At 66.4% G+C, this 87,567-nt stretch carries 88 protein-coding genes, 2 tRNA genes, 1 other RNA gene and 2 pseudogenes; 43 read left to right on the forward strand and 50 right to left on the reverse strand.

Features of this window, described 5'->3' with window-relative positions:
• Positions 1-923: 923 nt before the first annotated feature.
• Positions 924-1,118 (forward strand): hypothetical protein, encoded by a 195-nt coding sequence (locus HF680_RS14475; RefSeq protein ID WP_185225551.1) that lies wholly within the window; start codon positions 924-926, stop codon positions 1,116-1,118.
• Entirely contained in the window at positions 1,115-2,167 is a 1,053-nt protein-coding gene (locus tag HF680_RS14480; RefSeq protein ID WP_185225552.1) for a tyrosine-type recombinase/integrase, read from the forward strand. The genes HF680_RS14475 and HF680_RS14480 overlap by 4 nt, the downstream gene beginning before the upstream one ends.
• A gap of 49 nt (positions 2,168-2,216) precedes the next feature.
• On the opposite strand, the gene HF680_RS14485 is transcribed toward HF680_RS14480, so the two are convergent.
• Positions 2,217-2,292: transfer RNA gene (locus HF680_RS14485), tRNA-Ile, on the reverse strand.
• Between the two features lie 211 nt (positions 2,293-2,503).
• On the opposite strand from HF680_RS14485, the gene HF680_RS14490 reads away from it, so the two are divergent.
• Positions 2,504-3,298 carry an SIMPL domain-containing protein gene (locus tag HF680_RS14490; protein ID WP_045809638.1) on the forward strand — a complete coding sequence of 265 codons (795 nt, stop codon included), beginning with the start codon at positions 2,504-2,506 and terminating at the stop codon, positions 3,296-3,298.
• A gap of 72 nt (positions 3,299-3,370) precedes the next feature.
• Here HF680_RS14490 and panD read toward each other — a convergent pair whose 3' ends face one another.
• Positions 3,371-3,727 (reverse strand): aspartate 1-decarboxylase, encoded by a 357-nt coding sequence (gene panD, locus HF680_RS14495; protein ID WP_039246844.1) that lies wholly within the window; start codon positions 3,725-3,727, stop codon positions 3,371-3,373.
• Between the two features lie 227 nt (positions 3,728-3,954).
• On the opposite strand from panD, the gene sppA reads away from it, so the two are divergent.
• The 15 genes from sppA (at position 3,955) to HF680_RS14570 (ending at position 20,683) form a co-directional block, all read left to right on the forward strand.
• Positions 3,955-5,733, forward strand: a complete 1,779-nt coding sequence (gene sppA / locus HF680_RS14500; RefSeq protein ID WP_045809639.1) for a signal peptide peptidase SppA — start codon at positions 3,955-3,957, stop codon at positions 5,731-5,733.
• 104 nt (positions 5,734-5,837) lie between these two features.
• Complete coding sequence (locus tag HF680_RS14505) at positions 5,838-6,161, forward strand: hypothetical protein (protein ID WP_045809640.1); 324 nt, start codon at positions 5,838-5,840, stop codon at positions 6,159-6,161.
• A gap of 13 nt (positions 6,162-6,174) precedes the next feature.
• Positions 6,175-6,936, forward strand: coding sequence for an N-acetylmuramoyl-L-alanine amidase (locus HF680_RS14510; protein WP_045809641.1), 762 nt, complete (start codon positions 6,175-6,177; stop codon positions 6,934-6,936).
• Positions 6,937-6,968: 32 nt separating this feature from the next.
• Positions 6,969-7,357, forward strand: an RNA gene (gene rnpB / locus HF680_RS14515) — RNase P RNA component class A.
• A 441-nt stretch (positions 7,358-7,798) separates the two neighbouring features.
• The gene (locus HF680_RS16315; protein ID WP_017504538.1) at positions 7,799-8,275 is read left to right on the forward strand and encodes a division/cell wall cluster transcriptional repressor MraZ; all 477 of its coding nucleotides are present in this window, start codon (positions 7,799-7,801) and stop codon (positions 8,273-8,275) included.
• A complete protein-coding gene (gene rsmH, locus HF680_RS14525; RefSeq protein WP_045809642.1) occupies positions 8,272-9,252 on the forward strand; it encodes a 16S rRNA (cytosine(1402)-N(4))-methyltransferase RsmH in 981 nt (326 codons plus the stop codon). The genes HF680_RS16315 and rsmH overlap by 4 nt, the downstream gene beginning before the upstream one ends.
• Positions 9,249-9,698, forward strand: a complete 450-nt coding sequence (gene ftsL, locus HF680_RS14530) for a cell division protein FtsL (protein ID WP_045809643.1) — start codon at positions 9,249-9,251, stop codon at positions 9,696-9,698. The genes rsmH and ftsL overlap by 4 nt, the downstream gene beginning before the upstream one ends.
• Complete coding sequence (locus HF680_RS14535) at positions 9,695-11,479, forward strand: peptidoglycan D,D-transpeptidase FtsI family protein (RefSeq protein ID WP_185225553.1); 1,785 nt, start codon at positions 9,695-9,697, stop codon at positions 11,477-11,479. The genes ftsL and HF680_RS14535 overlap by 4 nt, the downstream gene beginning before the upstream one ends.
• Positions 11,476-12,936 carry a UDP-N-acetylmuramoyl-L-alanyl-D-glutamate--2,6-diaminopimelate ligase gene (locus HF680_RS14540; protein ID WP_185225554.1) on the forward strand — a complete coding sequence of 487 codons (1,461 nt, stop codon included), beginning with the start codon at positions 11,476-11,478 and terminating at the stop codon, positions 12,934-12,936. The genes HF680_RS14535 and HF680_RS14540 overlap by 4 nt, the downstream gene beginning before the upstream one ends.
• Complete coding sequence (locus HF680_RS14545) at positions 12,929-14,347, forward strand: UDP-N-acetylmuramoyl-tripeptide--D-alanyl-D-alanine ligase (protein ID WP_185225555.1); 1,419 nt, start codon at positions 12,929-12,931, stop codon at positions 14,345-14,347. The genes HF680_RS14540 and HF680_RS14545 overlap by 8 nt, the downstream gene beginning before the upstream one ends.
• 9 nt (positions 14,348-14,356) lie before the next feature.
• Positions 14,357-15,466, forward strand: coding sequence for a phospho-N-acetylmuramoyl-pentapeptide-transferase (mraY, locus tag HF680_RS14550; protein ID WP_017504532.1), 1,110 nt, complete (start codon positions 14,357-14,359; stop codon positions 15,464-15,466).
• Between the two features lie 4 nt (positions 15,467-15,470).
• Positions 15,471-16,859 (forward strand): UDP-N-acetylmuramoyl-L-alanine--D-glutamate ligase, encoded by a 1,389-nt coding sequence (murD, locus tag HF680_RS14555; protein ID WP_185225556.1) that lies wholly within the window; start codon positions 15,471-15,473, stop codon positions 16,857-16,859.
• On the forward strand, positions 16,856-18,031 hold the full coding sequence (locus HF680_RS14560) for a peptidoglycan glycosyltransferase FtsW (RefSeq protein ID WP_185225557.1): 1,176 nt from the start codon (positions 16,856-16,858) through the stop codon (positions 18,029-18,031). Before murD ends, HF680_RS14560 begins: the two co-directional genes overlap by 4 nt.
• 394 nt (positions 18,032-18,425) lie before the next feature.
• A complete protein-coding gene (gene murG / locus HF680_RS14565) occupies positions 18,426-19,523 on the forward strand; it encodes an undecaprenyldiphospho-muramoylpentapeptide beta-N-acetylglucosaminyltransferase (RefSeq protein ID WP_185225558.1) in 1,098 nt (365 codons plus the stop codon).
• Positions 19,524-19,537: 14 nt separating this feature from the next.
• The gene (locus tag HF680_RS14570; RefSeq protein WP_185225559.1) at positions 19,538-20,683 is read left to right on the forward strand and encodes a mechanosensitive ion channel family protein; all 1,146 of its coding nucleotides are present in this window, start codon (positions 19,538-19,540) and stop codon (positions 20,681-20,683) included.
• On the opposite strand, the gene HF680_RS14575 is transcribed toward HF680_RS14570, so the two are convergent.
• The 7 genes from HF680_RS14575 to HF680_RS14605 form a co-directional block, all read right to left on the reverse strand.
• Positions 20,652-21,074, reverse strand: a complete 423-nt coding sequence (locus HF680_RS14575; protein WP_185225560.1) for a surface-adhesin E family protein — start codon at positions 21,072-21,074, stop codon at positions 20,652-20,654. The two genes, HF680_RS14570 and HF680_RS14575, sit on opposite strands and share 32 nt — an antisense overlap.
• Positions 21,075-21,259: 185 nt before the next feature.
• The gene (smc, locus tag HF680_RS14580; RefSeq protein ID WP_185225561.1) at positions 21,260-24,697 is read right to left on the reverse strand and encodes a chromosome segregation protein SMC; all 3,438 of its coding nucleotides are present in this window, start codon (positions 24,695-24,697) and stop codon (positions 21,260-21,262) included.
• 12 nt (positions 24,698-24,709) lie between these two features.
• Entirely contained in the window at positions 24,710-25,321 is a 612-nt protein-coding gene (locus HF680_RS14585) for a thioredoxin domain-containing protein (protein ID WP_185225562.1), read from the reverse strand.
• 15 nt (positions 25,322-25,336) lie between these two features.
• Positions 25,337-25,981 carry a DsbA family protein gene (locus HF680_RS14590; RefSeq protein ID WP_039246870.1) on the reverse strand — a complete coding sequence of 215 codons (645 nt, stop codon included), beginning with the start codon at positions 25,979-25,981 and terminating at the stop codon, positions 25,337-25,339.
• 107 nt (positions 25,982-26,088) lie between these two features.
• Complete coding sequence (locus HF680_RS14595; RefSeq protein ID WP_185225563.1) at positions 26,089-26,544, reverse strand: response regulator; 456 nt, start codon at positions 26,542-26,544, stop codon at positions 26,089-26,091.
• Positions 26,545-27,639: a PAS domain-containing protein gene (locus tag HF680_RS14600; RefSeq protein WP_185225564.1), complete on the reverse strand. Its 1,095-nt coding sequence runs from the start codon at positions 27,637-27,639 to the stop codon at positions 26,545-26,547.
• Between the two features lie 105 nt (positions 27,640-27,744).
• Entirely contained in the window at positions 27,745-28,299 is a 555-nt protein-coding gene (locus tag HF680_RS14605; RefSeq protein ID WP_185225565.1) for a DUF721 domain-containing protein, read from the reverse strand.
• Between the two features lie 20 nt (positions 28,300-28,319).
• Here HF680_RS14605 and mutY point away from each other — a divergent pair, with 20 nt between their 5' ends.
• On the forward strand, positions 28,320-29,369 hold the full coding sequence (gene mutY / locus HF680_RS14610) for an A/G-specific adenine glycosylase (protein ID WP_185225566.1): 1,050 nt from the start codon (positions 28,320-28,322) through the stop codon (positions 29,367-29,369).
• A gap of 3 nt (positions 29,370-29,372) precedes the next feature.
• On the opposite strand, the gene HF680_RS14615 is transcribed toward mutY, so the two are convergent.
• From HF680_RS14615 to HF680_RS14630, 4 genes are all read right to left on the reverse strand, one after another.
• Positions 29,373-31,520 (reverse strand): amylo-alpha-1,6-glucosidase, encoded by a 2,148-nt coding sequence (locus HF680_RS14615; RefSeq protein WP_039246881.1) that lies wholly within the window; start codon positions 31,518-31,520, stop codon positions 29,373-29,375.
• Between the two features lie 148 nt (positions 31,521-31,668).
• Entirely contained in the window at positions 31,669-33,096 is a 1,428-nt protein-coding gene (locus tag HF680_RS14620; protein ID WP_185225567.1) for a VWA domain-containing protein, read from the reverse strand.
• Between the two features lie 102 nt (positions 33,097-33,198).
• Entirely contained in the window at positions 33,199-34,311 is a 1,113-nt protein-coding gene (locus tag HF680_RS14625; RefSeq protein ID WP_185225568.1) for a glycosyltransferase family 4 protein, read from the reverse strand.
• Positions 34,312-34,521: 210 nt separating this feature from the next.
• Positions 34,522-35,598, reverse strand: a complete 1,077-nt coding sequence (locus tag HF680_RS14630) for a site-specific DNA-methyltransferase (protein WP_185225569.1) — start codon at positions 35,596-35,598, stop codon at positions 34,522-34,524.
• 193 nt (positions 35,599-35,791) lie between these two features.
• On the opposite strand from HF680_RS14630, the gene HF680_RS14635 reads away from it, so the two are divergent.
• Entirely contained in the window at positions 35,792-35,995 is a 204-nt protein-coding gene (locus HF680_RS14635) for a hypothetical protein (protein WP_228763748.1), read from the forward strand.
• Positions 35,996-36,002: 7 nt separating this feature from the next.
• On the opposite strand, the gene HF680_RS14640 is transcribed toward HF680_RS14635, so the two are convergent.
• The 7 genes from HF680_RS14640 to HF680_RS14670 form a co-directional block, all read right to left on the reverse strand.
• The gene (locus tag HF680_RS14640; protein WP_017505124.1) at positions 36,003-36,179 is read right to left on the reverse strand and encodes a hypothetical protein; all 177 of its coding nucleotides are present in this window, start codon (positions 36,177-36,179) and stop codon (positions 36,003-36,005) included.
• 51 nt (positions 36,180-36,230) lie between these two features.
• A complete protein-coding gene (locus HF680_RS14645; RefSeq protein ID WP_185225570.1) occupies positions 36,231-37,346 on the reverse strand; it encodes an HlyD family secretion protein in 1,116 nt (371 codons plus the stop codon).
• Between the two features lie 13 nt (positions 37,347-37,359).
• On the reverse strand, positions 37,360-39,060 hold the full coding sequence (locus tag HF680_RS14650; RefSeq protein WP_185225571.1) for an MFS transporter: 1,701 nt from the start codon (positions 39,058-39,060) through the stop codon (positions 37,360-37,362).
• Entirely contained in the window at positions 39,060-39,635 is a 576-nt protein-coding gene (locus HF680_RS14655) for a TetR/AcrR family transcriptional regulator (protein ID WP_137722195.1), read from the reverse strand. Before HF680_RS14655 ends, HF680_RS14650 begins: the two co-directional genes overlap by 1 nt.
• Before the next feature lie 46 nt (positions 39,636-39,681).
• Positions 39,682-40,191, reverse strand: coding sequence for a GNAT family N-acetyltransferase (locus HF680_RS14660; protein WP_185225572.1), 510 nt, complete (start codon positions 40,189-40,191; stop codon positions 39,682-39,684).
• Positions 40,188-42,266 carry a S46 family peptidase gene (locus HF680_RS14665; RefSeq protein WP_185225573.1) on the reverse strand — a complete coding sequence of 693 codons (2,079 nt, stop codon included), beginning with the start codon at positions 42,264-42,266 and terminating at the stop codon, positions 40,188-40,190. Before HF680_RS14665 ends, HF680_RS14660 begins: the two co-directional genes overlap by 4 nt.
• Positions 42,267-42,448: 182 nt before the next feature.
• On the reverse strand, positions 42,449-44,542 hold the full coding sequence (locus tag HF680_RS14670; RefSeq protein ID WP_185225574.1) for a S46 family peptidase: 2,094 nt from the start codon (positions 44,540-44,542) through the stop codon (positions 42,449-42,451).
• Positions 44,543-44,756: 214 nt separating this feature from the next.
• Here HF680_RS14670 and HF680_RS14675 point away from each other — a divergent pair.
• From HF680_RS14675 to HF680_RS14685, 3 genes and pseudogenes are all read left to right on the forward strand, one after another.
• Positions 44,757-45,930, forward strand: a pseudogene (locus HF680_RS14675) (ABC transporter permease).
• Positions 45,927-46,682, forward strand: coding sequence for an ABC transporter ATP-binding protein (locus HF680_RS14680; protein ID WP_039248125.1), 756 nt, complete (start codon positions 45,927-45,929; stop codon positions 46,680-46,682). Before HF680_RS14675 ends, HF680_RS14680 begins: the two are co-directional and overlap by 4 nt.
• A gap of 34 nt (positions 46,683-46,716) precedes the next feature.
• The gene (locus HF680_RS14685; RefSeq protein ID WP_039248126.1) at positions 46,717-47,721 is read left to right on the forward strand and encodes an HlyD family secretion protein; all 1,005 of its coding nucleotides are present in this window, start codon (positions 46,717-46,719) and stop codon (positions 47,719-47,721) included.
• Between the two features lie 9 nt (positions 47,722-47,730).
• Here the strand turns inward: HF680_RS14685 and HF680_RS14690 are convergent, their stop codons facing one another.
• Positions 47,731-48,528 (reverse strand): crotonase/enoyl-CoA hydratase family protein, encoded by a 798-nt coding sequence (locus HF680_RS14690; RefSeq protein ID WP_185225575.1) that lies wholly within the window; start codon positions 48,526-48,528, stop codon positions 47,731-47,733.
• 116 nt (positions 48,529-48,644) lie between these two features.
• Positions 48,645-48,797, reverse strand: coding sequence for a hypothetical protein (locus HF680_RS14695; protein ID WP_017505113.1), 153 nt, complete (start codon positions 48,795-48,797; stop codon positions 48,645-48,647).
• 156 nt (positions 48,798-48,953) lie between these two features.
• Here HF680_RS14695 and HF680_RS14700 point away from each other — a divergent pair, with 156 nt between their 5' ends.
• Positions 48,954-49,175, forward strand: coding sequence for a DUF1289 domain-containing protein (locus HF680_RS14700; RefSeq protein ID WP_055753090.1), 222 nt, complete (start codon positions 48,954-48,956; stop codon positions 49,173-49,175).
• 75 nt (positions 49,176-49,250) lie between these two features.
• Positions 49,251-49,766, forward strand: a complete 516-nt coding sequence (locus HF680_RS14705; RefSeq protein WP_161638569.1) for a retropepsin-like aspartic protease family protein — start codon at positions 49,251-49,253, stop codon at positions 49,764-49,766.
• On the opposite strand, the gene pgsA is transcribed toward HF680_RS14705, so the two are convergent.
• Positions 49,763-50,407: a CDP-diacylglycerol--glycerol-3-phosphate 3-phosphatidyltransferase gene (pgsA, locus tag HF680_RS14710; RefSeq protein WP_026108402.1), complete on the reverse strand. Its 645-nt coding sequence runs from the start codon at positions 50,405-50,407 to the stop codon at positions 49,763-49,765. The two genes, HF680_RS14705 and pgsA, sit on opposite strands and share 4 nt — an antisense overlap.
• 44 nt (positions 50,408-50,451) lie before the next feature.
• Positions 50,452-51,075: a carbonic anhydrase gene (locus HF680_RS14715; RefSeq protein ID WP_045811951.1), complete on the reverse strand. Its 624-nt coding sequence runs from the start codon at positions 51,073-51,075 to the stop codon at positions 50,452-50,454.
• A 68-nt stretch (positions 51,076-51,143) separates the two neighbouring features.
• On the opposite strand from HF680_RS14715, the gene HF680_RS14720 reads away from it, so the two are divergent.
• Together HF680_RS14720 and HF680_RS14725 are read left to right on the forward strand one after the other, a co-directional pair.
• The gene (locus HF680_RS14720; protein WP_045811950.1) at positions 51,144-51,380 is read left to right on the forward strand and encodes an antitoxin; all 237 of its coding nucleotides are present in this window, start codon (positions 51,144-51,146) and stop codon (positions 51,378-51,380) included.
• A gap of 3 nt (positions 51,381-51,383) precedes the next feature.
• Positions 51,384-51,770: a PIN domain-containing protein gene (locus HF680_RS14725; RefSeq protein ID WP_045811949.1), complete on the forward strand. Its 387-nt coding sequence runs from the start codon at positions 51,384-51,386 to the stop codon at positions 51,768-51,770.
• Between the two features lie 6 nt (positions 51,771-51,776).
• On the opposite strand, the gene uvrC is transcribed toward HF680_RS14725, so the two are convergent.
• The 4 genes from uvrC to HF680_RS14745 are packed head-to-tail and all read right to left on the reverse strand — an operon-like array spanning position 51,777 to position 55,450.
• Positions 51,777-53,645, reverse strand: coding sequence for an excinuclease ABC subunit UvrC (gene uvrC / locus HF680_RS14730; protein WP_185225576.1), 1,869 nt, complete (start codon positions 53,643-53,645; stop codon positions 51,777-51,779).
• 16 nt (positions 53,646-53,661) lie between these two features.
• The gene (locus tag HF680_RS14735; protein WP_185225577.1) at positions 53,662-54,108 is read right to left on the reverse strand and encodes a DMT family transporter; all 447 of its coding nucleotides are present in this window, start codon (positions 54,106-54,108) and stop codon (positions 53,662-53,664) included.
• A gap of 31 nt (positions 54,109-54,139) precedes the next feature.
• The gene (locus tag HF680_RS14740) at positions 54,140-55,003 is read right to left on the reverse strand and encodes an alpha/beta hydrolase (RefSeq protein ID WP_185225578.1); all 864 of its coding nucleotides are present in this window, start codon (positions 55,001-55,003) and stop codon (positions 54,140-54,142) included.
• A 60-nt stretch (positions 55,004-55,063) separates the two neighbouring features.
• Entirely contained in the window at positions 55,064-55,450 is a 387-nt protein-coding gene (locus HF680_RS14745) for an NUDIX domain-containing protein (protein ID WP_317134084.1), read from the reverse strand.
• A 328-nt stretch (positions 55,451-55,778) separates the two neighbouring features.
• On the opposite strand from HF680_RS14745, the gene HF680_RS15815 reads away from it, so the two are divergent.
• From HF680_RS15815 to HF680_RS14775, 8 genes are all read left to right on the forward strand, one after another.
• Positions 55,779-57,146 carry a TonB-dependent receptor gene (locus HF680_RS15815; RefSeq protein WP_197071105.1) on the forward strand — a complete coding sequence of 456 codons (1,368 nt, stop codon included), beginning with the start codon at positions 55,779-55,781 and terminating at the stop codon, positions 57,144-57,146.
• Positions 57,101-57,889 (forward strand): TonB-dependent receptor, encoded by a 789-nt coding sequence (locus HF680_RS15820; protein ID WP_205196309.1) that lies wholly within the window; start codon positions 57,101-57,103, stop codon positions 57,887-57,889. Before HF680_RS15815 ends, HF680_RS15820 begins: the two co-directional genes overlap by 46 nt.
• A 111-nt stretch (positions 57,890-58,000) precedes the next feature.
• Entirely contained in the window at positions 58,001-58,855 is an 855-nt protein-coding gene (locus tag HF680_RS15825; RefSeq protein ID WP_205196310.1) for a porin family protein, read from the forward strand.
• A gap of 267 nt (positions 58,856-59,122) precedes the next feature.
• A complete protein-coding gene (locus HF680_RS14755; protein WP_185225579.1) occupies positions 59,123-59,884 on the forward strand; it encodes an SDR family oxidoreductase in 762 nt (253 codons plus the stop codon).
• A 3-nt stretch (positions 59,885-59,887) separates the two neighbouring features.
• Positions 59,888-60,286, forward strand: coding sequence for a dihydroneopterin aldolase (gene folB, locus HF680_RS14760; protein WP_185225580.1), 399 nt, complete (start codon positions 59,888-59,890; stop codon positions 60,284-60,286).
• Between the two features lie 82 nt (positions 60,287-60,368).
• On the forward strand, positions 60,369-61,025 hold the full coding sequence (locus tag HF680_RS14765; RefSeq protein ID WP_205196311.1) for a hypothetical protein: 657 nt from the start codon (positions 60,369-60,371) through the stop codon (positions 61,023-61,025).
• Between the two features lie 10 nt (positions 61,026-61,035).
• Positions 61,036-61,419, forward strand: coding sequence for a hypothetical protein (locus tag HF680_RS14770; protein ID WP_185225581.1), 384 nt, complete (start codon positions 61,036-61,038; stop codon positions 61,417-61,419).
• 66 nt (positions 61,420-61,485) lie between these two features.
• Positions 61,486-61,770 (forward strand): GNAT family N-acetyltransferase, encoded by a 285-nt coding sequence (locus HF680_RS14775; RefSeq protein ID WP_052689639.1) that lies wholly within the window; start codon positions 61,486-61,488, stop codon positions 61,768-61,770.
• 42 nt (positions 61,771-61,812) lie between these two features.
• Here the strand turns inward: HF680_RS14775 and HF680_RS14780 are convergent, their stop codons facing one another.
• The 8 genes from HF680_RS14780 to msrA form a co-directional block, all read right to left on the reverse strand.
• Positions 61,813-62,799 carry an SDR family oxidoreductase gene (locus tag HF680_RS14780; RefSeq protein ID WP_185225582.1) on the reverse strand — a complete coding sequence of 329 codons (987 nt, stop codon included), beginning with the start codon at positions 62,797-62,799 and terminating at the stop codon, positions 61,813-61,815.
• Between the two features lie 78 nt (positions 62,800-62,877).
• Positions 62,878-63,195 (reverse strand): hypothetical protein, encoded by a 318-nt coding sequence (locus HF680_RS14785; protein WP_039248149.1) that lies wholly within the window; start codon positions 63,193-63,195, stop codon positions 62,878-62,880.
• A 112-nt stretch (positions 63,196-63,307) separates the two neighbouring features.
• Positions 63,308-65,272 (reverse strand): glucans biosynthesis glucosyltransferase MdoH, encoded by a 1,965-nt coding sequence (gene mdoH / locus HF680_RS14790; protein WP_185225583.1) that lies wholly within the window; start codon positions 65,270-65,272, stop codon positions 63,308-63,310.
• 153 nt (positions 65,273-65,425) lie between these two features.
• On the reverse strand, positions 65,426-67,273 hold the full coding sequence (locus HF680_RS14795) for an acyltransferase family protein (protein ID WP_317134085.1): 1,848 nt from the start codon (positions 67,271-67,273) through the stop codon (positions 65,426-65,428).
• A gap of 60 nt (positions 67,274-67,333) precedes the next feature.
• Positions 67,334-67,633: a HigA family addiction module antitoxin gene (locus HF680_RS14800; protein WP_045811940.1), complete on the reverse strand. Its 300-nt coding sequence runs from the start codon at positions 67,631-67,633 to the stop codon at positions 67,334-67,336.
• Positions 67,633-67,920, reverse strand: a complete 288-nt coding sequence (locus tag HF680_RS14805) for a type II toxin-antitoxin system RelE/ParE family toxin (protein ID WP_045811939.1) — start codon at positions 67,918-67,920, stop codon at positions 67,633-67,635. The genes HF680_RS14800 and HF680_RS14805 overlap by 1 nt, the downstream gene beginning before the upstream one ends.
• Positions 67,921-67,970: 50 nt before the next feature.
• Complete coding sequence (gene hglS, locus HF680_RS14810; protein WP_082064537.1) at positions 67,971-69,293, reverse strand: 2-oxoadipate dioxygenase/decarboxylase HglS; 1,323 nt, start codon at positions 69,291-69,293, stop codon at positions 67,971-67,973.
• A 71-nt stretch (positions 69,294-69,364) separates the two neighbouring features.
• Positions 69,365-70,015, reverse strand: a complete 651-nt coding sequence (msrA, locus tag HF680_RS14815) for a peptide-methionine (S)-S-oxide reductase MsrA (protein ID WP_039248158.1) — start codon at positions 70,013-70,015, stop codon at positions 69,365-69,367.
• A 139-nt stretch (positions 70,016-70,154) separates the two neighbouring features.
• Between msrA and HF680_RS14820 the strand changes: the two genes are divergently transcribed.
• Positions 70,155-70,244 (forward strand) — tRNA-Ser (locus HF680_RS14820).
• A gap of 266 nt (positions 70,245-70,510) precedes the next feature.
• Here HF680_RS14820 and HF680_RS14825 read toward each other — a convergent pair.
• Positions 70,511-71,161: a hypothetical protein gene (locus tag HF680_RS14825; protein WP_185225585.1), complete on the reverse strand. Its 651-nt coding sequence runs from the start codon at positions 71,159-71,161 to the stop codon at positions 70,511-70,513.
• Positions 71,162-72,230: 1,069 nt separating this feature from the next.
• Here HF680_RS14825 and HF680_RS14830 point away from each other — a divergent pair.
• Positions 72,231-72,602: a hypothetical protein gene (locus tag HF680_RS14830; protein WP_185225586.1), complete on the forward strand. Its 372-nt coding sequence runs from the start codon at positions 72,231-72,233 to the stop codon at positions 72,600-72,602.
• 610 nt (positions 72,603-73,212) lie between these two features.
• Here HF680_RS14830 and HF680_RS14835 read toward each other — a convergent pair.
• The 7 genes from HF680_RS14835 to HF680_RS14865 all read right to left on the reverse strand — a co-directional run bounded on the left by HF680_RS14835 (position 73,213) and on the right by HF680_RS14865 (position 77,334).
• A complete protein-coding gene (locus HF680_RS14835) occupies positions 73,213-73,635 on the reverse strand; it encodes a helix-turn-helix domain-containing protein (protein WP_185225587.1) in 423 nt (140 codons plus the stop codon).
• Positions 73,636-73,665: 30 nt separating this feature from the next.
• Positions 73,666-73,935, reverse strand: coding sequence for a PC4/YdbC family ssDNA-binding protein (locus HF680_RS14840; RefSeq protein ID WP_185225588.1), 270 nt, complete (start codon positions 73,933-73,935; stop codon positions 73,666-73,668).
• Entirely contained in the window at positions 73,932-74,333 is a 402-nt protein-coding gene (locus tag HF680_RS14845) for a winged helix domain-containing protein (RefSeq protein WP_185225589.1), read from the reverse strand. Before HF680_RS14845 ends, HF680_RS14840 begins: the two co-directional genes overlap by 4 nt.
• Before the next feature lie 2 nt (positions 74,334-74,335).
• On the reverse strand, positions 74,336-74,533 hold the full coding sequence (locus tag HF680_RS14850; protein WP_185225590.1) for a helix-turn-helix domain-containing protein: 198 nt from the start codon (positions 74,531-74,533) through the stop codon (positions 74,336-74,338).
• A 113-nt stretch (positions 74,534-74,646) separates the two neighbouring features.
• Positions 74,647-75,330 carry a hypothetical protein gene (locus tag HF680_RS14855; protein ID WP_185225591.1) on the reverse strand — a complete coding sequence of 228 codons (684 nt, stop codon included), beginning with the start codon at positions 75,328-75,330 and terminating at the stop codon, positions 74,647-74,649.
• 376 nt (positions 75,331-75,706) lie between these two features.
• On the reverse strand, positions 75,707-76,045 hold the full coding sequence (locus HF680_RS14860; RefSeq protein ID WP_185225592.1) for a hypothetical protein: 339 nt from the start codon (positions 76,043-76,045) through the stop codon (positions 75,707-75,709).
• 71 nt (positions 76,046-76,116) lie between these two features.
• Complete coding sequence (locus tag HF680_RS14865) at positions 76,117-77,334, reverse strand: tyrosine-type recombinase/integrase (RefSeq protein ID WP_185225593.1); 1,218 nt, start codon at positions 77,332-77,334, stop codon at positions 76,117-76,119.
• 374 nt (positions 77,335-77,708) lie between these two features.
• Here HF680_RS14865 and HF680_RS14870 point away from each other — a divergent pair, with 374 nt between their 5' ends.
• Both HF680_RS14870 and HF680_RS14875 read left to right on the forward strand, forming a co-directional pair.
• Positions 77,709-78,899 (forward strand): tyrosine-type recombinase/integrase, encoded by a 1,191-nt coding sequence (locus HF680_RS14870; RefSeq protein ID WP_185225594.1) that lies wholly within the window; start codon positions 77,709-77,711, stop codon positions 78,897-78,899.
• A 2-nt stretch (positions 78,900-78,901) separates the two neighbouring features.
• Positions 78,902-79,171 (forward strand): hypothetical protein, encoded by a 270-nt coding sequence (locus tag HF680_RS14875; RefSeq protein WP_185225595.1) that lies wholly within the window; start codon positions 78,902-78,904, stop codon positions 79,169-79,171.
• Between the two features lie 239 nt (positions 79,172-79,410).
• Here HF680_RS14875 and HF680_RS14880 read toward each other — a convergent pair whose 3' ends face one another.
• The 3 genes from HF680_RS14880 to HF680_RS14890 are packed head-to-tail and all read right to left on the reverse strand — an operon-like array spanning position 79,411 to position 81,412.
• Positions 79,411-79,599, reverse strand: coding sequence for a hypothetical protein (locus tag HF680_RS14880; protein ID WP_185225596.1), 189 nt, complete (start codon positions 79,597-79,599; stop codon positions 79,411-79,413).
• 56 nt (positions 79,600-79,655) lie between these two features.
• On the reverse strand, positions 79,656-80,174 hold the full coding sequence (locus tag HF680_RS14885) for a hypothetical protein (RefSeq protein ID WP_205196312.1): 519 nt from the start codon (positions 80,172-80,174) through the stop codon (positions 79,656-79,658).
• Positions 80,171-81,412 (reverse strand): phage terminase large subunit, encoded by a 1,242-nt coding sequence (locus tag HF680_RS14890; RefSeq protein ID WP_185225598.1) that lies wholly within the window; start codon positions 81,410-81,412, stop codon positions 80,171-80,173. The genes HF680_RS14885 and HF680_RS14890 overlap by 4 nt, the downstream gene beginning before the upstream one ends.
• 69 nt (positions 81,413-81,481) lie before the next feature.
• Here HF680_RS14890 and HF680_RS14895 point away from each other — a divergent pair, with 69 nt between their 5' ends.
• Both HF680_RS14895 and HF680_RS14900 read left to right on the forward strand, forming a co-directional pair.
• The gene (locus HF680_RS14895; protein WP_185225599.1) at positions 81,482-81,667 is read left to right on the forward strand and encodes a hypothetical protein; all 186 of its coding nucleotides are present in this window, start codon (positions 81,482-81,484) and stop codon (positions 81,665-81,667) included.
• Positions 81,668-81,737: 70 nt separating this feature from the next.
• On the forward strand, positions 81,738-82,742 hold the full coding sequence (locus HF680_RS14900; RefSeq protein WP_185225600.1) for a PD-(D/E)XK nuclease-like domain-containing protein: 1,005 nt from the start codon (positions 81,738-81,740) through the stop codon (positions 82,740-82,742).
• A 783-nt stretch (positions 82,743-83,525) separates the two neighbouring features.
• Here HF680_RS14900 and HF680_RS16285 read toward each other — a convergent pair.
• Both HF680_RS16285 and HF680_RS14910 read right to left on the reverse strand, forming a co-directional pair.
• A pseudogene (locus HF680_RS16285) lies at positions 83,526-84,413 on the reverse strand (recombinase family protein); the annotation flags it as partial.
• Positions 84,308-84,799 carry a DUF2924 domain-containing protein gene (locus tag HF680_RS14910; protein WP_205196313.1) on the reverse strand — a complete coding sequence of 164 codons (492 nt, stop codon included), beginning with the start codon at positions 84,797-84,799 and terminating at the stop codon, positions 84,308-84,310. The gene HF680_RS14910 and the pseudogene HF680_RS16285, both read right to left, overlap by 106 nt.
• A 262-nt stretch (positions 84,800-85,061) precedes the next feature.
• Here HF680_RS14910 and HF680_RS14915 point away from each other — a divergent pair, with 262 nt between their 5' ends.
• Both HF680_RS14915 and HF680_RS14920 read left to right on the forward strand, forming a co-directional pair.
• On the forward strand, positions 85,062-86,351 hold the full coding sequence (locus tag HF680_RS14915; protein ID WP_205196314.1) for a site-specific DNA-methyltransferase: 1,290 nt from the start codon (positions 85,062-85,064) through the stop codon (positions 86,349-86,351).
• Positions 86,351-86,797 carry a DUF5681 domain-containing protein gene (locus HF680_RS14920; protein WP_185225601.1) on the forward strand — a complete coding sequence of 149 codons (447 nt, stop codon included), beginning with the start codon at positions 86,351-86,353 and terminating at the stop codon, positions 86,795-86,797. The genes HF680_RS14915 and HF680_RS14920 overlap by 1 nt, the downstream gene beginning before the upstream one ends.
• A gap of 436 nt (positions 86,798-87,233) precedes the next feature.
• Here HF680_RS14920 and HF680_RS16290 read toward each other — a convergent pair whose 3' ends face one another.
• A complete protein-coding gene (locus HF680_RS16290) occupies positions 87,234-87,497 on the reverse strand; it encodes an excalibur calcium-binding domain-containing protein (RefSeq protein ID WP_185225602.1) in 264 nt (87 codons plus the stop codon).
• Positions 87,498-87,567 lie beyond the last annotated feature (70 nt).

The following is an 87,567-nucleotide window of genomic DNA, read 5'->3' on the forward strand; positions in this document are numbered from 1 at the left end:
CTGCGCGGCCCGGCCTGTTGCTCACCCCACGCTGCGAGGCGTAACTAACCCAAGGACTCTGGTCGCCGCTGGATGAAAACTCAGGGGCACGTCAGACCTGATCCAATGACTGCGGCGTCAGCTAGGACGCGTCCGTTGATGGCCGTCCCCGCTTGGTGATGGACGGGCCATAGGTGCTAACTCGCAGTATTGTCGTGTGAAAATTTTCCGATTCGTCTCGGGCTTTAGGTTGCCAGCCTTCCGCCGTCTATCAACTTGAATGACTAACGTGACTCTCGTCGGACTCTCCGGCCTGCAAGAAAACGATCCACATCGTTCGTCAGTCACGTTTGCGGTGTCTCGAATTCGATGGAATCGGCCTTGCTTGTCGAAGCCTTCTAGCCCGGACAGGTTGCGTTTTGACTGAGCTGAACCTCTGACGTGAGGTGTGCACCTGGCGCTGCGCGCCAAGGCTGCGGTGATGCGAGCTGGGGGCGGATGTCCGAGGTTGTCGTGTCTATAGGCGCTGTCTTTATAGAATGAGATTGGCTTCGCAGATAATTCCTTTACAAAAAACAAGGAGTTAGACGATTTTCTTTGTTGCAGTCCGGATAGCTTTCACATAGATGGAGGGCGACGACATCGGAGGACCGTTGGGCTCCGCCAGAAAATTCTGGCGGAAACGAAGGGCTAATTCGGAGTCGTTAGATGAAGCGTCCGTCGAAATGTCATCCCCGGAATTTGGGGGCGAGCGCTGAGATCGCTGGCTTCTGTCCTCTCGTGTCATGCAAGATCGGGCAGGGCGAGTGCGACGTTGGGGTGAAAATCCTGGACTTGTTCTCTGGGAATGGCGCTCTCCAACGCAGCTTGGCCGGCAAAACCTGGAAGCTGGCCTTCTTCAACCTCGTTCGACGCGATGCCAGCGCGTTCGAGGACCGGTAGCGATGACGACCCGCGTCGCCTTCACCGCAGCGGACATCAAACGCGCCATGGTGGTGATGGAGAAGTGCGGCCACCAGGTCGCCGCCGTTGACTTCCCCAAGGAGGGTGGCTTTCGCTTGGTGTTGGGCGAGCGGTTGGATGTCGATGTAACAAGGAGGGCCGGGCGGAACGAATGGGATGACGTTCTGCCCCAATGACCGAGATGGCGACCATTGAACTGGCCTATATTCAGCGGTTCAAGGACCGTCACGGACGCATCCGCCACTATTACCGGCGTAAGGGTTACGCCACTATTCGCTTGCCCGGTGATCCGGGTTCGGCCGAGTTCATGGACGCCTATGCTCAGGCTCACGGTCGCGCCCCCAAGCCTGATCCGGCCACCAAGGTCCAGCCCCGCTCGATCAACCACCTCATGGTCGAATACTACCGCTCGGCCGACTTCCTGGATCTGGAGTCCCAGACCCAAAAAACCTACCGAAACATCCTCGATCGGTTCCGCACGAAATACGGCGCCCGGTCCGCCGTCTCGATCGAGCCGCAGCATCTGAACGCTATTTTCCACCAGATGGCCGACAAGCCCGGCGCCCAGCGCAATCTTCGCAAGCGGCTGATGAAGGCCTTCGCCGTTGCTGTGGAACTGGGCTGGCGCAAAGACAACCCCGTCCGCGAGACCAAGGCCCGCAAGCGCAAGTCTAAAGGCTTCATCCCCTGGTCGGAAGTCGAGATTCAGAGGTTCGAAGATCACTGGGGGCAGGGGACGCGCGAACGTCTCGCCCTCTATCTGCTGCTCTACACGGGTGTGCGGCGGTCCGACGTCGTCGGCATGGGCCAGCAGCATGTGAAGAACGGTCGCATCGCCGTTATGCAGGAAAAGACCGACGTTCCGATCTGGATTCCGATCCACCGTAAACTCAAGGCCGAGATTGCCCGCCACGGGAAGGCCATGACCTTCATCCTGACCCAGTACGGCAAGCCCTTTTCGGCCGCCGGCTTTACCAGCTGGTTCGGCGAGCGAGCGAGGCTCGCAGGCGTTCCCGGCCGCACGCCTCATGGCCTGCGCAAGGCCGCCGGCCGGCGCCTGGCCGAGGCGGGCGCCACGACCAAGGAAATCGCCGCCGTCCTGGGCCACACCAGCTTGGACGAGGTCGAGACCTATGTGCAGTCGGCGGACCAGGCGCGCCTTGCCGACGCCGCGATCGCCAAGCTGCAAAAGGCCGAAAAGAGAACGCCCCGTGTCAAACCCTGAGTGTCAAACCTCTTAGGTGCATTGTTTTTGCTTAGGAAAATGATGGGGGTGGTAGGCCCGGAGGGACTCGAACCCCCAACCAGACCGTTATGAGCGGTCGGCTCTAACCATTGAGCTACAGGCCCCCAAGGCGCGTCTCGGCGGTGACGTTCGCCTAGCAGGCGCGGGCGCGGCTTGCCAAGCGGGGGCGGGCAAGAAGGCGATCTTTCGCCGATTTCACGAAGATGAACGGAAACTGCCAGCCAGGTGCGGGCGTTGGTTCAGGCGAAAACGGCCAAGGTCGTTGCAATGGATCGGCGAACGCGCCGGTCCTGGATCGCTTACGGAGAAGACTGCATGACCCGCACCCTGGCCGCCGCCCCCCTGAAGACGGTTTCGCTGAAGACCGTCGCTTTCGGCGGCGCCGTCGCCGCCGCCGCCTTCCTGGCCGCCGCCACGCCCCGCGCCATGGCCCAGACCGCTGAACCCTCGATGGGAGCCATGCACATGATGCAGCCCGCGCCGTCTCTGAACCTGTCGGCCTACGGCGAGGTGAAGGCCGCGCCGGACATGGCCACCATCACCTTCGGCGTCCAGACCGAGGCCGTCACGGCTCAGCAAGCCATGCGCGACAATGCTGCGCAGATGACGCGGGTCGTCGCCGCCCTGCGCCGCGCGGGCGTCGCTGAACGCGACATCCAGACCTCGGGTCTGAATCTGTCGGCGCAATACGACTACGTGCAGAACGAGCCGCCCAAGCTGCGCGGCTATCAGGCGGTCAACCGAGTGACGGTGGTCATCAATGACCTGAGCAAGGTCGGCACGACGGCCGACGCCGTGGTCGCCGCTGGCGTCAACCAGATCGACGGCATCAGCTTCGGCCTGAAGGATCCGACCGCCGCCGAAAACCAGGCGCGCCAGCTGGCCGTGCGCAACCTGCAGGCCAAGGCCCAGCTGTACGCCCAGTCGCTGAACGTCCAGCTGTCGGGCATCCGCAACCTGACCGAGGGCGGCGGCTATACGCCCCAGTCGCCGATGCCGATGTTCGCCGCCCGCGCCGTGTCGATGGATCGGGCCGAAAGCACCCCGGTTTCCGCCGGCGAACTGACCGTGCGGATCGACATCACGGGCGTCTACGACATCGCCCGCTGATCGCATCGGCCGGATAGAGAAAAGGCCCGCCGTCGCCGGCGGGCCTTTTTGCATTCTAAGAGGGGAAGCGCCTCAGCCGGCGGTCTTGATCGCGTTGGCGTCGTCCAGCAGGACCACGTTCGGGTTCCACTGGCGGGCTTCTTCCTGGGGCAGCTGGCCATAGGTGACCACGATCACCTTGTCGTTCTTCTGCACCAGGCGGGCGGCGGCGCCGTTGACGCCGATGACCTTGGAGCCGCGCGGCGCCTCGATCGCATAGGTGGTGAAGCGCGCGCCGTTGGTGATGTTCAGCACATCGACCTGCTCATGTGGATAGATTCCGGCGGCGTCCAGCAGGTCCATGTCGATGGCGATCGATCCCTCGTAATCGAGATCGGCCTGGGTCACCGTGGCGCGGTGCAGCTTGGACTTCATCAGGGTGACCAGCATCGTGCGGTCTCCAGCAAGAAAAACGCGGGGCGCAGGCCCTCGCTCACAGGCGGCTCATATAGGGATTTCCGGCCCCGGCATCAATCCGCACGCTGCGCCGCAGCAATCGGGTGCGGATGCGAACGCCAGGTCGACCGACGGATTGCACGCGTGTCATTTGACGACGGCCCGCGTCCCCCTATGCTGGCGACGCCATTTTCGGCCTGCGAGCGCGCGTTTTCCCTCCGATGAAGCAATTCTTCCTGACGGTCCTTGGTGTCTTCACCGGGCTGATCCTGTTCGTCGTCGTCATTCCCGTGGTGCTGCTGACGGTCGCTGTCGCCTCGTCGTCCAAGCCGACGACGCCGGCGACCACCGTGCTTGAGCTGGACCTGCGCGGCGGCGTCAGCGACCAACCGTCGTCAAATCCGTTCGCGGCCTTCGGCAGTTCCGGCTTGGCCCTGACGGACGTGGTCGACGGCCTGCATCAGGCCCAGAGCGACAGCAGCGTCAAGGCTCTGCTGATCCGCCTGCCGGAAAGCGGCATGACGCCCGCCACCGCCGACGAACTGCGCCAGGCCATCCATCGCTTCCGCAACGCAGGCAAGCCGGTCATCGCCCACAGCCAGGGCTTCGCCCCGTCGGGCGCGGTGATGTCCACCTATATGGTCGGGGCCTCGGCGTCGGAGCTGTGGATGCAGAACACCGCCGGCTTTCAGGCCACGGGCTTCTCGGCCGACAGCCTGTTCCTGGGCCGCGCCTTCCAGAAATACGGCGTCAAACCCGAGTTCGAACAGCGCTACGAATACAAGAACGCCGTCAACGAATACACCCAGAGCGACTACACCGGCCCGCACCGCGAGGCGATGACGGCCTGGATGACGTCGATCTACGACACCGCCCTGGCCAACGCGGCCAAGGACCGCAAGACGACGGCCCCGGCGCTGAAGACGGTGATCGAGGCCGGCCCCTATTCGGCGGAACAGGCGCTCAGCAACCGGCTGATCGACAAGGTGGGTCAGGTCGAAGAGGCCGAGATCGCCATCAAGACCCGCGCCGGCAAGGGCGCCGAGATCGTCGAGTTCGGCAAGTACGCCAGCCAGAAGGGCGAACGCACGGGTTCGGGCAAGAACGCCATCGCCATCGTGGGCGGGGAGGGGGCCATCGTCACCGGGCGCGGCGGCGGCGCCAGCTTCGGCGGCGGCTCGTCCATCCATTCCGATGACACGGCCGAGGCCATCTACGACGCGATCGAGGACAAGAGCGTCAAGGCGATCGTCTTCCGCGTCTCTTCGCCCGGCGGTTCGCCCGAGGCGTCCGAGCAGATCCTGGCCGCCGTGCGCGCGGCGCGGGCGGCGGGCAAGCCGGTGGTGGTGTCCATGGGCGCCTATGCGGCCTCGGGCGGCTACTGGATCAGTTCCGAGGCCGACTGGATCGTGGCGCAGCCCACGACCCTGACCGGCTCGATCGGCGTGTTCGGCGGCAAGTTCGTGCTGGCCGATGCGCTGGGCCGGTTCGGCGTCGACATGCGTGAGCTGACGGTGGGTGGGGAATACGCCGACGCCTTCTCGCCGACGCAGGAATTCACCCCCCAGCAGCGCGCGGCCTTTGCCGGTTCGATGGACCGGATCTACGACGACTTCATCGCCCGCGTAGCGACGGGACGCAAACTGTCGCCTGACCGGGTGCGCGAAATCGCCAAGGGGCGCGTCTGGACCGGCGCCCAGGCCCTGCCGCTGGGCCTCGTCGACCAGCTGGGCGGCGTGACCGAGGCGGTGAACAAGGCCCGCCAGCTGGCCAAGATTCCCGACAACGAGCCCGTCCGCTTCAAGCATTTCCCCAAGCAGCAATCGCCGTTCGAGGCCCTGTCGGAAATGTTCGGCGTTCAGACCGAGGCCGCCAAGGCCCTGGTCATCCTGGGCGGCGTCATGGCCGATCCCCAGGCCCAGGCCGTGATGCGCCGGATCGACACCGACCGGATGCGCAGCCAGGGCGCGGTGGTTCTGGCCGACCAGCCGATCTTTTGACGGGGGCGGCGCACGCGACCGTGCGTCGCGGTCCATTGACCGCAGGCCCCGATGGACCGACATTGCGTGTCAGGCGTTCCGCGGATCGCCTGAAAGGATGATCCATGTTCCAGCCTGAACGTCTCGCCGCCATCGGCCATGCCGCCCGCCGCCGTCCCAACGGCCTGGTGGCGTCCGTCATGTGGGTCGCCGGCATGATCGCCGCCGTCTGCGCCATGGCGGTCGGCGCCGTCCTCGCCGTCTTCACCGCTGCGGCCGTGGCGGTCATCGCCCTGTTCGCCGGCGTTCTGGTCTTTCTGGTCGGCCTGGTCATGCGCACCCGTCGCAACATCGCGCCGCGTCGCCGCAACAGCGATCCCGACCTGATCGAGGCGCACAAGGTGGATGGCGCCTGGGTCGCCTATGACTGGGAGCGCAACGGCCGCTGAGCCGACGCCGCCCATGACGTCCTACATCGACGCGCCTTCGCCCAATTTCGACGCGCGCCGTGCGCCGCCGGACATGCTGGTGCTGCACTACACCGGCATGCAGACCGGCGAGGCCGCTCTGGCCCGCCTGCGCGACCCCGAGGCCAAGGTCTCGGCCCATTATCTGATCGAGGAAGACGGCCGCGTCTTCCAACTGGTGCCCGAGGAGCGCCGCGCCTGGCACGCCGGTCGCGGCGTCTGGCAGGGCGAGGACGACTGCAACGCCGCCTCCATCGGCATCGAGATCGTCAATCCGGGCCATGAGTTCGGCTACCGCGCCTTCCCCGAAGCCCAGATCGCGGCCGTCATCGCCCTGATTTCCGATATCCGCAGCCGCTGGACCATCGCCGACAACCGCATCATCGCCCATTCCGACCTGGCGCCGGATCGCAAGGAAGATCCGGGCGAGCTTTTCCCCTGGAAGCGTCTGGCCGAGGCCGGGCACGGCCTGTGGTTCGAACCGGCGGCCGAACGCGTGCAGGCCCTGGGCGGCCTGTTGCAGAAGGGCGATCAGGGCATCGGCCCGATGGTGCTCAGCGCCGGGCTGCATCGGCTGGGCTATGGCCTGAAAGCCGGCGGCGACTACGACGCCGCCGTGGAAACCGCCGTGCGCGCCTTCCAGCGTCACTGGCGCCCGGCCCGCGTCGACGGCGTCGCCGACGGCGAAACCCGCGCCCGCTTGGTCGGCCTGCTCCAGCTGGCCAGCGCCGAGAGCGTCACGGGCGTATTGAATTGACGTTCGCGCCGCTAACGCGCATCTAGCGCGCGCCAGACGGCTGGGCGGTCGCGGCGGACTTCGCGTCCGTCGAGGAAAGTCCGGGCTCCACGGTGAAAAGGCGGCGGATAACTTCCGCCCGGGGTGACCCGAGGGATAGCGCCACAGAAAGCAAACCTCCTGCCTTGCGAGGCCGGTAAGGGTGAAAGGGTGGGGTAAGAGCCCACCGCGGACCTGGCAACAGGGACGGCATGGCAAGCCCCGCCTGGAGCAAGACCAAATAGGGACATCGCGCGGGCTCGCTCGCGGGGCTCACCGCCTCAGATGTCCGGGTAGGTCGCGAGAACCGATCAGCAATGGTCGGTCCAGAGGAATGATCGTCGCCGATCCGGGCCTCGGCTTCGGAGCGGAACAAAACCCGGCTTACAGGCCGTCTGGCATTTTTCTTGGCCTACCGCGCTTTGCGCTGCTTGAGGCCGGCTTTTTTCTCCGGGCCTATCGCCCTTCGGCCTGCCTGTGGCCCGTTAGCGGGCTTCCCGCCCGCCCAGCCGGTGATGGCTCGCGTGATGTTTCGGTCCGCGTTGGGATTATCCCCGCATTTCAGCGTTCTGGCGGCGGTCCCGCGTGCTGGCGAGCGTTAACCTATTGTCTGGCAATGGAAGGTTAGAACAGCTCACAGCCTGTGAATACTTCGTTTGTTCCGTGTATGTTCCAGCTGTTCGAGCGTCACACGTCAAAACATGGTTAAATCTTGGCTTCGATCCCATTGAGGCCCATTTCATCCCATGCTATCCCAGCTTCATGATTTGGGGCTGAGAGGCGGGCGCGGCGGGCGTTCGTCAGGGCATCTAGGGACGGGCCGAAGGGCTCGATTGGACAGGGCGTGTTTCTCTCGACCTATGAGAAGCAGCTGGACGGCAAGCGCCGTCTCCTCATCCCCAACGACTTCCGCACGACCGAAAACGGCGCCGCCGGCGGGGTCTTCATCTTCCCTTCGATCGAGGCCGACTGTCTGGAAGCGGGCGGCGACCGCCTGTTCGCCGTCTATGCCGAGATGATCGAAGCCCTGCCGTTCGGCTCCGAGGAGCGTTCGGCGCTGGAGTGGCAGGTGATGGGCGAGCAGGTGCGCCTGGCCTACGATTCCGGCGGTCGAATCACCTTGCCTGAGGCGCTGTGCGCCGAGGCGGGTTTGGGCGACACCGTCGTCATCGTCGGCCTGAACGACCGCTTCCAGATCTGGTCGCGCGAGAAATGGGCGGCCCGCCGCGCCGAACAGCGCGCCCTGGCCAAAGCCGGCATGGCCCAGATCGGCGCCCTGAAGCTGGCGGCCCAGATGAAGCTGGCGGGAGGCGGATCGTGACGGACGCTCCCCCCAGTTCTCCCCATGCCCCCGTCCTGCTGGCCGAGGTGATTGAGGCCCTGGCGCCCGCGCCCGGCGATGTCATGATCGACGCCACCTTCGGCGCCGGCGGCTATACCCGCGCCATCCTGAAGACCGGCGCCCAGGTCGTCGCCCTGGATCGCGACCCGACGGTTCAGCCGCACGCCGACGCCGTCGCCGACGACTTCCCCGGCCAGTTCCAGCTGATCCGCACCCCCTTCTCGGGTCTGGCCCAGGCCTTCGCCGACAGCGGCAAGGCGAAGCTGGACGGCGCGGTCTTCGACATCGGCGTCTCGTCGATGCAGCTGGATCAGGCCGAGCGCGGCTTCTCCTTCATGCGCGACGGTCCGCTGGACATGCGCATGTCCGATGAAGGCGCGACCGCCGCCGACATCGTCAATACCTGGGACCACGGCCCCCTGGCTCACATCTTCAAACTGTATGGCGAAGAGCGCCAGTCGGGCCGCGTCGCCACCGCCATCCTGCGTCGCCGCGCCGAACAGTCGTTCACCCGCACCCTGGATCTGGCCGAGGTGGTCGAAAAGGCCCTGGGCGGCCGTCGCGGCGCGCCCATCCATCCGGCGACGCGGGTCTTCCAGGCCCTGCGCATCGCGGTCAATGACGAACTGGGCGAACTGGAGCGCGGTCTGGAGGCGGCCGAGGCGACGCTCGCCCCCGGTGGCCGCCTCGCCGTCGTCACCTTCCATTCGCTGGAAGACCGCATCGTCAAGGCCTTCCTGACCGAGCGCACCGGCAACAGCCCCGCCGGTTCGCGTCATGCGCCGATGGCCGTCGATCCGCGCAAGCCCAGCTTCACGCTTCAGTTCAAGGGCGCGCGCGAGGCGGGCGACGAAGAGCGTTCCACCAACCCTCGCGCCCGCTCGGCCAAGCTGCGTGCCGCCGTGCGCACCGACGCCCCGGCCTGGGGTCGGATCGATGGGAGAGCGGCGGCATGACCACGGCGCCCTTCTTCACCTATTCCCGCACCGCCCTTCAGCGCCTGTTCGACTGGAAGGTGCGCGGCGTGCGCTGGGTCGAGATCATCGGCGTGGTCCTGGTCGCGATCATGATCGTCTCGGTCTATGCCGCCAAGGCCGCCGCAGCGCGTGAGAGCAGCCGCATCGCCCAGATCGAACAGGACATTCGCGAGAACGGACAGCGCGTCCGCCTGCTGCGCGCCGAGGTCGCCCGTCTGGAACAGCCCGCGCGTCTGGAAAGCCTGTCGCGCCAGATCGGCATGGCGCCCGTCGCCGTCGCCCGTCAGGCCAAGGAAGGTCAGCTGACCGCCCTGAAACCTGTCCCCGCTCAACCCGCCGCATCTGCTCCCGCAGCCGCGCCGGCGCCCGCCGCCGTCGCCGACGACGCGCCCGTCCCAACGCCCTCGCCGGAGCCGGCGCAATGAGCGTTCAGGATCATCGTTATCACCGCCCGGCGCCGGGCGCCGATTTCCAGGAACGGCTGCAAGGCCGCCTGTCGCCCTTCTGGCGCTGGCTGACGGAACTGGTCTGGCGGCTGGAGCACGGCTTCGAGCGCGCCCGCGCCGACGCCCGCCCGGAAGAGGACACCCGCGTCCGCATCTTCCTGATCCTGATCGTCTTTTCCTGCGTCTTCGGCGGCCTGGCCATCGGCGCGTCCTACAAGGCCCTGTTCGCCCCAGCCAACGGTCTGGGACGCGGCGTCAATCCGAACGCCCTGGTGCGCGGCGACCTGACGGATCGCAATGGCGAGCTGCTGGCCACCAACATCGTCCACTACGGCCTCTACATCGACCCGGCCGAGATTTGGGATCGCGACCTGGCCTATCGCCAGATTCGCCGCGCCCTGCCGCGCATCTCGGCCGAACGGCTGAAGAAGGTGCTGGGCGGCGACCGTCGCCTGATCGCCCTGACCGGCCTGACGCCTCAGGAAAAGGCCGCCGTCCACGACCTGGCGCTGGGCGGCGTCACCTTCGAGCCCGAGGATCGTCGCGCCTATCCGCTGGGAACCTCGGCCGTCCATCTGATCGGCGACGCCGACACGGGCGGGCAGGGCGTCTCGGGTGCCGAACTGGCCTTCAACGACGAGATCCGCGCGGCCGGTCAGCGCGGCGAGGCCTTCCCCCTGTCCATCGACCTGCGCGTGCAGGGCGTTCTGGAAAACGAACTCGCCGCCGCCGCGATCAAGAACCAGGCCAAGGGCGCCGTCGGCATCGTCACCGACGTCCAGACCGGCGAGGTGCTGGGCATGGCGTCCTGGCCGACCTTCAACTCGGCCGATCGCGGCGCGGCGCCCGACGGCGCCACCCTGAACCGCGCGGTTTCGGGCCACTACGAAATGGGCTCGGTGTTCAAGACCTTCACCGTCGCCGCCGGCCTCGACACCGGCCGGGCCGACATGAACACCCTGTTCGACGCCTCCCAGGCCTTCCAGATCGGCGATCGCAAGATCAAGGACTTCCACGCCCAGAACCGGGTGATGACCCTGGAAGAGGTCTATCTGCACTCCTCCAACATCGGCACGTCGCAACTGGCGGTGCAGATGGGACCTAACACCATGCGGGACTATTTCCGCCGCCTGGGCCTGCTGGACGCCGCCAGGATCGAGCTGAAGGAATCGGCCAAGCCGGTCGTGCCGCGTCGCTGGGACAACTCGACCCTGGCGTCGCTGTCCTTCGGCTATGGCATCATGATCACCCCGGCCCAGATGGTTCAGGCCATGGGCGCCCTGACCAATGGCGGTCGGATGATCCCGCTGTCGCTGCGCAAGGGCGGCGCCCGCAACGTCCAGCCGCAACAGGTCGTGACCGAAGAGACCTCGCGCGCCATTCTCGACCTGCTGCGTCGCAACGTGGTCAAGGGTTCGGGCGGCTTCGCCGACGCGCCGGGCCTGCGGGTCGGCGGCAAGACCGGCTCGGCCAACAAGCTGGTCGGCGGTCGCTATGACCCCAGCCACGCCCTGGGCTCCTTCGCGGCTGTCTTCCCCGTCGACGGCCCGCTGAACGGCAAGCGCTACGCCATCCTGATCGTGATGGACGAGCCGGGGACCTATCCCAAGACCGGCGCCTATGTCGCTGCGCCCGCCGTGCACAATATCGCCGACCGCATCGCCGGCTTCCTGGGCGTCGAACGCCGCGACGACCGCTGGCGCACGGCCTCGGGCGAGAAGATCCCGCAGTATCAGGACGTGGCGGGGGACGGGCTTTGAGCGCGCTTCATCTGTCCGACCTGCTGCGTCGCGACGTGACCTCGGATCCGGTCATCACCGGCGTCACCGCCGACAGCCGCAAGGTCTCGCCCGGCGCCCTGTTCGTCGCCCTGCCGGGCACGGCCGCCGACGGCCGCGCCTTCATCCCCCAGGCGCTGGCGCAAGGGGCCGCTGCAGTTCTGGCGCCGACCGACACGCCGGATGGCGCGGCGCCCGTTCTGGTCACGTCGGGCGACGTGCGCCGGGCCTACGCCATCGCCGCGCGCGGCTTCTACGGCGCCCAGCCCAAGACCTGCGTCGCCGTGACCGGCACCAACGGCAAGACGTCGGTCGCCACCTTCTGCCGCCAGATCTGGGCCGGGATCGGCCACAAGTCCGCCAGCATGGGCACGCTGGGGGTGATCGGCCAGAAGGGCGACAGGACCTACGCCCTGACCGGTCCCGGCCTGACCAGTCCCGACGCCGCCGAGGCCGCGCGCCTGATGGCCGAACTGGCCGCCAAGGACGTGACCCACGTCGCGCTGGAGGCCTCGTCCCACGGCATCGACCAACGCCGCCTGGACGGGGTGGCCCTGAAGGCCGCCGCCTTCACCAACCTGACCCAGGATCATCTCGACTATCACGGCACCATGGCGGACTATCGCGCCGCCAAGATGCGCCTGTTCGAGACCCTGCTGCCGCGCGGCCGCACCGCCGTGCTGAACGCCGATTCCGACGCCTATTCGCTCTTCGCCTCCGCCTCGATCATGGCGGGTCTGGGCGTCATGGGCGTGGGCGAGCGCGGTCGCGACCTGACCCTGATCGGCCGTCGCGCGACGCCCGAGGGTCAGCGTCTGACCATCGACGTGCGCGGCGACATCCGCGAAATCCTGCTGCCCCTGGCCGGCGCGTTTCAGGCGTCCAACGCCCTGGTCGCGGCCGGTCTGTGCATCGCCGCCGGCGATCCCGCCGACGCCGTCATCAGCGCGTTGGAAGGCCTGACCGGGGCGCAAGGCCGCCTGCAACGCATCGACGGCGGCCAGGAAGGCCGGGGCGAGGTCTATGTCGACTACGCCCACACGCCCGACGGGCTCGAGACGGTTCTGAATGCGCTGCGTCCTCACGCGACCGGCCGCCTGATCGTCGTCTTCGGCGCCGGCGGCGATCGCGATCGCGGCAAGCGTCCCCTGATGGGCGAGATCGCCGGGCGTCTGGCCGACATCGCCATCGTCACCGACGACAATCCGCGATCCGAAGACGCCGCCGCCATCCGCGCCCAGGTCCGCGCCGGCTGCCCGGACGGGATCGAGATCGGCGACCGCCGCGCCGCCATCGAAGCCGCCGTCGAAATGATGCGTGACGGGGATGTGGTGGTCATCGCCGGAAAAGGGCATGAACAGGGTCAGATCGTCGCGGGCGTGACCCACCCCTTCAACGACGCCACTGTCGCGTCCGAGGCCCTGTCTCTCTATGCCTGAACACTCCGCCCGCCCGCTCTGGTCGGCCGCCGAAGTCGCCGCCGCCACGGGCGGCGTGCTGCAGGGCGACGACCGTCCGATTACCGGCCTGACCTACAACAGCCGCGAGATCGTCCCCGGCGATCTGTTTCTGGCGCTCAAGGGCGAACGCGACGGGCATCAGTTCGCCAGCGGCGCTTTCGCGTCGGGCGCTGCGGCGGCCCTGGTCGAACATCTGGTCGAGGGCGGCCCTTGTGTCGTCGTGCCCGACACCTTGCGCGGTCTTGAAGCGCTGGGCGTCGCCGCCCGCGAGCGCGCGCCCCATATTAAGCGCGGCGCCGTCACCGGCAGCGTCGGCAAGACCAGCGTCACCCAGGCCATCAAGGCGGGCCTTGATCTGGCGGGTCCCGCCCACGGCTCGATCAAGAGCTACAACAACCACATCGGCGTGCCCCTGACCCTGGCCCGGATGCCGGTCGAGACCCAGCGCGCCGTGTTCGAGATCGGCATGAATGCGCCCGGCGAGATCGCGCCCCTGTCGCGCTTCGTCGCCCCCCACGCCGCCTGCGTCACAACGGTCGGTCCGGTCCATATCGAGGCCTTCGCGGACGGCGAGGCGGGCGTCGCGCGTGAAAAGGCGACCATCTTCCAGGGTCTGGTCCCGGGCGGTGCGGCCGTGGCGAACGGCGACGTCGCCTTCTCGGCCGTCCTGTGCGACGCGGCCAAGGCGGTCGGCGCGCGTCTGCTGACGTTCGGATGCGACGCCGGCCATGACGCCCGCCTGCTGGACTTCCGGCCGGACGCCGAGGGCGCGGCGGTCTCCGCCGAACTGTTCGGGCGACGCATCGACTATCGCCTGGCCCAGTCTGGGGCCCACTGGGGCCTGAACAGCCTGTGCGTCCTCTTGATGCTCGACGCCCTGGAAGTGACGCTGGACACGGGCCTGGAGGCGCTGGCCGGATTCCAGCCCCTGGCCGGACGCGGTCAGACGCGCACGGTCACGACCCCGGACGGCGCCTTCACCCTGATCGACGAAAGCTACAACGCCAATCCGCTGTCCATGGCCGCCGGGTTCAAGACCCTGGGCGCGCGCTCGACCTCGGGCCGCCGCGTCGTGGTCCTGACCGACATGCTGGAACTGGGCGAGCAGAGCCGCGACCTGCATGAAGGCCTCGCCGGCCCCATCGACGCCGCCGGCCTGGACCTGGTCCACGCCGCCGGGCCCGAGATGCGCTGGCTCTACGACGCGCTTCCGGTCTCGCGACGCGGCGTCTGGCGCGCGACGGCGGCGGAACTGGCGGCCGAGGCGGCCCTGCTGGTCGCGCCCGGCGACATCGTCATGGTCAAGGGCTCGAACGGCTCCAAGGCCTCGCTGGTGGCGAAGGCGCTGGCCGATCTTCAAGGCCGCGACACGCCGCCCGCGACGCGATAGGGAAGCCGAATGTTTTACCTGCTCTATCTCTACTACGCCGACGTGGCGCACCAGTATCCGCTGCTGAATCTGGTTCAGTACCAGACGGTGCGCGTGGCCCTCGCCATGGCCACCGCCATGATCGTCGCCGTCGCCATGGGCAGCCGCTTCATCAACTGGATCCGCGCCAAACAGGGCCGGGGCCAGCCGATCCGCGACGACGGCCCGGTGTCCCACCTGTCCAAGGTCGGCACCCCGACCATGGGCGGTCTGATGATCCTGGCCGGCATCGGCGTGGCGGTGCTGCTCTGGGGCGACCTGACCAATCCCTACATCTGGATCGTCAGCTTCGTGACGGCGGCCTTCGGCGTGCTGGGCTTCATCGACGACTACGCCAAGGTGACCAAACAGACCTCGGCCGGCCTGACGTCGAAACAGAAGCTCCTGGCCCAGACCGTCGTCGCGGTCGTCGCCGGCGTCCTGACCGTGCTGTGGATGACCGTCTCGCCGACCTCGCCGGGGCTCGAGACGTCGATCGCCTTCCCCTTCTTCAAGGCCGTGCTGCTGAACATCGGCTGGTTCTATGTGGCGTTTGCGGCCTTCACCATCGTCGGCTTCTCCAATGCGGTGAACCTGACGGACGGTCTGGACGGTCTGGCGACCGTGCCGGTGATGATGGCGGCAGGCGCGTTCGGCGTGATCAGCTACCTCGCCGGCAACTTCGTCTTCGCCCAGTATCTTCAGGTCCACCACGTCCCTGGCGCGGGCGAACTGGCCATCTTCTGCGCGGCCATGATCGGCGGCGGCGCGGGCTTCCTCTGGTACAACGCACCCCCGGCCAAGATCTTCATGGGCGACACGGGTTCGCTGGCTCTGGGCGGGGCGCTCGGCGCCATCGCCGTCACCACCAAGCACGAACTGGTCCTGGGCATCGTCGGCGGCCTGTTCGTCATGGAGGCCGCCTCGGTCATGATCCAGGTCGGCTATTACAAGCTGACCAAGAAGCGCATCTTCCTGATGGCGCCGGTCCACCACCATTTCGAGAAGATGGGCTGGCCGGAATCCACGGTCGTCATCCGCTTCTGGATCATCGCCGGCGCCCTGGCCCTGCTGGGCCTGTCGACGCTGAAGCTGCGCTGATCCGATGATCCCCGTTCCCGGCTTTGAAGGCAGGCGGGTCGCGGTCTTCGGCCTGGGACGGTCGGGGATCACGGCCGCGCGCGCCCTTCAGGCCGGGGGCGCGATCCCGATCCTGTGGGACGACGGCGAGGCCGGCCGCGCGCAGGCGAAAGGCGAGGGCTTCACGGTCGAGGATCTGGCGGCTGCCGACTGGTCCGACTTCGCCGCCCTGGTCCTGTCGCCCGGCGCGCCGCTGACCCACCCCAGGCCGCACTGGACCGTGGACTTGACCCGCGCGGCCGGCGTGCCCGTCCTTGGCGACATCGAACTGTTCGCTCGCGCCCTGGCCGCGCGGCCGAAGGATCAGCGGCCGCGCGTCGTCGCCATCACCGGCACCAACGGCAAGTCCACCACCACCGCCCTGATCGGCTGGGTGCTGAAGTCGGCGGGCCTGACGGTCCACGTCGGCGGCAATATCGGCGTCGGCGTCCTGGCCCTGCCCGAACCGACGCCCGACGCCGTCTATGTGATCGAGGTCTCCAGCTATCAGCTGGACCTCACCACGACCTTCGCCCCCGACGTCGCCATCCTGACCAACATCAGCCCCGACCACCTCGACCGTCATGGCGGCATGGACGGCTATGTCGCGGCCAAGCGCCGAATATTCGCAGGGCAGGGCGCAGACGGCGTGGCTCTGGTGGGCGTGGACGACAGTTGGGGGCAGGGGATCGCATCTGAACTCTCCCAACGTGTGATCGCTATCTCATCCAGTCCTTCTCCCCCGAGGGGAGAAGGCTACGTGGCGCTGCCCGGTGCGATTCTCGAAAGCGACCAAGTCATCGCCGATCTCTCCACCGCCCGCTCGCTCCCCGGCCGTCACAACGCCCAGAACGCCGCCTTCGCCTATGCGACCGCCCGCGCGCTCGGCGTCTCGCACGACGCCGCCGTCGCCGGCCTGCTGTCCTTCCCCGGCCTGGCCCACCGGATGGAGGCGGTCGGCCGCCTCGGCTCCGTGCGCTTCATCAACGATTCCAAGGCCACCAACGCCGACGCCGCGCGTCAGGCTCTGGCCTCTTACCGTTCGGTCTTCTGGATCGCCGGCGGCGTGCCAAAGGCCGGCGGGATCGCGGACCTGGCCGACCTCTTCCCCCGCATCGCCAAGGCCTATCTGATCGGCGACGCGGCCGACGCCTTCGCCGCCACCTTGGCTGACACGCCTCACGTCATCGCCCGCACCCTCGACGCCGCCGTGGCCGCCGCCGCCGCCGATGCGGCCTCGGCCGGCGGCGACCAGATCGTCCTTCTGTCCCCCGCCTGCGCCAGCTTCGATCAGTACAAGGACTTCGAGGCGCGCGGCGAGGCCTTCCGCGCCGCCGTCCTGGCTCTCGGCGCCGTCCCGGAAACCGCGTCATGAGCGCTCCCTACACCCCCGCCTTTTCCCGCAACGACCAAAGCCATGTGGCCCAGTGGTTCTGGACCGTGGATCGCGGCCTGTTGAGCGCGGCGCTCGCGCTGATGGCCCTGGGCGTGGCGCTCAGCTTCGCCTCCAGCCCCGCCGCCATCCTGGCCGATGAATCGATCACCGACCCCTTCCACTATTCCTGGCGGATGATGGTCTTTTCGGGCGTGGGGCTCAGCATCATGCTGACGACCTCGCTGATGTCGCCGCGCGGCGTGCGGCGCATCGCGGTCCTGGCCCTGTTCGGCGCCATTGTCGTGATGATGGCGCTGCCCTTCATCGGCGACACGGTGAAGGGGGCCGCCCGCTGGGTGAACTTCGGCCCCTTCAGCCTGCAACCGTCCGAGTTCGCCAAGCCCGGCCTGATCGTCTTCGCCGCCTGGATGTTCGCCGAGGCGCAAAAGGGCCAGGGGGTGCCCGGCGTGACTATCGCTTTCGGCTTCTACGCCCTGACCGTCTCCCTGCTCTTGATCCAGCCCGATATCGGCCAGACGCTTTTGATCACCACCACCTTCATGGCCGTCTTCTTCATGGCGGGCGTGCCGTTCAAATGGATGGCGGTTCTGGCCAGCCTGGGCATGGCGGGGCTGGTGTCGCTGTATTTCGTCTTCGGACACATGCGCGACCGCCTCAGCCGCTTCTTCTCGCCCGAGACGACCGACACCCACCAGATCGACAGCGCCTCCGAGGCCATCCGCGCCGGCGGCCTGCTGGGTCGGGGCATCGGCGAGGGCGTGATGAAGCGTCGCGTGCCCGACCTGCACACCGACTTCATCTATTCCGTCGGCGCCGAGGAGTTCGGCCTGATCCTCAGCCTGATCATGATCGGCCTCTACGCCTTCATCGTCATTCGCGGCATGCGCCGGGCCATGAAGCTGACCGATCCGTTCGAACAGACGGCGGCGGCGGGCCTGTTCATGCTGATCGGGCTACAGGCCTGCATCAACGTCGCGGTGAACCTGAACCTGATCCCGACCAAGGGCATGACCCTGCCCTTCATCAGCTATGGCGGCTCCTCAATGCTGGCCATGGGCCTGACCATGGGTTTCGCCCTGGCTCTCACCCGCCGCCGCCCCGGCGCCTACGAACCCGGGGCCAGCCTGACCCTGGGGCGGCGGTTGCTTTGACGTCGTCATCCTCCGGCGCGAAGCGACCGGGGGACCCAGCGGCGCGCGCGAGCGCGAAACTGTCGCGGACTAAGCAAGTCGAACATCTCGTGGCGGACGCATCGCCTCCGGCGCCGCTGGGTCCCCCGATCTCGCTCCGCTCGTCGGAGGATGACGAAAGAACGAGGCATACAACGCATTTGGAAAGCGGCGCCCCAGCAATATCAAACGCCTAGAGCCGACCAGCGACCGTCTCCTGCCCACGCCGTAAAACCGTGCGATCCTGTCGCCGCCCCATTCCTCGCCGCGCCATTCCCCGCCGACATTAGACAGATTAGACGAATTAGACGGTGTTTTTGCCTGCCCACCGTCTGAACTTCAGACTATTCAGACCCTCTTTTTCGGAGCCTCGCCCATGACCCTGCTCTGCGTCGTCGCCGCCGGCGGCACCGGCGGCCATATGTTCCCGGCCGAGGCCCTGGCGCGCGAGATGGCGGCGCGCGGCTGGCGCGTGGTGCTGGCGACCGATCACCGGGGCGAACAATACGCCCACGCCTTCCCCGCCGAGGAACGGCTGGCGCTGGACGCGGCCACCGGCTCCGGCCCCCTGGGTCTGATCAAGGCCGGCGTCGCCATCTTCAAGGGCGTGGTCCAGGCGCGAACGGCCTTCGACCGGCTGGGCGCCGACATCGTCGTCGGCTTCGGCGGCTATCCGTCCGCCCCGGCCTTGGTCGCCGCCGTCACGTCCCAGCGACCGACGGTGATCCATGAACAGAACGCGGTCCTGGGCCGCACCAATCGCATCCTGGCCCCCTATGTCGGTCAGGTCGCCTCGTCCTTCCCGACGCTGGAACGCGCGCCGGCCAAGGTCCAGGGCCGCTCCCACGTCGTCGGCTCGCCGGTGCGGTCCGAGATCCGCGCCCTGTTCGACCGCCCCTATGTCGCGCCCGCCGCCGACGGCCCGATCCATCTGCTGGTCACCGGCGGCAGCCAGGGCGCCCGCATCCTGTCCGAGACCACGCCCCGCGCCCTGGCCGCCCTGCCCGAGGCCCTGCGCCGCCGCCTGAAGGTGCAGCAGCAGTCCCGCCCCGAGACGCTGGAGACCGCGCGCCAGATCTATCTGGAGGCGGGGATCGAGGCCGAGGTCGCCCCCTTCTTCCGCGACATGGCTGACCGACTGTCCAGGGCGCACCTGGTCGTCGGCCGCTCCGGCGCCTCGACCTGCGCCGAACTGGCGGTCGCGGCCCTGCCGTGCGTCCTGATCCCGCTGAAGATCGCCACCGACGACCACCAGCGCCTGAACGCCAAGGCCCTGAGCGACGCGGGCACCGCCGAGATCATTCTGGAGGACGACCTGACCGTCGATCGCCTGGCCTCGACCCTGACTGGCGTCCTGTCCGATCCGGCGCGCCTGTCGGCCATGTCCGCCGCCGCCCGCAGCGTCGCCATCCCCGACGCCGCCCAACGCCTGGCCGACCTCGTCGAGGCGACAGCTCAACCGCAAAGGCCCTGACGCGTTAGGAAGCCATGCCTCCCGAGATCATCGCCGTCACCCGCCAGATCCGCGCCCTGTGGCACCGGTTCGACTGGCTGCCCGAATGGGCGGTTATCGGCCTGGTCCTGCTGGTCTTCGTCGGCGGCGGCTGGCTGACGCACAAGATCGCCTTCGCCATCCTGCGTCGGGTCGTTCGGAACAAGGACCTCTTCTGGCGCGGCGTGGTCGAGCGCGCGCGGGTCAAGCTGCGCGTCCTGATCATCATCATCGGCATCGGCATCGGCGTGACCGTCTCGCCGATGGATCCCGGCCCGTCCGAGGATATCCGCAGCGCCCTGCTGTTCCTGTTCATCCTGACGCTCGGTTGGATGGCGTCTGGCGTGCTCGACATGTGGTCGGTCATGCACCTCAAGCGGTACAATATCGCCGTCGAGGACAATCTGCTGGCCAGGAAGCACCTGACCCAGACCCGCATCCTGCAGCGGGTGGCCAAGGTCGTGCTGTTCATCGTCACCGTGGGCCTGGCCCTAATGACCATCGCCGGTTTCCGTCAGTGGGGCGTCAGCCTGCTGGCCTCGGCCGGCGTCGTCGGCATCATCGCCGGTCTGGCGCTTCAGCCGATCCTGACGAACATGGTCGCCGGCATCCAGATCGCCCTGACCCAACCCATCCGCCTGGACGACGCCGTCATCGTCGAGAACGAGTGGGGTAATGTCGAGGAGATCACCTCGACCTATGTGGTGGTCAAGCTGTGGGACTGGCGCCGGATGGTGCTGCCGCTGTCCTACTTCATCACCAAGCCATTCCAGAACTGGACGCGCGAGAACGCCCGCCTGATCGGCGTGGCCTTCTTCTACGTCGATTACGAAGCGCCCATCGACCGGCTGCGCACTGCCTTCGAGGGCATCGTCAAGGCGTCCAAACACTGGGACGGCGACGTGCAGGTGATGCAGGTCACCGACATCACCGAACGCGTGCTCCAGGTCCGCTGCCTGGCCAGCGCCCGCTCGGCCCCGGTCGCCTTCGACCTGCGCTGCGAGATCCGCGAGAAGCTGATGGCCTTTATGCGCGATGAATGCCGCGAGGCCCTGCCGCGCGACCGCATCGAATGGCCGCAAGGGTCGGACAAGCCCTCCGAGGGAGCGGTTAGTCCGCCAGCGCCCTTTGTCCCTGGCTGATGGCCTGCCCCAGCGTCAGCGCCTGGGCCGGCCGTTCGGCCCCGCAGGCGATGGCCAGCAGCTCGGCCGCATCCCCGCCCGGCGCGGCGTCATAGGCGGGGGCGGCGTCCGGGGTCGCCGGCCCTTCCGTCCCGTCCGCTTTCAAGGAGGAGAAGTCCAACCGATCCGCCGTCCTGGCCCGACAGTCGAACGCCCACCGCGACCAGCCCCCGACATAGGTCACGTCTCCAACCTTGAACCCGGCCTCGGTCACCTGCAGTTCCCGCATCCGCGCCATGTCGCCCTCACGCTCGATCGAGGCCGCGTCGGCATAGATGGCGAACCTTCCCACGCCGGTCGGGACCAGAGCGGGGTCAGCCAAGGCTGGCGAAGCGAGAAGGCTGATCGCCATGCCGATCCTCCCCAGCGCAGCGGGGGAGGGGGACCGCGAAGCGGTGGAGGGGGCGAATGCAGCACGAGCTTTGACCAAGGGAGAAGAAGCCTTTCGGCCAGGCCTGCGCGCGATCCGCCCCCTCCACCACGCTACGCGCGGTCCCCCTCCCCCGGTACGCTTCGCTTCTCGGGGGAGGATCGTCCTCATGCGACCAGGGTCTCCGCCTGTTTCAGGTCCACGCTGACCAGTTGGCTCATGCCGCGCTCGGGCATGGTGACGCCATACAGCCGGTCCATCCGGCTCATGGTCACGGGATTGTGGGTGATGACGATGAAGCGGGTGTCGGTGCGGCTGCGCATCTCATGCAGCATCCGGCAGAAGCGGTCCACGTTGGCGTCGTCCAGCGGCGCGTCCACCTCGTCCAGCACGCAGACAGGCGCGGGGTTGGCCAGGAAGACGCCGAAGATCAGGGCCGCCGCCGTCAGCGCCTGCTCGCCGCCGCTCATCAGGCTCATGACCGACAGCCGCTTGCCGGGCGGGCAGGCGTAGATCTCCAGCCCCGCCTCCAGCGGGTCGTCGCTCTCGACCAGCTTCAGCTCCGCCTGCCCCCCGCCGAACAGGGCCTCGAACAGGGTCTTGAAGTTGGCGTTGATCACGTCGAACGCCCCCACCAGCCGCTCGCGGCCCTCGGCGTTCAGCTCGTCGATGCCGTCGCGCAGCTTGGCGATCGCCTGGGTCAGGTCGATCCGCTCTGACTTCATGCTGTTCAGCCGCTCGCCGTATTCGACCGCCTCGTCCTCGGCGCGCAGGTTGACGGCCCCCAGGGCCTCGCGCTCGCGCTCCAGCCCGTAGAGCAGGCTCTCGGCCCCGGCGGCGTCGGGCGGGCGGGCGATGGCGTCGTCGGTCAGCTTCTGACCCAGCTCCTGCGGCGACATCTGCGCCGTCTCGCGCAGGGTGGTTTCGGCCTCGGCCAGCTTCTCGGCGGCGGCCTCAGCGCGGGCGGCCAGGCCGGCGCGCGCCTCGCGGGCCTGCGACGCGGCGGTCTCGGCGGCACGCGATGCGCGGTCGGCCTCGGTCGCCTGGGTCTCCGCGACGGCCATAGCGTCCGAGGCCGCCTGTTTCCTCTGTTCGGCGGCGACCAGCGTGTCCAGCAGCTTGCCGCGTTGTTCGGCGAAGCCCTGTGGCGCGACCTCGGCCTGTTTCAGCAGGGCGGCCGTCCGGTCGGCGTCCTTGGCCAGGGCGGCGACGCGGCCGGCGCTGTCCCTGGACCGCGTGATCCAGCCCTCACGCGCGCGGGTCAGGCTGCCCAGCCGCTGCTCGCGGCCCTGACGATCGCGGGCCTCGGCGTCGCGGTCCGACCGGGCGGTCTGGGCCGCAACGCGGGCGGCGTCGGCCGTGGCGCGGGCGGCCGTCAGTTCGTCGCGCAGGCCGGCGATCGTCTCGGACGGGGCGTCAGTGGTCTGGGCGGCGTCCAGCGCGGCTTGCGCCTCGGCTGCGTCGGCCGCCAGACGGGTCACGGTGTCGTCCAGCGCCTGGGCGCGGGCCTCGCGGCGGGCCAGTTCGCGGGCCAGGGTTTCCACGCGGTCGCGGGCGGCGGTCACGGCCTTGTCGGCGGCGAAGGGCTTCAGGCGTGCGGCCTTGACCGCCTCCTCGGCGGCGCGGAAGGCTTCCGTCGCCGCCTTCTGGGTCGCCTGCGCCTGATCCAGCGCCGGTCTGCCCTTGTCGATCTCGGCTTCAAGCTCGGCCAGGCGCGTGCGCTGGGCCAGGCGCACGGCGGCCGGCCGCGGCGCCTCGGCGCGGCTGACGAACCCGTCCCAACGATAGAGATCGCCTTCGACCGTCACGAGGCGCGCGCCAGGAGGCAGGGCCTGAGCCATTCGGGCCGCGTCGGCCTTGGGCGCGACGCCGCACAGGGCGAGTCGCGCCGTCAGTTGGTCCGGGGCCTGCACATGATCCGAAAGCGGAGCGATCCCGGCGGGCCAGGACGAGGAGGGCGCCTCCGCCCCGCTCCAATAGGCGGCGGCCTTGGCGTCCAGCGCCGCGTCCAGATCGTCGCCCAAGGCGGCGGCCAGGGCGGCCTCGAACCCCTTGTCGGCCCGCACCTTGTCCAAGGCGGGGGGATGGTCGCGCTTGCCGGTGACCAGCAGTTGGGCCAGGCCGCGCGCCTCAGTCTGGAGCCGGCCCAACCGGTCCTCTGCGGCGCGGGCGGCGGTGCGGGCCTCCTGTTCGGCGCGGGCCAGTTCGCCGCGCAGCGCCTCGGCCGCCTCGACGGCGTCGCGCGCGGCGGCAAGGTCAGTCTGAGCCGCTTCCAGCGCTTGGCGGGCGGTTTCCAGCTCAGGCGTTTCCAGCGGCTCCAGAGCTTCGCGTTCGCGTCGGGCCTGATCGTGCTGGGCGGTGACGCGGGCCAGTCGGGCCTCGGCGTCGCGCTTGCGCGCCGTCTCGGCGTTGGCGCGGGCCTCGACGGCGGCCAGCATCCCCGCCAGCCGTTCGACCTCGCCGTCGGCGGCTTTGCGGGCCTCCTCGGCGGCGGTCAGAGCCTTGTCCAGTTCGGGGCCGCGTTCGGGGGCGGCGGCGATCTCGGCCTTCAACCGGGCCAGTTCGTTGTCGAGCCGGTCCAGTTCGCGCTGGGCGTCGGCGGCCATGCCGTCTTCGCGCGCGGCGTCGGCGGCGATGCGGGCGGCCTCGGCCTTGAGGCGATCCACTTCCGCGCGGGCCGCCTGTTCAGCCATGTCCAGCCGATGGCGCTCCAGGCTGGCGCGGTGCAGCAGGGCGGAGGCGACGGCGTCCTCCTCCCGCGCGGGCTTCAGGGCTTCTTGGGCGGACAGGGCGGCCGTCTGGGCGGCGGCGGCGGCGGTCGTGGTTTCGGCGACAGCGACGTCGGCCGCGCGCAGTTCGGCGGCGGCGGCCTCAGCGGCCAGACGCGCGTCGTTCCAACGCACATAGAGTAGGGCGGCCTGAAGGGCGCGGATCTCTGCTGAGATCTTCTTGTATTTTTCGGCCTGGCGGGCTTCGCGCTTCAGCCGATTCAGCGCCGTCTCAAGCTCGCGGCCGATGTCGTCCAGCCGGTCCAGATTGGTCTCGGCGGCCTTGAGGCGCAGCTCGGCCTCGTGCCGACGGGTGTGCAGACCGGCGACGCCGCCCGCCTCTTCCAAAATGCGGCGGCGGTTCTGCGGCTTGGCGGCGATCAGTTCCGAGATCTGGCCCTGACGCACCAGAGCGGGCGAGTTGGCGCCGGTCGAGGCGTCGGCGAACAGCAGCTGCACGTCGCGGGCGCGCACCTCCTTGCCGTTGATGCGGTAGGTCGAGCCCTGACCCCGGTCGATCCGGCGCGACACCTCCAGCACGGGGCTGTCGGTAAAGGGCTGGGGCGCGCGGCGTTGGGCGTTGTCGATGGTCAGGCTGACTTCGGCGTGGCTGCGCGGAGGACGGCCAGCGGCCCCGGCGAAGATGACGTCGTCCATGCCCTGGCCGCGCATGGCCTTGGCCGAGTTGGCCCCCATGACCCAGCGCAGGCTTTCAAGGACGTTTGACTTGCCGCAGCCGTTTGGGCCGACGACGCCGGTCAGACCGGATTCGATGTGCACCTCCGCCGGATCGACGAACGACTTGAAGCCGACGAGCCGGAGGCGCTGGAACTGCATCGTCCCGACGGACTACCGAAGCAGCGGATCGATGGCGGCCGACAGGGCCTCCAGCGAATGCTCCATCACCATCGTCCCGTTGACGAAGAAGGTGGGCGTGCCGGTGACGCCGGCGGCGCGCGCGCCTTCGATCTGGGCGTCGAGGGCCGTACGGATGGTCGGGCCGTTCAGGCAGGCTTCGATCTGCTCGCGGGTCTTGCCGCTGGCGGCGATGCCGGCCGCGAACCAGGGCTGGGCGCCGGTGGTCTGGAGATTGGCCTGATCGCGCATGAAGACGGCCGCCACGTCGAAATAGCGTTCTGGCGCGGCGCACAAGGCGACCGCAGCCGCAACGGCGGCGACATTGGCGGGCGGGGTCGGCAGGTTGCGGTGAACCAGCCGGACCTTGCCGGTATCGATGTATTTGGCCTTGAAGGCCGGCAGCACGCTGTTGTGGAAGTCCGCACAGTGCGAGCAGGTGAAGGACGCGTATTCGATCACCGTCACCGGCGCATTCGCCCGACCCAGGATATGATCCTGGGCCGTGACGGGCGGGGGCGCATCGGCGGCGAGCGCCGGCGTCGCCAAACCGCCGGACAGGGCGGCGAGGGCGAAACCGGCGGCGATGAAGGCGCGTCGCATCATCTGATTAGGCCTCGGTTACTTGGCCAGGGCCGCGTCGATTGCGGTGGACAGGTCGGCCAGGCTGGCGCCTTCGCCGCCGGGCGAGATGACCTGCGTCTCGTTGACGTAGAAGGCCGGGGTGCCGGTCACGCCCTGGGCGCGGGCGGCCTGAACGCGCTTCTCCATGGCGGCGACAGCGTCCTTGTCGGTGACGCAGTCGTTGAACTGCTGCTCGGACAGGCCGGCGGCCTGGGCGGTGCGTAGCAGCCAGTCGCGCGGCGAGGACGTCAGCATCTCCTGCTGCGTCGCCATCAGCTGGTGGACGACGTCGAAATATTTGTCCGGGCCGGCGCAGCGCGCGACCAGGAAGCCGGCGGTGGCGGCGTCGACCGGCGGGGTCGGCAGTTCGCGGAAGACGTAGCGGACCTTGTTGGTGTCGACGTATTTGGCCTTGAACGCCGGCCAGGTGTTCTTCTGCCACAGGGCGCAGTGGGGGCAGGTGACCGAGGCGTATTCGACCACGGTGACCTTGGCGCCCTCGGGCGCACCCAGGCCCATGTCGCCCTCGGCCGCACCCTTGGCGCCGCCGCCGCAGGCCGCCAATGCCATGGTCGCCAGTGCGGCGCCGGTGATGGCCGCACGACGGCTCATGCGGGCGAAGCGGGATTCAGTGTCGGCCATGAAGGTTCCTCGGATCGGATCGTTGGCGATGATCGCGCGATTCCTCGGGAATGGCGCAACCCTGAACTAGTCTGGAACAGGTGCGGCGAAGTTTTGTCAACAGCGCCTTATCCGCGCGCCCAGGCCCGATCGATCGCCGGCGCGGGGATGAAACTTTGCGGTCTGTCCTGGCGCGGCGGCGGATCGCTTAGGCCCTGCTGGATGAAGCGCATCGCCGACAGCAGGCCGGAACGCGAGAAGGGCTTGGGGATCACGCCATGCGCGCCCAGGAAGTCCTCGGGGATCATCTTGGGGTTGGCCGTCAAAAAGACGACGGCGGTGGACGGCCAGCGGTCCTTGATCAGGCGACACACGTCCAGACCGCTGGAGTTATCAGCCAGCTGGATGTCGACGAAGGCGATGTCGGGCGGCGCGTCGAGCGACAGCGACTCCACCTCGCTCAGGGACATGGCCTCGCCGACCAGCCGGTGGCCTTCGTCCTCGAGCATCGCCTCGAGGTCCATCACAAGCAGGGCCTCGTCCTCGACGACCAGGATGTCGAAGTGGGGCCCAGCCGCGTGCAACTAGCCGCTCACGGGAAATTCGACGACCGCGCGTGTTCCGGGGTCTGCCGGAAGCCACAGCGTCTTGCCGCCGATCTGCTTTGAAAGACGACCGATCAAGGTCTTGCCCAATCCCTGATGCGCGGCGCCGGGAATGCCGGGGCCGTCGTCTTGAACAACGACCTGGCCGCCTTGTTCCGTCTTCTTGGCCGAGACGATCAATCGGCCGCCGCGATCATCGGCGAAGGCGTGCTTGATCGCATTGGTCAGCAGTTCGTTGATGATCAGGCCGATCGACGAGGCGTGGGTCGAAGGGATGAACATCGGCTCGACATCGACGGAGACCTCGATGTCGGTGCGTCCCGTCGATCCGATCACATCGGCGACCAGGGTGTTGGTGAAGGCGCCGACGTCGAACTGTGTGACGTCCTCGGACTGATAGAGTTTGCGGTGAACGGTCGCCAGGGCGTCCACCCGCTCCAGCATGGAATCCAGGGTCGCGGTCAGGGCGGGATCGGACAAAGAGCGCGATTGCAGCCGCAGCAGCGATCCGATCATGGTCAGGTTGTTCTTGACCCGGTGATCGACCTCATGAAGCAGCAGGGTCTTGGCGGTCAGGGCTTCCTGCAGGTCGGCGGTGCGGGCGGCGACCTCGCGCTCGACGACGGCCTTCTGCTTTTCGACCAGAACCTGGGCCTCGACGCGTTCGGTGACGTTCAGTTGCGAGGCGAAGAAATACTCGATCTCGCCCTCGGCGTTACGCACGGGGCTGATGAACAGGGCGTTCCAGAAGGTGCTGCCGTCCTTGCGATAGTTCAGCAGATCGATGTGGATGTCTTCGCCGGCCTCGATCGCCTCGCGGATCTTGGCCACGGCCGCCTTGTCGGACTTGGGTCCCTGCAGGAAACGGCAGTTCTGGCCGACGATCTCATCGCGCTCATAGCCGGTCAGATCCTGGAAGGCCTTGTTGACGAAGACGATCGGATTGTCGGGCAGGCGCGGATTGGTGATGACCATTGGCATGCGTGTGCCGCGCACGGCGGCGGCGAACGGGTCGCCGCGACCGATCTCGTGTTCGACAAGATCGGTAAGTCGCCAGTCGTCTTGTTGCTTCATCGGGCTCGGAATCCAGGCGCGCGACCGGGATATGCCGTGCGGAGTTCTAATCTTTCCCGTCCTACCTACAGCAGGCGACAAGACCTGCCAACCGAGGCGCAGGGGTCAGTCGCTTTCGATGTCGGAGCGCGACAGGGCGACGCGGCCGAGGCGCGCCAGGGCGGCGCGTAGATCGTCGGGGGCTGCGGCGATGGAGGCGGCGAGGTCGGCCTCGGTCTGGGCGGGGAGGGGCGGCGGCTTGGCGCTGCGTTTGGGACGGGCGGCGGCCTCCTTTAAAGGGGCGACCGGACCCTGGGCGATGCGCAGCCGATCCACCGTCCCGGCGCCCAGGAACAGGTTGACGCGGGCCAAGATGTCCTCGGACTGGTGCTGGATCAACAGGGCGGCGGCGCCGGCGACGCGCAGCTCCAGCACGCCGGGTGAACCGCCCTTGCCCTTGGTCAGTTTCTGCGGGCGTGTGACGCGGGCCAGACGATCGCCGACGATCTCGCGCCAGCGAGGCTCCAGCGCGCCGGCCCCGCGTCCGAACTGCTCGTCCAGCTTCTTGATCAGGGGTGTCAGCGCCTTGCCCGCGCGCGGCGCCGGCCGGGGGACCGGATGGGTGCGGCGGCGAGACAGGATCTCGCGGACCTCGGCGTCTGTGGGCAGCGTGCGGCGCATGGGTCTATATAGCCCGACCGATGCCTGACGTCTCTCCCGACATAGACCTGATCCGCTCCCGGCTGCTGGCCTGGTACGACGCCCATGCGCGCAGCCTGCCGTGGCGAGCCGCCGTCGGCGCGCCGCGGACCGAGCCGTATCGTGTCTGGCTGTCTGAGGTCATGCTGCAGCAGACGACGGTGCCGCATGCGACGCCGTATTTCCACGCCTTCACCACGCGCTGGCCGACGGTCTCGGACCTGGCGGCGGCGGAGGATGCGGAGGTGATGGGGGCCTGGGCGGGGCTGGGCTACTATGCGCGCGCGCGCAATCTGCTGGCCTGCGCGCGGGCGGTGGCGGCCGAGCATGGCGGCGTGTTCCCGGATACCGAGGCGGCGCTGCTGGCGCTGCCTGGCGTGGGCGCCTATACGGCCGCGGCCGTCGCCTCCATCGCCTTCGACCGGGCGGCCAATGTCGTGGACGGCAATGTCGAGCGGGTGATGGCGCGTCTGTTCGCGGTCGACACGCCGGTCCCCGCCGCGCGGCCCGAACTGAGGCGGCTGGCGGAGCTGTTTGTCACCGACGAGCGGCCGGGCGATTGGGCTCAGGCTCTGATGGACCTGGGCGCGACGGTTTGCCGGCCCAAGTCGCCGTCGTGCGGGACCTGTCCGGTAGCCAGCGAATGCCTGGGTCTGGCCACGGGCGACCCGGCCCGGTTTCCAATGAAGACAAAGAAGGCGGAGCGGGCGCATCGGCGGGGCATCGCCTATGTGCTGGTTGACGACCAGGGGCGGGTCGCAGTCGAGACGCGACCCGAAAAGGGGCTGCTGGGAGGAATGCTGGGCCTGCCGACCAGCGACTGGACCATAGGTGAGCCCGCTCCCGCAGCGCCCGTCGAGGCCGACTGGCGTGAGGCGGGGGCGGTGGAGCACGTCTTCACCCACTTCAGCCTGACGCTGACGGTGATGACCGCTCGCGTCGATGCAGAGGGCGCCTATCGCTGGATGCCGATCAAAGCGGCGCGGGCCGCCCTGCCGACGGTCTTCGCCAAGGCGCTGGATCGGGCGAGCGCGCCTGATCTGTTCGGCTGAACCCTATCGCAACGTGCGGATCGAAACCTTGCCCCGCTTGTGATGTGGGATCACCACGGCGCGACCGTCGGCGTGCTGGATGTTCAGATCCACGACCGCGCCACCGACTTCCAGGCCGGTGATCTTCAGACGATCCAGACCAGCCGGCAGGACCGGATCGGCCAGATCGACCGTCTCGGTCCAGGCGTCGATCGACAAGCCGAGGGTCGCCTGAAGCATCAGGAAGACCGATCCCGCCGCCCAGGCCTGGGGCAGACAGGCGACCGGATAGGCGATGGGCGGCTCGCCCGGCTCACGCGGAAAGCCGCAGAACAGTTCGGGCAGCCGCAGGTGGAAATGGGCGGCCGCCGCGTAGATCTCGGCCAGGATTTCCGCCACCGCATCGCGCTCGCCGTAGGCGGCCATGCCGGCGGCGGCCATGGCGGTGTCGTGCGGCCAGACCGAGCCGTTGTGATAGCTCATCGGATTGAAGCGGGCCTGTCCGACCTCCAGGGTGCGGATACCCCAGCCGGTGCGGAACTCGGCGGTCAGCAGGCGTTTGGTGACGCGTCGCGCACGTTCCAGCGACGGCAGGCCGGTGAACAGCAGATGGCCGGCGTTGGAGGCGATGGCGCGACATTGCTGGCCGTCGCCGTCGAGGGCCACGGCATAGAAGCCCTCATCCTCCATCCAGAACTTTTCCTCGACCAGGGAGCGGACCTGTTCGGCGCGCATCCGCCATTCGGTCGTGCGGTCGTCGTGCAGGCGCTCGCCCAGATCGCCCAGCGCCTTCCAGGCGGCGAAGGCGTAACCCTGAACTTCCAGAAGCGCGATCGGACCCTTGGGGAAGCGACCGTCGGCGTGGAAGATGGAATCCTCGGAGTCCTTCCAGCCCTGGTTGGATAGGCCGGTGTCCGCGCCGCGCTGATAGTCGATCAGGCCGTCGTTGTTGCTGTCGCCATAGTCGCGCATCCAGTCGGCGGCCGCGATCAGATTGGGCCAGAGCGTGCGGATCAGATCAAGGTCGCCGGTGCGGTTCGCGTAGGCGCCGGCCAGGGCTACGAACAGACAGGTGGTGTCAACCCCGCCATAGTAGAGACCGAACGGCACCTCATGCAGGGCGCTCATTTCGCCGCCGCGGGTTTCGTGCATGATCTTGCCGGGCTGGCTGTCCCGATAGAGCGAGGTCTCAGTTGCCTGGCGCGAGGCCAGATAGGTCAGCACGCCCTTGGCCAACGACGGGTCCAGCCAGAGCATTTGCCAGGCCGAAATGATGCCGTCGCGACCGAACGGGGTCGAGAACCACGGCGTGCCTGCATAGGGATAGGGTCCGGTTGGCAGGTCGGTGGTCAGCAGGGCCATGTCGGCGCGCGACTGATCCAGCCAGTCGTTGAAGCGCGGACTGCGCGGGCCGCGCACCGAGGCGCCGCGCCGGCGTTTGGCGCGCATGGCCAGGCGGGCCTGGATGGCGTTCTGGCGCCAGCGGTCGGCGTCCGGCGTTTCGCAGGCGTCCACGCCGCACTCGATGAACAGGTCCAGCGAGCGGCCTTTGGGCAGGCTGAACATGAACTCCGCGCGTTGATGCGTCAGGCGCGCGGGCGGTTCGGAAAAGGCGATGCAGCTGGACCGGTCCACGTCGTCTAGGCCGGTGTAGCGGAAGGTGACGCGACGGCCGTCGGTGGTCGGCGTGTGGATCGTCCCGCGTTTGGCTCGGGGCGTGCCGCGCACCTGGAAGATATCGAAGAAGTCCGCGCCGAAGTCGAAGGCCAGCGGCAGCAGGATGTCCTCAACCCCATGGTTGACCATGCGGATGCGCTCGAACATCCGCCGGTTCCACAGAAACCGCCGGCGCTCGATATGCATGACGCCGGCCGGCGCCGACCGGCCGCCCATCGGGGGCAGGGGACGGTTGGTGGTGTGGCAGGAGAAGAAGACGTTGTCCTGGCTGACGCCGGACGACAGACGCGACGGCTTCAGCAGACCGACCGTCATGGCCCAGCGCGACAGGACGCGGGTGTCGCCCGCGAACAGGCCGTCGGCGCCGCCCTTCATGTCGCCCCATCCGTCGGCGACCAGGAAGGTATCGCCTTCCTTCAGCGCCATCAGCTGTTCGAGACCCGTGGCCTCGACCGATTCACCGGCGGTCAGTTGAGTGGAATAGGCGTCGTCCATGCGGTCTCTTCCCCGTCGTTGTGAGGCCTTGGCCGAACGTGTCGCACCCGAATGCGGCGCTCAGGGGCCGCTTGCAGACTTTAATGGGCAAGTCGCCGACGGGTTCAGGCGAACCTGTGCTTTTTCATCGCCAAACGACCCGAGAGACTTACTTGATCAGTCGTACGACGCCGATAGACCGCGCGATGTCGCGGAAGGCGGCTTCCAGAGCGGCGCTGTCTTCGGCCAGGAAGGCATGGTCGGAATCGGTGGCGCAGGTCCTCAGCAGATTGCGTCCGTTCTGCGTGGGCACATTGAGGCCGACGGTGAAGACCTCGATCTTGTTCGACTTGGCATAGGTGCAGATCGAACCGAAATCGGCATCCGTCGCCGCCAGCTCATTGGCTTTGTTCGTGGCGACGTGCGCGCCGTCCGAGGAGCGGTAGCGCAGGGTGTTCACCCCGTCGGTCATCAGCACCAGAATCTTGCGCGGCGTGCGGTTCGCCGGGTCATAGGCGCCGCCTTCCTGGAACGGCGCGGTGGGCGACAGCAGATTGATGCCCCAGATAAGGCCGGATGGAATGTGCGTCTCGGGCTTGTAGCCGCCGACATTGATGACGAGATTTTTGATCGCGTTCAGGACGCTGGATTTGCTCTTGGACAGGGGGCTGACCGCATTCAGGCAGCTCTGGCCTGTCGTCAGGAAACCCTTGTAGGGCGTTGCTGGCGACTGGTCGTTCAACCGCGTTGTGCCGACATTGCGTGAGTAGACGCAGCCGAACCACTTGTAGCTGACGTTGCAAGCATAGGGCGGGACGGTGACCGTCTTGACCACCTGATCCTTGTAGCAGGTGCCGGTCTCGCTGACGCCGTCGCGCACGGTGGTGCAAGGATAGGGCGTGCCGCCGCTGTATGTCGTCTTGGTCGTACAGGTGCGCTCCTGAACATAGTCGTCGGGCACGGAAATCCACGGGGCCTTGCGATTGACAATCCCGACATTGACGTAGTCCGCATAGGGCACGACGCCGATCGAGACCTCGTCGCTTTCGGTCGCCATCAACTCGTTGACCAGCAAACTGGCCGAGGTCTTCAGCGCATCGATCCGCTTGATCGACCGGCTGTCCTTTTCGCTCATGGACCAAGTGTTATCGAGCACCAGAACGGTCTCGATCTTCTGCGCCACGCCGCGCGTCGCCTCGGACAGGGCGTTGATGTCGAACTGTTTGACGCCGGCCAGACCCGCAAAGATGGGTTTGACCCCGCCCTTGAACGTCACCCTGACGATTTTGCCATCGACATATTGGGTGCCGGTCTTCCAGCCGTCGATCAATTGGCCGGTCTTCAGATTGGCCTCCAGATAGGGACCGCTGACCGCTTCCAACTCCTTGACCGTCTGGGCGCGGGACGCCGCAGCGCCCAACGCTGCTGCGTCGAGCGCTTCCTGCACCTGGTTTCTGACTGAGACATAGCGATTGATGTCGATAGCCAGGCCGACCATCAGTGCCAGGCCCATGGCGGACAAGGCGAAGAAGGTCGCGATGTTGCCCGCGGTATTCCGGCGCAGATGCGCCAGCCGCCTCATCGCTGTCCATTGCATAGTGGTCGCCCCGATTTGGGACGACCGTAATGGATAAGCTTAACTTTTGAGTGAACGCCGTTACAAACTTAGGATCGCAACGGCGTCCCGACTGAGTTGGTTTCAGGCGGTGGCGGCGAAGCTGCGCTCTTCACGCGGACGCAGCGGGGTGACCACGTCATCCAGCGCAGCCTCTGCGAACGGACGGCGCGCCAGCAGGTCGCCGTAAACGTCCAGATAACGACGCGCCATGGCGGTGGCGGAAAACCGCAGATCGAATCGCGCGCGGATGGCCTCGCGGTCCAGCAGATGCGCGCGCCCGGCGGCGGCGATCGCCTGTTCCATCGTGTCGACCAGGAAGCCCGTGGCGCCGTCCTCGATCACCTCGGGGGTCGAGCCGCAGCGGAAGGCGATCACCGGGGTGCCGCAGGCCATGGCCTCGATCATCACCAGTCCGAAGGGCTCCGGCCAGTCGATGGGGAAAAGCAGGGCTTCGGCGCCGCCGAGGAAGGCGGACTTCTGATGGTCGCCGATCTCGCCGATGAATTCGACCAGCGGATTGCCCTCGACCAGCGGGCGGATCGTCTCCTCCCAATAGCGTTTGTCGGCGGCGTCCACCTTGGCGGCCATCTTCAGGCGCTTGCCCAGTTTGGTGGCGATCTCGATGGCGCGGTCGGGGCGTTTCTCGGGCGAGATGCGACCCAGGAAGGCTAGATAGCCCTCGGACTTCGGCGAGAAGATGTACTGTTCGCCCGGCATGCCGTGATGGACGGTGGCCTTCCAGTTGGCGAAATGCAGCGGCTTGCGCTGATCGTCGGAGATGGAGACCAGGCCGAATTCGCTCCAGCGCGCATAGACGCCGGGCAGGTCCTTCATATCCAGACGGCCGTGCAGGGTCGTCAAAGTCTTGTCCGCATATTTCTGGAACAGCGGGAAGTGGACCATGTCGGTGTGGAAGTGGATGACGTCGAACTCGTCGGCGCGGTCCAGAACTTCGCCCAGCATCGACAGGTGGGCGGCGAGGTCGGATTTCAACGGCGCCGGATCCAGACGGATCGCCTGGTCGCGCACGGGCACCAGGCGGGCCTTGGTCTGGGCGTCGGCGCTGGCGAACAGGGTCACGTCGTGGCCCAGATCGACCAGGGCGTCGGTCAGATGCGCCACCACACGTTCCGTGCCGCCGTACAGCTTGGGAGGCACGGCCTCATACAGCGGGGTGATCTGCGCGATTTTCATGGTGATGTGCTCCGACACCGCATCCTGGCGGGCCGTTGACATTAATGGTCTCGCAACTGCGAAGTTCCGTCGCGGCTAATGAATTTTCACATAGGTTTCGTGGGGTTACAGCGACACTGACCCATATCGAGTGTGCGAAATCGTACGTAGTGGCGACGGATTGCTAGTTAAGTGATTGATGTGGCTCATGCGACGCGCGGTCGCAGCGGCTCACATCGCGGCGCGAACCTCCGAGCGCAGGGCGTCGATAGATTTCAGCCCCTGGTCGGTCTTGAAGCGCCAGTAGGTCCAGCCGTTGCAGGCCGGCGCATTCTCCAGCAGCGCGCCCAGTTTGTGGATCGAGCCGCTGAGCGAGCCGTGAACCAGCGAACCGTCCGCGCGAACCCGCGCCTCGCGCTCGCCCTTGGGGCAATACAGGCGGTCGCCGGGTTGCAGCAGGCCAGCCTCGACCAGGGCGCCGAACGGCACCTTGGGCTCGGCGCGCTTGGAGCCTGTGACCATCAGATCTTCGGGGCGGGCAGGGATGACCGAGGCGATGCGGGTTTCGGCGACCTCGGCATAGGTCTCGTCACGCTCGATGCCGATGTAGTGGCGGCCCAGGCGTTTGGCGGCCGCGCCGGTGGTGCCGGTGCCGAAGAAGGGGTCCAGGATCACGTCACCGGGGCGCGTCGCCGACAGCAGGACGCGGTGCAACAGGGCTTCGGGTTTCTGGGTCGGGTGGGCCTTCTTGCCGTCGGCGTCCTTGATCCGCTCCTCGCCCGTGCACAGGGCGAAGGTCCAGTCGGAGCGCATCTGGGTGTCTTCGTTGAAGGCCTTCAGCGCATCATAGTTGAAGGTGTAGCGCTTCTGATCCCGCGACTTGGCGGCCCAGATCAGGGTCTCATGGGCGTTGGTGAACCGGGTGCCCTTGAAGTTCGGCATCGGGTTGGACTTGCGCCAGATGATGTCGTTCAGCACCCAGAAGCCCAGATCCTGGATCGCCGATCCCAGGCGAAAGACGTTGTGATAGCTGCCGATCACCCAGATCGAGCCTTCCGGCTTCAGGACGCGGCGGCATTCCGCCAGCCAAGCGCGGGTGAAGGCGTCGTAGTCGGCGAAGCTGGCGAACTTGTCCCAGTCGTCGTCGACCGCATCGACCTTGGAATTGTCCGGCCGCAGCAGGTCGCCGCCCAGCTGCAGATTATAGGGCGGATCGGCGAAGACCATATCCACCGAGGCGTCGGGCAGGCTTTTCAGCACTTCGATGCAATCGCCACGGTGAATGACGTCGGTCTTAAGCTCGGACATGGAACGCGGCCCCGCAACAGTGAGACCGCTATGGTGAATCCTTGTGGTTAAGGTGGATTAAACGCCAGGGTCAGCCGGACGCATATTGCAGTCCGACCGCACCATCCACAGCCTTCTCGGGCCAGCGTGTTCCGGATTTGTTCTATTCATGCTCTAACCGTTTGCGGCGGTCGGCGGCGTGATGGAGGATCAGATGAACGACGGAATCCTGGCCCATATGATGGCCGAACTGGATGCGGAACTGGCGCGGGCGGAGCCGTCCTTGCCCGCTCATCCCGAACATACGCGCCAAACGGAGATCATGCGCGCCCTGGCCCTGGGGTTGGGAAACTTCGAGCGGATGCGGGCGCACGACGTGCATCTTCTCGCCGCGAGCCTGTCGCCGCGATCGGCCTGATCCGGCGTCAGGGCTTGCGCTTGAAGGTGTCGCCGATCTCAGCGGCGTCCGGACCGTCCGGCCCCGCGCTTTGGCGCTCGGCCTGACCGACCGCCTTCGTCGCCTTGTCGGAGGTCAGGGCGTCCGGCTTGCCGGCCGGATCGGCGCCGTTCTCTTCACGACCCTTGGTCTGTTCGCGGTCCATGGTGCTCTCCCTTGCTGGGAGAGGTAGCGCGATGCAGAGCGGCGTGTTCCGTCAGCCGGCCGTATTCACCTTCGCCACCACCGACATGCCCGGGGCCAGACGCTCGGCGGCGGGCTGGTTCGGGTCGATGCGGATGCGGACCGGGATGCGCTGGGCCACCTTGGTGAAGTTGCCGGTGGCGTTGTCGGGACGGATGACGCTGAACTCCGACCCGGCGGCGGGGGCGATCCTTTCGACATGGCCGCGCAGGGTCTGGCCGCCCAGGGCGTCGACGGTGATCTCGACCGGCTGGCCGACGCGGATATTCCTCATCTGCGTCTCCTTCATATTGGCCGTGACCCAGACCACGTCCGGCACCAGACCCATCAGTTGCGTGCCCGCGGTCACATACTGGCCCTGGCGCACGCCGATCTCGCCCAGACGGCCGGCGCGAGGGGCGACGATGCGGGTGTTGGCCAGGTCGATCTGGGCCAGGCGCACGGCGGCCTGGGCGTTCTCGACGGCGGCGGCCAGGCTGTCGCGGCCGACGACGGCGGAGGTGACGCCGGTCTGAGCGATGCCCTCGGCGGCGCGGGCCTGGGCGACCTGGGCCTGGGCGCTGCGTAGGGCGGCCTCGGCGACGTCCACATTGGCCTGGGCGACCCAGCCGCCGGCCTTTAGTGTGCGGGCGCGATTGGCGTCAGCCTGAGCCCGTGTCAGCGTGGCTTCGGCCGCGGCGATGGAGGCGCGCTGCTGGGCCACTGATCCGCGCGCCGACGCCTGGGTCTGGGCCGAGTTGGACAGGGCCGCCTCGGCCGAATGCAGGCTGGCCTCGGCCTGCTCCAGTCGCTGACGATAGATGCGGTCGTCCACCTGGGCCAGCAACTGGCCCTGCTGGACGGTCTGGAAGTCCTGGACCGGCACGGCCGTGACATAGCCGTTCACCTGCGGGCTGATGATCGTCACCTGGCCGCGCACATAGGCGTTGTCCGTGCGCTGGATCGCGCCCCGGAAGGGCGGCAACTGCCAGGCGTACAGCACCATCAGAACGCCCAGCAGGGCGACACCGGCGGCGATGACGGTCCACATGACGTTCTTCCTCGGCGCAGGCGCGGGCGGAGCGGCGGCGGGCGCCTGCGGGGCGGCAGGGGCGGAAGAGGCGGGGGCGGGCGGGGCGGCGTCGGTCATTGTGGGTCTCGGTTCAGTCGGCGGCGGCGACGGCGGCGCTTTGGACCGCAGCGTCTGCATTGTTGTTGTTCTTGGCGTCGCGGCGCGCCTTCCAGCGCGGCCGCAGGTGGGTGACGGTCACCCAGGCGGAGCCCAGGGCCGCGATCACGGCGATGACCAGAAAGACGTCGTTGTAGGCCAGCACATTGGCCTGTTGCGTCACCTGTCGGCCAAGCAGAACGGCGCCCTCGGCGTTCGCCAGCGCGGGGTCCGTTATCGTCGAGGCATAGGCGCCCGACAGCTGGCGCAGCCGCAAGGCGACCTGCGGGTCCAGCGCCGAAATCCCGGCCGCCAGCTGGTTGGAATGATATTTCTCGCGGATGATCTGAAGCGTTCCGGTCAGGGCGGAACCGGCCAGACCGCCGACGTTCTGAAGCACGCTGAACATGACGATGAAGCTGATCAGGTTCTGCTTGCCTTGGGTCAGCACCTTGACGATGCCGATCATCAGCGCCGGGCCGATGAACATGGCCGAGGCGAAGGCGATCAGGGCCTGGCTGAAATACAGCTGCGCCGGGCGCGTCAGCACGGTCGAATGGCTGTCGATCCAGGCACCGACGGCGATCAGCGCCAGGGCGATGGCGATCGGCTTGTTCAGCTTGTCCATGTTCAGGGTGAAGGCGCTGACCAGGGTGCCGGCGATCATCGACAACAGGATGACGACGAACAGGCCGTGAAGCTGATCCGGACCTAGCCCGACGATGGTCAGGAAGCCCACCGCGCCGGATGTCTGTTCCGACAGCACGATGCGGATCAGCAGGATCGCCCCGAACAGGCGCAGCAGGTCGGGCCCTGTCAGCCAGCGGGTGTTGATCAGCGGGTTCTTGCGATTGTGCTCGACCAGGAAGGCGGCGGTCAGCAGGATGACGGACCCGATCAGGGCCCAACCGATCCAGGCGGCCTGCGTCCACCAGACGATCCGCCCCAGACCCAGAGCCGCACAAAGCAGGGCCACACCTGGCGCAAACAGGGCGAAGGTCAAAAAGTCCAGCCGGTCGAACACCCGCAGCCGCTCGGACGGCGGCAGCTTGACCACCTGCACCGCCCCCCACGCGACCAGGCACAGGCCCAGCTCGAACAGATAGAAGGCGCGCCAGTCGCCCAGTTGCAACAGGCCGGGCATGACGAGGCGCGAAATCGGCACGGCGAAACTGGCCAGGCCGATGCCGATGATCAGCCCTTTGAGCCTATGCGCCGCCGGAAAGGCTTGGATAATATAAAGAAAGCCCAAGCTGGAAAGACCCGCGCCCGCCATGCCGGCGATGGCCCGGACCAGCAGGGTCGATTGATAGTTGTCGACGAACAGGTGGGCGGCGCAGACCAGCACGAAAGCGCCCAGGAAGATCTGGGTGAACAGGCGCAGGCCGTACTGCATCCGGAACTTGACGAGGATCAGGTTCATGCAGGCGTTGGTCATGACGAAGACGACCGGCAGCCAGGCGGCCTCGGTGATCGTGATCCCCAGCGAGCCTTGCAGGTTCTGGATGTTGGCGGTGACGGCGGCGTTGCCCAGCGATCCGACCATGGCGACCAGCAGGCCGGTCAGGGCGTACTGTATCCGCATCGGCCAGGCGTGATCGGGGGTGGCGGGCGAGCCGGGCATCATCGGCCGCTCGTGCGGCTTCAGCGTCTCGACATACTCTTCCCAAGGCAGGTGCCAGTTGTTGCGGGCCATCAGCGCGGCCCCCCGCGCGGTCTCAGGCCGTCAAGAACAAGCGCGCGGGTGCGCAGCGACACAGCCTGGCGCTCGGCTTCGTCCGCGCCCTGAAAACCGGCGCCCAGCAGGGTGGCGATCAGACGGATGTCCATCGGCCGCAGATCCTCCCTCACCAGGCCGGCGGCCTGGGCCCGCTTCAGCGGTGCGGCGCCCGCCTCCATCAAGCTCTGCCGCAACGGTGTAAGCGCATCTGGCGACCGCACGTTCCGCACGACGCCGGCCAGTCCCGCATTGCGCACCATGTCCTCAGCCAGGCGGTCCAGAAACCAGAAGAAGGCCTGCGGATCATCGCCCTGTTCGGCAGTGCGCCGACCCAGGTCCGCAACGTCGGCCTCCAGCACCGCCAGAGCCAGTTCCGTGCGATCCGAGAAGTGCCGATACAGGGTGCCGCGCCCCACCCCGGCCCGCTCGGCGATCAGATCCAGGGGCGCATCCAGCCCTTGGTCGGCGAAGACCGCGCGCGCGGCCTCCAGCACCGCCGCCCGGTTCAGAGCGGCGTCCTTTCGGACAGGTTTTTCGGCAGGGCGCGTCATGGTGAGGCGCGTAAATGGACACGACTGTCCGTTTTGCAAGGGGCGGCTAGAGGGCTTTTTCCAGCACCACGAATTCCAGCTCGGGCCGGGGCGGATCGACGGGGAAGGGGCGGGTTTCGCCGGTCGGGGCGTAACCGCGTCGTTCGTACCAGGCGATCAGTTCGGTCCGGCGGTGGATGACGGTCATCTCCATGCGGCGCGCGCCGAAACGCGCGACGGCTTCGCTTTCGGCGGCCGCGAGCAGACGACGGCCAAGGCCGGAGGCCTGCAAGGTCGGCTCGACCGTCAGCATGCCGAGATAGGCCAGAACGTCGTCGGCGCGGGTCACCTGGACACAGCCGATCAGCGCGCCCTCGCGATGGGCCAGCAGGATGACCCGGTCGGGATCGGCGATCAGGGCCGACAGCTCCGCCGCGCTGGTGCGATCATCGAACAGCAGGTCGGCCTCATGCGTCCAGCCGGCCTTGGCGGTGTCGCCGCGATAGGCGCGTTCGATCAGAGGATGCAGCGCGGCGACGTCGTCGGGCGTCGCCGCGCGGATGGCGATCGGCGTCACCGGCTGACGCCCAGCTCCGTCAGCAGATGATCCATCCCATAGACGTCGCGCAGGGCCACGGTGACGGCCTGGGTGGTGACGATCACGCTGCGGTTGGTGTTGCGATCGTAGCCATAGGCGTTGCGCTGGGTCAGGACGGTGGAATCGAAGTTGGCCCCGATGATCTCGCCTCGGGCGTTGACCGCGGGCGACCCGGACGAACCGCCGATGGTGTCGGTCGAGACGGCCATGTCCATCACCGCATTCGGATCGATCCGGTCCTTGGCGGCCATCAGCTTGGGCGCGACCTTAAACGGTTCGGCGCCGGTGGCGCGGTCCCACAGGCCGGCGAAGGTGGTGAAGGCGCCGAAGCGCTGGCCCGGCACGTCGGAGCCTTCGACCTTGCCATAGGTCAGGCGCAGGGTGCCGGTGGCGTCGGGATAGACGGCGTCGCCATAGGCGGCGAAGCGGGCGGCCGCCAGCTGTTCCGACGCGCGGTCGGTCGGCGCCTTGACCTTATTTTCCCATTCGGTGCGGACGGCGCGGGCGTCGGCGTCGATCGACAGCACATACCGGATCATCGGATCGTCCGACGCCTGAACCGCCGCCAGGCCGCCGGTCCACAGGGCGCGACGCACGGCCGGATCGGCCAGCTTGGTGCCGGCGACGACGCGGGCCGACAATGCTTCGGGGCTTTCCTTGCCCAGCAGGGTGCGAACGTAGGGGCTGTCCACCGTCAGCCATTCGCGCGTCTTGGACAGCCACCATTCCAGCCGGATCTGCTCCAGCTCGGGATAGGTGGGTCGTTCGGCAAACAGGCCGGATTCGACGCCCGGCAGGCGGCTGTCGGCGAACTCGGCCAGACGCTGGTCCGACGGCTTGGCCCGTTCCTGCGCGCCGCGCACAATGGCCTTGGCCCACTGGAACAGCTGCGATCCGCCGGCGACAGAGGTGGTCCCCAGGCCCGTGCCGCCTTCCAGCAGGGCGGTCGGCGCATAGAGTTCGCGCGCGATGGGCTGGACCGCTTCCAGCGCACCCCACGGATCGGGACCATTGCCGTTGGCGGCGGCGTAGCGCTGCATGAAGTCGACCTCGGCCGCAGCCTTGGCCTGGATGAACTGGGCGTCGGTCAGGGCGCGCATACGGCCCAGGCCGCGCTTGTAGGTGTTCTCCACGCCCACGATCGGGTCCATGGCGATGAAGGCTTGGTCCTCGCCCTCTTCGGAATAGCGGATCAGACGGCCGCGCAGCTCAGACGCGATCAACTGATCCAGCGGCAGGACCACGTCGCGGATGGTGGCCAGCTGGTCCATCGTCAGCAGGCGCTGGGTCGCGCCGGGATTGCCGGTGATGAAGACGGCCTCGCCCTCGGTCGGCTTGTCGGCGTTCCAGGCGAAGTGGATCGGCGTCTCGACCGGCTTGCCGTCCTCATACAGGCGGATGAAGGCCGCATCGATGGCGAAGCGGGGGAAGGAGAAGTTGTCCAGATCGCCGCCGAAGGTCGCGGCGCGATCTTCCGGCGCCCAGGCCAGGCGCACATCGCTGTATTTGCGGTATTTGTAGAGTTTGAACTGGCCGCCCCGGTACAGGCTCACGACCTGGCAGCGGATCTTGGGATCGTTTCCGCAGGCTTCGGTCTCGATCCGGCCGGCCTCGGCCTCGCGCGCCTGGGTGAACGCCTGGCCCTCAAGCCCTTCGCCAGCCTTGTGCATCCGCTCGGTGACGTCGGAGATGTCGGTCAGGATCTCGGCGGTGGCGCCGGGGCATTTGCGCTCTTCCTCGCGCGTCTTGGGCGTGAAGCCCGTCTCGCCATACTGCTGCTGCGGCGTGGACAGGTTGGCCACGCAGGTGGCGACGCAGTGGTTGTTGGTCATCACCAGACCCTGGCCCGACACCACGCCCGCCGAACAACCGCCGAACTTTACCGACGACAGCCGCACCCGATCCAGGAAGGCCTGATCGATATTGGTGCCCAACATCTGGTTGGCGCGGGCGATGGGGAAGTTGTCGTAGGTCCACATGCCTTCCTCGGCGCTGGCCGAGGTGGCGGCGACGAAAGCGAGAACGGCGGCGGAGGCGAGGAGAAGAGGGCGCATGGGATGGAGCTCCAGAACTCTCCCTCCCCGGCCGGGGAGGGTGGCTGGCGCGCAGCGCCAGACGGGTGGGGGCGGCAGGCGATGAGGGCTCGGTCCTGTAAAGGATCGCCGAGCCCTCCCCGCCCGGTCGCTTCGCGACCACCCTCCCCGGAGCGGGGAGGGAGAAGCGTTTATGCGCCGTCTTAGCGACGCACGCCCAGTTCGCGCAGCAGGCGCGGCTGGTTGTAGACGGTGCGCAGGGCCTCGGTGATGGCGGCGGTCGAGACCGTCACCGTGCGGTTCAGTTCGGGGTCGTAGCCGAAGCTGCCGCCCAGCGAGTGGATGTTGCCGTCGAAGGCGGCGCCGATGACTTCGCCCTTGGCGTTGATCACGGGCGAGCCCGAGTTGCCGCCGATGATGTCGTTGGTCGAGACGAAGTCATAGACGGTCGACTTGTTGACCTTGCCCTCGGCCGCGAGCCAGTCCTCGGCCGCGTTGAAGGGCTCGGCGCCGGTGTTGCGCTCATAAAGGCCGCCGATCTGGGTGAAGGGTTCGACCGTCACGCCGCGATAGGTCCAGCCCTTCACCTGACCGTAGGACAGGCGCAAGGAGAAGGTCGCATCGGGGTACAGGTTGGTGCCGTAAACCGCGAACCGGGCCTGGGCGATCTTTTCGCCGGCGCGGCTGGTCGGGCCGGACACGGCCGATTCCCACTGGGTGCGCACGGCTTGGGCCGCATCGTCATTGGCCAGGACGAACTGGATCAGCGGGTCGCCCGAGGCGGCCAACTGCTCCGGCGTCATGGCCAGGGCCTGGGCGCGGAAGGCGGGATCGGCCAGACGCGTGCCGTCCACCAGACGCTCCGCGATCTGTTCGGGGCTTTCCTTGCCCAGCAGCGCCTTCACGTTCGCATTGTCGACCGTCAGATATTCGCGGGTCTTGGACAGCCAGAAGTCGAGATAGATCTTCTCCAGGTCGTTCGAGATCGGGGTCTCGGTCGCCAGGCGACGGCCCAGCGCGGCGATGTCGGCGTCCGAATAGCCGGCGCGACGCTCGGCGACGGGCTTGGCGCGTTCCTTGGAGGCGCGGACGATGGCCTTGGCGTAGCTGTACAGCGACGAACGCTGACCGGCCGCCGATTCCAGCTGGCGATAGGGCAGATACAGGTCGCGTTGGGCGGTCGAGGCGCGTTCCAGATCGGCCCACGGATCGCCGATGCGCTGGGCCAGGGCCGGGTCGGCGGCGACGCGCTGGCGCAGCTCCTGCTCTTCACGACGCTTGGTGGCCATGAAGGCCGGGTCGGTCAGGGCGCCTTGCTGGCCGTAGTTGACCTTGAAGCCGTTCTCCAGGCCGAAGATCGGATCGACCGAGACGCGCTTGGCCTCTTCGCCGGTCGTCGAATATTCCAGCAGGCGACCGCGCAGTTCGGAGGTCTGGATCAGGCTGATGGGCAGTTGCTGGTCACGCAGGGTTTCCAGCTGGGCCACGGTCAGCAGGCGCTGGGTCGAGCCGGGGTTGCCGGCGACGAAGGTGACGTCGCCTTCCTTGGGCGCATTGGCGTTCCAGGTCAGGTGGTTCGGCGTGGCGACCGGCTTGCCGTCCTCGTAGATGCGCAGGAAACCGGCATCCAGGGCGTAGCGGGGGAAGTTGAAGTTGTCCGGGTCGCCGCCGAAGAAGGCCGCCTGGAACTCGGGCGCGAAGACCAGGCGCACGTCGTCATACTTGCGGAACTTGTAGAGCTTGTACTGGCCGCCGCGGTAGAAGCTGATGACCTGGCAGGTCAGCTTCTGATCGTCGCCGCAGGTCTCTTTCTGGATCTTGTCGATCTCGGCGGCGCGGGCCTGGACGAAGGCGGCGCCCTCAAGACCGGCGCCGGCGCCGGTCACGCGGTCGGTCACGTCGACGATGTCCGTTAGGATTTCGGCCGTCTGGCCGGGGCACTTCTTCTCTTCCTCGCGGGTGGCGGGCATCCAGCCGTTCTTGACGTAGTCGTTCTGAGCGGTGGACAGGTCCTGAACGCACGACACGACGCAATGGTGGTTGGTCAGCACCAGGCCTTCGTTCGACACCAGCGAGGCCGAGCAGCCTTGCAGGCGGACCGCGGCGTTGCGCACGCGGTCAAGCCACGCCTGATCGATATTGGTGCCGTACTTCTCGTTCACCGTGGCGATGGGGAAGTTGTCGAAGGTCCACATGCCTTCCTCGGCGCGGGCGGAGGTCGCAGGCGCCGACAGGACGGCGGTGGCGGCGCCGAGCGCGGCCAGAGAGGCGGTGAGACGAAGCGAGGGCAAGGACATGAAGGCGTGTTTCCCAGAGCGTGGGACGGCCTGTCCCATCTGTTATGTTGTAACTAGCGCCGACGAAGGGTGGGCGCCAAGAGGCTGTAAGGCCCTTAATCCCCCGATTTCGAACCCGCAATGACGAGGGTTCACAAGCCTTACCCCGATTTAACTTGGCGGTGAGGGGGCGCACGGTCAGATAGGCGCACGTACCGGGGGTTTATCGACGACAATGTCGCTTGCGCTATCAACACTGCTGTTCGAGTGGCGTCGCTATATGGCGGCGGTCATGGCCCTGGCCCTGTCGGGGCTTCTGGTCCTGGCAATGACCGGCGTGTTCATCGGCATCGGCAAGGGATTCACCGCGACCATCGAGCGGTCGAACGCCGACATCTTCATCATGCAGCCCGGCGCCAAGAGCCTGATGGGCGGGCCGTCGGGCGTGCCGCGTCGGTTCATCCCCCTGGCCTACAACCAACCCCGAGGTGGTCGAGGTCATGCCTCTGGACGGCGCCGGCGGCACCTTCCAGAACATCAAGAACGTCGATCCGACCAAGAGCCAGGCGGACAATGCGTCGCAGGGCGCTCCGCGACAGAAATTCGTCCAGGCCAGCATCATCGACACCCGCCCCGGCTCGGTGACCATCCCGACCGACTATTCGCAGGAACTGGTCGATGCGCTGCGCCAACCCTACACCGTGGCCGTCGATGAAACGGCTTTGACGACCCTGGGCGTCAAGCTGGGCGACAAGGCTCTGTACAACGGCCAGACCGTCACCGTCGTCGGCGTGACGCGCGGCTATCCCAATATGATGCAGCCGGGCGTGGTCATGTCGCGCGACACCCTGCGGATGCTGGGCCAGGCCGACACGGGGCCGCGCGTCGGACCCCTGATGGTCAAGCTGCGTGATCCGGCCCGCGCGCCCATCGTGGTGGCCCAGCTGAACGCCATGGGCGCCGGTCAGTGGAAGGCCTGGACCAAGCAGCAACTGGCCGACGCCAACGCCGGCGCCATGTTTGAGGAAGGCATCCTGGTCATCATCATCGGCGGTTGCGTCGTCTTGGGGATCATCATCGGCGTGGCCATCACCTGGCAGACCCTGCGCGGCGCCATCATGGCCAACATCAAGGAGTTCGCCTCTCTGCGGGCCTTGGGCGTCGGCATGGGGTCTTTGCGTCGGATCGTGGTCGAGCTCAGCTTCTGGGTCGGCGTCGTCGGCGTCATTGCGGCCATCGTCCTGACCTGGCTGGTGTCGCTGCTGGCGATGATGGGGGCGGTGATCATCGCCTTGCCGCTGTCGCTGCTGATCATCGTCGGCATCGGCCTGATCGCCATCGCTATGGTGTCCGGCCTGCTGTCGCTGGGCATCCTCAAGAACAGCCAACCGGCGGACCTGTTGCGATGAACGTTCATACAAAGGTTCACGGCAAGCACGGCGACTTCGCCATCGAGGCCAAAAGCCTGGTCAAGCGGTTCAAGTCCGGCAAGGCCTGGGTGGATGTGTTGAAGGGCGTCGATTTCGATGCACGGCATGGCGACCTGACCATGGTCATGGGGCCCTCCGGCTCGGGCAAGTCCACCCTGATCGCAGCCCTGTCGGGCCTGCTGAAGCCCGAAGAGGGCCGGGTGGACGTGTTGGACGTCGACGATCTGTGGAAGCTGTCCTCGGGCCGCATCGACAAGTTCCGCCTGGATAATTGCGGCTTCATCTTCCAGGGCTTCAACCTGTTCCCCGCGCTGACGGCGCTTCAGCAGGTCGAGACGGTACTGAAGTTTCAGGGACTGACTGCGGGCCAGGCCAAGAAGCGCGCCACCATCGCCCTTGAAGAGGTCGGTCTGGGCCACCGTCTGCACCAGCGGCCGGCGGCTTTGTCGGGTGGTGAAAAGCAGCGCGTCGCCATCGCCCGCGCCCTGGCCAAGGATCCTAAGATCCTGTTCGCCGACGAACCCACCTCGGCCCTGGACGGCGAGAACGGGCAGGTGGTCATCAAGCTGCTTCGCCGCGCCGCCACCGAACACGGCGCCGCCGTCATCTGCGTGACCCACGATCCACGCCTGGAGGCCTGGGCCGACCGGGTCATCCACATCGAGGACGGCAAGATTCTGGACGACCAGCGCCGCATCCCTGATCCGAACGCCATCCTGGCGTCCCACTAACCGACACGACGATTTCCCTTAGGACGACACGCCAATGCCCGGCTTTCTGAAGAAAAAACGCACCTGGATCGGCCTGCTGCTGGTGATCGTGCTGGCGGTCGGCTTCATGCTGTTCCAGTCCGCCGCCAAGACCAAGAAGGCCGAGCAGGAGAAGGCGGCGGCGACCAAGGTCGACAGCCCCTATGCGGCCATCGCCAACGGCAAGGTCGACGTCGAGGGCGGCATCATCCAGATCGCGGCGCGTCGCGGCGGCATCGTCCGTGATGTTCTGGTTCAGGAAGGCGACCGCGTCGTCGCCGGTCAGATCCTGGCCCGTCAGGAAGACGACGAGGCGCGTCTGGCGGTTCAGGCTGCGGCCGCCGCCGTCAGCCAGGCCGAAAGCCAACTGGCCCAGATCCGCGTGGACATCCGCACCGCCCAGCGCGAGCAGGAGCGTCTGCAACGCCTGGTCGCCACCAACTTCGTCGCCGCCCAGCGCATGGACCAAGCCCAGGACGCCATCGCCACCGCCCAGGCCCGCCTGGGGTCGCAGGTCGCCGCCGTCCAGACCGCGCGCGCTCAGCTGGATCAGGCGCGCTACAATCAGGAACTGACGGTCATCCGCGCGCCGACCAACGGCCGGATCGTGCGCCGCTACGCCAACCCCGGCGCGGGCGCCTCGACCCTGAACGTTTCCAATATGTTCGATCTGGAACCCGACGCGCCGCGCATCGTCCGCGCCGAGGTGGTCGAGAGCGACCTGCCGAACCTGACCGACGGCCAAGCCGTCGAGATCAGCCCCGAGGGCGACGCCAGCAAGGTCTACATCGGCGCCGTCATGCGTCGGGCGGCCGTGTTCGGCGCGCGCAAACTGGCCTCTGACGACCCCTCGCAGCGCAGCGACGAGCGGGTGGTGGAAGTGGTCGCCTCGGCCGGCGATGCGCCCCTGCTGATTGGACAGCGGGTGCTGGTCAAGTTCATGAAGCCGGGTGAGACCGCCGGGGCCAAACGCGCGGTCGCCGCCGGCGTCGGGCCCAGCGAGGCGATGAAGACGAAATAAGACGTCGGATCAGCGGCCGGTGAAGTCGCCCGGCCGCTTGTCCAGCACGGCGGCGACGCCTTCCTGATGGTCCTCGGTCAGGTGGGCCAGAGCCTGCATCGCCGCCGACATCTCCAGCATCTGGTCGAAGGTCGTGTCCCGACCCTGACGCAGCAGGGTCTTGGCCATGCGCAGGGCCTGGGGCGGCTGGGCCGCGACCTGGGCGGCGACAGCCAAAGCTTCGTCCATCAGGCTGTCGTGCGCGACCACGCGATTGACCAGCCCCCATTCGGCCGCCGTGGCGGCGTCGATGGAGCGCGCTGTGAACAGCAGCTCGGCGGCGCGGGCATAGCCGATGTTGCGTGGAAGCAGCCAGGACCCGCCGTCGCCGGGGATTATGCCCAGCTTCAGGAACGGCACGCCGAAGCTGGCGCGCTCCGAGGCGATGCGGATATCGCCCAGGCCGGCGATATCGCAGCCCAGGCCCATCGCCGGCCCATTGACGGCGGCGATCAGCGGAACCTCAAGCCCATACAGCGACCGCACGATCCGGTGGACGACCCGGCGATAGCGTTCGCGGATGGCGGCGCCTGAACCCTCGAACAGGTCGCGCCCGTCCCGCATCGCCGTCAGATCGCCGCCCGCCGAGAAGGCCCGCCCGGCGCCGGTCAGGACCACGCAGCGGATCGACGGATCGGCGTTGACCCGCTCGCACGCCGCTGCGACCTCATCGCCGTCGCCCAGATCGGGCAGGGCGTTCAGCCGCGCCTCGCGATCCAGCGTCCAGATCAGGATCGCGCCCCGCTTCTCTTCGGTGATCAGGCCCATGCATCGTCTCCGTCTTGGCGCCCGTCATCGACCGCGAACGCCGCGTCAGGCAAGCCCGGAATTGCAAAAGCCCCGGCGAGACCGGGGCTTCTTCAGGCTGAGGGCCGAGGGGGCCGTCAGCGTTTCTTGATCGTATAGGGTACGAAGTTGGATGGATGGCTGACCACCCGGCCCGAGTTCGACGGCATATGCCGACTGTTGACCAGCATCCCGCCCCAAAGGGCGAAGGACATCATGGCGTGTTGGAGGTTACGCTCCTTATCGTTCATCTTGGCGTCTCCTTTCGCAGAACGATGAAAAGAGACGCGTCGTACCAATGGGATTCCACCGTCAGTCGTTTCGCGTCATCAGTCGATATAAGACAGTTTCGTGAATTTGCAACTTTACTCGTCAGGAGTCGGAGTGATTTTCGCCGCTATGTCACAATGAGCGCGACGACCCCGAGCCGGCCCGGACCGCCCAAGGCCATCGCCACGCCCTGCGTCATGGTGTGCGCGGTCGATGGCGAGAGCGGCCTGTGCCTGGGCTGTTTTCGCACCCTGAAGGAGATCGCCGGCTGGAGGGCGCTGAGCGACGCCGAGCGCGCGGCGGTCATGGCCGACCTGCCGTCGCGGCGCAGTCAGGTCGATCCGGCCAAACTGGGCTAGCGCGGTTCGCGGCTTAAGCTTTCGTCAGCCACGTCGTTTCACCCCATCCAAACGCCGCGCCTTTAAGACAGAGGCATGGTTCGCATCGATACCCAGTCTGTCGTGGTCCTCGGCTTCGCGCTCATGGCGTCGTTCGGCACGGCTCTGACGATCCGCCATCTGGAAGGCGACGGCATGGCCCAGGCGGCGACGCCCGTGGTCGAGGCGGCGATCGGCGCCTCCGGGACCGACGCCCAGGTGGTCAAGGGCGCGGACGGCCACTACTGGGCCGAGGCCAATATCGACGGCAAGGCGGTGCGGGTGCTGGTGGACACCGGCGCCAGCGTGGTCGCCCTGACGCGCGCCGACGCCCTGCGGCTGGGCGTCGATCCCGAGCCCGAAGCCTTCACCGGCAAGGTCCAGACCGCATCGGGCGTCGTGCGCGCCGCGCCGGTTCAGCTGAAGACGATTTCGGTCGCGGGCGCACGGGTGGACCGGGTCGAGGCCCTGGTGGTCGAGCAGGGGCTGGAATACTCCCTGCTGGGCATGAGCTATCTGGGCCGGCTTTCCGCCTTTTCCGCCACGCCGGCCGGGCTGACGCTGCGACCCTAAAGGTCGCGCATCTGGCGACGGGCTTCGCTGAAATACTGCCAGCCGGTCCACAGGGTGATGATGGCGGCGAACCAGATCAGGAAGATGGCGAAGGATTCGAACGCCGGCTGCCAGGCCAGCGGCGATCCGTCGTCGTTCTGCAGGCCCAGGGCGCCCCATAGCAGGGTCAGCTGAAGCGCGGCGAGCGCCACCATCTGCACCGTAGTCTTCCACTTGGCGGCCAGGGTGACCGGCAGTTCGATACGGCCGGCCATCGTCTCGCGCAGGGCGGAGACGGCGAACTCCCGGAACAGGATCAGGCCACAGGGTAGGGCGATGCCGGGCAGGGATCCCGAGGCCAGGACGCCCAGGATGGCCCCGGTCACCAGCACCTTGTCGGCAATGGGATCCAGAATGGCGCCCCAGCGCGTGGTCGCGTTCCAGCGGCGAGCGAGGTAGCCGTCGACCCAGTCGGTCGAGGCGGCGATGACGAAGATCCAGAAGGCCCAGACGCTGAACCGTCCCTGGGTTTCCGGCGACAGCCAGGCCTCCAGCGCCCCGGGGGCGGCCCCGGCCATCATGGCGAACATCACCACCCCGGCCGCCAGACGCAGCCCGGTCAGGATGTTGGGGATGGGGTTGGCGCGGTGGGCGGAGGTCATCGTCATGTCCGTTGCAACGCGCCGGGTGTGGCACGGTTCGCCGCTCAATCCAACGGTTCGAACCGGGGCTTGTCGGTCAGGGCCGTAAGCGCGCCCTCGGCGATGCCGAAATGCAGGCCGCTGAGCTGAAGTTCGCCCTTGGCTTCGCGCTCGGCGATCCAGGGGAAGGTGCGCAGGTTCCGGATCGACAGCCGCACGATGGCCTCTTCGGCGGCGCGTTCCAGTTGGTCGGGGTCGACGGTTTCGGCGACGTGCTGGACGACGGGGGCGCCTTGGGCGATCCAGGGGGCGACGAAATCGGCGACGATTTCAGGGGCGCCGTTGATCATGGCGTTGACCCCGCCGCAGTGGGCGTGGCCCATGACTACGATCCGCTTGACGCCCAGCACCTTGACCCCGAACTCCAGCGCCGCCGACACGCCGTGCAGCTTGCCGTCCGGCTCATAGGGCGGGACCAGGTTGGCGACGTTGCGCACGACGAACAGCTCGCCTGGCTTGGCGTCGAAGATCAGCGCCGGATCGGCGCGGCTGTCGGAACAGGCCACGATCAAAGTGTGCGGCTTCTGGCCCTTTGTCGCCAGGGTTTCGTACTCGGCGCGGGCCGTCGGCCAGTGCTCGGCGCGGAAGCGGCGATAGCCGGCGGTCAGTTCGTCTTCGATGTCGCTCATATTGCGCCTGTAGCGTTTTGAGGGGCGGCGATAAATGGTGTATACATGTCTATACGAAGGAGGTGGTCATGCCCGTCACCAGTCGAACATTCCGAAGCGGCAACAGCGACGCCGTTCGGCTGCCGAAGGAAATCTCGTTCGGGCCGGGGGTCGAGGTCGAGATCGAACGCAAGGGGGATGTCGTCACCATCTCGCCCAAGCAGAAATCCGTCAAAGAGATGCTGGCCAAGCTGCGCAGCCTGCCCAAGCCCGACAGCATCGGCGTGCGCCATGAGGTGGAAATTCCCGAGCGCCCGGGTCTCTGACGCGTGGCCTATCTGCTGGACACGAATGTCGCCATCCACTTGCGCGATGGCGATGCGGTGATCGATGAGCGCGTAGACGCTTTGAGCCCGCCGCTTCTGCTCTCCATCGTCAGCAGGGTGGAGCTGGAGGCCGATCTCGGCCGGATGGACGCCAGCGCCGACGAACGACGAGCGAGACTGGACGCCCTGCTGGATGCCTTGCCGGTGCTGCCCTTCGGCGCGGCCGAGGCGCAGGCCTATCGCAAAATCGTCGAAACCTGCGGCTTCTCGCGGCGAAAGGTGCTCGATCGCATGATCGCGGCGCAGGCGATCACGGCGGGCGCGACGCTGGTCACGCGCAACGGCGACGACTTTCGCGACATACCCAACCTGATCCTGCTGGAGTGGTGACACGGTTCAGGCCTTCCGGAAGAAGGCGTGGATGCGTTCGGCGAGGGGTTGGTTGATGCCGTCGACCTTGACCAGGTCGGCCAATGAGGCGCGGCTGACGCCCTTGGCCGAGCCGAAGGCGTGCAGCAGGGCCTTCTTGCGGCCGGGGCCGACGCCTTCGATCTCGTCCAGCGGGTTCTTCTTGATGTCCATCGAGCGACGCTTGGCGTGGGCGCCGTTGGCGAAGCGGTGGGCCTCGTCACGCAGCCGCTGCAGGTAGTAGAGGGCCGGCGACTTCAGCGGCAGCATGAAGGGCGCCTTGCCGGGCATGAAGAACTTCTCCAGGCCGGCGTCGCGATCGGGCCCCTTGGCCACGCCGACGACGGTGATGTCGTCCAGCCCGCCCAGATCGGCCATGACCGCCAGCACCTCGGCCAACTGTCCCGCGCCGCCGTCGATCAGCAGCAGGTCGGGGCGCACGACGTCTTCGCCCTCTTCCTCGTCCTTGACCAGGCGTGAGAAGCGACGACGCATCACCTCGCGCATCATGCCGTAGTCGTCGCCGGGCGTCAGATCCTCGCCCCGGATGTTGAACTTGCGATACTGCGACTTCTGGAAACCTTCGGGGCCGGCGACGACCATGCCGCCCACCGCGTTCGTCCCTTGGATATGGGCGTTGTCGTAGATCTCGATCCGCTCGGGCCGGCTCTCCAGCCCGAAGGCCTCGCAGACCTCGTCCAGGATCTTGCCCTGCGCCGAGCTTTCGGCCAGGCGGCGGCCCAGGGCCTCGCGCGCATTGGTCAGGGCGTGGTCGACCAGCGCCAGCTTCTCGCCGCGCATCGGGCGGACGATCTCGACCTTGCGGTCGGCCTTCATCGAGAAGGCCTCTTCCAGCAGTTCCAGTTCGTGCGGGCGGACGTTGGACAGGATCAGGCGCGGGATCGGCTTGTCCTCGTAGAACTGGCCCAGGAAGGCGGCCAGGATCTCGGGATCGGTGTCGGTCTTGTCCACGCGCGGGAAATAGGCGCGACCGCCCCAGTTCTGGCCGGCGCGATAGAAGAAGACCTGGACGCAGGCCTGTCCGCCGTCGGAATGCAGGGCGAAGACGTCGCCTTCGGCCACGCTGTCGGCGCTGACGGAATTCTCCATCGATATGGCCGACAGCGCGCGGATGCGGTCGCGCACGCGGGCGGCCTGTTCGAAGTCCATCTCGTCCGACGCCGCCTGCATCTCCTTGGACAGGCGGCCGATGACGGCGCGGGACTTGCCGCGCAGGAACTGTTCGGCCTCGGTGACCAGTTCGCCGTAGTCCTCAAGGCTGATCAGGCCGGTGCACGGGGCCGAGCAGCGCTTGATCTGGTGCAGCATGCACGGGCGGGTGCGGGTCTCATAGACGCTGTCGGAACAGGACCGCAGCAGGAAGGCCTTCTGCAGGGTGTTCAGCGTGCGGTTCACCGCCCAGGTCGAGGCGAAGGGGCCGAAATAGTCGCCGGGCGTGGTGTGGGCGCCGCGATGCTTTCTGACCTGGGGCGCGCGGTGGTCGCGGCGGATCATCAGTTCGGCGAAGGACTTGTCGTCGCGCAGCACCACGTTGAAGCGGGGCTTCAGCTTCTTGATGAAGTTGGATTCCAGCAGCAGGGCTTCGGTCTCGGTGGCGGTGACCACCAGCTCCATCGACCGGGTCTGCGACACCATCAGGCCGATGCGTTGCGTGTGGAAACGCCCCTGCGCATACTGGATGATGCGCTTCTTCAGCGACTTGGCCTTGCCGACATACAGGCACGACCCGTCCTCGCCATACATGCGATAGACGCCCGGCTTGTCCGGCGCCCGGCGCGCCTCGTCGGCGATCAGGGCCGCGGCTTTCAGTTGGGAATCAGGCGTCTCCTCGGTCATCGCGCCCGATATAGGGTCAAGAGCGCCGGACCAGAAGGACGCCGGCCAGAACAAGCCCTACCCCGGCGATGCGGCCGATGTTCAGCGGCTGGCGCGGCACGCCCAGCGCCCCGAAATGATCCAGCGCCAGGCTGAGCAGCAGCTGGCCGCCGACCATCAGGGTGATGGTCATGGCCACCCCCAGGCGCGGCACGCCCCAGGCGGCGGCGACCACGAAACAGGCGCCGTAGGCCCCGCCCACCCAGGCGTACCAGGGCAGCGCCCGGGTCGCCGCCATGTCCGGCCGGATGTGCAGGATGGCCGCCAGTATCCCCAGCACCGTCGTCCCGACCGCAAAGGAGATGAAGGCGGCGTTGACCGGCGAGGCCACGGCGGTCGCCAGCTTGGCGTTGGTCGGCGCCTGAAGCGCGGTGGCGCCGCCGGCCAGAATGACGACGAGGATGGCGAGGAGCGACGGGTTCATGGCCCCTGGCTAGCATGGCGTTCGCCGATTGCTACCCCCGGATGAAGCGGGCGGCGCGTTCCCCTTCCGGGTCGCCGGCGACGCCGAAGTCGCGCTTGATGGTCATGTGGCTGTCGTCCGGGGCGGCGACGACCTCTGCGCGGCCGCCGACCCGGATCAGAGCCTCAGCCAGGCCGCGACTCTGGGTCGTTGAATCCTGCCGCCGGGCGACGTGGAAGATGAGGAAGGGCGGGTAGGTCACGCCGGGGCGGATAAGCAGAGTAGGCGACAAGGCGGCGGCCTGATCGCCGAACGCCTGATCGTAGGTCCGGTCCAGCCACTGGTCGATCGGGCCGGTCCCGCGTGGCACCGTTGCGTCATAGCCGGCCCCGTCCAGCAGGATCACCCCCGCAAGATCAGAGGGCCTCAGCCCGACTGCGCTGAGATAGTCGGGGTCGATTCCGACCAACGCGGCCAGATGGGCCCCGGCCGAATGGCCCAGCAGATAGACCGGCCGTCCGGGCAGACGACGCTTCAGATCGGCGACAGCGGCGGCGACATCCAGGGCCGACTCGCGGGCGCTGACGGCGGGCGCCAGCCGATAGCTGGTCGAGGCCAGAGCAAAGCCGTGCCGCTGAGCATAGGCAGGCAGGGCTGCGACATTGGTTCTTTCGCCCCGTGACCAGCCGCCGCCGTGGACGAACATCAGGATCGGTCCAGCCCCTCTGTGCGCATAGAGGTCATAGGCCTGAAGCGGGTCGAGACCATAGGTGAAGGTATGGTCGGGCGCGACAACCGGGCCGGAGGGCGCCATGCGACGCTGTCGACGATCGCTGCGGGTTTGGGCGAGGGCGTGGGAGGGGAGGGTGGCGCTGACGGCCAGGCCGATAAGGGCCAGGCGACGCGAGAGAGGCATGGTGCGATCCTTCCGAACAGGCTTGACCGTTCTGAAACGGAGCGAGGGGCGATTTCCGTCTCACCAGTCCGGATCGACCGGGACGCCGTCGAAGATTTCGCCGAGACGCGCGCGACAGCCCCGGTTCACGTCGTCGGGCAGGGCGGAGGGCGAGAACCAGCCGACCTCGGCGATCTCGCCGTGGCTGGTGCGCTCGCCCATATCGAAGGCGTCGATGCGGAAGACGGCGACGTGATCGCCAGGAAAGAAGCGCTCGTTGGAATGGATCGAGATCAGGCGCGGCGCCCCGCGCGCGATCAGCCCGGCCTCTTCGCGCAGTTCGCGCACCACGACGACGTGCGTCGTCTCGCCCCGATCCACCCCGCCGCCCGGCAACCACCAGCCCTTGAGATAAGTGTGCCGCACCATCAGCACCCGCCCCCGCGCATCCACCGCCACCGCCCGCACGCCCAACGTCTTGCCCCGCGTCAGACGCGACCAGGGGAGAACAGTGGACGAGTGAAGGGTTCGACGTGGATGCGCTAGGTCATCGGTGGGCCAACACTATGGAAATTCGCCGTGTTTCAGCACTAGCGTATCCATTTGGGGCCGCAAACGACCTCAAAAAATCGATTTGTTATAACATTGCAATCTGAAGTGTGACTTATGCGTGGCAATATTGGCACGGCGTGACGCTGTTTTATGACGGTCGTGTAATAATCGTGGCGAATGCGGCGCGTCTGCTTAGGCTCCCTTTCACCACACCCGCCCTGGGTGTGCGCCGGGGGCCATCGGCATGGGGATGTCGATCGGTCGTCGGGCTCTTTTCAAGGAGGGGTTCGTTTTGAACAGTCGCAGTATCCGTCAACGCCTTTTGGCCAGCACCGTCGTAGGCGGCGCCTTGCTGGCCGCGATTCCCGTCATGTCGCTGGTCGCCCTGCCGAGCGTGGCGCACGCGCAGTCTCAGACGGGCGCGCTTCGCATTTCCATCCAGGCGGGTGGTCAGCCCGTGGCTGGCGCAACGGTGACCGTTAATTCTTCCGTCAGTCTGGTGACGCGTAGCGGCGTGACAGACTCTGCCGGTTTCGTGCGCCTTTCGGGCCTGGATCCTGCAATCAACTACTCTGTCAATGTCGTCGCGCCTGGCTATGATGCCTTCACTGCGAACAACGTCGCCGTTGTCAGCGGTCAAGAGCGTTCTCTCGGCTACGCCCTTACGGGGGGCGACGTCTCGACCCTGGGCGATATCGTCGTAACCGGCACGTCGCTGGCCTCCGTGGACGTCACCTCTGCGACGGTCGGAACGACGTTGACCTTGGGCGTGGTCGAGTCGCTGCCGACGGGGCGCAGCTATCAAAGCTATCTGCAACTGGTTCCCGGCGTGAAGCCCTCAAGCGGCGGCAACCCGTCCTCGCGCTCCGGCATCAACTATTCGGACATCGGCGGTGCGACCGGCACTTCGACCGATAACGTCTACTATCTGGACGGTGTCGACGTGACCGACCCGTCGACCGGGACGTTCGGAACCAACTTCAACTCGGAAATCATTCAGGAACAACAGGTCATCGTCAGCGGCGTGCCCGCCGAATATGCTGGTGGGTCCGGTCTGATCTCGCGCGTCGTCACCAAGTCCGGCGGCAACGAATTCCACGGTTCGTTAAACTACTACTTCCAGAACGATGGATTGGTCGCCAAGGACGAGCATACCACTTCGGGCGGTTTCTCTACCTATGACACCGCCGCGACCCTGGGCGGGCCGATCATCCGCGATCGTCTGTGGTTCTATGGTTCGTACCAGAAGAAACACCGTGAAGATGAGGTTCTGGACGTCAACAGCGGCAATGTTCTGCGCACCGTCACCAATGACGGCGAATACACCTTCGGCAAGCTGACATGGCAGATCACTGACGATGATCGTCTAACGGCTAGCTATTTCGAAGATCCGACCAGCATCAGCGGATCCAACTCTTCGGCGACCTTGAATAATCGCGATGTAGCGCAGGAGCAGGGGGCAAGAACTATAAGGTCGAATACGGCCGGACCTGGGGCGATCTGCAACTCGGCGCCTATTGGTTCCGTCACGAAGGCGAAGTCACGACGAGCGCTGCGGACCAGTCGGTGCGTGATACCGTCACCTTCCGGAACTCGGCCGGATCGACCCTAGCTCAGCGTCAACTGGGTGGCGCAGGTTCGAATCTGGAAACGCATCGCAACCGCGACGAGTTCGGTCTGAACTTCGAATATTATCTCGACACCGCCTTCGGCAGCCACACCTTGAAGGGCGGCTATATCAACACCGAGAACGTGTATGAGGAAAACGGGACTGTTCCGGGCGGCGTAACCTATCAGTCGCTGGCCCCGATCTATTCGGGCACCACCTACCTCGATTACACGACAGCCAGCGGCGCGAACGCATGGACTGGTCGTGCGATCGTGCAGGCCGACAATGCGCGGGTTCTGGCCGCCATTCAGGGCAACGCCACGGCGCGTGCGGCGGTCGACACCAACCTGGACGGCACCGTCTCCCAGGCCGAATTGAACGCCTATCGCTTCACCAACACGGCCGGCGCGCCCTACGGCAACGTCAATGTCTATCGCGCCCTGCGCACCATCAGCGCGCCATACTCCGTGAAAAGCGAAGGCCAGAGCCTGTATCTGCAGGACACCTGGACCCTCAACCAATTGACCGTCAATGCTGGCGTTCGAGCCGAAAAGTGGGAGCAGTTCGCCTCCGACGGCTCCAAGACGGCGACCTTCGATTGGGAATATGCGCCGCGTCTGAGCGTCGTCTATGACGTGCTCGGAGACGGTCGTTCGAAGGTGTTCGGTTTCGCGGGCCGCTATTACGATCCCATCCGTAACAACATGTCGGACTTCGCAGGCGCCCTGACCGGTCCGGTCGATTAAGAGCAGATCAACATCAACGGCACCTGGGTCACCTTCCGCACCCGCGGCGGCGCGACCACGCCGGACGCCCTGTTCTCGCCAGCGACCAAGACGCCTTATACCGATGAGTTCATGCTGGGCGCATCGACCACCTTGGGCTCCAGCGTCGGCCTGACCGCGACGGTCACGCGTCGTGAGACGCGCGACATTCTGGAAGACTTCGATCTGACGCTGTATTCCGACCCGACGCTGACGGCCGCCACGGCGCCCTTCGGTTACGCCTATCCGGGTTCGTTCTACTATCTGCCGTATTCGTACTTCGGCTACGCGTCCAAGCCGAACTCGAACTACGTCATCGGCACGCTGCCGGGCGGAGAGCGCAACTACACCGGCTTCGAAGTCACGGTCACCAAGTTCAAGACCGACAACTGGCAAGGGCAGGCGTCCTATACGTACAACAAGGCCGAAGGGAACTCGAACTCCGACTCCAACGCCGACTTCCAAGGCGACTGGATCGCACTCGACCCCCGCGCGCCCAACATGTACGGACCGCAACCCGGCAACATCGAACACCAGTTCAAGGCGTATGCCTCGTACGACTTTAACTTCGGTCTTCAGGTGTCGGGCGTCTTCAACTGGAACAGCGGCGCGCTCTATACGCCGGCGCAGTTGATCAGCGGCCGCTATCTGCCGCTGATGGACAACGGCTCGACGTCGGGCGGTGTGCAGGACACCTTCGTGCTGCCGAACAACGTCGGTTCGGCGACGGGTCCGTCGTATTACACCTTCGACATGCGCTTCCGTTATCAGCGGCCGCTGCCGATCGGAAACGCCGAACTGTTCCTGGACATCTTCAACATCCTGGACAACCAGGCCGCCACCGCCGAGCAGAAGCTGGTCGCGGGCAGCGGTCAGTACGCCTTCGGCGAAGCCAATGCGTGGGTTCAACCGCGTCGTGCCTATCTGGGTGTTCGCTACACCTTCTGATGAAAATCAGGCTGGGCGTCGCGGCTTGCCGTCTGCGCCCGGCTTGTCTTCAAACCTCAACTGCGGCGGCCGGAAAACTTCCGGCCGCCGTTTCTTTTGCGTTGCGCGGGGCGACGAAGATCGGGTCCGCCCGTCGTTCGGCTTGAACCCCACTCCGTCCCGCTCTAAGCCAAGACGGACAACAGGAGCATTCCATGCTGGCTCTCGGCATCATCTTCGGCTTCATCGCCGTTCTGGCGGCGTTCAACGTGTTCGAGTTCGGTCGGGTTGACTGAGGCGGCTGCTCGCTCCGAACGGGGCGTCGTCCTGGTCACGGGCGGGGCGCGGCGGATCGGGCGGGCCATCTGTCTGAAGCTGGCCCAGGCCGGCTTTGACGTGGCGATCCATCATCATGCGTCGGGCGACGACGCCCGCAGCCTGGCCGACGAGATCGCGGGCCTGGGGCGGCGCGCCTGCCTGTTGCAGGCGGACCTGACGGACGAGGCCAGGGTGCGGGCGCTGATCCCCGCGGCGGTCGAGGCGCTGGGGCCGGTCAGCGTGCTGGTCAACAACGCCTCGGTGTTCGAGGACGACCGGATCGGCGACCTGACGCGCGACAGCTGGGACCTGCATCTCGACACCAATCTGAGGGCGCCGATCGTGCTGTCTGAGGCGTTCGCCGCCCAGGCGGTCGAGGGGGCCATCGTCAACCTGCTGGACCAGAAGGTGCTGAAGCCGGACCCGCGCTTCTTCTCCTACAGCCTGTCACGCAACGGCCTGTGGTGGGCGACCCAGACCCTGGCCCAGGCGCTGGCGCCGGGCATCCGGGTCAACGGGGTGGGGCCGGGGCCGACCCTGCCGTCCATCCATCAGACACCCGAAGAGTTCGCCGCCGAGGCGCGCGCCACCCTGCTGGAAACGCCCGGCAGCCCCGAGGCGGTGGCCGAGGCGGTGCTGTGGCTGATTGACGCCCGGATGGTCACGGGCCAGATGATCGCCGTCGACGGGGGCCAGCATCTGGCCTGGCGCACCCCCGACATCCAGGAGTAGCGCGTGGTTTCCTCTCCTCTGGCGACGCCGGCTCCGGCGGACGATCCCCTGCGTTTCGAGCGGTTGAGCGTGTTCGTGCGTGGGCTGGAGGTGGAGGCCGGGATCGGGGTCTATGACCACGAGCAGGGGCGGCTGCAGCGGCTGGTGATCGATGTGACGCTGGAGCTGGAGCCGCGCCCCATCGAACGGCTGGGCGACACCATCAACTATGAAACCGTCGCGGACGCCGCGCGCGCCATCGCCGCCGAGGGGCATGTGGGGCTGGTGGAGACCTTCGCCGAACGGCTGGCGCGGGCGTGCCTGGAGGACAACCGCGTGCAGCGGGCCACGGTGCGGATCGAAAAGCCGGGCGCCCTGGCGGCGGTCGCGGCGCCGGGCTGCGAGATCGTGCTGGGACGGTAAGGGCGGTTGCTTCGCGCCGCGCCGACCGCCATTGTCGTCGCCAGATTCCAGCCGGGCGTCCGGCGTGACAGAAGCGTTGTTCATGGCCGAACCCGGCGATCCGAAAGACCCAGCAGCGCCCCGCGATCACGACCATGATCATGACGCCGAGGTCGGCTTCGTCTCGCCCGCGTCGCTGGCGGGCCGTGCGCGCGAGCGGCAACCGGAGCCGTTTCCCACAGACGAGCGTGAACCGGACCTCTTCGACCCACCCGAGCCCGGGCCCTTCGACCGGTCGGGCCCGACGACCCGGCCGACGGCGCCGTTTCCGCCCCGGTCCGAGCCGAAGCCTGTCGAGGCCAAGCCGGCGCCGGCCGTACGCGCGGTGCGCCAGCGTCTGACGGCCGAGGCTGCGCCGCGTCGTGAAGGACCGGTCGTGCCGATGCGGCTGTATGCGGTCTATGTGCTGATCCTGCTGGCCGTGCCGACGCTGGGCGTGTCGTGCCTGGTCGCCCTGCTGGCGGTCATGCGGCGCGACGGGGCGACCGATCCGCTGGAGCACAGCCACGCCGTCTATCAGCAGCGCACCATTCTGGGCGCCGTCGGGGCGGCGGTCGTCGGGGCCCTTCTGATCGTGGTCAATATCGGCGTGCTGGTGCTGTTCGCCCTGGCGATCTGGGTCTTGGCGCGCGGCGCGTTCGGGGTGCTGAAACTGAAGAGCGGACAGGCCGTTCCTCACCCCCGCAGCCTGTTGTTCTGAAGGACCGACGATGACGAACGAACCCAACTTCAGCGCCGGGCAACCGTCCGAGGGCAAGGTCGGGGCGCTGATCGCCTGGGCCTTGTTCATCCTGTCGATCCCCAGCGCCAATGTGCTGGTTCTGATCGGGCTGGTGGTGTCCTATGTCACGCGCGGGACGGCGACGGGCGTGGCGCGCCAGCATATCGAGGCGCAGATCCGGCTGTTCTGGTCGGTCTTCTGGTGGACCATCGCGGCCTGGGTCGGGATTTTCGTCAGCGCCCTGGCGTCGCTCGTCCTGATCGGCATTCCGTTCCTGCTGCTGTTCCTGCTGGTCTGGTTCCTGCTGAGCGTCTGGTTCACGATCAAGAGTGTGATCGGCCTGCTGAATCTGCTGAACGACAAGCCGATCTGAATGCCGAGCTGAAACGCACGGAACGTCCCGACGGCCTTGGCGGTTGATCCGTCAAAGGAGAATCCGATGGGACAGTTCAAGGACGTCGAAGGCGACAACCGGTTCGAACAGGCGTTCGACGACGACAAAGGTGCGGGCCTGGTCTGGGCCGACTATGCCGTGAAGGGCGATGCCCGCATCATCCTGCATGTCGAGGCCGAGCCGTCGCTGCGCGGATCAGGCGCTGCGGGGCGGTTCATGCAGTCCCTGGCCGATCATGCGCGCCAGACGGGGCTTAAGCTGTTTCCCCGGTGCAGCTACGCCGTCGCCTGGCACAAGCGGCATCCGGATTACGACGATGTGCTGGCCTGAGAAAGCACCGCCGCCCCGCGATCGCAGGACGGCGGTTTCGGTTCATCCGCCGGCGTAACCGCCGATGATCGGCAGGATCTCGCCGGTGATGAAGCTGGACATCTGGGGCGAGGCCAGGAAGACGTAGGCGGGCGCGATCTCTTCGGGTTGGGCCGGGCGTTTCATCACCGTGTCGGCGCCGAACTTCGAGGTCGCCTCGCCGTCCTTGTCGGCGGGGTTGAGCGGGGTCCAGACTGGGCCCGGCGCGACGACGTTCACGCGGATGCCGCGCGGCGCCAGATGCGTGCCCAGCGAACGGGCGTAGGCGTGGATGCCGCCCTTGGTCAGCGAATAGTCCAGCAGATCCTTGTTGCCCATCAGACCGGTGACCGAGCCGGTCATGACGATGGCGCCGCCGGCCTTCATGTGCGGAACCGCCGCCTTGGTCATGTTGAAATAGCCGTAGAGATTGGTCTTCAGCGTGCGGTCGAAATGCTCGTAGGTCAGGTCCTCGAAGGCGGGGACGTGTTCCTGGAAGGCGGCGTTGGGGACCAGGACGTCCAGCCGGCCGAAGGCGTCCAGCGTGGCCTTGACCGCCATCTCGGCGAAGGCGGGATCGGAGACGTCGCCCTTCAGCACCACGGCGCGGCGCCCCTCGGCCTCGACAGCGGCCTTGGTGGTTTCGGCGTCGGCGTCCTCGTCCAGATGGCAGATGACGACATTGCAGCCTTCGCGCGCAAAAAGGACGGCGACCGAGCGGCCGATGCCGGAATCGGCGCCGGTGATCAGGGCGGCGAACCCGTCCAGCTTGCCCGACCCCTTCCAGAAGGGGGCGTCATACAGGGGCGCGGGATCCAGCGCCGCCTCGTCGCCCGGCTTGGTCTGGTGTTGTTTTGGGAAGGGCGGTTCGGGGTAGGGGCGGGCTCCGGCCTGCATCGCGCCGGACGGTTTGTCGTCGCCGGAGGCGTTATCCCTAGCGTCGATGTCGCGCTGGATGGCGCGTTCCTGATCGGCAATGTCTTCGGCGCGCGCGTGGCTCCGGTCGTCCATGGGTGTCGTCTCCTGAAGAGGGGGTCTTCAGGAAAGCGGACGGGGACGCGGGTCGTTCCGACGGCCCAGCTTCGGTTTCTAGCCGACGCGGTGGACGATGGTTTTGATCGTTTCGGCCTTGGTCGGCAGATCGGCGGCGAGGCGCGAGGCGATCTCGCGCGCGCCGACCGGATAAGCGTCGCCCCCGTCCGCGATGGCCTTGGCCTTGGCGGCGGCCTCCAGCAACAGCTTTTCCAGACCTTCGATCTCTTCCAGCGCCAGGGCGTGGGCTTCGAGCTGAAGGCGTTTGACGCGGTCGGCGGTGGTTTCAGGCGCTTTCATCAGGTCGTAGATCTCGGCCTCGGCCGCGACGAGCCGCAGGTCAGGCTTGGCGTCGGAACCGGTGGATTTGGCCATGGAATCACGTCTCCCCGCAAAGGTCAGGGGGATAGAGTGCGGCCGATTGGCGTTTTCGTCGAGCGCCGCCGTAGCGGTTGTGGCGACACTGTGGCCGCCACGCATCGGTCGATTACCGTTCGGGCGCGCGGGCCGGGACCATCGCAGGCGCAGCGACGGGGGCCAGGACGCCGCCGGCGACCGCACGCAGCGGCGAGCGCGGCGTGTGCAGGACGGCCGGAGAGACGCTGACGCCGTCCTGAACCGGGGTGACCAGATAGCCCTTGGCGGCCAGCTTGTCGCCCGAGCGGACGCGCGAGGTCCAGACGGTGATCGGGGCGGCCAGCAGCAGCGGCAGCACGATCGGGGCGAACCAGGTGGCCAGGTCGGGACGAACGGCCAGCGGGATCAGGAAACCCACGCCGGCGATCATCTGCCAGCGCATGGCGCGGAAAGCGTCCGACCAGGCCAGGCCGTCGGCCTCGCGCTGCTGGGTCGACCAGCCGGTGTCGTGGCCCGAGACGATCTGGATGAAGGCCTTGGTGTTGGCGACCATCAGGATGGGGGCCAGGATGGCCGACAGGGCGATCTCGGCCGCCATGCCCTTGGCGATGGCGCGACGGCCGCCGAAGGCGCGCAGCTCGGCCGGACGGCTGAGGACCAGGGCGGCGCCCATGAACTTGGGCCCGATCAGCAGCACGCCGGACAGGAAGGAGGCCAGCATGAAGGGCGTGAACTGGGGGTTCAGGATGTAGAAGAAGCTGGTCCAATCGACCGGGTAGAACATCTGGATGAACAGGCCGACCATCAGCGACGCCAGCCACAGGGGCGACGAGAGATAGGCCATGCAGCCCATCAGCAGCTGAAGACGGCTCATCGGCGACAGGCCCTTGGCCGTGATCAGGCCAAGGTGCTGCAGGTTGCCCTGGAACCAGCGGTGGTCGCGGCGGATGAAGTCGGTGATCGACGGCGGGGTTTCTTCCCACGATCCGTCCAGCGAGGCGGTGACGTGGACGGCCCAGCCGGCGCGGCGCATCAGGGCGGCCTCGACGACGTCGTGGCTCATGATGTGACCGCCGAAGGGCTTCCTGCCCTTCAGGTGCGGCAGGCCGCAGCAGGCGGCGAAGGCGCGCGTGCGAATGATGGCGTTGTGGCCCCAGTAGCTGGATTCCGAACCGGTCCAGTAGGCCAGGCCGGCCGCGGCGACGCGGCCGTACAGGCGCACCGAATACTGTGAAACGCGCGCGAAGATGGTGCGGGCCTTGATGATGACCGGGGCGGTCTGGATCAGGCCGACGCCGGGGTTGCGCTCCATGGCGTCGACCATGCGCAGCAGGGTCTCGCCGGCCATGGTGCTGTCGGCGTCCAGGACGATCATGTTCTCATAGGCGCCGCCGAAACGACGGACCCATTCGGCCAGGTTGCCGGCCTTGCGCTCGGCGTTGTCGGTGCGCCGACGATAGAAGGCCTTGGAGTTGGCGGCCATGCGGAACGCCTGGAAGACCGAACGCTCGGCGGCGGCGGCGTCTTCCTTGGTCGAATCGCTGAGCACGAAGATGTCGAAGGCCGACGAGGCGCCCAGGCGCGCCAGGCAGGAATCGATCTGGGACAGGCGCGCGAAGGACGAGCGGGCGTCCTCGTTGTACAGCGGCATCAGCAGGGCCGTGCGGGTGCGCGGCATCGGCGGATGCGGCGAGAAGGCGAGGTCCGCCTGATCCTTGCCGCGCAGCATGACGAACAGCCCCATCAGGCCGCTGACGAACCAGCAGGAGATGGCGGTGATCAGGACCATGAACAGGCTGAAGGCCAGGATCTCGGTGCCGTCCCAACCCTTGCGGGCATAGAGGTAGAAGGGGGTGATGGCCGACAGGCCGGTCAGGACGATGGTGCCGGCCAGCAGGGCCAGGCGGCGCGTCGCGACCGTGCGCGGCGAGGTCGCGGGCGTCACGTCGGCGACGGCGTCGGGCGCGGACAGGGACTGAACCGGCATGGCAAGCGGCGCCTCGTCGGGCAGCCACGACCAGCTGGGCGTTTGCGCGCCGTGGATCGTCGTCTCGATTTCAGCCTGTTCGACAGGCCGGATCGCCAGCTTGTTCATGCCGCTCTGGACGCCCCCGAGTGAACCGGATGTCGTCCCGAGGGCTGGGGACGACGCGGAGTGCTGCACTGCAACACGACCTGCATAATCGATCACATTCGCGCGATTTTCAATCACGCAATGTTGATGAAACCAAAAAATGTGGGGGTGAAGTCAGGCCGGAACGTCGAACGAGGCGGTAGCCGGGCGGCCGTGCGGCGACTCCGTGGCGACCGAAAGCAGTTTACGGTCCAGGACCCAGGCTGCAACCCCCACCCAGCAGACCAGGACGATGGCGTAGAGCCGCTCCCACCAGCCGACGTTGGCGTCATTGACCGTGCCGGGGAAGACGAGGTGCTTGGTCAGGACCGTCAGAATCGCCATGACGACGAAGGTGACGACGAGGAAGAGCTTCAGGCGCGGCACGTCCCGGCGTTTGGCCAAGCCCCATAGCAGCAGCATCGGCGCCAGCTGGATGCCCAGGGCCAGATTGATGATCATGTGGCGTGGATCGGGCCAGGGCCAAAGGGTCGAGGCCGACATGCCGCCGCCGGCCAGGATGAAGACGATGGCGATGACCCAGGCCGCGACCCGCGCGCCGGTCAGGGCGTAGATGGCCAGACCGAAGCCGATCCCCGCCAGACCGGCCATGACGCCGGCGACGAAGACCCCGCCGTTGAAGATGATCGGCGCCTTGGCCGTCGCCCCGCCCAGTTCGCTCAGATACTGGGTGGCATTGTTGAAGCCGGGGTAGGCCAGGATGGCCACGGCGACCACCGTCAGGGCCAGAAGCGGGGCTGCGACGCCCACGCCCAGCAGGCGACGACGGCGGTGATAGCGTACCTGAGGCTTCAGCAGGGCCTGAAGGTCCAGCGGCCAGGGCCGGCCGTCCAGCGGCTTCAGCCCCCACAGCGGGCGAATCGCCGGGATGCGCCGCACGACCTCATAGATCGCCAAACTGCCGACGAAGGTGACGGCGATCAGGGACAGCAGTTCGACCGGCGCCGGCAGATTCGCCGGGCGAATGATCCAGACGGCCGCCACCAGCACCGTCTGGTGCGCCAGATAGAGAGGGAAGGTCGCCTGGGTCAGATAGTTGAGCGCAGGGCCGCCCCGGTCGCGCAGATGGCGATAGCCGAAGCCCAGGATGGCGACGATCACCGCCCATTGGTCGATGCCGTAAACGGCGGCCTTGGGCACGCCCCAGAAGGCCCGCGCGCCGGGATGCCAGACCTGCACCATCATGATCGGCAGGGCGACGGCCGCCAGGGCCAGGGCGATCCAGCGATAGCGCTCCATCGTGCGCCACAGGCTCTCACGCCCCACGATGCTGAAGCCGAACAGGAAGGCGACCAGCGACAGGGCGTGATTGTACCAGTCGTTGTGCAGGGTGTTGGTCAGGCCGAACCAGGGAAACAGCAGCCACCGGATGGCGAACAGATAGAGGATCGGCACAATCAACAGGCGTGGGCCTGTCAGCGCCTTTTCCAACCCGTTCCCCAGTCGGTCGATCAGGCCGGGCTGGCGCCACAGAACCACGGCGATCAGGCTGTAGACCGCGATATAGACGATGAACCACAGATGGTTGACCGGCACGCCGTCGGCGAGACCGCTCCAGCCGAACTCATGGCCCAGCCAGGCGACGAAGCCGGCGACGCCGCCGGGCCAGCCGCCCTTGTCCATTGACTCGATCCACGACTGGATCGGCACCAGAACCAAGGCGCCGAAGATCAGGGGCGGGACCAGCCGCTCGAACCGGGCGCGGGCGACCTCGCGCGGGGTGCGGCGGAACGTCATGAACCGCAGGGCGGCGCCGGACACCAGAAACAGCAGGGTCAGCCGCCAGGGATTGGTGACCAGGATCGCCTCGCGCATCCACTCGAAGGTGTGGGCGCTGTGGATGTGCCAGTCATAGACCCCGTAAACCAGGCCCACATGATACAGGATCAGCAGGCCGAAGGCGCCGACCCGGATCCAGTCGAGATCATAACGGCGCTGGGTCGGGGAAGCGGACGGGTTCACGGCCGCGTCTATGATCCGCGTCTGCGCATCAGGCAAGACGCCGGATGGACGCGGGGCGGATCAGGCCGCAGCGAGGGGACGAACCCGGATGTCGTGTTCGTGGGCGCGGGCCTTGGACAGGTCATGCCTGGCCTGCATTCGCATCAGGGTGTCGGCGCTGACGCCGAACAGCTTTTCGAACCGGATGGCCATTTCGGCCGACACGCCCGACTTGCCGTTTAACAGATTGCTGGCGGCCTGACGCGTCACGCCCAGCGCCTCGGCCAGGGCGGTGACGCTGAGATCCTTTGGGGTGACAAGCTCGTCGCGCAGCCAAGAGCCGGGATGAACTGCGAACGCGGAATGTAGTCGAATGGCCATCAGTGATAATCCTCCAAATCCATGTCCTCGACGCCAAGGGTTTCGTTGATGCGGAACGTCAGGCGCCAGTTCCGGGTGAGCGTCAAAGACCAGGTTCCGGCCCGATCTCCCGTCAGTTTGTGGGCGCCGAAATTGGGCGGGACCAGCAGCTCGTCTTCCGTCGCGATCGCATGGATATAGGTCAAAATATTGGTGAGGCGGCCGATCAGCGCGCCGGGCAGGCCCTTGGCCTTTCCGGTTTCCGCGAACTGCCGCAGCGCCTTGTGTCTGATGCTGTCGATCTGCACGAGCCAACATCGTCATCAATGTGACGCCTGTCAAGTGACAGTTGACAGGCTTAGGCGGAGGCGGTCAACCCCAACGCCTTCAGCGTCGCTGTGATCGAGGCGTCCTGTTCGGCGCGGTACAGGGCCATCTCGTCCTGGACCGGGCGGCCCAGCGCCTGTTCGAAATCGGCCTTGGCGGGATCGACGGCATAGGCGGTTTCGCGGGCCTCTGACCCCAGGTTGGACTGGAAGATGCCGGCGGCGCTGACAGGCAGGAAGTCTTCGTAGGTGATGGGCTCGGCGACGACGTGGCCCGAGGAGATCAGGGCTTCCAGGTCGGCGGTCTCGGCGCGGCCGGCCAAGCCCTCAGGCGTCGGGCGATAACGGAACCAGGCGAGGTCTGCGCGGCGCAGGGTGTCCCAGTCGTCGGGCAGGGCGGAGAAGTCCTTCTTCGCCAGGGCCGCGTCATACAGGGCGCGACCAGCGGGGGTCAGGGCGCAGCCGCGCTGTTCGATCTCGCCGAAGCGGGCGGTGTGGGCGCCGGCCGTGGGGCCGTCGGCGCCGGGGAAGGTGATCGCCTCCTGCAACGCCTTGAAGCTGGTCTGGCGCAGCAGGATCGGACAGGCGCGGGCGGGCGGACCCTCGATGGTTTCCTTCGGGCTGATGCCGCGCGCGGGCATGGCGGCCTGGGCCGCGTCGATATCCAGTGTGCGCGGCGTCAGATGGTTGATGTGCGGACCCTTGAAACTGACCACATCGGCGATCAGTCGGTGGGCGGCGACCAGCCGTTCGTAGGTCTCGGCGCTGACGGTCGCCTGGGCGTGCCAGCGGAAGGTCTCCAGCAGTTCGGACACGAAACGATCGGCCTGAGCCTCGTCCAGACCGCCGGCGGTCTCCGCCGTCTCGATCAGCTCACGCGCGCCGGGGGTGAAGATGTCGCGACGGGCCAAGGTCTCGGCCGCCTCTGCACGCAAGGCTTCGTCCTCGATCAACTCCAGCCGCAGCAGCGAGGTGAAGACCCGGAACGGATTGCGCGCGAGCGCGGCCGGATCGACGGGGCGGAAGGCGGTCGAATGCACCGGCACTCCGGCGGGAGCGAGGTTGTAATAGCTGACCGGCTCCATCCCCATGACCGCAAAGGCGCGCGCGATCGTGGCCAGTTCATCGGCCGTGCCGACGCGGATGGCGCCGTGGCGCTCCTCCGACAGACGCGCCAGTTCGCCGGACGCCGCCAGCCGGTCGGCTCCGCCGGCATCCGCCTTCAACGCCTGCGCATTGATGTCCGCCACCAGCGACAGCAGGTCGCCGTATTGCGGCACCTCGGCCCGGTACATGGCGGACAGGGCGGCCGAAAACCGGCTGCGAATCTCGTCAGGATGGACGAAGGCGGACATGAGCGCTCCCATTTTTCGCCGATCCATAGGCCGACTGGCCGCCGGTTGAAACCCGGCGGCCGTCGCAAGGGTCAGGCGTCGACGCCGACCCCGATCGGGCAGACCACGCCGGTCCCGCCGATGCCGCAGTATCCGGCCGGGTTCTTGGCCAGATAGCCCTGGTGATAACCCTCGGCGTAGAAATAGTCGCCGGCCGGCTCGATCTCGGTGGTGATCGTCCCGCGCCCGGCCTGGGTCAGGGCGGCCTGATAGGCGTCGCGCGAGGCTTCGGCCTCGGCCTGCTGCTCGGCGTTCAGCGTGTAGATGGCCGAGCGATAGGTGGTGCCGATGTCGTTGCCCTGGCGCATGCCCTGGGTCGGGTCGTGGTTCTCCCAGAAGGTCTTCAGCAGTTCGGCGTAGGTGATGACGCTCGGGTCGAACACGACCTTGACAACCTCCGTATGACCCGTGCGGCCGGTGCAGGTCTCTTCATAGGTCGGGTTGGGCGTGATGCCGCCGGAATAGCCGGCCGAGGTCACCCAGACGCCCGGCAACTGCCAGAAGATGCGCTCCACGCCCCAGAAACACCCCATGCCGAAGATGGCGGTCTGGAAACCGTCGGGATAGGGCCCCTTCAGCGGATGGCCGCTGACATAGTGGTTCACATCGGTGTCCAGCGGCTCGGCGCGGCCGGGCAGGGCGGTCTCGGGCGTGGGCATTTCGGCGGTCTTCTTGAACAGCATTTGCGGCTCTCTCATCGGAAAATGGCGTTGAAGTCCATATGGGGATGCGACAGGCGCTTGCCGAGGGGGCGAGTGTGTTCTATCAGGCCCGCCTCCCGCCGGATCGACCTCCGGCGGCGCGCAAGACGCAGCGTGAAACGGACAGGTGGCGGAGTGGTCGATCGCGCACGCTTGGAAAGCGTGTGTAGGTGAAAGCCTACCGAGGGTTCGAATCCCTCTCTGTCCGCCACACTCTGCCGTCAGCGCTCTGATTTGCATTGATTATTTTTCAGTGCGTCCGGACAGTCCCTACTCTAGTCCCTACTTTGTGCGGCGATGGAACGGGATATGGCGGGACATTTGCCGCTATGTTCGGGCGTTCCAGATCGACACAGCGCAGGGCGCGGCATTTTCCTTGCGACCGTGTTACGCGTGAAGCCCACGACGAAGCCGCCTGACAGCAAAAACTCCGCCTGGGGAGGGGCGGGGTTTTGGAGGATTTCGTTGGCGTCCTAGCTATTCAGGACCGACCTGCTTTCCCCAAGCATCAACGCAGTCATCAACGCTTATCGAAAACGCCACCGGCGCGGCTATCGTCGGCGTGGTGTAGCTATAGCGAAAGCCTATCCCCATTCGCAGCATCTTGACCATATCGGGATTTCCGCACACCTGGCCGACAACCCTTGGTCGGAAAGACTCGATGTGGGAGGCCTCAAGGTTTTCCGACAGCGTGTAGTGATACACCCATGTTCGGCCCTCCGCCGTCATGTCAGTCATGGTTGTGATAGGGTCGAGTTTCTGCGGAACCATACCCCCCTTTGACTGCTCTACGACCGCGCGAAGTTCGCTCGCGAGCGGATCGATGGCAGAGGGTGATTCAACGCTAGGCGACCGGCGCTCATCATGGATGGCGAAGTTAATTCCGCCCACAATCATAGAGACGACAAACGAAACTCCGGCGGCAGCGGCCAAGACGCCAACGCTTTCCCCAACCTTTCTGGCCGCATTCGCGCCGCGAGAGGCGGTTTTACCAAGGTGGGGATATTGGGTTGCATAGTGCGACCGTTTCAGGAAGTAAATCGCGCCGCCCAGCGCGCCAACCACGCCGAGAACCGCAAAGAGCACCTCGGGACCGTCGCCGCTGGCCTGACGAAGCGCTGCGGTCACAAGCCCGTCTCCCGCCGCGCTTTCTAGGGTCCCACTCGCCCAAAAAAGAGCTGCCCCCGTTTGTAAGCAAAGCCCGACGAGCAGCACTTCTCGCCAATATGCCCAGTATCGGTAACGCCAAACGCCATATAGCGCTGGCAGGGTAAACAGTAGACCCATCACTTAGCCCTCCCCCGAGGTTCAGCCGACATTCGGCTGTGAAAGCTACGCCGCGCAGGAAACTATCGCCACCCTCTCCCGCGCGCGCACTGCCGCTGAAAGTCCCTGACACTTCGACTGGGTTTCTGCCGCCATCGCGTGCGTGCGCGAGCCTTCCCAATTTCGCGGCGTCTCGCGTGCGACTTCGGAGCCGGTGTCCGGCGTCACCCGCCCAGCGATTAGGCCCCCGCCTTCTATTCGCGCCCACTTTGGATCAAGCGCCGGGCGTAGCGACGACCGAACTTGACGGAGAGCCTTCATCGGCAAGCCGCCGGCGACAGCCCCATGCTAACAAATGCTAACATTCAATCCCAGGCCGGTGAGTTCAGCCTCCGCCGGGGCCGGTGGCCGCCCCTCTCGCCCCACGCCCAAACTGGGCTGGGTAAATCACAACGTCACGGCCCAAATTGGTGACACCACCGCAGAAAGCCTCTCTCCCCTCCCGTCGGCGCGGCGCACGGCAAAGGAACCTGATAAAACCAGAGCCTGCGCAGCCAGAACATCACCGTGAAAGGCGTGCGTTGCCGTCCCCTAATGTTGAAAAAAGTTGAGGTTCTCGAACGCCGGATCGAAGCCTAACGGGCCATCAAGCGATGATGATGAATGATGATGAGGTCCCAGGTCATCTTCACGCGGCGAACGCTGCATCTTGCGCGAGAGCGGCCCCAGAGACATAACCTTGATCGTCAAAACGGGGGCCGATCAGGCACTTCAGGCTGAAGGGGTTTAGATGATAGCGATTTTAGGCGCTGCACTTTTGCTAGCCCCAATGGCTCCAGCTCAAAGCACCGAATTCTACAGTGATGGCGAAAACTTCGTGTATCGCGAGACCCAGTCTTGCGCATGGTATGTAGACCAACCGGAGGATGCCATGCTGCGCCTCTCCTACAGAAACTACAGTGGAGAGGTGTTCTTCGCCGCTGTAGGTGGCCCTTGGAATGTTATTGAGGTCGGGGAAATGCGTATGGTCAGCATCTCTACTGATAAAACAGGCCTCACACGACATGCCTTCATCACGGAAGGCTTTATTCAGCCAGGAGACGACAACCGCCGTGGCTTGGCAGGCCAGCAGGGAGAGGAGCTCTTGTCGCTGCTCCGGAGTGCTCAGGCTGTCACCATCTTCTTGGATAACGGGCCTCAGGCTACTTATCAGCTTACCGGCATGGATGTTGCCATGGACAAGCTCAAAACGTGTAGCCGAACCTACTTCAACACCGCGCCCGCTATTGGTTTGCTGAAATGATTGTATTGGCCTTTTCTTTGGCTTTGGCTTTCGGGGGAGAGAGAAGTCCGCCGAACAGCCCGGAGAATGTAGCCGCGCGAAGAGCGTTGGTCTCGTGTGTAGAGCGGGCAGCGTCTCGGTTGGAACGTAGCCGTGAGGCCGCAAACATCGTGGCTGATGCCGCCATTACCGCGTGCCGCGCAGAGCGAGAGACCGTGAGGCGGGTGGCCGCAGGCGATGACTGGCGATACGAAGCGGTGCTTATGCCGAAGGTTGATGAACACCTCCGTCAACTGGCCCAGGCCCGCGTCGTCACGATTCGCGCAAACCGCCCCTGACGCTTCGCCCCAATCGTGCGGACTATGGGGAAGGTCGGTCCGGCCCGCTACGCTGGACTGATGGCTGCGCGGGCCGAACCTTGCACTAGGTGCTAGCCTTGCCCTAAGGAGCCACAGCCCCTTGCCGAAGCCGCCCCCGAAAACATAGCCTATGGCTAGATGTATATGTGTCCGAAAATAGGGGACCGTGAAGCCGCTGAAAACGCGTCGACGGTCCGAATATAGGGGACCGTGAAGGCTGAAAAGGCCGCATCTGCAGCCTCGCTGTCCGAAAATAGGGGACCCACACGGGGCTATTTGGGGACCGTAATTTTCTTTTCGGACGGTGGTTCCGGCCTCCAGCGCATGAACGCTTTTGTCTCTCTGCCCCCCGTCCGGTCGCATCGCGCGACGGTCAACCGCCACTCGCTCGCATGACGTACTTTTAGGCTGAAACCACCCGCTACGGCGCACTCGATAAAGCCCAACCTCTGGAGTTCGTCCAAGGCGCGCTTGGCGGTGTCCTTGTTGATCCGGCACCGCTCCGCCGCATCGCGGACGGAAAGGGCCAGGAAGCCGTTATTCTTGCCATTGTATCGGCGCGCGACCTCCAGATAAACCGCGCGTGCGTTGGCCGTCAGGCAGCCCCATGCTTCGCTTTCGAGCATGAACCAATGAAGCTGGAGGAAGGGAGAGCCGGACTTGGACCGGCCCTTGTTGTTATGGCGAACGGGCATCGAGTGTCGCAGGGTAGCGGCAACAGCCGCTTAACCCGTCGCGCTCCCTTCCTTCAGCAGCCCCAGGGCGCGGGCCGTGGCCTCCGCCTCGGCCACCGCCGCGACCAGATCAGGAAGGGCCTCGACCGGCAGGGAAACCCCTCTCTTGGTCGGGCCGCGCACCACCGTCGCCCCCAGCTTGTCATCCGCCCATGTCCGCAGATCGACGCGGGCCAGATTGTTGACGGTTTCCAGCGTCAGCCGGACCTCCGCCGCGTCCCCCTTGGGCAGGGTCCGCACCGTGACAGGAAGCCCGCTCATGCCGCGCCCCTCGCCACCACCGCCACCGCACCGGCCAGAATGTAGCGGCCGACGCGGGCGTCACCGGCTTCCTCCCATTGCGTCAGGATCGTAAAGCCAAGCTGGCGCAGTTCGTGGACGTAGTGCGACGTGCGACGCGCCCAGCCCAAGGGCGACGCCTCGCCCGCCGTGACGCCTCTGCTTCCGCACTGTATCAACAGCGCGAGGGTTTGCGCCAAGCGCCCCTCAACGGTCAGCGTCCGGTCATCCAGCCGCACCGTCAGGCTGGCCTTGCTGGCCTTGCTGGCCTTGCTGGCCTTGGCGGTGGTGTTATGTTCGGAACGCCCCGCAGCCCGCGAAGCATCCCGAACCCCGTCAGCCGTGCGACCGGCGGCGGGGTTCATCTTTTCCGGGGCCATCTTTATGCGGCCTCCCCGGCGGTCAGGCGGTCAAAGAACGCGTCCAGGGCGTCGCGCCGGATCATCCGGCGACCACCGACGCGCAGGGAGGGAAGTTCCTCGGACTGGATCAGGCGATACAGGCGGGACCGGGAGAACCCGGAATAGGCCACCGCGTCGGGAATGGTGAAGGCGACAGGGGCGACGGGCTGAACGGCCATTTCATCTTGCTCCGCTGCATCGCGGGGCGGCCCATTCCGTCCCGTCGCTGCATCGCGTCAGGAATGGGAAGGTTCGCGGGCAACCGGCAGCGTTAGACCGACGACAAGCCCGGCTAACCGTCGATTTGACGGGGGTTGATACGGGTGGAGCGAGGCCGCTTTTCTTTAGTTCCCCCCGGCAGCGTCACCCAAGCGAACAGCGGAGCGATAAGCTTCTCAACCGATCTTTGGTCACGTTCTAGCTGGAGCGCCACCCGCCGCGCGCAAGCGGTTTGCGTCGTCTTCGGATTGACCAGAATGTCCGCCTTTGCAGCTTCCCTCACCGGGTCAGCACGGGCCATTCGCGCCTTAGTGGCCGGACGTGTCCGGTTTTGTGCGGACTTTAGCAGCGGCGCAGCTTCAGCCTTTGCAACCGCATAGCCCAGCGCAACAGCCATATCTAACAGATACGCCACATCTTCCGGGGTTCGGGGAAACGGCTCGTCGTAGAGGGCGGACCAAGGGGGCGTTAAACCGTCAAGCGCGTCCCAAGCTAGGTTCGCCCATTCGACGCCTTCGCCGGTGCTCCCAATAGAATCTCTCAGCCGCTCCAGGCGGCGGGTTATCTTGTCGTAGGAAACACGAAAGTCGCCGACAAATTCATCTAGCCCGTCGTCACCGGCGTAGATATGAGGCGAGGCTGGCCCCATCGCGTCGCGGGCGTTGAAGAAGATGGACTCCTCGATTTTTTCGACAGTGCCGTCGGGTCGCGTCACAACTAAATGCGCCTCAAGAGAATAGGCGTCGTGCGGGTCCACATAGGGCGGCCTTCCCCCCCCCGATACAAGCGCATCAGCCGATCCACCGTTACACGGTCGCCAGGGTAAACTTGTGTGACGCCCCAACCCAGTTCGTTTGCCCCGCTAGTCACATAACTAGCCGCCGCTTCGGCATCGCCATCAAACAGCGTGCGGTCCCGGGGGAACGCAATTCCGAAAGGCCGCGCGCCGCCGGGGGCGTGCCATTCCTCGGCGCTTGGTAGTTTCTCGTGGCGAAGATCGAACACGACGCCCTCAACCTCACCGAAACGCGGCCCGTCGAGTATGGCCTGAAAGCGCGCGCAAGCGTCGGCAGCTACGTCATACTCGGGCCTCAGAAAAATTGGGTCGCCGCCGTTCTCCTCCTCGGCTCCGCTCACGCCTCCGCCCTCCCCATTGCGCCCTGCCCCTCCATAAAGGCGACAATGCCGTCGATCATGGCGGCGCGGTCGATGCGATACATGGCGCCCCCCAGAACGGCCTCGCGAACCACCGTCCGAAGCTTCACCGTCGCGGCGACGTGGCTGTCACAGGGGGCCTTGGCTATGCGCGCCTCAAACTCCGCAGCCTCATCACATAGCGCGTCGGTCGCTTCGTCATTCATCAGGGCGGCGGAGGCTTCCCGCGTCAGGCGCGTAGCTTCGCGCTCCCAAAACAGCAGCCGCTTGGCGTTGGCCTCGGGCGTGGCGGCGACGGTCATGTCGGCGGTGGTCATGTTCGTTTCCCCCAGGGTCAGATTGGAAAGCTATTGGCGCTAACGGCGCCAATGGCGCTATTGGCATGGCGTCAGTTTGCACGGCGGATCGGGGTGACGTTGGACCCGGCGGCTTTCGGCTCACAGAACCGCGCCCAGGCGTCCATCATCTTGCGGCGCTTCTCTAGGGCATCGCCGCGCCGATAGGCCCGCTCCGTGGCATCCCCGACGACGTGCGCCAGGGCAGCCTCCGCCAGTTCACGCGGGAAGGTTGACGCCTCGCCCGCCCAGTCCCGAAAGCTCGACCGGAAGCCGTGCGGGGTCAGTTCGCCGCTCTTGAACCCCATGCGCTTCAGCAGGGCGTCAAAAGCCGCATCCGACAGGCTGGCCCCGGACTTGATACCGGGAAACACCACCGCATCAGGCTCGCCGGATGACAGGTCGCGGGCCATCTCCAGTATTTCGACCGCGCGCGCCGACAGCGGAACACGGTGGTCGCGCCCCGCCTTCATCCGGTCAGCGGGAACGGTCCAGACCTTCGCCGCCAGATCAATCTCCGCCCAGGTCGCGCCCCGAACCTCGCCGGATCGTGCGGCGGTGTAGATTGCAAACTCCAGCGCCATAGCCGCCACCGCGTCGCGCTCCCGCAGATCAGCGACAAACCCCGGCACCTTCTCAAACGGCAGCGCCGCGTGATGGCCTCGCGTCAGTTTCTGGCGCTTGGGCAGCAGATGATCGAGATGGCCCCGCCAGCGCGCCGGGTTCTCGCCGGATCGAAAACCCTTGGCCTTGGCCGCGTCTAGAACCCGCTCAATCCGGCCGCGAAGGCGGGACGCCGTTTCCGGCTTGGTCGCCCATATCGGTTTCAGCACGGCCAGAACGTCGGCCGTCTCGACCGCATCAACCCGGATCGGCCGCAGCTTGGCGGCGTCGTTCTCCAGCGTCGTCTTCCATTGCGCCCGATGCTTCTCATTGCGCCATTGCGGTCCCAGGTCAGCAACCAGCCGGTCGGCCATCTCCCCGAACGTCGGAACCGTTTGGTCTGCGCGCTTGGCCTCCAGCGGGTTAAGGCCGTCGGCCAGCAGCTTGCGGGCGTCACCGGCCCGTTCGCGAGCCTTCGCCAGCGTCACCGACGCCGCAGCGCCCAGGCCCATGTCCACAAGCCGCCCATGCCACTTGAAGCGGAACACCCACTTTCGGGACTGGCCTTGGCCGACGACCAGATACAGGCCCCCGCCGTCGCTGTAGCGCCCCGGCTCGGCAATCGTCGCCGCAGCCCTCGGGGGAAGTTTGTGAATAGCCCGCGCCATGTCCGGCCCCTCGACCAGTAGGGACCGAAAACCTCAGTCCCTACTCTAGTCCCTACTTTGTTCTGCGAATATGCGGGACATTTTGGGATAACGCCAGACGGCCTATCTATCTAAAGCCTGATTTCACGGCACTATTTCAAACAGTCGGGGACGGGCTGAAACAGGGGTTTACCGGACTCTCTGTCCGCCACACCCACGCCCTCCAATGTCACCGCTTGCCAACCCAGCGTCCCGCTGCGCAAGGATTTGCGCCTCAAGCCCGTCATCGCTGGACGGGACGCGAACCGCTCATCTTAGGGCGGGACTTAGGGCGAGCTTAGGGTGGCGACCGCTTCTGTCGTCGGCGTATGTTCTCCTTACGTTCTGGAGAGGCCATGGCGCGCGACGTAAACAGATTGAACGGCAAGAAGGTGCCGGGGATGCGCGAGCCTGGGCTCTTCGCGGATGGGGCCGGACTCTATCTGCGGATAGATCAGACCGGATCGCGGCGCTGGGTCTATATCTTCTATCGAGCCGGTCGCCGGCGAGAGATGGGCCTTGGGAGCCTGGAGGCAGTCAAGCTGACCGAGGCCCGCGCGGCCGCTGACAAGGTGCGAGCCGAGATCAAAGCTGGGATCGACCCTATCGAGGCACGGCGCAAGGCGAATGCGCCGAAACCGGACACCACCTTTTCAGCAGTCGCTGCCGATCTGATGGACGGCTTGGAGAAGGGATGGAAGTCCCCAAAGCAGCGCCCGCAATGGGAAGCGTCCCTGACGCAGCACGCCGCCGCCATCTGGAAGGCCGAGGTCAGCGCCGTTGACACCGAAATGGTCCTGAAGGCTCTGCGCGAAATCTGGACCACAAAACCGGAGACGGCTCGCCGCGTCCGGTCCCGCATTGAGATGGTCCTTGATGCCGCCACGGTGCGCGGACTCCGGGAAGGCGAGAACCCGGCGCGCTGGCGCGGCCATATGGCGCGGATGCTGCCGAAGGTCCGGAAGGAGCAGGGACACCACGCCGCGATGGCCTATCAGGATGTCCCGGCCTTTCTTGAGCAACTATCCGGGCGCCACAGCATATCCGCCGATGCGTTGAGGTTCTTGGTCCTGACCGGCGCTAGATCTGGCGAGGTGCGAGGGGCGACCTGGGACGAGATCAAGGGCACGACGTGGATCATCCCGGCCGAGCGAATGAAGGCCGGCCGGGAGCATCGCGTCCCGCTTTCCTCCGCTGCCGTTGGAGTGCTGAACGCGATCGACGCTGACGTGCGCCAGGGCCTGATCTTCCCCGGCCTGAAAGGTCCGCTGTCCGACATGGCTCTGGCGATGGTTATGCGGAAAATGGGGATCAAGGACGCGACCCCGCACGGCTTCCGGTCTGCATTTCGTGATTGGGCTGGCGACTGCACCAACTACCCGCGCGAACTGCTGGAAGAGGCGCTGGCCCATCAGGTCGGTTCTGCCGTCGAGCGCGCCTATCGCCGGGGTTCCGCCGTCGAGAAGCGTCGGCCGCTCATGGAGACGTGGGCCGATCACTGCATGGGCGTCACCCGCGCCGATAACGTCTATCCGCTGAAGGCCTGATCGTGCTGCCGATCTCCACATGGATCGATGACGGCATAGGCCTGGACGTCTTCTGCAACTGCGGTCGCACGGGCTACGTCCCAGCCGAGGCGGCGCGCAAGCTGGACACGTCGATGTCGCTCCCGCTCGTCGCTCATCATCTGGTCTGCAAGGCCTGTGGGGCGAAGGGCGCCGCCCTACAAGTCCGCTTCTCGATCTCGGACTATTACGATCAGGCGCGGGGGCATGGCTGCTTGATACCAGGCGGGCAAAGCAAAACGCCCCCGGCGTGAACCGAGGGCGCTTGGGTCGGGCGGCCTTACCCAGGGAACGTAATAGACCGCCCACCGAGCGGGGTGGCGCATATTGCCGGGCCACCACCCTCACAGGCCGGCTCCACAGGTCCAACCCAGAACTGGCGGACAGGGTTCCTGTGAGCGGAAAACGACAAAAGCCCGCCCTCCGAAGAGAGCGGGCCTCGATAGCGGAGCCGAGGCTCGACGCTGAAAGGTGGGATAATCCCTCTTTTCGCCTAGCCCGGTCGAGGCGGCCGCGGACAGTCCAGCCCCCGCATCCCCATCGTGTCGAAGAACCGGCAGAGCCGCGACACCCGCGCCCACCCTTCCTCGCCCCAGGCTTCGACGGCGTTGTCGTATTGCTCGCCCGCAATGCGGCTGGTCAGCACGTTTTCAGGCGGGACCGGCTTGGGCTGAACGATCAAGTCCGTCGCAGGCGGGAAGGCTCCGACCGGCCTCGCGCAACTGGCGGCACCGACGCCTAACCCTCCGACTTCTCGTCGGTGTCCCAGGTGCTGACGGTCAGCTGGCCTTCCCACGCTGGGATAACCTCGACCAGCCCCATGAGGCCGCCAGAAACCGTGTCGACGGGCTCCTTGAACGCCTTGCTGTCAGCGAAGCGCAGGATCAGGCCGGAGTAGCAGCCGACCAGGCTACGGCGATCGCACTCTGCGAGGTGTTGCCAGATGCGCAGATCGGCGAAGCGCTGACGGATGTCAGCCTCAAGCCCCGTTTCGCCCTGGTCGCCGCCTTCGGTGCCGTCCCGCTGGAACTCTTGCAGGTAGGGATTGTCTTCCCAGGTCTTGCCGACCGTCTTGTCCACGGCAGCGCGGGCCAGCGGGTTGCGGCAGTAGGCGTCAAAGGCAAGCTCGAAGCTGACCTGATCTGGATAGCCGAAGTCGGCAGCGTGGTTGTGCTTCTGGGCGCTGAAGAAGAAGCCCGGGAACATGGCCTGGATCGACCGCGTCGCGGCGTTGGCCAGAAGATGACGCGCGCTCATCCGCGGTGCCGGCTCTTCAGGAACATGGCGACGGTTGATTGCGGTTCGACCTTCAGGTTGGTCACGGCCCAGACCAAGGCATCCATGCGGTTCGGCGAGAGGTCGCCCTGATAGCCGGCCGGGGTGGTCATCAGCATCTCGGCCTCCATCAGCGGGAACTGCTCGCGGTGCCTGATCCGCTTCTGATCGTAGAGGGCGGCGACGGGTTCGGCGCGGACCTGCTTGCCTCGACTAGCCGAGACCATGACGACGCGGGCCTTGACCCCGCCGGCGCGAAGAGTGCTCTCGACCATGTCGCCGCCGAAGTTCTTCTCAGCGACCACGCAGTCTGCATTCCAGCGATCGACGCACTTGGCGACGGCCGTGGCCCAGGCCATCGGTGAGGTGGCGGGGCAGGTGGCATCCTCAAGGATGATGGCGCCGTCGCCGTATTCAGCCGCGACCACGATGCCGACGTCGTCACCGCCACCCGATGGGTCGACACCTACGACAACCCGGCCCCAATCGCCCTCGGCTGCGTTTCGGCCCTCCCGCCAGGCCTCGTCCAGCGCTTCGCGGTTCCAGATCGCCCCCTGGACCGACGGCATGTAGGCGCCGAGCCAGATCCAGGCTGCCCGCAGCTTGTCCTTGAGGAAGTCCAACTCCATCAGCTCGCGCAGAGCGTCAGGGAAGAAGGGGTTCTGGTCGAAGTTGATCTTGCGGACGATGGCGCGCTTTGGCTTCACCGGGCCGCGGAAGAACAGGTCGATTGGGTCGGTCGCCAGGCGCGGGTTCCAGATCGCCCACAACTCAGAGATCACGGTGCGGAGGACGGTCGGGATCAGCACGTCCAGCGACGCCTGCTTAACCTCTTGGGCCTCTTCCAGGATCGTCAGGCCGGCGCCTTCCAGCGACTTGATGCCCTCGGGCTTGCCGCCCTTCCAGAGACCGATGAACATGATCTTCTGCCCGCCGAGGCCGACGAACGTTCCGTCCACCTCGCGGAAGTAGGTGCCGAGCAGGCCGAAGTGCTGAAGGCGGGTGCGGACCAGCTCCAGCGACGACTCCTTCAGGTTCGCCATCACCTCACGGAGGAAGACGACGCGCAGCCTGACGGTCGTAACGGTGTGAAAGATCGCAGCGTCCACGACCGACCAGGACTTGGCCGATCCACGACCGCCATGCGCGGCACGGAACGTGTACGACCCAAGCGGCCGGTCGGTCAGATACCGAAAGGCCGGGATAGGGTCATAGATCACTCGCCGGTCTCGTAGTCCTCGTCGCTCTGCGTAGGCGCGGGACCAGAAGGCCCTGCGTCTGGTGTTGGCATGACCCGGCCCAACGTCAGCGTAGCGGATCAGCGCTTCGAGGCCGCCCGCGAAACCAACCAGGGGCAGGGCAGGGGCTGGGATTTCTCGCCCGCTCGGCCCCGCCGCTACCCCGTCAACCTGATCCGCGCCGTGTCCGTCCTCGGCATCGGCCTTCTCGTCCTCGGGGCGCTCTGGTCGCTGTGAACGGCCTGACGGTCCTGATCCTAGCCATCGGCCTGCTGGCCATCCTGCACACCCCGCTTCGGAGGAAGCCTTGAGCCTTTCCAACCCTCTACCGCTGCCACCTTCCGGCAAGGTTTCGGTCCCAGGCGTCTATGCGCTGTCGATGGCCGAGTATCACGGCGACCTGTGCGTCGGCCCGTCGATCTCGTCCTCTGGCCTCCGCACGATCTGGAGCCGGTCGCCGGCGCACTATTTCCACGCCAGCCCCTACAATCCGGCGGGCTTCGTCCTGCAGGTCGTGGACGGGATCGAGGTCATGGTCCCCAAGGATCAGCCCGAGCGCCCGCACTTCTCCATCGGGAAGGCTGCGCACCATCTGCTGTATCTCGGCCGGAAAGGCTTCGACGCCGAGTTCGTCATCCGTCCTTCGAAGTGGAAGGACTGGCGCACCGACGCGGCGAAGGAGTGGAAGGCCGAACAGATCAAAGCCGGGCTTACGATCATCACCGACGCCGAGTTGGAAGCGATCACCGGCATGGCCCGTTCGCTGGGTGCCCATCCGCTGGTCAAGTCCGGCATCCTCGACGGTGCCGTGGAGCGGTCCCTGATCTTCAAGGATGCCAAGACCGGAGCCTGGCTCAAGAGCCGGCCCGACAACATCCCGTCGTCGTCCGGCCTGTTCGCTGATCTGAAGACCGCCGACAGCGTGTCGGACGACAGCTTGGAGCGGTCGCTGGCCAACTACGGCTATCACATGCAGGCCGCTCTGGTCGGCATGGCCTCCGAAGCGGTCCTCGGCCGCCCCATGGAAGAGTTCGCCCTGGTCTGGGTCGAGAAGGCCCCGCCGCATTGCGTCCGCGTGACCGTGCTGACCGGCGCCGATCTGGAGCGCGGCCGGATGCAGTTGCGCCGCTCCATCGATCAGTTCGCCGAATGCGTGGCGACCGGCGAATGGCCGGGCCCAGGCGGGACACGCCGCGACGCCGAATATCTGACCCTGCCGCCATGGGCCGCCAAGCGGATCGACGAGCGTCTTGAGATCGCCGCCGCCGAGGCCAGCGACAACGATAACACCCCGAACAAGGAAGCTGCCTGATGAACGAAGTCGCCACGCGCCAAGCCCCGCCGCGCCCGCCGATGCAGGCTGGTGGTCAGGTCGCCGCCCTTGTGCCTCAAACCCTCGAAGAGGCGTTCCGGGTAGGCGCACCAGCTTGCGGTCATAGGCCGTGTCCGGCTGCTTGATGGTCAGTTCAGCCAGATCGCCATCGCCCGCGCGCCAGCCCATCGCCTTGGCGAGTGAATGAGCCTTCTGCAGTCCTCGGATCAACGTCGGGTCGCGCTTGACCCTCTGCCTCTTAGCGCCTGGGGGCAGGATGTGTTCGACCCGCCCGCCCCTGAGCTGGCATCGCATCGGCACAGTCCTGACCAGATCGTCGCCTAGGAGCGCCAGGCCCTTTCGGCCGGCCTGTGTGAGGCAGTCTGCAATAAGGATGAGCCGAACCTCGTTGGGCAAGATCTCGACCCGGCGCACGGCGCCGACGGCGGCGTCGATCCCATCTCCTTTCCTAGGGAGCCGAGGCCCGACAGCGCCGCAGACGATCTCGTGGATCGATTCGGCGGTCACCCGCCGGATGGCCTTGTCGCGATCAAGCTTGTGCTTGTGGCCCGCCTGCAGTGGCGCGGAGACGTAGTAGCGGTAAACCTTGCCGCCTCGGCCGTACCCGAAGGAAGGGCTCATCGGATGGCCGTCAGCGTCGAACAGCTTGCCTTTCAGTTTCAGGTCGGCGGATCGCCGGGGTCGCTCGGCCCGGGTGACGGTGTTTTTGGCCAGCTGCTTCTGAACGCGGTCAAAGACGGCCTGGTCGATGATGGGCTGGTGCAGGCCAGGCGTGCAGGTCGGGCCGTGAACGATCTCTCCGACATAGACCCGGTTCTTCAGGAGGTGGAAGAGCATGCCTCGACTGTAAGGCGCCCCGCCGGACGGAACGCCCCTTCGGCTCACCCGCTCGCGCGTGCGCCAACCCTCAGCCGCGATGTGCTGCTCGAGGGCCGAGACCGTGCCCAGCTCAAGGTAGAGCTGGAAGATCGACCGAACCCGCTCGGCGTCAGCCGGATGGATCACCAGGGCGCGGGTCGTCGGGTCGGTCGGGATATCGTAACCCAACGGCGGAACGCCGCCCATCCACATGCCCTTCTTCTTGGACATCGCGATCTTGTCGCGGATTCGCTCTCCGGTGACCTCTCGCTCGAACTGAGCGAACGAAAGCAACACATTGAGCGTCAGCCGGCCCATCGAGGTGGTGGTGTTGAACGACTGGGTCACCGAGACAAACGAGGCGTCAGCCTTGTCCAGTCGCTCGACGATGCGGGCGAAGTCCGACAGCGCACGGGTCAGGCGATCGATCTTGTAGACCACGACCGTATCGACGCGGCCTGCATCGACGTCGGCGAGAAGCTGACGAAGTCCCGGCCGCTGCATGTTGCCGCCTGAGAAGCCGCCGTCATCGTACAGGGTCGGTAGCGCAACCCAGCCCTCGGCAGCCTGACTCTTAATGTAGGCCTCGCAGGCCTCGCGTTGGGCATGGAGGCTGTTGAAGGCCTGGTCCAATCCTTCCTCTGTGCTTTTGCGCGTATAGATCGCGCATCGGGTGATCGGTTTGCTCATGGCTGAGCCGCCCGAAGGCCAAAGAACCGAGGCCCATTCCACCTTGCACCGGTGATCGCCCGCGCCACCTCCGACAGGCTTCTGTAGTCCTGGCCCTGCCATCGGACCCGACCGTCCGGCTCGACTGTGACCTCGTGGCGGATTCCTTGCCATTCACGCGCGAGCTTGGTGCCGGGCGTCAGCACCGAAGATGTCTTTCCGGCGGAAGGCCGGCGAAGCGTCCGGCGAAGGTCCACGTCCATTCCCCCCTCAGCGGCGGCCTGAAGCCGATAGGCCAACATCAAGCCCAAGAGTTCCGGTGAACGTAACTTCGGTGGCGCTCCGAAATTTTTCCGCCACTCTTCGCGAAGGTCGGCCAAACCAATGCCGGCTAGATCGGCGAGTCGGTTTGTCGTGTCGGCGGCTATGTCGCTCATAGCTGAACCAATGCTCGAATATTCAACAAAGTCGACGACAACTGTATCGAAAACTACCTTGAACTTAATCATAACTTACGATAACTTGAGAAATCCTGTATTTTTTGCTTTTACAGGCTTGACGCGCCCCATGCAGGCGCATCAAATGCCCCTTGTGAGTTGAGAAGGACCAGCGGCACGTAGGGCCGCTTCCCTCTTCCGGACTACGTGTGGTTAAGCTGCCACGCCAATCCAGGCTCACATCTGAGCCGTGAGGACGTCAGGCGTCCGAGCGAGTAAGCCTAAGGGGCTGGCGCAGGTTCACCTCATCAAAGGAATTCTTGCCATGCCCCCTATGGATGCGCCCCCGCGTGCGCTCGAGATCGTCTATCGACCGCTCCGGGACCTCAAACACGATCCGGCTAACCCTCGGACCCACCCGCCTAAGCAGGTCGAACAGCTGGCCCGAAACATCGAGGCCTTTGGGTTCGTGAACCCTATCCTGATTGATGAAGCCCGGCTGATCATCGCTGGTCATGGCCGTGCGCTGGCGGCCAAGACCTGCGGGCTCGAAGCGGTACCGACCATTACTCTGTCCGGCCTGAGCGAGGCGCAGAAGAAGGCGCTGCGGATCGCCGACAATCGCATCGCCCAGAAATCCGGCTGGGATCCGGATCTGCTGCGCGAAATGATCGTCGATATCCAGTCTGCCGAGATCGAGATCGACCTGGAGCTGACCGGCTTCACCGTCGGCGAGATCGACGTCATGCTGGACCACAAGCCCTTGGCGCACAACGACGACACGCCCCTGCCCCCATCTTCCGAGCCGCCCCGCGCCAAGCTCGGCAACATCTGGGTTCTCGGTGATCACCGCGTCGGCTGTGGTGATTGCCGTGATCCCGAGTTTCTGGCTCGGGTTGTCGGTGAAGACGCCAAGATCGACGCCGCCTTCCTCGATCCGCCGTACAACGTCGCCATCCAGGGCCACGCTAACGTCCGCTCCAAGCACCGCGAGTTCGCCATGGCCTCTGGTGAGATGACCGATACACAGTTCGAGGATTTCCTGAAACAGACATTGGGGGCTTGCGCCTCTGTCTCGCGCAACGGCGCCGTGCACTTCGTCTGCATGGACTGGCGTCACGTCCGCCACCTCCAGCATGCGGGCGACCAGGTCTACGGCGACCTCCTCAACCTGTGCATCTGGAACAAGTCCAACGCCGGCATGGGATCCCTCTATCGCTCCAAGCATGAGTTGGTGTTCGTCTATCGCGTCGGAGAGGCTCAGCACTTCAATGCTGTCGAGCTCGGCAAGCATGGCCGCAATCGGACGAACGTTTGGGACTACGCCTCGGTCAATAGCGGAGGTTCGCGTGCGGCGGAGCTCGACTGGCACCCCACAGTCAAGCCCGTGGCCATGGTGTCGGACGCCATTAAGGACGTCACCAAGCGCGGCCAGTTGGTCCTGGACGCCTTTCTCGGATCGGGGACGACCTTGATTGCTGCCGAGCGCTCAGGTCGACGATGCCGCGGCGTTGAGATCGATCCGATCTACGTCGACACCATCATCCAGCGCTGGGAGGCCATGACGGGCCTCACCGCCACCCTTGAGGACACCCTAGAAACTCAGACTGCAGAGGCTTCGTGATGGACGACGAGATTGATTTCAAGAACCTGCCGCGACGCCGGACGCCCAAGGGTCAGTTCGCCAAAGGCGAGTCCGGCAACCCATTGGGGCGGCCACGCACCAAGCACCAGCGCGCGATCTCCAGCCGGCAGGGACGACGAGACACCCTCGGCACTACCGAAGAATTGGTCACGATACGGACTAGCGCTGGCTCGCGTCAGGTGCCGTTCCATCTAGCAAACTTGCAGTCGATGAAAATGAGCGCCCTTAAAGGCAATGGTCCGACCCAACGTTATCTGCACAAAATACACTGTGAGGCTCTACGAGAGCACGAAAAAGCCAATCCCAAATTGGACCGAGTCGTTGAAAAGGCCGAAGCCGACGCCGTCAACAAGAGCATCAACGGCCTAAAGAAGTGGGAGTGGAAGAATCTCAACGTACTCCGGAAGTTCACCTGGCGTTTGTGACAACAGGCGCGAGCACTACTAGGACACAAAAACACGACTTGAGTGATCGGTGAATAGGAGCAAGGTAATTTCCATGAGCGACAACCTAAACGGCTGCCCAAACGGTCCTGAACCCGAGGCTTCTCCGATCGCGGACCTTATCCGAACGCGTCCAGAGGCCTTCGATTTCGGGGATGCTCCCGACTCCGCGCCCCTGAGCGATCAGTACCAAGTCGACATGGATGCCCGACGCCCCCTTTGGCTACGCGAGACGATCCGGAAGCACTACGAGGACGCAGATTAACCCCCTGCTTCAAGTGCCGTTATCCTCGCCTCGGCCAGGTGACCTCGCCTATGATGACCATTTAGCGCAAAGAGCGGTCATTCACTTCAAGCCAGGAACCGGACTTTGTGCCAAGCTAACCTCGCAAGGTCCGCTTCGGAGATCAGCGGACGCTCAAAGGTAGGGCTCGCAGGCTAGCCCGTCCCCATCGCCATCCATATGGTCCCGGTAGCTCGGCTCCCACGACGCGATGTCCTCGTGATTATTGGCGCGCGCTTGGCCGCACCCGGAATAGTGTTGGTCCGTCGTCCGCTTGCTCCACTCTCGATGGAGCTCCGCCTTCCCGGGAGCGTCGGGCGTGACGATGTATGTCGCTCCAGCAAAGGCGATGGCGAACGCTCCCGTTCCGGCCAGCCTGACGTGCCCCTGAGTTTTCATCCAGCGGCGACCAGAGTCCTTGGGTTAGTTACGCCTCGCAGCGTGGGGTGAGCAACAGGCCGGGCCGCGC

The organism is Brevundimonas huaxiensis (assembly GCF_014218725.1).
Taxonomy (GTDB): Bacteria; Pseudomonadota; Alphaproteobacteria; order Caulobacterales; family Caulobacteraceae; genus Brevundimonas; species Brevundimonas huaxiensis.

Coding starts and splice junctions, on each gene's coding strand:
- HF680_RS14475 (WP_185225551.1), top strand. CDS start 924: ATGACGACCCGCGTCGCCTTCACCGCAGCGGACATCAAACGCGCCATG.
- HF680_RS14480 (WP_185225552.1), top strand. CDS start 1,115: ATGACCGAGATGGCGACCATTGAACTGGCCTATATTCAGCGGTTCAAG.
- HF680_RS14490 (WP_045809638.1), top strand. CDS start 2,504: ATGACCCGCACCCTGGCCGCCGCCCCCCTGAAGACGGTTTCGCTGAAG.
- panD (WP_039246844.1), bottom strand. CDS start 3,727: ATGCTGGTCACCCTGATGAAGTCCAAGCTGCACCGCGCCACGGTGACC.
- sppA (WP_045809639.1), top strand. CDS start 3,955: ATGAAGCAATTCTTCCTGACGGTCCTTGGTGTCTTCACCGGGCTGATC.
- HF680_RS14505 (WP_045809640.1), top strand. CDS start 5,838: ATGTTCCAGCCTGAACGTCTCGCCGCCATCGGCCATGCCGCCCGCCGC.
- HF680_RS14510 (WP_045809641.1), top strand. CDS start 6,175: ATGACGTCCTACATCGACGCGCCTTCGCCCAATTTCGACGCGCGCCGT.
- ftsL (WP_045809643.1), top strand. CDS start 9,249: ATGACCACGGCGCCCTTCTTCACCTATTCCCGCACCGCCCTTCAGCGC.
- HF680_RS14535 (WP_185225553.1), top strand. CDS start 9,695: ATGAGCGTTCAGGATCATCGTTATCACCGCCCGGCGCCGGGCGCCGAT.
- HF680_RS14545 (WP_185225555.1), top strand. CDS start 12,929: ATGCCTGAACACTCCGCCCGCCCGCTCTGGTCGGCCGCCGAAGTCGCC.
- mraY (WP_017504532.1), top strand. CDS start 14,357: ATGTTTTACCTGCTCTATCTCTACTACGCCGACGTGGCGCACCAGTAT.
- murD (WP_185225556.1), top strand. CDS start 15,471: ATGATCCCCGTTCCCGGCTTTGAAGGCAGGCGGGTCGCGGTCTTCGGC.
- HF680_RS14560 (WP_185225557.1), top strand. CDS start 16,856: ATGAGCGCTCCCTACACCCCCGCCTTTTCCCGCAACGACCAAAGCCAT.
- murG (WP_185225558.1), top strand. CDS start 18,426: ATGACCCTGCTCTGCGTCGTCGCCGCCGGCGGCACCGGCGGCCATATG.
- HF680_RS14570 (WP_185225559.1), top strand. CDS start 19,538: ATGCCTCCCGAGATCATCGCCGTCACCCGCCAGATCCGCGCCCTGTGG.
- HF680_RS14575 (WP_185225560.1), bottom strand. CDS start 21,074: ATGGCGATCAGCCTTCTCGCTTCGCCAGCCTTGGCTGACCCCGCTCTG.
- smc (WP_185225561.1), bottom strand. CDS start 24,697: ATGCAGTTCCAGCGCCTCCGGCTCGTCGGCTTCAAGTCGTTCGTCGAT.
- HF680_RS14585 (WP_185225562.1), bottom strand. CDS start 25,321: ATGATGCGACGCGCCTTCATCGCCGCCGGTTTCGCCCTCGCCGCCCTG.
- HF680_RS14590 (WP_039246870.1), bottom strand. CDS start 25,981: ATGGCCGACACTGAATCCCGCTTCGCCCGCATGAGCCGTCGTGCGGCC.
- HF680_RS14600 (WP_185225564.1), bottom strand. CDS start 27,639: ATGAAGCAACAAGACGACTGGCGACTTACCGATCTTGTCGAACACGAG.
- HF680_RS14605 (WP_185225565.1), bottom strand. CDS start 28,299: ATGCGCCGCACGCTGCCCACAGACGCCGAGGTCCGCGAGATCCTGTCT.
- mutY (WP_185225566.1), top strand. CDS start 28,320: ATGCCTGACGTCTCTCCCGACATAGACCTGATCCGCTCCCGGCTGCTG.
- HF680_RS14615 (WP_039246881.1), bottom strand. CDS start 31,520: ATGGACGACGCCTATTCCACTCAACTGACCGCCGGTGAATCGGTCGAG.
- HF680_RS14620 (WP_185225567.1), bottom strand. CDS start 33,096: ATGCAATGGACAGCGATGAGGCGGCTGGCGCATCTGCGCCGGAATACC.
- HF680_RS14625 (WP_185225568.1), bottom strand. CDS start 34,311: ATGAAAATCGCGCAGATCACCCCGCTGTATGAGGCCGTGCCTCCCAAG.
- HF680_RS14630 (WP_185225569.1), bottom strand. CDS start 35,598: ATGTCCGAGCTTAAGACCGACGTCATTCACCGTGGCGATTGCATCGAA.
- HF680_RS14635 (WP_228763748.1), top strand. CDS start 35,792: ATGAACGACGGAATCCTGGCCCATATGATGGCCGAACTGGATGCGGAA.
- HF680_RS14640 (WP_017505124.1), bottom strand. CDS start 36,179: ATGGACCGCGAACAGACCAAGGGTCGTGAAGAGAACGGCGCCGATCCG.
- HF680_RS14645 (WP_185225570.1), bottom strand. CDS start 37,346: ATGACCGACGCCGCCCCGCCCGCCCCCGCCTCTTCCGCCCCTGCCGCC.
- HF680_RS14650 (WP_185225571.1), bottom strand. CDS start 39,060: ATGGCCCGCAACAACTGGCACCTGCCTTGGGAAGAGTATGTCGAGACG.
- HF680_RS14655 (WP_137722195.1), bottom strand. CDS start 39,635: ATGACGCGCCCTGCCGAAAAACCTGTCCGAAAGGACGCCGCTCTGAAC.
- HF680_RS14665 (WP_185225573.1), bottom strand. CDS start 42,266: ATGCGCCCTCTTCTCCTCGCCTCCGCCGCCGTTCTCGCTTTCGTCGCC.
- HF680_RS14670 (WP_185225574.1), bottom strand. CDS start 44,542: ATGTCCTTGCCCTCGCTTCGTCTCACCGCCTCTCTGGCCGCGCTCGGC.
- HF680_RS14680 (WP_039248125.1), top strand. CDS start 45,927: ATGAACGTTCATACAAAGGTTCACGGCAAGCACGGCGACTTCGCCATC.
- HF680_RS14685 (WP_039248126.1), top strand. CDS start 46,717: ATGCCCGGCTTTCTGAAGAAAAAACGCACCTGGATCGGCCTGCTGCTG.
- HF680_RS14690 (WP_185225575.1), bottom strand. CDS start 48,528: ATGGGCCTGATCACCGAAGAGAAGCGGGGCGCGATCCTGATCTGGACG.
- HF680_RS14695 (WP_017505113.1), bottom strand. CDS start 48,797: ATGAACGATAAGGAGCGTAACCTCCAACACGCCATGATGTCCTTCGCC.
- HF680_RS14700 (WP_055753090.1), top strand. CDS start 48,954: ATGAGCGCGACGACCCCGAGCCGGCCCGGACCGCCCAAGGCCATCGCC.
- HF680_RS14705 (WP_161638569.1), top strand. CDS start 49,251: ATGGTTCGCATCGATACCCAGTCTGTCGTGGTCCTCGGCTTCGCGCTC.
- pgsA (WP_026108402.1), bottom strand. CDS start 50,407: ATGACCTCCGCCCACCGCGCCAACCCCATCCCCAACATCCTGACCGGG.
- HF680_RS14715 (WP_045811951.1), bottom strand. CDS start 51,075: ATGAGCGACATCGAAGACGAACTGACCGCCGGCTATCGCCGCTTCCGC.
- HF680_RS14720 (WP_045811950.1), top strand. CDS start 51,144: ATGCCCGTCACCAGTCGAACATTCCGAAGCGGCAACAGCGACGCCGTT.
- uvrC (WP_185225576.1), bottom strand. CDS start 53,645: ATGACCGAGGAGACGCCTGATTCCCAACTGAAAGCCGCGGCCCTGATC.
- HF680_RS14735 (WP_185225577.1), bottom strand. CDS start 54,108: ATGAACCCGTCGCTCCTCGCCATCCTCGTCGTCATTCTGGCCGGCGGC.
- HF680_RS14740 (WP_185225578.1), bottom strand. CDS start 55,003: ATGCCTCTCTCGCGTCGCCTGGCCCTTATCGGCCTGGCCGTCAGCGCC.
- HF680_RS15815 (WP_197071105.1), top strand. CDS start 55,779: ATGGGGATGTCGATCGGTCGTCGGGCTCTTTTCAAGGAGGGGTTCGTT.
- HF680_RS15825 (WP_205196310.1), top strand. CDS start 58,001: ATGCTGGGCGCATCGACCACCTTGGGCTCCAGCGTCGGCCTGACCGCG.
- HF680_RS14765 (WP_205196311.1), top strand. CDS start 60,369: ATGGCCGAACCCGGCGATCCGAAAGACCCAGCAGCGCCCCGCGATCAC.
- HF680_RS14770 (WP_185225581.1), top strand. CDS start 61,036: ATGACGAACGAACCCAACTTCAGCGCCGGGCAACCGTCCGAGGGCAAG.
- HF680_RS14775 (WP_052689639.1), top strand. CDS start 61,486: ATGGGACAGTTCAAGGACGTCGAAGGCGACAACCGGTTCGAACAGGCG.
- HF680_RS14780 (WP_185225582.1), bottom strand. CDS start 62,799: ATGGACGACCGGAGCCACGCGCGCGCCGAAGACATTGCCGATCAGGAA.
- HF680_RS14785 (WP_039248149.1), bottom strand. CDS start 63,195: ATGGCCAAATCCACCGGTTCCGACGCCAAGCCTGACCTGCGGCTCGTC.
- mdoH (WP_185225583.1), bottom strand. CDS start 65,272: ATGAACAAGCTGGCGATCCGGCCTGTCGAACAGGCTGAAATCGAGACG.
- HF680_RS14800 (WP_045811940.1), bottom strand. CDS start 67,633: ATGGCCATTCGACTACATTCCGCGTTCGCAGTTCATCCCGGCTCTTGG.
- hglS (WP_082064537.1), bottom strand. CDS start 69,293: ATGTCCGCCTTCGTCCATCCTGACGAGATTCGCAGCCGGTTTTCGGCC.
- msrA (WP_039248158.1), bottom strand. CDS start 70,015: ATGCTGTTCAAGAAGACCGCCGAAATGCCCACGCCCGAGACCGCCCTG.
- HF680_RS14830 (WP_185225586.1), top strand. CDS start 72,231: ATGCTGCGCCTCTCCTACAGAAACTACAGTGGAGAGGTGTTCTTCGCC.
- HF680_RS14835 (WP_185225587.1), bottom strand. CDS start 73,635: ATGCCCGTTCGCCATAACAACAAGGGCCGGTCCAAGTCCGGCTCTCCC.
- HF680_RS14840 (WP_185225588.1), bottom strand. CDS start 73,935: ATGAGCGGGCTTCCTGTCACGGTGCGGACCCTGCCCAAGGGGGACGCG.
- HF680_RS14845 (WP_185225589.1), bottom strand. CDS start 74,333: ATGGCCCCGGAAAAGATGAACCCCGCCGCCGGTCGCACGGCTGACGGG.
- HF680_RS14850 (WP_185225590.1), bottom strand. CDS start 74,533: ATGGCCGTTCAGCCCGTCGCCCCTGTCGCCTTCACCATTCCCGACGCG.
- HF680_RS14860 (WP_185225592.1), bottom strand. CDS start 76,045: ATGACCACCGCCGACATGACCGTCGCCGCCACGCCCGAGGCCAACGCC.
- HF680_RS14865 (WP_185225593.1), bottom strand. CDS start 77,334: ATGGCGCGGGCTATTCACAAACTTCCCCCGAGGGCTGCGGCGACGATT.
- HF680_RS14870 (WP_185225594.1), top strand. CDS start 77,709: ATGGCGCGCGACGTAAACAGATTGAACGGCAAGAAGGTGCCGGGGATG.
- HF680_RS14885 (WP_205196312.1), bottom strand. CDS start 80,174: ATGAGCGCGCGTCATCTTCTGGCCAACGCCGCGACGCGGTCGATCCAG.
- HF680_RS14895 (WP_185225599.1), top strand. CDS start 81,482: ATGACCCGGCCCAACGTCAGCGTAGCGGATCAGCGCTTCGAGGCCGCC.
- HF680_RS14910 (WP_205196313.1), bottom strand. CDS start 84,799: ATGATTAAGTTCAAGGTAGTTTTCGATACAGTTGTCGTCGACTTTGTT.
- HF680_RS14915 (WP_205196314.1), top strand. CDS start 85,062: ATGGATGCGCCCCCGCGTGCGCTCGAGATCGTCTATCGACCGCTCCGG.
- HF680_RS14920 (WP_185225601.1), top strand. CDS start 86,351: ATGGACGACGAGATTGATTTCAAGAACCTGCCGCGACGCCGGACGCCC.
- HF680_RS16290 (WP_185225602.1), bottom strand. CDS start 87,497: ATGAAAACTCAGGGGCACGTCAGGCTGGCCGGAACGGGAGCGTTCGCC.